This window comes from Spirillospora sp. CA-108201 (genome assembly GCF_050936235.1).
In the GTDB taxonomy this organism is placed as follows: Bacteria; Actinomycetota; Actinomycetes; order Streptosporangiales; family Streptosporangiaceae; genus Spirillospora.
Map to the genome: position 1 here is coordinate 4,991,700 of NZ_JBNJNE010000001.1, position 115,343 is coordinate 5,107,042.

At 69.4% G+C, this 115,343-nt stretch carries 90 protein-coding genes, 1 tRNA gene, 5 pseudogenes and 4 CRISPR repeat arrays (2 of these 100 cut by a window edge); of the genes and pseudogenes, 44 read left to right on the forward strand and 52 right to left on the reverse strand.

All coding sequences use genetic code 11. The annotated features are described in order from the left end of the window. Nucleotides 1–32, reverse strand: partial view of a hypothetical protein gene (locus tag ACQEU6_RS24050; protein WP_499340597.1) — the 5' portion only. 142 nt of this gene lie to the left of the window's left edge; only the first 32 of its 174 coding nucleotides appear in the window; its start codon is at nucleotides 30–32; its stop codon lies off the left edge, out of view. Nucleotides 33–162: 130 nt separating this feature from the next. Between ACQEU6_RS24050 and ACQEU6_RS24055 the strand changes: the two genes are divergently transcribed. The 3 genes from ACQEU6_RS24055 (at nucleotide 163) to ACQEU6_RS24065 (ending at nucleotide 3,183) form a co-directional block, all read left to right on the forward strand. Beyond that, complete coding sequence (locus ACQEU6_RS24055) at nucleotides 163–1,224, forward strand: tyrosine-type recombinase/integrase (protein ID WP_499335163.1); 1,062 nt, start codon at nucleotides 163–165, stop codon at nucleotides 1,222–1,224. After that, nucleotides 1,221–1,532 carry a helix-turn-helix domain-containing protein gene (locus ACQEU6_RS24060; RefSeq protein WP_499335165.1) on the forward strand — a complete coding sequence of 104 codons (312 nt, stop codon included), beginning with the start codon at nucleotides 1,221–1,223 and terminating at the stop codon, nucleotides 1,530–1,532. Before ACQEU6_RS24055 ends, ACQEU6_RS24060 begins: the two co-directional genes overlap by 4 nt. 577 nt (nucleotides 1,533–2,109) lie before the next feature. Next, nucleotides 2,110–3,183, forward strand: a complete 1,074-nt coding sequence (locus ACQEU6_RS24065) for a tyrosine-type recombinase/integrase (protein ID WP_499335167.1) — start codon at nucleotides 2,110–2,112, stop codon at nucleotides 3,181–3,183. Between the two features lie 14 nt (nucleotides 3,184–3,197). Here ACQEU6_RS24065 and ACQEU6_RS24070 read toward each other — a convergent pair whose 3' ends face one another. Together ACQEU6_RS24070 and ACQEU6_RS24075 are read right to left on the reverse strand one after the other, a co-directional pair. Continuing rightward, nucleotides 3,198–3,785, reverse strand: a complete 588-nt coding sequence (locus ACQEU6_RS24070) for a hypothetical protein (protein ID WP_499335169.1) — start codon at nucleotides 3,783–3,785, stop codon at nucleotides 3,198–3,200. 372 nt (nucleotides 3,786–4,157) lie between these two features. Beyond that, on the reverse strand, nucleotides 4,158–5,408 hold the full coding sequence (locus tag ACQEU6_RS24075; protein WP_499335172.1) for an HNH endonuclease signature motif containing protein: 1,251 nt from the start codon (nucleotides 5,406–5,408) through the stop codon (nucleotides 4,158–4,160). A 1,999-nt stretch (nucleotides 5,409–7,407) separates the two neighbouring features. On the opposite strand from ACQEU6_RS24075, the gene ACQEU6_RS24080 reads away from it, so the two are divergent. After that, nucleotides 7,408–8,589: a cytochrome P450 gene (locus tag ACQEU6_RS24080; protein ID WP_499335175.1), complete on the forward strand. Its 1,182-nt coding sequence runs from the start codon at nucleotides 7,408–7,410 to the stop codon at nucleotides 8,587–8,589. Here ACQEU6_RS24080 and ACQEU6_RS24085 read toward each other — a convergent pair. From ACQEU6_RS24085 to mshD, 10 genes are all read right to left on the reverse strand, one after another. Further along, the gene (locus ACQEU6_RS24085; protein ID WP_499335178.1) at nucleotides 8,576–9,010 is read right to left on the reverse strand and encodes an SAM-dependent methyltransferase; all 435 of its coding nucleotides are present in this window, start codon (nucleotides 9,008–9,010) and stop codon (nucleotides 8,576–8,578) included. The two genes, ACQEU6_RS24080 and ACQEU6_RS24085, sit on opposite strands and share 14 nt — an antisense overlap. Continuing rightward, nucleotides 8,982–9,872, reverse strand: coding sequence for an SAM-dependent methyltransferase (locus ACQEU6_RS24090; protein ID WP_499335181.1), 891 nt, complete (start codon nucleotides 9,870–9,872; stop codon nucleotides 8,982–8,984). The genes ACQEU6_RS24085 and ACQEU6_RS24090 overlap by 29 nt, the downstream gene beginning before the upstream one ends. 26 nt (nucleotides 9,873–9,898) lie before the next feature. After that, the gene (locus tag ACQEU6_RS24095; protein WP_499335184.1) at nucleotides 9,899–11,497 is read right to left on the reverse strand and encodes a phospholipase C; all 1,599 of its coding nucleotides are present in this window, start codon (nucleotides 11,495–11,497) and stop codon (nucleotides 9,899–9,901) included. Between the two features lie 713 nt (nucleotides 11,498–12,210). Beyond that, nucleotides 12,211–13,722: an iron uptake transporter deferrochelatase/peroxidase subunit gene (efeB, locus tag ACQEU6_RS24100; RefSeq protein WP_499335188.1), complete on the reverse strand. Its 1,512-nt coding sequence runs from the start codon at nucleotides 13,720–13,722 to the stop codon at nucleotides 12,211–12,213. Continuing rightward, nucleotides 13,655–14,608 (reverse strand): imelysin family protein, encoded by a 954-nt coding sequence (locus ACQEU6_RS24105; protein ID WP_499335191.1) that lies wholly within the window; start codon nucleotides 14,606–14,608, stop codon nucleotides 13,655–13,657. Before ACQEU6_RS24105 ends, efeB begins: the two co-directional genes overlap by 68 nt. A gap of 1,158 nt (nucleotides 14,609–15,766) precedes the next feature. After that, complete coding sequence (gene pstB, locus ACQEU6_RS24110; protein ID WP_179832263.1) at nucleotides 15,767–16,543, reverse strand: phosphate ABC transporter ATP-binding protein PstB; 777 nt, start codon at nucleotides 16,541–16,543, stop codon at nucleotides 15,767–15,769. A gap of 81 nt (nucleotides 16,544–16,624) precedes the next feature. Continuing rightward, nucleotides 16,625–17,530: a phosphate ABC transporter permease PstA gene (pstA, locus tag ACQEU6_RS24115; RefSeq protein ID WP_499335194.1), complete on the reverse strand. Its 906-nt coding sequence runs from the start codon at nucleotides 17,528–17,530 to the stop codon at nucleotides 16,625–16,627. Then, the gene (gene pstC, locus ACQEU6_RS24120; RefSeq protein ID WP_499335196.1) at nucleotides 17,527–18,507 is read right to left on the reverse strand and encodes a phosphate ABC transporter permease subunit PstC; all 981 of its coding nucleotides are present in this window, start codon (nucleotides 18,505–18,507) and stop codon (nucleotides 17,527–17,529) included. The genes pstA and pstC overlap by 4 nt, the downstream gene beginning before the upstream one ends. Before the next feature lie 92 nt (nucleotides 18,508–18,599). Next, entirely contained in the window at nucleotides 18,600–19,703 is a 1,104-nt protein-coding gene (gene pstS / locus ACQEU6_RS24125) for a phosphate ABC transporter substrate-binding protein PstS (protein WP_499335199.1), read from the reverse strand. Nucleotides 19,704–21,192: 1,489 nt separating this feature from the next. After that, the gene (gene mshD, locus ACQEU6_RS24130; protein WP_499335202.1) at nucleotides 21,193–22,068 is read right to left on the reverse strand and encodes a mycothiol synthase; all 876 of its coding nucleotides are present in this window, start codon (nucleotides 22,066–22,068) and stop codon (nucleotides 21,193–21,195) included. A gap of 534 nt (nucleotides 22,069–22,602) precedes the next feature. On the opposite strand from mshD, the gene ACQEU6_RS24135 reads away from it, so the two are divergent. Continuing rightward, on the forward strand, nucleotides 22,603–24,282 hold the full coding sequence (locus ACQEU6_RS24135) for a bifunctional metallophosphatase/5'-nucleotidase (protein WP_499335205.1): 1,680 nt from the start codon (nucleotides 22,603–22,605) through the stop codon (nucleotides 24,280–24,282). A gap of 435 nt (nucleotides 24,283–24,717) precedes the next feature. Here ACQEU6_RS24135 and ACQEU6_RS24140 read toward each other — a convergent pair whose 3' ends face one another. The 5 genes from ACQEU6_RS24140 to ACQEU6_RS24160 all read right to left on the reverse strand — a co-directional run bounded on the left by ACQEU6_RS24140 (nucleotide 24,718) and on the right by ACQEU6_RS24160 (nucleotide 32,544). Continuing rightward, nucleotides 24,718–25,878: an inorganic phosphate transporter gene (locus ACQEU6_RS24140; RefSeq protein WP_499335206.1), complete on the reverse strand. Its 1,161-nt coding sequence runs from the start codon at nucleotides 25,876–25,878 to the stop codon at nucleotides 24,718–24,720. After that, entirely contained in the window at nucleotides 25,875–26,492 is a 618-nt protein-coding gene (locus tag ACQEU6_RS24145) for a DUF47 domain-containing protein (protein ID WP_396083675.1), read from the reverse strand. Before ACQEU6_RS24145 ends, ACQEU6_RS24140 begins: the two co-directional genes overlap by 4 nt. A 323-nt stretch (nucleotides 26,493–26,815) precedes the next feature. Beyond that, complete coding sequence (locus ACQEU6_RS24150) at nucleotides 26,816–27,007, reverse strand: hypothetical protein (protein ID WP_499335209.1); 192 nt, start codon at nucleotides 27,005–27,007, stop codon at nucleotides 26,816–26,818. 335 nt (nucleotides 27,008–27,342) lie between these two features. Further along, nucleotides 27,343–31,491 (reverse strand): AAA family ATPase, encoded by a 4,149-nt coding sequence (locus ACQEU6_RS24155; protein WP_499335211.1) that lies wholly within the window; start codon nucleotides 31,489–31,491, stop codon nucleotides 27,343–27,345. 531 nt (nucleotides 31,492–32,022) lie between these two features. Continuing rightward, nucleotides 32,023–32,544, reverse strand: a complete 522-nt coding sequence (locus ACQEU6_RS24160) for a gamma carbonic anhydrase family protein (RefSeq protein WP_499335213.1) — start codon at nucleotides 32,542–32,544, stop codon at nucleotides 32,023–32,025. A gap of 236 nt (nucleotides 32,545–32,780) precedes the next feature. On the opposite strand from ACQEU6_RS24160, the gene ACQEU6_RS24165 reads away from it, so the two are divergent. From ACQEU6_RS24165 to ACQEU6_RS24180, 4 genes are all read left to right on the forward strand, one after another. Beyond that, nucleotides 32,781–33,968: a hypothetical protein gene (locus ACQEU6_RS24165; RefSeq protein WP_499335215.1), complete on the forward strand. Its 1,188-nt coding sequence runs from the start codon at nucleotides 32,781–32,783 to the stop codon at nucleotides 33,966–33,968. A 130-nt stretch (nucleotides 33,969–34,098) separates the two neighbouring features. Then, complete coding sequence (gene def, locus ACQEU6_RS24170; RefSeq protein WP_499335216.1) at nucleotides 34,099–34,626, forward strand: peptide deformylase; 528 nt, start codon at nucleotides 34,099–34,101, stop codon at nucleotides 34,624–34,626. A 336-nt stretch (nucleotides 34,627–34,962) separates the two neighbouring features. Beyond that, nucleotides 34,963–35,691 (forward strand): response regulator transcription factor, encoded by a 729-nt coding sequence (locus tag ACQEU6_RS24175; RefSeq protein ID WP_499335217.1) that lies wholly within the window; start codon nucleotides 34,963–34,965, stop codon nucleotides 35,689–35,691. Then, nucleotides 35,691–37,304: a sensor histidine kinase gene (locus ACQEU6_RS24180; protein WP_499335219.1), complete on the forward strand. Its 1,614-nt coding sequence runs from the start codon at nucleotides 35,691–35,693 to the stop codon at nucleotides 37,302–37,304. The genes ACQEU6_RS24175 and ACQEU6_RS24180 overlap by 1 nt, the downstream gene beginning before the upstream one ends. 249 nt (nucleotides 37,305–37,553) lie before the next feature. Here ACQEU6_RS24180 and ACQEU6_RS24185 read toward each other — a convergent pair whose 3' ends face one another. Next, nucleotides 37,554–37,868 carry a hypothetical protein gene (locus ACQEU6_RS24185; RefSeq protein ID WP_499335221.1) on the reverse strand — a complete coding sequence of 105 codons (315 nt, stop codon included), beginning with the start codon at nucleotides 37,866–37,868 and terminating at the stop codon, nucleotides 37,554–37,556. A gap of 60 nt (nucleotides 37,869–37,928) precedes the next feature. Here ACQEU6_RS24185 and ACQEU6_RS24190 point away from each other — a divergent pair, with 60 nt between their 5' ends. Continuing rightward, on the forward strand, nucleotides 37,929–38,843 hold the full coding sequence (locus ACQEU6_RS24190; RefSeq protein ID WP_499335222.1) for a S1C family serine protease: 915 nt from the start codon (nucleotides 37,929–37,931) through the stop codon (nucleotides 38,841–38,843). Nucleotides 38,844–39,011: 168 nt separating this feature from the next. On the opposite strand, the gene ACQEU6_RS24195 is transcribed toward ACQEU6_RS24190, so the two are convergent. Beyond that, on the reverse strand, nucleotides 39,012–39,893 hold the full coding sequence (locus tag ACQEU6_RS24195; protein ID WP_499335224.1) for an oxygenase MpaB family protein: 882 nt from the start codon (nucleotides 39,891–39,893) through the stop codon (nucleotides 39,012–39,014). A gap of 120 nt (nucleotides 39,894–40,013) precedes the next feature. Between ACQEU6_RS24195 and arfB the strand changes: the two genes are divergently transcribed. After that, complete coding sequence (gene arfB, locus ACQEU6_RS24200; RefSeq protein WP_499335226.1) at nucleotides 40,014–40,439, forward strand: alternative ribosome rescue aminoacyl-tRNA hydrolase ArfB; 426 nt, start codon at nucleotides 40,014–40,016, stop codon at nucleotides 40,437–40,439. A 37-nt stretch (nucleotides 40,440–40,476) separates the two neighbouring features. Then, nucleotides 40,477–40,965 (forward strand): isochorismatase family protein, encoded by a 489-nt coding sequence (locus ACQEU6_RS24205; RefSeq protein ID WP_499335228.1) that lies wholly within the window; start codon nucleotides 40,477–40,479, stop codon nucleotides 40,963–40,965. A gap of 195 nt (nucleotides 40,966–41,160) precedes the next feature. On the opposite strand, the gene ACQEU6_RS24210 is transcribed toward ACQEU6_RS24205, so the two are convergent. Beyond that, a complete protein-coding gene (locus ACQEU6_RS24210) occupies nucleotides 41,161–42,519 on the reverse strand; it encodes a M4 family metallopeptidase (protein ID WP_499335229.1) in 1,359 nt (452 codons plus the stop codon). Between the two features lie 15 nt (nucleotides 42,520–42,534). Beyond that, nucleotides 42,535–43,272, reverse strand: a complete 738-nt coding sequence (locus tag ACQEU6_RS24215) for a L,D-transpeptidase family protein (protein WP_499335230.1) — start codon at nucleotides 43,270–43,272, stop codon at nucleotides 42,535–42,537. A 412-nt stretch (nucleotides 43,273–43,684) separates the two neighbouring features. Here ACQEU6_RS24215 and ACQEU6_RS24220 point away from each other — a divergent pair, with 412 nt between their 5' ends. Next, nucleotides 43,685–44,104, forward strand: a complete 420-nt coding sequence (locus tag ACQEU6_RS24220; RefSeq protein WP_499335231.1) for a PASTA domain-containing protein — start codon at nucleotides 43,685–43,687, stop codon at nucleotides 44,102–44,104. A gap of 126 nt (nucleotides 44,105–44,230) precedes the next feature. Here ACQEU6_RS24220 and ACQEU6_RS24225 read toward each other — a convergent pair whose 3' ends face one another. The 3 genes from ACQEU6_RS24225 to ACQEU6_RS24235 form a co-directional block, all read right to left on the reverse strand. Next, complete coding sequence (locus ACQEU6_RS24225; RefSeq protein WP_499335232.1) at nucleotides 44,231–45,307, reverse strand: hypothetical protein; 1,077 nt, start codon at nucleotides 45,305–45,307, stop codon at nucleotides 44,231–44,233. A 246-nt stretch (nucleotides 45,308–45,553) separates the two neighbouring features. Continuing rightward, nucleotides 45,554–46,366 (reverse strand): crotonase/enoyl-CoA hydratase family protein, encoded by an 813-nt coding sequence (locus ACQEU6_RS24230; protein ID WP_499335234.1) that lies wholly within the window; start codon nucleotides 46,364–46,366, stop codon nucleotides 45,554–45,556. A gap of 7 nt (nucleotides 46,367–46,373) precedes the next feature. Continuing rightward, on the reverse strand, nucleotides 46,374–47,147 hold the full coding sequence (locus ACQEU6_RS24235) for an SDR family oxidoreductase (protein ID WP_499335236.1): 774 nt from the start codon (nucleotides 47,145–47,147) through the stop codon (nucleotides 46,374–46,376). A gap of 277 nt (nucleotides 47,148–47,424) precedes the next feature. Between ACQEU6_RS24235 and ACQEU6_RS24240 the strand changes: the two genes are divergently transcribed. From ACQEU6_RS24240 to ACQEU6_RS24255, 4 genes and pseudogenes are all read left to right on the forward strand, one after another. After that, nucleotides 47,425–47,781 (forward strand): SDR family NAD(P)-dependent oxidoreductase, encoded by a 357-nt coding sequence (locus tag ACQEU6_RS24240; protein WP_499335238.1) that lies wholly within the window; start codon nucleotides 47,425–47,427, stop codon nucleotides 47,779–47,781. A 63-nt stretch (nucleotides 47,782–47,844) separates the two neighbouring features. Next, nucleotides 47,845–47,934, forward strand: a pseudogene (locus tag ACQEU6_RS24245) (NAD(P)-dependent oxidoreductase); the annotation flags it as partial. A gap of 53 nt (nucleotides 47,935–47,987) precedes the next feature. Then, nucleotides 47,988–48,083, forward strand: a pseudogene (locus tag ACQEU6_RS24250) (hypothetical protein); the annotation flags it as partial. 169 nt (nucleotides 48,084–48,252) lie between these two features. Then, a pseudogene (locus ACQEU6_RS24255) lies at nucleotides 48,253–48,750 on the forward strand (DNA topoisomerase IB); the annotation flags it as partial. Between the two features lie 408 nt (nucleotides 48,751–49,158). On the opposite strand, the gene ACQEU6_RS24260 reads toward ACQEU6_RS24255, so the two are convergent. Further along, nucleotides 49,159–50,550, reverse strand: a complete 1,392-nt coding sequence (locus ACQEU6_RS24260; RefSeq protein ID WP_499335239.1) for a glycoside hydrolase family 1 protein — start codon at nucleotides 50,548–50,550, stop codon at nucleotides 49,159–49,161. Nucleotides 50,551–51,214: 664 nt separating this feature from the next. On the opposite strand from ACQEU6_RS24260, the gene ACQEU6_RS24265 reads away from it, so the two are divergent. Then, nucleotides 51,215–51,730, forward strand: a complete 516-nt coding sequence (locus ACQEU6_RS24265; RefSeq protein ID WP_499335240.1) for a C40 family peptidase — start codon at nucleotides 51,215–51,217, stop codon at nucleotides 51,728–51,730. Between the two features lie 65 nt (nucleotides 51,731–51,795). Here ACQEU6_RS24265 and ACQEU6_RS24270 read toward each other — a convergent pair whose 3' ends face one another. Next, nucleotides 51,796–52,482 carry a dienelactone hydrolase family protein gene (locus ACQEU6_RS24270; protein ID WP_499335242.1) on the reverse strand — a complete coding sequence of 229 codons (687 nt, stop codon included), beginning with the start codon at nucleotides 52,480–52,482 and terminating at the stop codon, nucleotides 51,796–51,798. Between the two features lies 1 nt (nucleotide 52,483). Further along, nucleotides 52,484–52,882 (reverse strand): PaaI family thioesterase, encoded by a 399-nt coding sequence (locus tag ACQEU6_RS24275; protein ID WP_499335244.1) that lies wholly within the window; start codon nucleotides 52,880–52,882, stop codon nucleotides 52,484–52,486. Between the two features lie 24 nt (nucleotides 52,883–52,906). On the opposite strand from ACQEU6_RS24275, the gene ACQEU6_RS24280 reads away from it, so the two are divergent. Together ACQEU6_RS24280 and ACQEU6_RS24285 are read left to right on the forward strand one after the other, a co-directional pair. Beyond that, on the forward strand, nucleotides 52,907–54,193 hold the full coding sequence (locus ACQEU6_RS24280) for a cytochrome P450 (RefSeq protein ID WP_499335246.1): 1,287 nt from the start codon (nucleotides 52,907–52,909) through the stop codon (nucleotides 54,191–54,193). A gap of 44 nt (nucleotides 54,194–54,237) precedes the next feature. Beyond that, nucleotides 54,238–54,313: transfer RNA gene (locus ACQEU6_RS24285), tRNA-Lys, on the forward strand. Nucleotides 54,314–54,770: 457 nt separating this feature from the next. Continuing rightward, nucleotides 54,771–56,811: direct repeats of the CRISPR family, unit length 28 nt; unit sequence GTCGGCCCCGCACACGCGGGGATGGTTC. 889 nt (nucleotides 56,812–57,700) lie between these two features. Here the strand turns inward: ACQEU6_RS24285 and ACQEU6_RS24290 are convergent. The 4 genes from ACQEU6_RS24290 to ACQEU6_RS24305 form a co-directional block, all read right to left on the reverse strand. Next, the gene (locus ACQEU6_RS24290; RefSeq protein WP_499335248.1) at nucleotides 57,701–59,392 is read right to left on the reverse strand and encodes a tyrosine-type recombinase/integrase; all 1,692 of its coding nucleotides are present in this window, start codon (nucleotides 59,390–59,392) and stop codon (nucleotides 57,701–57,703) included. Further along, entirely contained in the window at nucleotides 59,389–59,649 is a 261-nt protein-coding gene (locus tag ACQEU6_RS24295) for a DNA-binding protein (RefSeq protein ID WP_499335249.1), read from the reverse strand. The genes ACQEU6_RS24290 and ACQEU6_RS24295 overlap by 4 nt, the downstream gene beginning before the upstream one ends. 466 nt (nucleotides 59,650–60,115) lie before the next feature. Further along, nucleotides 60,116–60,997, reverse strand: coding sequence for a TRM11 family SAM-dependent methyltransferase (locus ACQEU6_RS24300; RefSeq protein ID WP_499335251.1), 882 nt, complete (start codon nucleotides 60,995–60,997; stop codon nucleotides 60,116–60,118). Continuing rightward, nucleotides 60,994–61,866 carry a hypothetical protein gene (locus ACQEU6_RS24305; RefSeq protein ID WP_499335252.1) on the reverse strand — a complete coding sequence of 291 codons (873 nt, stop codon included), beginning with the start codon at nucleotides 61,864–61,866 and terminating at the stop codon, nucleotides 60,994–60,996. Before ACQEU6_RS24305 ends, ACQEU6_RS24300 begins: the two co-directional genes overlap by 4 nt. Before the next feature lie 744 nt (nucleotides 61,867–62,610). Between ACQEU6_RS24305 and ACQEU6_RS24310 the strand changes: the two genes are divergently transcribed. The 7 genes from ACQEU6_RS24310 to ACQEU6_RS24340 all read left to right on the forward strand — a co-directional run bounded on the left by ACQEU6_RS24310 (nucleotide 62,611) and on the right by ACQEU6_RS24340 (nucleotide 71,580). Further along, nucleotides 62,611–62,904, forward strand: coding sequence for a pilin (locus tag ACQEU6_RS24310; protein WP_258940782.1), 294 nt, complete (start codon nucleotides 62,611–62,613; stop codon nucleotides 62,902–62,904). A 365-nt stretch (nucleotides 62,905–63,269) separates the two neighbouring features. Further along, nucleotides 63,270–64,721: a TrbL/VirB6 family protein gene (locus ACQEU6_RS24315; protein ID WP_499335253.1), complete on the forward strand. Its 1,452-nt coding sequence runs from the start codon at nucleotides 63,270–63,272 to the stop codon at nucleotides 64,719–64,721. Further along, a complete protein-coding gene (locus tag ACQEU6_RS24320; protein ID WP_499335255.1) occupies nucleotides 64,718–65,716 on the forward strand; it encodes a PrgI family protein in 999 nt (332 codons plus the stop codon). The genes ACQEU6_RS24315 and ACQEU6_RS24320 overlap by 4 nt, the downstream gene beginning before the upstream one ends. Then, nucleotides 65,716–67,575, forward strand: a complete 1,860-nt coding sequence (locus tag ACQEU6_RS24325) for a VirB4 family type IV secretion system protein (protein ID WP_499335256.1) — start codon at nucleotides 65,716–65,718, stop codon at nucleotides 67,573–67,575. The genes ACQEU6_RS24320 and ACQEU6_RS24325 overlap by 1 nt, the downstream gene beginning before the upstream one ends. Nucleotides 67,576–67,799: 224 nt before the next feature. Next, the gene (locus ACQEU6_RS24330) at nucleotides 67,800–70,085 is read left to right on the forward strand and encodes a type IV secretory system conjugative DNA transfer family protein (protein WP_499335258.1); all 2,286 of its coding nucleotides are present in this window, start codon (nucleotides 67,800–67,802) and stop codon (nucleotides 70,083–70,085) included. A 38-nt stretch (nucleotides 70,086–70,123) separates the two neighbouring features. Beyond that, nucleotides 70,124–70,543: a transposase gene (locus tag ACQEU6_RS24335; RefSeq protein WP_499328555.1), complete on the forward strand. Its 420-nt coding sequence runs from the start codon at nucleotides 70,124–70,126 to the stop codon at nucleotides 70,541–70,543. Next, nucleotides 70,540–71,580 carry an IS3 family transposase gene (locus tag ACQEU6_RS24340; protein WP_499329998.1) on the forward strand — a complete coding sequence of 347 codons (1,041 nt, stop codon included), beginning with the start codon at nucleotides 70,540–70,542 and terminating at the stop codon, nucleotides 71,578–71,580. The genes ACQEU6_RS24335 and ACQEU6_RS24340 overlap by 4 nt, the downstream gene beginning before the upstream one ends. A 79-nt stretch (nucleotides 71,581–71,659) precedes the next feature. On the opposite strand, the gene ACQEU6_RS24345 is transcribed toward ACQEU6_RS24340, so the two are convergent. The 6 genes from ACQEU6_RS24345 to ACQEU6_RS24370 all read right to left on the reverse strand — a co-directional run bounded on the left by ACQEU6_RS24345 (nucleotide 71,660) and on the right by ACQEU6_RS24370 (nucleotide 77,875). Then, nucleotides 71,660–72,454 (reverse strand): thiopeptide-type bacteriocin biosynthesis protein, encoded by a 795-nt coding sequence (locus tag ACQEU6_RS24345; protein ID WP_499335259.1) that lies wholly within the window; start codon nucleotides 72,452–72,454, stop codon nucleotides 71,660–71,662. 14 nt (nucleotides 72,455–72,468) lie between these two features. Further along, on the reverse strand, nucleotides 72,469–73,545 hold the full coding sequence (locus ACQEU6_RS24350; RefSeq protein WP_499335261.1) for a lanthionine synthetase C family protein: 1,077 nt from the start codon (nucleotides 73,543–73,545) through the stop codon (nucleotides 72,469–72,471). Next, nucleotides 73,542–76,346, reverse strand: coding sequence for a lantibiotic dehydratase (locus ACQEU6_RS24355; RefSeq protein WP_499335263.1), 2,805 nt, complete (start codon nucleotides 76,344–76,346; stop codon nucleotides 73,542–73,544). The genes ACQEU6_RS24350 and ACQEU6_RS24355 overlap by 4 nt, the downstream gene beginning before the upstream one ends. A 93-nt stretch (nucleotides 76,347–76,439) precedes the next feature. Beyond that, nucleotides 76,440–76,592: an FxLD family lanthipeptide gene (locus tag ACQEU6_RS24360; protein ID WP_499335265.1), complete on the reverse strand. Its 153-nt coding sequence runs from the start codon at nucleotides 76,590–76,592 to the stop codon at nucleotides 76,440–76,442. A gap of 16 nt (nucleotides 76,593–76,608) precedes the next feature. Further along, nucleotides 76,609–77,037: a hypothetical protein gene (locus ACQEU6_RS24365; RefSeq protein WP_499335267.1), complete on the reverse strand. Its 429-nt coding sequence runs from the start codon at nucleotides 77,035–77,037 to the stop codon at nucleotides 76,609–76,611. Next, nucleotides 77,006–77,875: a methyltransferase domain-containing protein gene (locus tag ACQEU6_RS24370; RefSeq protein WP_499335268.1), complete on the reverse strand. Its 870-nt coding sequence runs from the start codon at nucleotides 77,873–77,875 to the stop codon at nucleotides 77,006–77,008. The genes ACQEU6_RS24365 and ACQEU6_RS24370 overlap by 32 nt, the downstream gene beginning before the upstream one ends. A 485-nt stretch (nucleotides 77,876–78,360) precedes the next feature. On the opposite strand from ACQEU6_RS24370, the gene ACQEU6_RS24375 reads away from it, so the two are divergent. After that, nucleotides 78,361–79,614 (forward strand): NsdA family TPR-like regulatory protein, encoded by a 1,254-nt coding sequence (locus ACQEU6_RS24375; RefSeq protein ID WP_499335270.1) that lies wholly within the window; start codon nucleotides 78,361–78,363, stop codon nucleotides 79,612–79,614. On the opposite strand, the gene ACQEU6_RS24380 is transcribed toward ACQEU6_RS24375, so the two are convergent. After that, on the reverse strand, nucleotides 79,601–80,302 hold the full coding sequence (locus ACQEU6_RS24380) for an HAD family hydrolase (RefSeq protein WP_499335272.1): 702 nt from the start codon (nucleotides 80,300–80,302) through the stop codon (nucleotides 79,601–79,603). The two genes, ACQEU6_RS24375 and ACQEU6_RS24380, sit on opposite strands and share 14 nt — an antisense overlap. 847 nt (nucleotides 80,303–81,149) lie before the next feature. On the opposite strand from ACQEU6_RS24380, the gene ACQEU6_RS24385 reads away from it, so the two are divergent. From ACQEU6_RS24385 to ACQEU6_RS24425, 9 genes are all read left to right on the forward strand, one after another. Then, nucleotides 81,150–82,757, forward strand: coding sequence for a sensor histidine kinase (locus ACQEU6_RS24385; RefSeq protein WP_499335274.1), 1,608 nt, complete (start codon nucleotides 81,150–81,152; stop codon nucleotides 82,755–82,757). 76 nt (nucleotides 82,758–82,833) lie between these two features. Beyond that, nucleotides 82,834–83,448 carry a roadblock/LC7 domain-containing protein gene (locus ACQEU6_RS24390; protein WP_499335276.1) on the forward strand — a complete coding sequence of 205 codons (615 nt, stop codon included), beginning with the start codon at nucleotides 82,834–82,836 and terminating at the stop codon, nucleotides 83,446–83,448. After that, nucleotides 83,438–83,902, forward strand: coding sequence for a DUF742 domain-containing protein (locus ACQEU6_RS24395; RefSeq protein ID WP_499335277.1), 465 nt, complete (start codon nucleotides 83,438–83,440; stop codon nucleotides 83,900–83,902). The genes ACQEU6_RS24390 and ACQEU6_RS24395 overlap by 11 nt, the downstream gene beginning before the upstream one ends. Next, on the forward strand, nucleotides 83,883–84,470 hold the full coding sequence (locus ACQEU6_RS24400) for a GTP-binding protein (protein WP_499335279.1): 588 nt from the start codon (nucleotides 83,883–83,885) through the stop codon (nucleotides 84,468–84,470). The genes ACQEU6_RS24395 and ACQEU6_RS24400 overlap by 20 nt, the downstream gene beginning before the upstream one ends. 32 nt (nucleotides 84,471–84,502) lie before the next feature. Further along, entirely contained in the window at nucleotides 84,503–85,081 is a 579-nt protein-coding gene (locus tag ACQEU6_RS24405; RefSeq protein WP_499335281.1) for a GAF domain-containing protein, read from the forward strand. 90 nt (nucleotides 85,082–85,171) lie between these two features. Next, nucleotides 85,172–86,404 carry an acyl-CoA dehydrogenase family protein gene (locus ACQEU6_RS24410; protein WP_499335282.1) on the forward strand — a complete coding sequence of 411 codons (1,233 nt, stop codon included), beginning with the start codon at nucleotides 85,172–85,174 and terminating at the stop codon, nucleotides 86,402–86,404. A 168-nt stretch (nucleotides 86,405–86,572) separates the two neighbouring features. Further along, on the forward strand, nucleotides 86,573–87,466 hold the full coding sequence (locus ACQEU6_RS24415; RefSeq protein WP_499335283.1) for a hypothetical protein: 894 nt from the start codon (nucleotides 86,573–86,575) through the stop codon (nucleotides 87,464–87,466). Between the two features lie 113 nt (nucleotides 87,467–87,579). After that, nucleotides 87,580–88,527, forward strand: a complete 948-nt coding sequence (locus ACQEU6_RS24420) for a hypothetical protein (protein ID WP_499335285.1) — start codon at nucleotides 87,580–87,582, stop codon at nucleotides 88,525–88,527. Between the two features lie 232 nt (nucleotides 88,528–88,759). After that, nucleotides 88,760–89,089 (forward strand): hypothetical protein, encoded by a 330-nt coding sequence (locus ACQEU6_RS24425; protein ID WP_499335286.1) that lies wholly within the window; start codon nucleotides 88,760–88,762, stop codon nucleotides 89,087–89,089. Between the two features lie 15 nt (nucleotides 89,090–89,104). Here ACQEU6_RS24425 and ACQEU6_RS24430 read toward each other — a convergent pair. Further along, a pseudogene (locus ACQEU6_RS24430) lies at nucleotides 89,105–90,338 on the reverse strand (IS256 family transposase). Nucleotides 90,339–90,385: 47 nt separating this feature from the next. Here ACQEU6_RS24430 and ACQEU6_RS24435 point away from each other — a divergent pair. Further along, nucleotides 90,386–90,625 carry a hypothetical protein gene (locus ACQEU6_RS24435; protein ID WP_499335288.1) on the forward strand — a complete coding sequence of 80 codons (240 nt, stop codon included), beginning with the start codon at nucleotides 90,386–90,388 and terminating at the stop codon, nucleotides 90,623–90,625. Between the two features lie 673 nt (nucleotides 90,626–91,298). Continuing rightward, a CRISPR array of direct repeats spans nucleotides 91,299–92,608; the repeat unit is 28 nt; unit sequence GGACCATCCCCGCGTGTGCGGGGCCGAG. Between the two features lie 18 nt (nucleotides 92,609–92,626). Here the strand turns inward: ACQEU6_RS24435 and cas2e are convergent. The 11 genes and pseudogenes from cas2e to ACQEU6_RS24490 form a co-directional block, all read right to left on the reverse strand. Next, nucleotides 92,627–92,938, reverse strand: coding sequence for a type I-E CRISPR-associated endoribonuclease Cas2e (cas2e, locus tag ACQEU6_RS24440; RefSeq protein WP_499335290.1), 312 nt, complete (start codon nucleotides 92,936–92,938; stop codon nucleotides 92,627–92,629). Further along, nucleotides 92,935–93,954, reverse strand: a complete 1,020-nt coding sequence (gene cas1e, locus ACQEU6_RS24445; protein WP_499335291.1) for a type I-E CRISPR-associated endonuclease Cas1e — start codon at nucleotides 93,952–93,954, stop codon at nucleotides 92,935–92,937. The genes cas2e and cas1e overlap by 4 nt, the downstream gene beginning before the upstream one ends. Continuing rightward, nucleotides 93,947–94,708 (reverse strand): type I-E CRISPR-associated protein Cas6/Cse3/CasE, encoded by a 762-nt coding sequence (gene cas6e, locus ACQEU6_RS24450; protein ID WP_499335293.1) that lies wholly within the window; start codon nucleotides 94,706–94,708, stop codon nucleotides 93,947–93,949. Before cas6e ends, cas1e begins: the two co-directional genes overlap by 8 nt. Nucleotides 94,709–94,715: 7 nt before the next feature. Further along, entirely contained in the window at nucleotides 94,716–95,501 is a 786-nt protein-coding gene (gene cas5e, locus ACQEU6_RS24455) for a type I-E CRISPR-associated protein Cas5/CasD (RefSeq protein ID WP_499335294.1), read from the reverse strand. An 11-nt stretch (nucleotides 95,502–95,512) separates the two neighbouring features. Next, nucleotides 95,513–96,649 (reverse strand): type I-E CRISPR-associated protein Cas7/Cse4/CasC, encoded by a 1,137-nt coding sequence (gene cas7e / locus ACQEU6_RS24460; protein WP_499335296.1) that lies wholly within the window; start codon nucleotides 96,647–96,649, stop codon nucleotides 95,513–95,515. Nucleotides 96,650–96,700: 51 nt separating this feature from the next. After that, a complete protein-coding gene (gene casB / locus ACQEU6_RS24465) occupies nucleotides 96,701–97,321 on the reverse strand; it encodes a type I-E CRISPR-associated protein Cse2/CasB (protein WP_499335297.1) in 621 nt (206 codons plus the stop codon). After that, complete coding sequence (gene casA, locus ACQEU6_RS24470) at nucleotides 97,321–99,003, reverse strand: type I-E CRISPR-associated protein Cse1/CasA (RefSeq protein WP_499335299.1); 1,683 nt, start codon at nucleotides 99,001–99,003, stop codon at nucleotides 97,321–97,323. The genes casB and casA overlap by 1 nt, the downstream gene beginning before the upstream one ends. A 263-nt stretch (nucleotides 99,004–99,266) precedes the next feature. Continuing rightward, nucleotides 99,267–102,149 (reverse strand): CRISPR-associated helicase Cas3', encoded by a 2,883-nt coding sequence (gene cas3, locus ACQEU6_RS24475; protein ID WP_499335300.1) that lies wholly within the window; start codon nucleotides 102,147–102,149, stop codon nucleotides 99,267–99,269. 155 nt (nucleotides 102,150–102,304) lie between these two features. Continuing rightward, nucleotides 102,305–103,980: a CRISPR direct-repeat array (repeat unit 28 nt; unit sequence GTCGGCCCCGCGCACGCGGGGATGGTTC). A 154-nt stretch (nucleotides 103,981–104,134) separates the two neighbouring features. Continuing rightward, nucleotides 104,135–104,468: a CRISPR direct-repeat array (repeat unit 28 nt; unit sequence GTCGGCCCCGCGCACGCGGGGATGGTTC). 523 nt (nucleotides 104,469–104,991) lie between these two features. Continuing rightward, the gene (locus ACQEU6_RS24480) at nucleotides 104,992–106,020 is read right to left on the reverse strand and encodes a tyrosine-type recombinase/integrase (protein ID WP_499335301.1); all 1,029 of its coding nucleotides are present in this window, start codon (nucleotides 106,018–106,020) and stop codon (nucleotides 104,992–104,994) included. 157 nt (nucleotides 106,021–106,177) lie between these two features. Continuing rightward, nucleotides 106,178–106,600: pseudogene (locus ACQEU6_RS24485) on the reverse strand (hypothetical protein); the annotation flags it as partial. Between the two features lie 50 nt (nucleotides 106,601–106,650). Then, complete coding sequence (locus ACQEU6_RS24490) at nucleotides 106,651–106,776, reverse strand: hypothetical protein (RefSeq protein ID WP_499335302.1); 126 nt, start codon at nucleotides 106,774–106,776, stop codon at nucleotides 106,651–106,653. A 200-nt stretch (nucleotides 106,777–106,976) separates the two neighbouring features. On the opposite strand from ACQEU6_RS24490, the gene ACQEU6_RS24495 reads away from it, so the two are divergent. From ACQEU6_RS24495 to ACQEU6_RS24510, 4 genes are all read left to right on the forward strand, one after another. After that, nucleotides 106,977–109,643: a tetratricopeptide repeat protein gene (locus ACQEU6_RS24495; protein ID WP_499335303.1), complete on the forward strand. Its 2,667-nt coding sequence runs from the start codon at nucleotides 106,977–106,979 to the stop codon at nucleotides 109,641–109,643. Between the two features lie 324 nt (nucleotides 109,644–109,967). Next, nucleotides 109,968–110,444, forward strand: coding sequence for a hypothetical protein (locus ACQEU6_RS24500; RefSeq protein ID WP_499335305.1), 477 nt, complete (start codon nucleotides 109,968–109,970; stop codon nucleotides 110,442–110,444). 300 nt (nucleotides 110,445–110,744) lie between these two features. Beyond that, the gene (locus ACQEU6_RS24505) at nucleotides 110,745–113,192 is read left to right on the forward strand and encodes a hypothetical protein (RefSeq protein ID WP_499335306.1); all 2,448 of its coding nucleotides are present in this window, start codon (nucleotides 110,745–110,747) and stop codon (nucleotides 113,190–113,192) included. Then, nucleotides 113,189–114,211 carry a hypothetical protein gene (locus tag ACQEU6_RS24510; protein ID WP_499335308.1) on the forward strand — a complete coding sequence of 341 codons (1,023 nt, stop codon included), beginning with the start codon at nucleotides 113,189–113,191 and terminating at the stop codon, nucleotides 114,209–114,211. Before ACQEU6_RS24505 ends, ACQEU6_RS24510 begins: the two co-directional genes overlap by 4 nt. A gap of 144 nt (nucleotides 114,212–114,355) precedes the next feature. Here the strand turns inward: ACQEU6_RS24510 and ACQEU6_RS24515 are convergent, their stop codons facing one another. Beyond that, the gene (locus ACQEU6_RS24515) at nucleotides 114,356–114,493 is read right to left on the reverse strand and encodes a hypothetical protein (RefSeq protein WP_499335310.1); all 138 of its coding nucleotides are present in this window, start codon (nucleotides 114,491–114,493) and stop codon (nucleotides 114,356–114,358) included. A 292-nt stretch (nucleotides 114,494–114,785) separates the two neighbouring features. Here ACQEU6_RS24515 and ACQEU6_RS24520 point away from each other — a divergent pair, with 292 nt between their 5' ends. Then, nucleotides 114,786–115,055, forward strand: coding sequence for a hypothetical protein (locus tag ACQEU6_RS24520; RefSeq protein ID WP_499335312.1), 270 nt, complete (start codon nucleotides 114,786–114,788; stop codon nucleotides 115,053–115,055). Between the two features lie 75 nt (nucleotides 115,056–115,130). Then, nucleotides 115,131–115,343: the start of a DUF262 domain-containing protein gene (locus ACQEU6_RS24525; RefSeq protein WP_499335314.1), read on the forward strand. The gene runs 1,653 nt beyond the window's last position; only the first 213 of its 1,866 coding nucleotides appear in the window; the start codon lies at nucleotides 115,131–115,133; the stop codon falls past the right edge of the window.

Genomic DNA, 115,343 nt, shown 5'->3' on the forward strand with positions numbered 1-115,343 from the left:
AAGGTCTTGGCCCAGCGATCTGGGGCTGGCACATGTTCGCTCTCGCGGATCTGCCCTGCTGCCTGGGCATGCGGGGTTCTTTCTCGTTTCCGGGATCTTTGAGGCGTGAGGGTCGTATGTTAGGCACTGCCTTAATCTTTCAGGTGTGAGGAAGGTGTGCCGGTGGGGCCGTCGCGGTTTCGGGTGGTGGAGGGCGGAGCGGTCCCGGCCGAGCCGTTGGCGACGGATCCGTGGGAGTACCAGGCTGAGTGCGTCGAGGCGTTCGTGGCCTCCTGGCGGGCTCGCGGGTTCAGCACGGTCACGATCGATAACGACATCGGTCTGCTGGAGCGGACTCTTCGGGCGCTGGGCAGGCCGGCCTGGGAGGTGACTCCGGAGGACATTGATCGGGTGGTCGGTGATCTGGCCGTCTTGGGCCGCGCGTCGTCGACGCGGCGGGAGTATGTGCAGATCTTCAAGGGGTTCCATCGGTTCTTGCAGGTCCGCAAGGCGGTGGAGATCGAGGCCGCGTTCGGGGTGCGGCTGGTCTGCCCGGTGGATGAGTTCAACGCCTCCCGGCATGTCGGGGACGACTCCCCGGCCGAACTGCCGCCGCCGACCCCAGAGCGGGTGGAGGAGTTCTTCGACTTCCTGAAAGGCAGGATCGCCACGGCCCGCAAGTACGCGCCTGCGGCTCGCGATTACGCGTTGTTCCGGACGCTCTATCATGCCGGGCTGCGGTCGGAGGAGTCCGCGCTCCTGGACCAGCCGGACGTGCACTTCAACCGCGGGCCGTTCGGCAAGCTGCATGTCCGGTTCGGCAAGGGCGCTCGGACCTCCGGCCCCCGGCCGCGGTGGGTGCCGATGATCGATGGTCTCGATCTGGTGCTGCATTGGTTCCTTGATGATGTGCGCGGCAAGTTCCCGGACTCGCCGGTGCTGTTCGCCGACGAGTCCGGCGGCAGCCTGCATCCCGGGACGATCCGCAACCGGCTCCGCTATCTGATGCAGCTGGAAGATCGCCTTCCGGTCGAGCGGTTCAGTCCGCATGCCCTGCGTCGGGCTTGCGCGACTCACAACTACGAGCGGGGCGTCGATCTGGTGGCGATCCAACAGTTGCTCGGTCATTGGACTGTCGGCTCGACGATGCGGTATGTCCGTCCTTCGGCAACGTTCATCGAGGACGCCTATCGGCGGGCGGTCACCAGCACGTTGAGTGAGCTCACCGAGGAAGGTCCGGCATGAACATCCGATGGAAGCTGCGGATGGCCGCGGCTCAACGCGAGGTCTGGACCGGTAGCCAGCTGCGCCGCCTTCTTGCGGAGAAGGCCGGGCTGGAGTTGTCGGCCGCGTCGGTCTCGGCGCTGTTCACCAAGGAACCGTCCCAGGTGAAGTTGTCGACTCTCGCCGCGTTGTGCACCGCCCTGGACTGCACTCCCAACGACCTGTTCGAGGTCGATACCACCCCGGTCGAGCAGCCCGCGCGGCCACCGCAAGCCGTCTCGCAAGAGAAGAAGGCCGCCTCCGGTGGCCGATCCATGCCGCCGCTGTGACGAACTGGCGATCAGGATGGGCAAGAGAAAACGAGATTGTGTGATCTGCGGGGCGCCCGTCGGCTATCTCGACCGGCAGTTGTGCTGTCGGTGCTGGCGCCGTCGGACCGAGGAGGCCGCCAAGGCGGCGTGCCCGGGCTGCGGCAAGCAGCGCGTCCTGAAGGCCGATACGGGCAAGTGCATCCTCTGCTCGCGGGTCTGCCTCCAGTGCGGTCATCCCGTCCGGAGAGCCGACGAGACAGCATGCCGAGCCTGCCGCCGCAAAGCCCGTCAGGAAGCCGCCAAGCAAGACTGCCCGAGGTGTGGTCGGCCTGGTCTGCTGCGCGAGTCGACCGGCTGGTGCGGGCACTGCTCACGCCCCCGTCCCGGCAAGAAGCCGCCGCGGGTCTGCAGGGCGTGTGGTCAGCTCCGCGAGCACAGCGGCCTGGGCTTGTGCTCCGCTTGCCTTCAAAAGCACCCCGACCGCGCGTTCATCCGCGGTGCGGGGATCGCGGCGCGTCTCGGCGAACCACCCACCTGGTTCGACGCGTTCGTCACTCATCTGGCCGCGCGGCACGGCCCCGCGCGAGCCTGCACGATGCTCACCGAGCTGGGGCGCCTTCTGGAAGACCCTCACCCCAACCATCCCCAGGCCGTGCTGGAGCGATCACGTCGACCCGGCCGCTCGATGGGATCCCTGGCCCGAGCCCTCGAAGGGTTCTTCACCGAGCATGGACTTGCGTTGCCGACCGACCAGGCCGAGCGTCTGGCGGCCGGTCGGCGCCATCGTCGCGTCGCCACGGTGCCCGAACCACTCCGGCCCGCCGCCGACGCCTTCTGCGATCACATGCTCCGCTCCCGCGAACGCGCTCTCGGCGCCGGAACCCGACCCCGTGCAGACCAGACCATCGAGGCCGCCCTGGCCACCATCCGCGATCTCGGCCAATTCCTGGCTACCGAGCGAGGAAAGCTCGACTGGGCGGTCGTCGACGTTCACGACATCGAGGCGTTCCTGGCGGTCCTGCCCAAGGGACGTAAACGACGACTCACCGTGCTGCGCCAGTTCTTCTCCTTCGCCCGCCGCCAGCGGATCGTACTGGTGAACCCCGTAACCGGGCTGACCGCCAAACAGCCCAGCGGATTCATCGGCCGGACCCTCGATCTCGATCAGCAACGCGCCTTGTTCCGCCGCTGGACCAGCAGCGACGCCCACCCCCATGAAGCCCTCCTCGGGATCCTCGGCCTCATTCATGGCCTGGCGAGCCTAGAGGTCCGCAGCCTCAAGGTCACCGACATCGACCGCACCTACAGGGCCCTTCGCATCGCTGGCAGACCTCACCCGATCCCGCTCGACCCGGCGAGCTGGACCGTTGTTCAACGGTGCCTTGCCCACCGGGAGGCGCAAGCCACCGCGAACCCGCACCTGGTGGTCACTCGAGGAACCAAGGCCGGAACACGGCCGGCCTCCGGTGCATATGTCAGCCACGTCCTGGACTCCTGCGGTGTCCCACCCCGCATGCTCCGCAGCACTCGTTTGGCTGACCTTGTGAATTCGCTCGATCCCAAGGTCGTCGCCGCCGCATTCGGGATGACCGCGGAAAGCGTCATGATCTACCTTGCCGACCACATCGATCCTGGCCGACTGCCCGACCCCCGAGTCACTGACACCTGATGGCCGCGATGACGTCATTCTGGACGGATCACGATGGTGCTGACGGTTCCATTTCCCCAGATAGTCGTGTTCATGAGAACACGCTGGTCCAGAGAGAGCACCGTAAACTCGGGAACGAACCGGGTCGTGAACATCGAAGCGAAGTAGCCCCTGAGCTGTTCAACTTCGCTGCCTGCGATATCCCACTTCTCCGAGAGGAAGACCCTCACCCATGCCTGGTCCGGCTCGCCAGGTTCTTCGGAGTAGTTGACGCTGATCAGGAACTCGCGTCGTTCGTCGAAGAGACCGAACTCGACGGCCATGCGCAGCCAGCCCGCATTGACCTTAGCGACAAGATCGGGATCATCGACGTCGACGACCTCTTCCGTCTCCGAGTCGAAACGCCCGTCTTCTGGACGGGAACTCGCCGCTGACCGCTGGGGCTTCAACGGCAGATGGACCTCGCCCCGCTCGCGCTCAATGAATACCAATCCCGCAGGCGCCAGCGCAGCCGCGATCTCAACATCAGTCAAAGGCACCCACGCAAGATAGCCGACCGGCTGATCTTCGCCGAACGAGCGCTCGACCTCGAACCCGTGATACTTCGGCGGCGCCTGACACATGTTCGCGCGAACATGTGCGCTTTGCTCAAGGCTTCGTTGGAGGCGATGGCCAGGCTGTTCTTCCCCTCGCGCTCGGTCAGAACCTGGAACAGCCCGGCGCCCCGCCGTCGTGCTGGTGGACACTCATGATCACGGAGTCGACGTTCACGTCCCAGCCGGTTGCTTGGCGACTCGCATTAGCCTCGATCTTTCGTGAGGTCGAGGCTAACCCGTGAGCGAACACAGCCAGGCAGGCAGCAGATACCGCCACTGGTGCCGCTCGCGTGGGGACGTCGGCGCCTGAGCACGTCGGCACATCGAAACTCGGTGCCTTGGCCACGTGGAGACGTCGGCGCACGGGGGTGTGAGATTTCGGCATGTGGGGGCGGCGGATTAGGCGGCTTGGGTCTGGGGTGGGGGGCGTTCGGGGATAGTGATCTTGGGGATTGTCGGGGTGCCAGGTGGGTGGAGGCGGTAGAGGTAGCGGCCGCTCTGGTTCCTGGTGATGTGGATCTGGTCGGGGTGGGTGTGTTTGTAGCGGTTGTGCCAGCCGCAGCAGAGGGTGAGTTTGTCGATGTCGGTGCGTGCGCCGAGCGCCCAGCCGTCGACGTGGTCGATCTCGCAGAGAGTGCCGGGGACTTCGCAGCCTTGGACGGCGCAGCTGGGGTTGAGGGCCTCCAGGACGCGGCGTTGGGCCGGGGTCGCGAACCGTTCGGTGCGGCCGAGGTAGAGAGGGAAGCCGTCCGCCCCGAGCAGGAGCGGCGAGACGCCCGCGTTGAGGGCGATGCGGCGGGCCTGGTCGGCTGGGATCGGGGTGCCGTCGGGCAGGCAGGCGGGGGCTGCGCCGCCGGTGAGGGTGTCCAGGTCGCAGATGAGAGTGACCTTGGTGGCCTTGTGCCCGCCTGTCAGGACCGAACTGAGTGCGGCGGCCATGCGTTCGGGAAGGTCGCGATGGTCGTCGGTTCCGGCGGGTTTGGCCAGCGGGCCGAGGGTGCCGTCCCAGATGGCGGCGTCTTCGGCGTTGAGCCAGCCTTTGATGTAGCGACCGCCGTCCAAGGAGCGGGTGGAGTCGATCCAGGAGCGTTCGTAGCCGCGTTTGGCCTCGTCGGGCTCTTGGTCGGCGTTGTCGCGTTCGGCGATGACTTCGCGGATCCGCTTGCCGAACGCGGCGACCTTGCCGGCAGAGAAGCCCTGGTCGGCCATGTCCAACAGGATCTCTTCGGCGGCGGCGCAGTCGACGTCCTCCAACCGGTGGACCGCACCGGCGATGGTGACGGCGTATCCCGTGGGCAGTTCACCGGCGGCCCATCGCGCAGTGACCCGAGTGAGGCGGTCACGCTGGCGGGCCAGGGCGAGGCGCTCCCTGGCGCGGGCATCGCGCATGCCGAGCCGGTTGCGCAGCCACGCCTGGGTGGATGGAAATCCCCATTTCTGGACCTCGCGGCCGGAATCGACCACGCTGACGAACCCGGCGAGCGCCGCCTCGTTCATGTCATCGGCGACGGCGAGGCTTTCAGCGAGCTGCATGCACGCCGCCGCTGATTCGGGTGGATCGCGACGGGCGAGTTCGGCCGCGATCGCAGACGCGGCGTCCACCAATTCCACGGTGGACACCTCGCCTAGATCAAGACCGATCAACTCCATACCTATACGTTACCCACCCGACCAAGACTTCACCCTTCTTCTCGATAATTTGTTCGAGCGAATTAACGAACATTAGCGACAAGCTACTCACTTTCATCATTTGCGACACCAATGCCATCTTCCTTGCGAGCGGCGCGCCGCCTCCCGCAATACCTTCCTCGCAAGTCCTACAAAACCCTGCAAGTCTCCCAACACTCTGACTGCTCTCAAATTATTACTATTCCGCCACTCGCGACTCCCCCGGCCCCGGCCCCCCCGATCCCCGATCCCGCAGTTTGCGCTCTTGGCTGGAGTGGGGGCGGCGCGTCGGGCGGGGGCCGCAGAGGCTCCGAAGTCAAGGGTGGGACGGAGTCCCATCGCGAAGCGACGCCGAAGGCGCCCTTGACTTCGGAGGGGCGGCCCCGTACGCAGCGCCGCCCCCACCACGGCCCGAGAACCCAGCACAGCTCAAGAACCCAACCCACGCCGAACCCGGCTTACCCAGAAGCTGGCCCACACACAGAACCCGACACACACAGAGCCCGACACACGCACAACCCGGCACGCACAACCCAGTACGGACGAAAGAACCGGTCACGGACGGAGAACCTGGCACGGACGAATACCCGGCACGGACAAAGAATCCAGTAAAGCCGGTTCGAGGAAGCCGCAGACCAGGCCACCCTGGACGGGTCAGATCGCTCGTTTCTGCCCCCTGGGGTCGGCAACGAGCTGATCATTCCGTCGGTCAACGACGGTGTGATCCCATGGAGTCGTCTTCGGGATCGGATGACGATCACTGTCACGATCCCCCGTCGCGTCCGGTTCCACGTGACCACTCGCTTCGGCGGCACCGCGAAAACCCGGCTGGTGGACGTCAGCCTGCTCCCCTTCATGGGCCTCATGGACGACGAAGGAGTCCCTCTGACCCCCGAGAGGGTCGAAGGCATCAGCATCCGAGGGGGCACGTCCGCTTCCTGGTAGGCAGCTCCTTGCAAGAGGAGCTGTAGACCACAACTGGCCTCGGCCGACCGCGGGAACCTGGAAGCCAAGGGAAACCGCGTTTGCGGCTTCGGCAGCAAGCACCAACCGCCCTCCCGGAGACGCCGGGCGGGCAGTAAGCGGTCATCGACGGTGACCACCAAGGATCCGCGATGAACCGAACAACAACACACAGAACCGGTCTGCCCCCTAACAGGCGGGCCGGTTCTTTAATTCGAAGACCCAGTAGAGCACCCTCCGTACCGGCGTCAGCGGCTCCCCATGCACGCACTTCTTTCGCTTTGAGCCTGCCGACACTCAACCCGGAGCCCTGCCCGCCGTGAGTACAAGATCCGCGTCAACGCCCTTCAAGCGGCTACAGCCGGACCATGATCGTTCTCACCGATAACCGCTGTACCGATGTTCCCCGAGGCCGATGTCTGTGTCGAAGGCGGCTGTCAAGAGCCCAGGGCCGTCGCTGCTGGCGCTGTGAGCCGCCCTGATCTTGTGCGCACCTGATTGCTTGGGACGATCGGCATGAGTTCCCAAGTGCCGAGGTCGCGACCGGCCGTACCTGCCGGAGTTCCGGCGGTGGTGGTGGAGTTGGTTCGGGCCGGCCGTCCCCCGAAGAACTGGCCGATGGGTTCAAGCGACCGTTCGGTCGATCCGGCATCTGGGTTCGCAGGACTGGTCGTTCCAGAGCTACCCAATACCCGCTGGTCGGTTACAGCAGGCGCGGTGGGCTCCACCCACATCAGCAGGGGCCGACCTGCGAGGCGTCCTGCGTCGGTGACCGTCGTCGCCGCCACTCCGGCCCGGGCATGCCCAGCTCCACCGAGTGGGAAAAGAGACGAGCTCAACCGCCGGGCTACGTTGCCGCGTAGCGGCAAGGCTCGGCGTGTCTGCAGAACCGGGGCAACATCACACCCGATGTGCCGCGCGGCTGGCGGACATCTTTGGACATGGCACTGTTCAACACCCGCCAGAACAGAGATCCTTTAGGGACAGGCTCTACGCGCAAGGAAGGCGGGTACTTCAGGTGCCGACGATTAAGTTCGATCCGTACAGTGCACAGTTCCGCGCCGACCCGTATCCGATCTATCGGCGTATGCGGGCGGAGGAGCCCGTCTACCGCAACACCAAGCTGGATTTCTGGGCGCTGGTCCGGCATCGGGATGTGGTCGGCGCCCTTCGGGATCCCCGGCGGTTCTCCAGTGCTAACGGTCCGTTGCTGGAACCGTCCATCTGGGGCGCAAACGCGCACAGAGTCCTGTCGTTCGTCGCAATGGATGCCCCCCGGCACACGATGATGAGGGCTCTCGCGGCCCCCCTGTTCGGCCCGAAGCAAGTGTCTGCGTTGGAGCCGGAGATCGTGCGGATCACCCGGTCCTATCTAGAGCCTGCGCTGGAACGCGGCTCCTTCGACTTCGTGACTGATGTCGCTGCTAACGTCCCGATGGATGTGATCTCCGAACTGCTCGGTATCCCAGCGAGGGACCGGGAGCTGACTCGTCGGCTGGCCAACCAGGCCGCGGACCGGCCGCCCGGTTCCAGCGACGTACCGGCCGAAGGAACCGCCGCGCTTGCACAACTGATGGAATATCTGACCGATTTGGTTACCGAAAGGCGTCGCCGACCTCGGCAGGATCTGACCTCTGCGTTGGTCACCGCCCGAATCGAAGGACGCGCCCTTACTGCCCAGGAAGTGATCGCATGCCTTGTGCTTCTGGTCGCCGCTGGAAACGAGACCACCACCCGGCTTCTGGCAGGCGCCTGGTACTGGGCTTGGCGAAACCCCGACCAGCGAACACTTGCCTTCTCCGGCCGAGTCGAAGATTGGATCGCAGAGACACTGCGTTACGACACCCCTGTGCAGTACGTGCTGCGAACGACGACGCAGGCGGTGGAGGTCGCTGGCAGATCTTTGCCTGAGGGCGCCCGGGTACTATTGCTGCAGGCTGCCGCCAACCGCGACCCCGGGGTCTTCCCTGATCCCGACCGTTACGATCTGAACCGCGATACCCGCCGCGCCGTCGCTTTCGGGCTCGGACCGCACTTTTGTCTAGGGGCACCGCTGGCCCGCCTGGAGGCCAAGGTCGTGCTGGGCGAGTTGGCGGCCCGAGTCAGCGCCTACGACATCGACGCTGCCAGGGCGCGGTATGCCCACGCTGGAACGGCCCGCGGATTCGCAAGTTTGCCGACGACCGTCAATCCGCGCTGACCGGCGCTTCTTTCCGTGCCACACCGACCAGCCAGGTGCCCAGGCCTGCTTCTAGTTCCTCGGCTGCCAAGTCGGGGCGCCAGTCGGGCGCATCGACAAGCTTTCCCGGTCCCACCAGGCCCAGCCCGTCGAAGAGGCCAACTACGCTGGCGTGGTCGCGCGGGTGGATCCCTGATCGGCCCCACGGGCCGCCCGGGGTGGTCAGGTGCGAAACGAAGTTGGCTGGGTATGTGGAATGTGAGACGACAAGGTACCCGCCAGGTGGGAGAGCCCCGGTGTAGGCCTGAACGACCGCGGACGGGTCATCTTCATCGGAAATAGAATGCAGCACAGCGGCAAGCATGATCGCCATCGGGCGCTCGAAGTCGATGAGCCGCCGTGTTGCCGGGTGCTCAATGATTTTCCTCTGGATGGCGTACATCGGCCTCGATGAGGTCAACGCCGCACTCCTTCGCCAGCAGCGCGCGGCCGTAGGCGCACACCATGGGGTCGTTGTCGGCATAGAGGACACGGACATCGGGGTGGGCGCGACGCGCTATCTGGTGCACGTTCTGCAAAGTCGGCAGGCCGGTTCCAATGTCAATGAACTGGCGGATGACGACGCCTGCCAGATAACGTACTGCACGGACGACGAAGGCGCGGTTGATCCGAGCGACCTGCCGTGCGCCAGGATAGCTCTCGACCATTTTTCTGGCAGCTTCGCGGTCGACCGCGAAATTATCCTTTCCACCTAGCAGGCAGTCATATACCCGTGCTGGGCTAGGCGTGGATGTGTCGACCCCCGTGCCGGCTGCGTGGCTTGTTCGTGATTCGAACCATACCGGGCGGGGTTCCCATTCGTTGTCGACGTCAGCGTCCGAGATCTGTTCTGCAATGTTTCGTAGCCATCGGCCAGGCTTGGCGTGTGGTTCCAACAGCCGTACCACCTCGCGATACTCGGCGAGCGCCTCGCCCTTGCGTCCAGAGCCGTCCAGCGCCATCATGCGCAACCCGTGCAGGTGCTCGCTCCACGGGTCGTCTGTGAGCCATCTAGTGACCAGCTCCACTACGGTTCGGAATTCACGTCGTTGCAGGAGTACCTCGCCCAGCTCCTCTCTGGCGTCCAACAGTCCGCCGAGCAAACCTTGCCGGGACGGCTCCATGGCAACCGTGTGCGGCATGTCACCCAAGGGGGGTGCCCCCACAGACTCAGCGCCTTCTGATGCAGCTCCGCAGCCTGCCGGGGACCTGCTTCGCGGATGGCCCGGGCCTGAACGGTGAGCTTCCGGCGAATAGCCGGGCACAGGCCAAGAATCAGTGGAGGCAAAATTTAGGGACGTCCGGCGACTGCTCCGGTATCTGGGTTTATGAGCACTCGACGTCCACTTCCCCTGTCAAAATCGAACATCGAGGTCAATGAGGCGGCTCGGGCGTCGAAGGAACCGTCTCCGATACGGCCAACACCCCAGTTGTCCTCGATGAAGCGCAAGATCGACGCCTGTTCCAGAGGACGATGGTCCACGTAATTCACCTTGGCGTACGGCGAGATCACGATCAGAGGTAGTCGCTGGCTGGGACCGCACCGGTCCTGGTAGCCGCCGACGGCTCCGACCTTTCTGCAAGCCCGCTCGTCTTGCGCGGGATCGTTCGAACCGTTCGTGATGCGCGGAGGGACGTGGTCGTACCATCCGTCGGAGTCGTCGTAGGCGAGGATCACCGCAGTGGTCCTCCACTCTGGTGACTTCTCGATCGCGTTGACGGTGGACGCGACAAACCTCTGCTCGTCCAGGGGGTCGGAGTAGCCAGCGTGGGCGTCCTGGTAGGCGGGGGCCTTGAGGAAGGACACGGCCGGCATGCGGTGCGCGGCGAGCGCGGCATGGAAATCGGCCAGGTCGTACTGATGATTGGCCTGGTCGGTGCGGCCGATCGCAGCCACCCCTGACGGAGGGAGATGTTTCTCGTTCGCCGTCGACTTGTAGTACTGGAACGGCTCGTGGTGTGGGCTGTAGTCGATGACCTGGTTCTTGCCGATGTTGGCATGCGCGGCGCCGCAGACCTTGTACCCGTCTCGCATACCGGTCGGCCGGAACCCACCTTGGAACCAGCCCCACGTCACGTGCTTGGCGTTCAGCAGGTCACCGATATTGCGGCCGGTCATCACGGTGAGATTGTTGTCGGACGCGTGGTTGTTGCCGGAGCAGTCGTCGAACGCCGGGTCAGGGTCAGTGATGACCGTCCCTGTTCCCTCCTTGTCCGGAGACGAGACCACGGACGGGTCAGAGACTTTCTCCTGGGTCTTCGGATCGACCGCGTAGCCGCCGTGCGTCTGCCCCGAGACGAGATTGAGGGCGCCGGGGGTGGACGGGCCGAACACCGAATCCCAGGAGTTGTCGCTCATCGCGTAGTTCTGCGCGTAGTTCCACATGGCGGTGACCGTGTTGCCGTCGAAGTAGTCCATGACAAGGCCGGGTTCGCCGGAGAGAAGAGGCTGGCCGGTGCATTCGTCGTGCTCGGTGAACTCGACGAACTTGTCCATGCGGCCACCGTTGACCGCCTTCTGCTCGGCGGCGTAGCCGTGATCCTGGTCGCAGGTGAGTGCCTGAGAAGGGCCGAGCCGCTTCGGGCCGTACCGGTTGGGGTTCCTCGTCAGGAGATCTCCGCTCAATCCGTTGACCTTCGGTGTCCTCGCCGCAGCATGGAACGGCGTACCGTCGGTGTTGGCGGCCTTCGGATACGTCCCGAAGTAGTGGTCGAAGGAGACGTTCTCCCCGTAGATCACCACGATGTGCTCGATCGGGCTGCGCGCCTCAGCCGTGGTGCGCGTGGAAGGAGCCGCTCCCTCGCCGCCTCCACAGCCGACACCCAGAGCCGCGACCGCGCCGACCACGACTATGGACGCGGCCAGCACCGAGGGCTTGCGCTTGCCCATCGCTCCTCCACTCACGCGCCTAGACGACCTACGACCCACACCAACCCCGAGCCCTGCCCTGCCAGCCCCGCCTGCCCTGCCCTGCCAGCCCCGCCTGCCCTGCCCTGCCAGCCCCGCCTGCCCTGCCCTGCCAGCCCCGCCTGCCCTGCCCTGCCCTGCCAGCCGCGGCCTACCCGCAAAAGCCAACCGCCGAGCCTCGCCGCTGAGCCATGTCGCTAGCTATGCCGTCCGAGCTGACCGCCCGAGTCATGCCGCGAGCCCTGCTGCCCAAGAGCCGGCCAAGCCCAGTCGGCCAAGCCCTGCAGCCCCATCCCCATCCCCATCCCCATCCGCCAACGCCCGAGTCTTGCCGCCCGAGCCCAGCTGACCGAGCCCCGCCAACCCGCGCCCCACCGAGCCAGCGAATCGCCCCGGCCTTGCCGCACGAGCCTCGCCGCCCGAACTCTGCCGTCCGACCCCCACCCGAACCGGCCAGCCGAGCCCCTTGCACAAGCCAACTGCCGAGTTTTATCGCTCGACCCTCACCGCCTGAGCCCTGCCCCAGCCAGCCAGCCAACCGCACGAGCCTCGCCCCGATCCCCGCCGCACGAGCCTTGCCACCTGGGCCCGGCAAGCTGAGATCAGAGAGCCGGGCTAAGTTGGCGACCGAGGCGATCCGGCTGGCCCCGTCGCGCAGGCCCCGCCGCGCAGGCCGCGCCGCACGCCGGCACGCTCTATACGAGCAATGCCCTGCCGAAGAAGTCCGTGCCGTCCGCGACACCCGGAATTGCGAAGAAATAGCCTCCGCCGAACGGAGAGATGTAGTCGGTGAGCGGTTCGTCCTCCAGCCGCTCCTGGACGACCTCGAACTGCCGCCTCGGGTCCTGCTGGTAGCAGGTGAACACGAGGCCCATGTCGAGGTTCCCGGCCGCGTCCACGCCCCGGTCGTAGTTCCACGCCCGGCGCAGGATGCGGCTGCCTTCGGTCTCGGGGACGCGCGGATTCGCCCGGCGGATGTGGCTGGTCAGCGGTATGACGCCGCCGACCGGGTCCTCGGCGTAGCGCGGGACGTCTCGCTCGTGGGTGCCGTCGAGCGGCGCGCCGGTCTCGCGGCTGCGGCCGAACATGCGTTCCTGCTCGGTGAGGCCCACTCTGTCCCAGAACTCCACGAGCATCCGGATCAGACGAACCACCAGGTATGTGCCACCCGCCGTCCAACCAGGCTCGGAACCGTCCCGCGCGGCCCAGACGAGTCGGTCCATCTCGGCGGGACGACCGACATCGGGGTTCGCGGTGCCGTCCTTGAACCCCATGAGGTTTCGCGGCGTGCCGGACGGGCGCGGCTTGCTGTTGAACCCGTTGACGCGCCAGCGGATCTGCATGGCACCTCGCGTATGACGGCAGATGTCCCGCAGCGCGTGCAGGACGGTGTCCTCATCGGATGCGCCGATCCGCAACAGCAGGTCGCCGTGGCACCACACCGGGTCCAGGTCGTCGTTCGGGAACGTGCGCATCCTGGTGAGCCGCGTGGGCCGCAGAGCACCCAAACCGAAGCGTCTGTCGAAGAGGGAAGCACCGACACCCACGGTCACCGTCAGCTCCCCTGCGGGGATATCAGGGCCGAGAATGCCCGAATCGGGCGGCGGCCCGGCGATCCCCATCTGGGTCGGAGCTCCGCCACCGGTGAGCGCCCTGCTCCTGTCCGTCAGTGCGCGGAACAGCTCGGCAAGCTCGGCCCGGCTCTCCGCGATCACGTCGAAGGCGACGACGACCGCTCGGACCTGCGGCACGTCCAGGATCCCGCGCTGGTGGACGCCATGGAACGGCGAACCTCCCTGCCCCGCCTCTGCTCCTGCGGCTCCCGCGGCCGTCGCTCCCAAGCTCTCCGGCTCCGGCTCCGCCTCCAAGCCCTCCGGCTCTGCTTCCAAGCCCTTCGGCTCCGCTTCCACGCCGTTCGTTGCGGCCCTGGGGCTTGCCGTTTCCGTTCCCGATCCAGCGGACTCCGCGTTCAGGTCAGCTGGAGCCGCCGAGCCTGTCCCAGAACCTCTCGCCCCAGCGGCCGGCCCCCCGCGAGCCCCGTGGACCCCGTCACGATCGGCGCGTCCCGGACCACCACGCCCGCCACCCCGGCGGCCAGCGCACCACGCAGAAACACTCGGCGACCTGGCCCGGTCGCCTTCATGACGTCCTCCGCACAGCGCCGACCGCCGCGACCGCAGCCAGCCGTTCCACGAGTTCGCCGACATCACCGTCGATGCGTTCGCGCTCCATCGCGCTCAGCCGATCGAGCGGCGTCCACCTTCCGTGCCGGCGGTGGGACGCCAGCACCCGGGACGCCCGTTGGAGCCAGCGGTCGATCCCACCCAGCTCGGGCATCCGGCCTTCGAGCGCCGGGCGCAGCGCGGCGAGCACCGCCCGCGTTCCCTCGACGTACGCGGCGACCGTGGCGAGCGTCGTCCCGCTCCCCTGGTCCGTCTTCCCGGTGAGCTCGAACCGGAGGACGTCCTCCAAGATCTCGTGAGCGCGGAGCCCGAGATCCCCGGGTTCGGTCTCCTGCCGCGGGAAGTCGTCCCGCAAGGCCCGAACGGATCTCGCCAACCGCTCGGCGGGACCCCGCAACGAAGCCGCGGACTCCCGATGCCACAGCCCCCACTCCACCCGCCGAAACCCCCGCAACTGCCGGAGCCCCCGATCGTGGACGCCCTTCGGTCGCCTGGCCGGACGCCCGTCGATCTCGTCCGTGAAGTGACCGAACGTCCCGTACGCCGCGCCGAGCCGCTCGTAGGCCAGATGCGCGGGCAGCCACGCCTCCTGCGCCGCCTTCAGATCGCCACCCCGGACGGCGTCGAGCAGCACGTCCGTGCGTCGCTCCAGAACGCCGAGCCCCCTGGCGGTGGAGGCACGGTAGGCGCGCACCGCCGGATACAGGTCATTCCGGGTCAACGGCCGGACGCCCCGCGCCCCAGCGCCCGCCCCGGTCACCCGCACGACCGGCCCGGTGACGGCGGCCCCGCCCTCCGTCCGGCACCTGACCGCGTACGCCCCGGCGGCGAGGCTGACACGCATCGGACGGGTGGTCCCGGGCCCGACACCGTCCAGCTCAACGAAGATCGCCCCCTTGGAGGGATCCACCAGAGCGACATCGACCGCCGACGAGTCAGCGTTGTGCACCGCCAGCGTCTGGTTCCCGGCGGCCGCGGGCTTCCACCCCTCCCCGCAGCGCGAGCGTCCCGCCTGGACGACGCCGCCGCCCGTCCCGACTGCCTCATGCCCGGTACAACCCGACAATCCGCAGGTCACGCCAACGAACAGAGGAACCGACAGAGGAAGGAGGAGGACCCGATTGGCAAGGTCCATACGACGTGGGTACCACGACCTGCCCCCGCAGGAGGCCGAAGCAACCGGCGAGTCGCGGACCCAGCTCCCAAGGCCAAACCCACGCCCCCCGCACCAACGATCCCCGGGACGGCCCGCACACCCCCGAAGCCGAAGCCCCCGGCATCCGCCCGCACCCAGAATCGACCGAGCCAAAGCCAGCCGAACGAGTTCAGCCAACCCGAACCCGGCCAACCCGAGCCCAGCCAACCCGAACCCGGCCAACCCGAGCACCAAGCAAACCAGCGACCCGCCGGGGCCACTCGGACCGAGGACATCCGAACTCAGGACAGCCGGACTGCGGATCAGCCTGACCAGGGCTCAGCCGGACCGGGGAGCCAGCCGGACCAAGAGCTCAATCGACCCGAGCGCCAACCAAACCGGCGACCGACCCGAGATCAATCGGACCACGGGCCAGCCGGATTGAGGATCGGCCGGACGAGGGCTCAGCCGAACCGGGGAACCGCCCGGACCGAGCACCACCAAAGCAGCGACCAGCCGGGACACCTCGACCGAGGACCAACCAGACCGTGGCCCAGCGAGACCAGGAGACCCGCCAAGCCGGGGGCTCAATCGACTCGAGCACCCATCAGATCGGCTGCCAGCCGAGGACCAGCCGGACCCACGACACCAGACCGAGAACCAACCGGACCGAGAACCAACCGGGCCGAGAACCAACCGAACCGGCGACCCGCTGGGCTCAGCCGAACCGAAACCAGGCGGGCCGCGAGCCAGCCGGACCAAGGACCAACTCAACCGGGACCAACTCAGCCGGGACCGATTGAACCAGGACCGGCCAAACACCGAGAACCATGCGAACCAGGGACCATCCGGCCGGGACTCAGCCGAGTCAGAAACCGGCTGGGCCGGAGACCGACTGGGCCCTGAGACCGACTGGGCCCTGGGAGCGGGGGATCAGCCGAAGCGGCCGGTGATGTAGTCCTCGGTGGCCTTCTGCTCCGGGTTCGCGAAGATCTTGCTGGTGTCGTCGATCTCGATGAGCTTGCCGGGCTTGCCCGTCCCGGCGATGTTGAAGAACGCGGTGCGGTCGCTGACCCGGGCCGCCTGCTGCATGTTGTGCGTGACGATCACGATCGTGTACTGCGTCTTCAGCTTCTCGATCAGGTCCTCGATGGCGAGGGTGGAGATCGGGTCGAGCGCCGAGCACGGCTCGTCCATCAGCAGCACCTGCGGCTGGACGGCGATCGCCCGCGCGATGCAGAGGCGCTGCTGCTGCCCGCCCGACAGGCCGGCGCCGGGCTTGGCGAGCCGGTCCTTGACCTCGTTCCAGAGGTTGGCCCCGCGCAGCGACTCCTCGACGACCTCGTCCAGCCGGCCCTTGCGGCGGACGCCGTTCAGCTTCAGCCCCGCCGCCACGTTGTCGTAGATCGACATGGTGGGGAACGGGTTGGGCCGCTGGAACACCATCCCGACGACGCGCCGCACCGCGACGGGGTCGACGGACGAGTCGTACAGGTCCTCCTCGTCCAGCATGACCTTGCCCTCGACGCGGGCGCCCGGGATGACCTCGTGCATCCGGTTGAGGGTGCGCAGGAACGTGGACTTGCCGCAGCCCGACGGCCCGATGAACGCGGTCACCGAGCGCGGCTCGACCGTCATCGAGATGTCCTCGATGGCGTGGACGCCGCCGTAGTAGGCGTGCAGCCCGGATACCTCGATCCGCTTGGCCATGGGGTCAGGGTTCCTTTCTCTGGGTCAGCGGGCTCTGCAGTTGCGCGGCTGTCGGACCGGCGGCCGCCGGTCCGAGGGGGGTCAGCGCCCCGCGGGCGCCTTGCGCCGCGCGACGAGCCGGGCGGCCAGGTTGAGCAGCATGATGATCCCGATCAGCACGAGGGCCCCCGTCCAGGCCCGGTCGATCGAGTTCTGGCTGGGGTCGGCGGCCTGCTCCCAGATGAAGGTGGGCAGCGAGGCCTGCGCGCCGTTGAACGGGTCGTTGTTGATCGCCTTGGTGAAGAAGATCGTGAGCAGCAGCGGCGCGGTCTCGCCCATCACGCGGGCGACGGCGAGCATCACGCCGGTGACGATGCCGGTCATCGCGGTCGGGAGGATGACGAAGCAGATCGTCCGCCAGCGCGGGACCCCGAGCGCGTAGGACGCCTCGCGCAGGTCGTTCGGGACGAGCTTGAGCATCTCCTCGGTCGCCCGCACCACCGTGGGGATCATCAGGATCGTCAGGGCGAGGGACCCGGCGAATCCGGAGAAGTCGAAGCCGAACGTCAGCAGCCACAGCGCCAGCACGAACAGGCCCGCGACGATCGACGGGATGCCGGTCATCACGTCCACGGTGAAGCTGATGATCTTACCGAGGCGCCCGTTGCCGGCGTACTCCACCAGGTAGACGGCGGTGAGCACGGCGATCGGCACGGCGATCAGGCTGGTGATCAGGACCTGCTCCAGCGTGCCGATGATCGCGTGGTAGGCGCCGCCGCCGGCGTCGCTGCCGCTGACGGCGTTCATCGAGAACTGGAAGAACGTCAGGTCGAGGCGCTTGGCTCCGTTGACGATCACTGTCCACAGCACCGACACCAGCGGGATGAGCGCCAGCGCGAACGCGAGGTAGACCAGGCCCTGGACGACCCGGTCCTTGATCTTGCGTCCGGCGGACACCGGCGCCAGCCGGGCGCCGGGGTCGGGCTTGCGGGTGGAGACGGCGGTCACACGAACTCCTTCCGGCGCGCGACGACCGCGCGGGCGGCCATGTTCACGAGCAGCGTGATCACGAACAGCACCAGGCCGGAGGCGATGAGGGCGCCGCGCCCGGTGGTGGAGGCCTCGGCGAAGCTGTTGGCGATGTTGGAGGCGAACGTGGCGCCGCCGTTCTCCAGCAGGTGGATGTTGATCCCGGGCACGAAGGTGAGGACCATCGCGACCGCGATCGTCTCGCCCATGGCGCGGCCGAGCCCGAGCATCGCGCCGCCGATCATGCCGGAGCGCCCGTAGGGCAGCACCGCCATCCGGATCGTCTCCCAGCGGGTGGCGCCGAGCGCGAGCGCGGCCTCGACGTTGGCCCGCGGCACCTGCAGGAACACCTCGCGCGAGATCGACGAGATGATCGGCAGAATCATGATCGCGAGCACCACGGAGGCCGTGAAGATCGAGTTCTTGCCGGGAGAGTCGCCCCCGAACAGCGGGATCCAGCCGAGGACCCCGTTCAGGAACTTGCTGATCCCCTCCATGTGCCGGGAGAGGAAGACCAGTCCCCAGAGCCCGTAGACGATGCTCGGCACCGCCGCGAGCAGGTCCACGACGTAGCCGAGCCCGGAGGCGACGCGCCGCGGCGAGTAGAACGAGATGAACAGCGCGATGCCGACCGCGACCGGCGTCGCGATGAGCATCGCGAGCAGCGACGACACGACCGTCCCGAACGCGAGCTGCGCGATGCCGAACTCCGGCGGCGTCGCGTTCGGGTTCCATTCCTCGGCGGTCAGGAAGTTCGCCTTGTTGTCCTGCAGCGCCGGGATGGCCTTCCACACGAGGAAGACCGCGATCGCGGCCATGATCAGCAGCACGGTGATGCCGGAGCCGCGGGCCGCCGAGACGAAGATCTTGTCTCCGGCCCGTCCGGTGCTCATCCGCCTTCCGGCGGCACGGCGGTCGACGCCGGCGGCCGCGCCGACGCCGGTCTCGCTCGTCACGGGACGTCCTCCTTCGATCATGTCGGCGGAACCCGCATCGGCCCCGCCGCCGATGTTCTCGGCGGCGGGGCTGCGGTTCCCGTCTTCTGCTGTCAGGACAGGGCCTTCACGGACGCCTGGACCTTGGTCAGCACGCTCTGGGGGAGCGGCGCGTAGCCCTTGTCGGTCAGGATCTTCTGGCCGTCCGCGCTGGAGGTGTAGGTGAGGAAGGACTTGACGAACTTGCTCTGCTCGGACGGCAGGCCCTTCTCACACGCGATCTCGTAGGTGACCAGGACGATCGGGTAGGCGCCCGGCTCCTTGGTCGCGTAGTCGATCTTCAGCGCGACATCGTTGCCGGTGCCGGTGACCTGCGCCCCGGCGACGGCCTTGGACGCGCTGTCGGGCGACAGCTCGGCGAACTCGCCCGCGCCGTTCTTGACGTGCGCGGTCTGCAGCTTGTTGTTCTCCGCGTACGACATCTCCACGTAGGAGATCGCGCCCGCGGTGCTCTTCACCTGGCTGGTGACGCCGTCGGACTTCGGCGCGCCCTGGCCGGTGGAGTTCGGCCACTTCTTGGCCTTCTCCCACGTCCAGGTCTTCGGCGCGGTGGTGTTCAGGTAGTTCGTGAAGTTCTCCGTGGTGCCGGACTCGTCCGAGCGGTAGATCGGCTTGATCGGCTCGGACGGCAGCTTGGCGCCGTCGTTCTCCTTGGCGATCGCCGGATCGTTCCAGGTCTTGATCTTGCCGGAGAAGATGCTCGCGAGCGTCTCGGGCGAGACCTTGAGACCGTCCACGCCCTGCACGTTGTAGACGACCGCGATCGGGCCGACGACCATCGGCAGGTTCAGCGCGTTGCTCCCCTGGCAGCGCTTCTGCGCGGCGGTGGCCTCTTCGGGCTTGAGGGACGAGTCGGAGCCGGCGAACGCCACCTGCCCGCTCGTGAACGCCTGGATGCCCGCGCCCGAGCCGCTCGGGTTGTAGTTCAGGTTGGCGCCCGCGCACTTGGAGGAGTAGAGCTTCGTCCACTCCTCCATCGCGTTCTTCTGCGCGCTCGACCCGGCAGCGTTGACGCTGGCCTTCGCGCAGTCGATGTCGCCGGACGGCGCAGCGCTCGAACTCGCCGTCGTGTTGTTGTCGCTCCCGCAGGCGGAGAGGGCCAGCGCCCCCGCTACGACAACACCGCCGAGGGCGGCGAGTCGGGAACCGTTCTTCACCGGAGGGTCTCCTTGAGTTTCGTCGGGCGGGTCTCCCGAGCCGCCCCGGCCCATGTCGACCGGACGACGGGTTCGCCGTCGAATGCGACGCTAGGCAGGCGAGGTGACCAGCCGCCCCGATCCAGGTGAACGGCAAATGAACGCAGACGAGCACAGTTGCGAAGAATGCCCCGATTTGCCGTGGCCGCCGGGTTAACATCGCAGCTCATCACCCCAAAATCCCGGTCGAGACATCCCCCGGCAGGGTTGACCGGCGGGCATCCGGGGAACCACGGGTCGCCCCAGGTGGCAGGCACGGTTCGAGGCCGCAGAGCAGCACCGAACCGAACGCTCGAACGAGGGCGAGAGCTAACACGAGAGCAAACCCGACACGATGGCGGAGTTAACGAAGCAGCGGAACTCTCAAACCCGCTAGGCCGCCACACGAGGACGGCCCGCCCGAAGGGCCACAGCCCCTGCCCCAGCGACAAGCCCCACACAGCCAGAAGCACTCAAACGCCGACAAGCACCCACACGATGAGGGCCCAGGGCCGCAAGCACGCTCCGAGCGCGGCCGCGGGTCATAGCGCCCACGCGGCAGGTGCCCGCACGGGAGCGATCATGCAACGGAAAGCCTCCGCACGGCAGGGGCCTCCGCACGGCAGGGGCCTCCGCACGGCGAAGGCAAGGTCGTGCGCAGGGCGTCCCTGCGGCAAGGAGGAGCCGTTCAAGGGCTTCATGCAGCGAGGACGACGTCCAGCAGGGCCTTCATGTGGCGGGGGACCGTGCGGCGGGCCGTTCACCGGAGGCTTCGTATCGCCGGGTCCATCCGTAGGGCGCGGAGCCGGTGCTGCCTCCGAGGCTCGGCCATGCGGCGAAAGAGCGGCCTCGTGGTGGGGCCCTGTAACTGGGGGCCACGTAGCGGGGCGCGGAACAGCCGTCCGGCCCGGGGCGGCCATGCAGGAGAGGCTGCCGTGCGGCGAGGGCCTTCGTGTGGCGGGGCCCTTCATACGGCAGGGACCTTCGTGTGGCGGGACCTTCTTGTGGCCGGGGTGGTCGTGCGGAGGGCGGCTCTGCGGCGGGAGCGATCATGCGGAGAGGGCCGTTCGGTAAGAGTTTGCGCGTGACGGGGGCCTTCGCGTGACCGGGGGCCTTCGCGTGACCGGGGGCCTTCGCGTGACCGGGGGCCTTCGCGTGACCGGGGGCCTTCGCGTGACCGGGGGCCTTCGCGTGACCGGGGGCCTTCGCGTGACCGGGGGCCTTCGCGTGACCGGGGGCCTTCGCGTGACCGGGGGCCTTCGCGTGACCGGGGGCCTTCGCGTGACCGGGGGCCTTCGCGTGACGGTGAGCGCACTGCGACCAGGTGGCCGTTCAGCAAGGGCGACATTCAGCAGGGACGGGCTGCATCGGGAGGTGATCACGGGGTGCCCGTGCGGCCGAAGGGGCCGCAGTGGGGGTGATCGTGGGGTGCGGCCGGGTCTGAGGCTGGGAGCGTCGTGCGGCGGGGTGGTTACTTGGTGGTGGTGTACATGACGTCTACGGCGTGGTGGGTGAAGCCCAGGGAGGCGTAGAGGCGGACGGCGGCGGTGTTGGACTCGTCCACGTAGAGCATGATCTGGTCCATGCCGATGTCGCGCAGGTGGTGCAGGCCACGCAGGGTGAGCGTGCGGCCGAGTCCGAGGCCCTGGGCGGACGGGTCGACGCCCACGACGTAGACCTCGCCGACGCGGCCCGGGTGCACCTTCGTCCAGTGGAAGCCGGCGAGCCGTCCGTCCCGCTCGGCGAGGAAGAAGCCGGCCGGGTCGAACCAGTCCTCGGCCTCGCGCTCGCGGACGTCATCCATCGTCCAGGCGCCCTGCTCCGGATGGTCGGCGAACGCGCGGGCGTTCACCTCCAGCCAGGCCGCCTCGTCCCGGCCCGGCTCGAAGGCGCGGAGCGTCACGCCCTCGGCGGCGCGAGCCTCCGGCAGCGGGTCGACCGCCGGGCGGCGCATCTGGAACAGCACGCGGGACCGCTCCATCCCCTCGGCGGAAGCGAGCGCCGCCGCCGCCGGAAGATCACCGTGGGCCCACACTCGCAGCGGCCCGCCGGCCTCGTCACGCAGAGCGCGCAGCAGCGCCCGTCCGTGCCCCCGGCGCCGACACTCCGGGTGGACGACCAACTCGCCGGCCGCGGGCTCCTCCTCGGAAGCCGGATCGAAGTGCGCGTAGGCCACGACGGTCCCGCCGTCGGACACCGCGAGCCCGGACCGTCCGCCCCGCAGAGCCAGCAGGGCGTGCTCCGACAGCGGGCCCACCCCGTCGGCATCGGTCGCGACCCTGGCCAACTCCAGCGCCCCGGCCACCTCGGCGTCCCCCAGCGTCCCGCGCGCCCGCAGCTCACTCACGTCCCACACCCTATGCCGACGCCAATACCTGCCCCGCGAACGCCCCAACCCGGCGCCCACTCCTGACCAACCTCACTCTGCACACCCCGCATCCTGACCGGCCCCGCCCACAGCCCGATGACCGCCGCACCCCCAATAACCGCCGTGCCCCTTTAACCGCCGTGCCCGATCTCCGCTTCACCTCGATCAGCCCGCACCCCGGGTCAGCCCGGACCCCGGGTCAGGCCGCCCCCCAGTCAGGCCGCCCCCCAGTCAGGCCGCCCCCCCAGTCAGCGCTGCTCCTGATCAGCGCCCCAGCCGATCAGCACCCACGCCCGAACAACACCGCGCCCGAACAGCCCGCCCACCGTCGGCACCGCGCCCGAAAAACATCCCGCCCGGACAGCACCCCGCCCGGACAACACCCCGCCCGGACAGCAGCCCGCCCGTCCGACCGGCGTCGCGACCCGGACGGCGCATCTGCTGTTCGATTTGTCACAGAAACGTCACCAGGTTGCTGGGTTGCGTATGCCGGGCGAATCTAGCGTCCTCAGAATGATTCGACGACGCACCTTTCTGGCCTGCGCCGCGGCGGGGCTGACAGTCGTGGGCGTGGCCGCGCAACCCGCCGCCGCGCGGCCCGCGCCGACCGCGTCCGTGCGGCTTCTCGCGCTGAACGACTTCCACGGCAACCTCGAACCCCCGTCCGGGAGCTCGGGGACGGCGATCGACGAGAACGGCGCCTCCGTCCCCGCCGGCGGCGCCGCCTACGTCGCCGCGCACCTCAAGCAGCTGCGCAACCGCGACACCCTCACCGTCGCGCAGGGCGACCTGATCGGCGCCTCGCCGCTGATCTCGGCCGCCTACCACGACGAGCCGTCCGTGCAGTTCCTCGGCGACGCCGGCGTCACGGCGTCGGCGGTCGGCAACCACGAGTTCGACGAGGGCTACCAGGAGCTGCGGCGCATCCAGAACGGCGGCTGCCACCCCGTCGACGGCTGCTCCCCGGCGGGCAAGTGGCGCGGCGCGAAGTTCGACTACCTCGGTGCGAACGTCCTGCTGAAGAAGAACGACCGGCCCGCCGTCAGGCCGTGGACGATCCGCCGCGTCAACGGCGTCCGGGTCGGCTTCATCGGCCTCGTCACCAAGACCACCCCGAGCATCGTCACGGCCGAGGGCATCAAGGACCTGAAGTTCCAGGACGAGGTGGACGCCGCGAACCGGGCCGCGCGCGAGCTGAAGCGCCGGCACGTCCGCGCGATGGTCGTGCTCGTGCACGAGGGCGACCAGGTCAAGTCCGGCGAGCGGCCGGACGAGTGCGGCGTCGTGCCCGGCGCCGGGACGCGCATCGCCCAGCAGGCCGACCCCGAGATCGACATGGTGCTGTCGGGGCACACCCACCAGCAGTACCTCTGCTCGGTCAAGGACCCGGCGGGCAACGCGCGGCTGTTCTCCTCCGGCTCCTCCTTCGGCCGCGTCATCACCGAGGTGAACCTCAAGGTGGACCGGCGGACCGGCGACGTCGTCCGGTCCTCGGTCAACGCCGACAACCACGTCGTGACGCGGGACGTCCCGCCGGACCCGGCGACGCAGACGTTCGTGCAGACCTGGAAGGACCGGGTCTCCGTGATCGCCGACAAGCCCATCGGCAAGATCACCGCGGATCTGACCCGGACCCCGTCCCCCGCGGGCGAGACCGCGCTCGGCGACGTCATCGCCGACGGGCAGCTCGCCGGGACCAAGGACCTCGGCGCGCAGGTCGCGCTGATGAACCCGGGCGGCGTCCGCACCGACCTCGTCTACAAGGCGAGCGGCTCGGAGGGCGACGGGGTCGTCACCTACGGCGAGGCGTTCGCCGTGCAGCCGTTCAGCAACGTGATGGGCGTGACGTCGCTGACGGGCGCGCAGATCGACGCCCTCCTGGAGCAGCAGTGGACGGCCGCGGGCGAGAAGATCCTCCAGCCGTCGGCGAACCTGCGCTTCACCATCGACCGCGGCAGGCCGGTCGGCGACCGCGTCTCGGCGATCACCATCGACGGGACCCCGGTCGACCCGGCCGCCACCTACAAGGTCGCGGCGAACAACTTCCTGCTCGGCGGCGGTGACGGCTTCTCCGTCTTCACCGAGGGCAAGGACCAGGTCCTCGGCGCCATCGACCTGGACGCGTTCGTCGCCTACTTCACCGCCCAGGGAACGATCTCCCCGCCCGCGCTGAACCGCATCTCCGGCCAGTGAGCATGCTTTCCGGCCGGTGAGCATGGTCGCGGAACAGCGGCACGATCTCGGCCCAAAGAGCATTGCTTTCCGGCCCCGTGATCACGGCCTCGGCCCCGTGAGCACAGCCTCCGCTCGGCAAGCGTGACGCCGGCCCGGCGAGCATGATCTCGGCCGAGCGAGCATGCTTCCGGGCCGGCGAGCACGACCTCGGCCCGGCGAGCACGACCTCGGCCCGGCGAGCACGACCTCGGCCCGGCGAGCACGACCTCGGCCCGGCGAGCACAGCCTCGGGGCGGCGAGCGTGATCTCGGGCCGGTGCGCGTGGTTCCGGGTCGGTGGGCGTGGTCTCGGGGCTGGGAGCACGCGTGGCCCGTGTGCCGGGCGCCTCAGGGGCGTCCAGGCGCACGGGCCGCGCGCGTGTCGGCTCAGCGTTTCGGCTTGGGGAGCCGGGGCTCACGCGCCGAAGAAGTGGACGACGTAGTAGACGGCCGCCGCCACCGCCGCGGCCGCGGGCATCGTGAGCACCCACGCGACGAGGATGTTGCCGGCGACGCCCCAGCGGACCGCGGAGAGCCGCTTGGTGGCCCCCGACCCCATGATCGCCGAGGTGATCGTGTGGGTGGTGGAGATTGGAGCGTGCCAGATGAAGGCGGTCGCGTACAGGACGACGGAGGCGGTCGCTTCGGCGGCGAAGCCCTTCGGCGGATCGACCTCGATCACCTTGCGGCCCAGCGTGCGCATGATGCGCCAGCCGCCCGCGTAGGTCCCGGCCGACAGCGCCCCCGCGCACGCGATGATGACCCACCAGGGGACCGAGTTGCCGTCCGAGTGCCCGGTCGTGACCAGCGCGAGGACGATGATGCCCATCGTCTTCTGGGCGTCCTGCAGACCGTGGCCGAGCGCCAGGGACGCGGCGGACATGGTCTGCGCGATGCGGAAGCGGCGGCCGACCCGGCTCGGGTTGGACCGCCGGAAGATCCACAGGATCGCGACCATGACCAGGTAGGCGAGGCAGAACCCGACCACCGGCGACACCACCATCGGCACCGCGACCTTGTCGACGACGCTCGACCAGTTGACCTCCGACAGCGAGGCCAGTCCGGCGCCGACGACCCCGCCGATCAGCGCGTGCGAGGACGACGACGGCAGCCCGAAGTACCAGGTGATCAGGTTCCAGGTGATCGCGCCCAGCACTCCGGCCGCGACGACGGTGAGGCCGTGCAGGCCGGTCGGCGGCGTGATGACCTCGCTGATCGTCTTGGCCACGCCGACGCCGAGCAGCGCGCCGATCATGTTCATCGCCGCGGCCATGCCGAGCGCCACCCGCGGGGTGAGCGCCCGGGTCGAGACCGCCGTGGCGATCGCGTTGGCCGCGTCGTGGAACCCGTTGGTGTAGTCGAACACCAGGGCCACCACGACGACGAGGATCAGCACCGCCATCTGCGCGCCGGACCGCAGCCCGAGCGCGCCCGCGATCATGACGACCAGCACGCCGGCCAGGAGGAGCAGCCAGGCGCGTCCGGAGACCCGGCGGGTCGCCTGCTCGCCCAGCGTCTCGGCGGTGGCCGGGGACTCTCGGGTGAGGGTGGCGCCGGGGTCCTCGGCAGCGCTCATGATTCCTTGACCGCTATGGTCTCGACCGTGTTCGCCACGTGCTCGAAAGCGTCGGCGGCGTCCTCCAGCCGGTCGATGACCTGCTTGAGCTTCAGCACGGTCAGGGTGTCGTACTCGCCGCTGAACAGCTGGGCCAGCAGCTTGCGGTAGACCTGGTCGCCCTGGTTCTCCAGCCGGTTGATCTCGATCCAGTACTCGTTGAGCTCCTTCATCGACCGCAGCCGGGGCATGGCCTCGGCGGTCAGCTCGGCGGCGCGCTCCAGGACCTCGACCATGTGGACGATGCCCTTCGGAAACTCGTCGATCTTGTAGAGGACGACGAGGTCCGCGGCCTCCTCCATCTCGTCCATGACGTCGTCGATCGTCGAGGCCAGCCGGTAGATGTCCTCGCGGTCGAAGGGCGTGATGAACGTTTCGTTCAACCGTCGCATGATCGCGTGGGTGTTTTCGTCGCCCGCGTGTTCGCAGGCGCGCATCTTCTCCGCGATCGCCGCCCGGTCGGCGCCGTCGCTGATGAGTTCCACGAGCAGCCTGGCGCCGGTGACCAGGTTGTTCGCCGAGTCGGCGAACATGTCGTAGAAGCTGTCCTCACGCGGCGTGAGACGCAAGCGCACGTCGTTCTCCTGATGTGCCGGAACAGTCCGCTGAGGATCGTAGGCGCAACCAGCCGTAAAAAGAACCTTTGCCCCGGCTTCGGCTGCTGTCCGCCATCCTCTCACCTACAAGGTTGCCCTAGATCAGGAGGTACATACCCCGCGAGAAGGCCCGTATCTGGAGGAAGGTTCGCCGTTTCGGGCCGTGCGGGGGGCCTGAGCGCACCGACAGCGATGATCAAGAGTGAGATTCGTTACAGTGCCGCTACCTGGGCGGCAAGCTTCGGCGTGACTGAAATGACGAACCGGGGACGCCCCGAAACGGCGTCCCCGGTTACGGTGCTTCAATCCTGTGGCGTCAGCTCACGCCGACCGGCGTCGCCGGACCGAACTCCGAGTACCATGTCGATCTCGGCGATGGTCAGCGGCCGCTCCGCCGCCGCCACCGCGCCGAGCATCTCGGCATAGAGTTCGATCTCATCCAGCGCGACGCGGTCGTGGACGCGCAGATCGAGATTCTGGCGCACCGCGTCCACCTCCGTTCGTTCCCCACACCCGACGTCGAGGCTACGCGTCTCGGCGCGGCGGGCACATGACCCAAGAGGGCCATTCGAGGGCCACCTCGCCCCTGCCCGTCCGGGGGAGGTCCGCGTGCACCGCCGGACGGCCGCACACCCGGTTTCAGGAGCCCGCACCCCGGACTGTCTAGCCTTCCCAGGTGGTGCCGATCTGATGCGCATGGCCCATTGACCATGGGACAAATCGCCCATGAGGCATGATGTCAAATGGTGCCAACGGGACGAGGCGTACCTATGAGACACGGCACGTATGAGCCACGGGCCGTCAGACGAGTGTGCGCGAACGGGGTCGGTCACCGCTCCTGCCGGAAGCCCGGCTGCGTTCCCTGGTGGAAGCCTCCGAGCATCTGCTCCAGCGGCGATTCGGGCAGGTCGCGGACCGTCAGCCGGGCCACGGTCGCGGCGTTGACGTCGGCCCCCGCGAGCCGCGCCGCCTGCCGCGCCACCGTCTGCTCGAACAGCACGCGGACCGTCCGCGCGTAGGCGAACTGCGGGTCGTCCCGCAGTCGCGAGAACCGGTTGAGCAGCTCGACGCGCAGTTCCTCGTCCAGCATGTAGAGGTCGCGTTCGGCGTAGCTCTGGAAGAGCTGGACCATGTCGCGGTCGCCCATCCCGGTGAACTCCAAAGTCCGCCCGAACTCGGCGCGGAAGGCGGGGTTGCCCGTGAGGAAGCCTTCCATCTCCGCCGCCGGACTGGAGCAGACCACCATGAACCGGGCCCTGCCCTGGCCCTCCGCGCCCTGCTTCATGTGGCGCAGCAGCTCCCCCACCACGCCGGGCGACCGGTCGAGGAGGTGCGCCTCCTGGATGAGCAGCACCCCGCCGAGCGCCTGCTCGATCATGCTCGCGACCCGGTTCTCGGTGTCGACCCGGTCGCGCCCCGCCAGGTGGACGGGGCGGCAGGCGACCACGTGCCCGGAGTTCAGCAGCCCGAGCGCCGCGTAGATCCCGCCGACGAGGCCGGCGACGGTCGTCTTGCCGGTGCCGGGCGGCCCCGTGAAGACCAGGTGCCGCGCGTCGCCGTCGGTCATCCCGTACCGGGCCCGGTCGGCCGCGAGCCCCGCCTCCTCGGCGAGCTCCGCCACCGCCTCCTTGACGTCCTCCAGCCCGGTGAGCTGGTCGAGGCGGTGCAGGTAGCCGTCGATGTCGCCGGGCGGGCGCAGCGCCGGCTCGATGCCCTCGGCGACGCCTGTGAGGTCGTCCGGGGTCAGCACGAGCCGGTCGTGGGACGCCCCGGCGCGCTCCATGTTCCGCTGGGCGGCCTGGTCCAGGTACGCCTCGACCAGCCGCGCGTTGACCAGGTCGCCCGGCCCGCGCAGCCGCTCCAGGTCGGCGCGGACCACCTCCAGGGCCGCCGCGCCGATCGTCACGCGCCGCTCCTCCGCCAGCAGGTGCAGCAGCGTCATCCGGTTGTCGAGGTCGCCGAAGTCGGGCAGCCGGTGGACGCGGAACGACTGCACGAGCTTCGGATGGTCCTGCAGCATCCGCTTGTAGGCGCGCGGCTCGCAGGTCGCGATCACCGGCGTGGTGTTCACCGGGTCGCGCCGGGCGCGCCGCACCGCGCCGACGAGCGCGGCCGGGTCGGACGTGCCGGCGAGGGCCACGTCCAGCCGCTCGAAGAGGATCACCGGACCCGGCTGCCCGAGCAGCTGCCCGAGCCGGTCCGGCGGCGCGTTGCGGACGTCCTCGGCGTCGTGGGCGCGGATCGACCCGTCGCCGAGCCCCGCGTTGGCCAGCGTCAGCGCGATCATCCGGGCGAGCCGCCGCTGCCCCGAGTGCGGGGCGCCGACCAGCAGCACGCCGGGGACGCCGGACCTGATCGAACTGGGCGCGCCGTCCACGCGGGTGCGCTCGACGTCGTCGCCCGCCGGGGCCTTCCACACCTCGGCCTGCGCCTTCAGGTCGCCGAGGAGCACGGCCGCGTCGTGCTCGCCGTACACGAAGCCGAACCCGAACCGCTCCAGGACGCGGCGGGTGCTGCGGTCGCTCGGCGGCGGGATCTCGTGGACGGGCTGGTCCGGCGACGGCGTGTCGTCCAGGAAGTCGAAGCCCCCGACCATCGTGCTGGACATGACCTTCGTCCCAGGGCCGCCGCCGGGGACGGGCTGCCCAGGGACGGGGGGCACGGGACTGGGGGGCACGGGGCCTGGCGGGGCGTCCTCGATGTCTCCCGGGCCGAGGATGCGCGTCCCCGGCGGCTGGCCCGGTGCGCCCGGCTGGCCCGGCTGGGCCGGTTGGCCCTGCTGGCTTGGCTGCGGGGGGCCGCCCTGGTCCTCCATGCGCGTCGCGTACGGATCGAAGGCCTGCGGCTGCGGCTCGGGCACGGGCGGCGCGGGGTTCGCCGGGCCCGGCGGGATGTTCGGCTGCGCGTTCGGCTGGGGCGGCGGAGCCGAGCCCGCGGGCTGGTATCCCAGCACCGTGTACGGCGGCACGAAGTTCTCGTCCTGCTTCTCCTCCTCCGGAGGGGAGAAACCGCCGAGCTCCTGCGGGGGCCCGGGCGTGTGACTCGCCTGGACCGGCTCGGGCGCGACCGGCTGGCCCGGAACCGGCGCGGGCGGAACCGGACTCTGCATCGGCGCCGGCGGGGCCGGATTCTGCATGGGCGCCGGGTTCTGCATCGGCGCCGGCGGAGCCGGATTCTGCCCGGGCGCGGGCGGCACAGCACCGTGGCGCTGGAAGCCCAACTCGGTGTACGGCGGCGCGACGTTGCCGTCGTCCCTGTCCTCCTCGGCGGGCGAGTGGCCGCCCATCCCCGGGTCCGGGGACGCGAACCCCGGGGGCCCCGAGGGCGGCGGGGAGGCGAACGCGGCCTGCTGGCCATGGCTGGGCGCGGGGGCATGCCCGGCGGCCGGGCCGGGCGCGTTCTCCCAGCCGGGCTGGGCGGGCGGCTGGACGAACGGGCGGCCGGGCTCGGACGGCGCGAAGTTCGCCCCGGACGCCTCCTGCGGCGACGCGCCGGGGGCCAGGCCGGGCTGGCTCGGCATGTTGAACGGGGACGGCTGCGGCGGCGCCGGATTGGACGGCGGCGCGCTCGTCGGCGCGGCGGCCGTGGCGCGGGCCCGGTCGCGTCCGATGATCCCCGCGACGACCGCCGTCGGGACGGGGAAGCCGCGCGGGCGGGCGGGCATGCCGCCGAGCCGGCACCACGCCAGGTCGACCTCGTACATGGCGGCGAGCAGCGACTCGGCACCCGGACCGGATCCGGCGGCCGACCTCAGCGGCTCCGGGAGCCGCATGTCCTGCGGCCACAGGCGGCGCAGCGGGTGCCCCTTCTGCTGCGACACCGCCTGCACGCTGTAGCGGATCTCAGGGTCCAGCCAGGGCACGATGGTGCCGACCATGTCCTTGCGGACGACGTCCAGGTCGGCGGCGAGCAGGGCGGCGGCCACGAGCCGGGGCTCGATGTAGGCCGGTTCGGCGGGGTCGCCCGACAGGTCGGCAATCAGCTCGCTGAGCGTGTAGAAGGCGTGCCGGAAGTTGTCGCCCGGCGAACTCTCGTTCCTCAGCGCGGGCACCAGGTTGGGCGGGCACCGCGTCAGCCACTGCTGGACGATCGCCTGGTCGCCGTAGGGCAGCGCGCCGTAGTCGACGGTCGGGTTGGACAGGGTGGCGCCGAGGATGGCGAGCAGCGCGTCCGCCCTCACCTGGAACCGGACGTCGTCGCGGAGCGCGCTGGCGACGGCCCACATCGTCCGCAGGACCACCACCGCGGCGTCCACCCGGCTGGCGCGCAGCCGCTCGGCGTAGAGCGCGACCAGCGTCTCCAGGGCGGGCGGGGTGAGCCAGCGCGGGCCGTCCACGTCGGGGAGGGGCCTGGCGCGGTAGGGCTTCCACAGGTCGAGCATCTGGGCGTCCAGCCGCGAGTCGAACGCGGGCGCGGCGGAACACCACAGCATCACGCCCCAGGCGACGGCGACGGTGGACGGCGTCTCGCTCGTGAACTCCCGCCACCAGTGCGGGTAGTCGGGCGCCGCCAGCGTGGCGGCGGACTCCACGGTCGAGCGGACCCGCGAGGTCAGCTCCGTCGCGAACCCGTGCGCGACGAAGGGCAGCCCGGAAGGCGGATCGTAGGAGAAGTCGGGCCCCGCCGGGATGACGTGCGGCGGCAGCGCCGGGACCTGCCCGGCCCCCTGCTGCGCGGGCCGCCCGGCCATCCGGACGGTGGGGATGCGCGGCGGCGGGCACAGGTACCACTGACCGTCGGACGGGTGCAGCCGGTACCAGCGGGCCCAGGCGCCGAACAGCCACCACGTCCCGTCGGGCAGGACGAGCATGCGTCCCGCGATGGCGTGATGGCGCTGCTGCGGAGGCGCCGACGGCCACCACGCGGCGGCCACCATCGCCCTCGTGTCGCGCTCTGCCTCCGCGAACGGATCGTGCCCCGCCTGGGGGCTGGGCGGCGGAGCACTGCCATAGCCCGGTCCCCACACCACGATGGTCATCGTAGTCAGCAGAATCCGGCCGAGGCTCCCCCCAGCCGCGGTTTCCGCACGTTCTCGCAGGTCAGACGATTATCAGAGGCAGGGAAACAACCAGATCCGGCAAGCCGCAACACACTCCGCCCCGCCCCCCGTTTCCACCCGCGCCGTCCAGCCCCCGCAAGGCCGAGTCCCCCAGAACCGCGCCGTTCAGGCCCCTTGGGCAGCGCCGTCCCACCAGACCCGCGCCGTTCAGCCCACTCGGCAGCGCCGCTCCACAACGCCGCGCTGTTCTCCCAGAGCCATTCCACAGAGCCGCACCGTCACACAGAGCCGCACCGTCACACAGAGCCGCACCGTCACACAGAGCCGCACCGTTCAGCCCACTGGGCAGTGCCGACCTACAAGGCCCGCGCCGTTCAGCCCCCACTCGGCAGCGCTGTTATTCAGAGCCGCGCGGTTCCCCAAGCTGTTCCACAGAGCCGCGTTGTTCAGGCCTACTGGGCGGCGCCGTTCAGCCCACTCGGCGGCGCCGTGCTGCAGAGCCGGGCGTGTTCAGGCCCACTGGGCGGTGCGGTGGCGTTCGGCCTTCTGGATGTAGACCTCGGGCGTGTACCGCAGGACGGCGCGGTCGTCGTCGGTCAACTCTCGGACGATCTTGCCGGGGGTGCCGGCGACGAGCACCCCGGACGGGATCTTCTTGCCGGGCGGGACGAGCGCGCCGGCCGCGATGAGCGTCCCGGAGCCGATGCGGGCGCCGTTCAGCACGATGGCGCCGATGCCGATGAGCGAGCCGGTCTCGACATGGGCTCCGTGCACCATCGCCTTGTGGCCGAGGCTGACCCGGTCCTCCAGGACGGCCGGCATGCCCGGGTCGGAGTGCATGCAGCTGAGGTCCTGGATGTTGCACTCCTCGCCGACGACGATCTCCTCGTCGTCGCCGCGCAGCACCGAGCCGTACCAGACGCTGGACGCGCGGCCCAGCGTCACCCGTCCGACCACGACCGCGCCGGGCGCGACCCACGCGGTGGGATCGATCTCCGGCCGGTCCTCGCCCAAGGCTCCCAGGTAGCTCATGGCGCCGATGGTAGTCGGCCCCCGGTGGAGCGTTTTCTCCGTAGATTGGATAGTTTGTCGCGCACGCCCATGTGACGAAACGGCAGCGAGAAGTGCGTTCCGGTTGCGCGAATGGGGTGGACCGGACAAGAGTCGTCCTGACGTTTCCCACCGTGGGCCGCTCACCGGCGGGTGAGGATCGCAACTCAACCGACCCTGACGGGGCGCCGACCCCCGCCAACGACCCCCAAGGCATCATGAGCAACGAAGCCGAAATCCTGCCGAACCTCCTCCAAGAAGAGTCCTTCGAGATCGTCATGCGCGGCTACAACCGCCGCCAGGTCGACGACTACATCGCCCGCGCCCAGCAGAAGCACCGTGAACTAGAGGCGCGGCTCGCCCGCGCGCAGGACGAGGTCGAGCGGATCCGCCGTGAGATGGCCGAGGTCCGGGAGGCCCGCAAGCCGACCGGCGACGACCTGAGCGACCGGCTCCGGCAGATCATCAACCTCGCCGAGGACGAGGCCCAGGAGAAGCTGGCCGAGGCCGAGGCCAAGGGCGGCGAGATCCGCAAGGACGCCGAGCGCGAGTCCAAGCGGATCATCGACGAGGCCCGCTCCAACGCCGACCGGAACCTCGCGCAGGCGCAGGAGAAGGCCGAGCACGTGCTCGCCTCCGCCGAGAAGGAGTCCGACAGCGTCCTGTCGTCCGCCAAGCAGGAGGCCGAGCAGACGGTGACCAGTGCCCGGCTGGAGGCCGAGCGCACCCTCACCGCGTCCGAGCGCCGCGCCAGCGTGATCAACGAGGGCGCCACCCAGCGGCTCACCGCGCTCACCAAGAACCACACCCAGGCCCTCCAGCGCCTCACCGAGATCAGCGACACGCTGCACCGGCTGCTGACCGCCGAGAACGAGGCGGGCCCGCTGGAGAAGATGGTCGAGGACGCCGTCCGGCAGAGCCCGGTGCCCCGCAAGCAGGCGCAGCCCGCGCAGGCGGCCCCCGCGCAGCCCGCGTCCGGGGCCAAGCCGGCGCCGGCCCCCGCCAAGCCCGCCCCGGCCAAGCCTGCCGCGGCCAAGCCCGCCTCTCCCGCCGCTCCGGCTCAGGCAAGCCCGGCGCAGCCCGGCCCGGCCAAGCCGAGCCCCGCGGCGACGAGCCCCGCACAGGCGAGCCCGTCCCAGACGAGCCCGTCGCCGACCGACCCGTCACAGGTGAGCCCGTCCCAGACCGGCCCGGCCAAGTCGAGCCCGCCGCAGGCGAGCCCCGTGCCGACGGCCTCGCCGCAGGCCAGCCCGCCGCAGACCGCGCCGCCGGTCAAGAAGCCCGAGCCGTCCCCGGCCGCCGACGCCCCCGCGCCGCAGGCCAAGCCCTCCCGCCCGGACGAGGACTCCGGCGGTCCCGCGACCACCCCCATCCCGCCCCAGCAGCGCGGCCCCATCGAGCTGTAGAGCAAGAGCAAGAGCGAGCGCGAGTTGTAGAGCGTGCATGCCGCCGTCGGGCGGTGCGCCGGGTCCTGAGCAGGCCGGGCGCACCGCCCGACGCGTTTTCCGGGATCCGGCGTTATATAGGATCTTGATCGTGAGCAAACGGACCCATCCGCGCGGAACCGCCCGCCCGGTCAGGCTTCTCGGGGACCCGGTCCTGCGCACCGAGTGCGACCCGGTCCGGACGTTCGACGCGTCCCTGGAGCGCCTCGTCGACGACATGTTCGTCACCATGTACGAGGAGGACGGCGCCGGCCTCGCCGCCAACCAGATCGGCGTCGGCCTGCGGCTGTTCGTCTACGACTGCGAGGACGACCGGGGGCGCCGCCACATCGGCCACGTCGTCAACCCGACGCTGGTGGCCGCCGACGGCGAGCGGGTGGTCGAGTCGGAGGGCTGCCTGTCGGTCCCCGGCCTGCGCTTCGACACCCCCCGCCACCAGCACGCCGTCGTCGAGGGCGTGGACGTGAAGGGCAGGCCCGTCCGCGTCGGGGGCACCGGCTACTTCGCCCGCTGCCTCCAGCACGAGTGCGACCACCTGGCGGGCGCGGTCTACATCGACGTGCTGTCCGGGGACGCCCGCCGCGAGGCGATGCGGGCGATCCGCGCCCTCCGCGACTAGGCTGCGTTCGCGAGTCCCGGCCCGCTTCGCTCGCCTGGCGGCTCGCTACGTGACCAGGCCTGAGCGAACGCGGCATCACTTCGCGATCAGCCCGGTTCGGCTCAACTCCGGTTTCGCTCAACTCCGGCTTCGCCGCACCGGGCGGGTCACGCGTTCGCGGCCGAAGCCACTTCGAGACGGGCCCTGGGCGCCCCGAGCGCGGGCACGCGCGGTCCCGTGCGGTCCCGTGCGATCCACCTGTCCGGCGCGGGCGCTCAACCTTTCCTCTGCCCGCGTTCAGGGGGCATTCAGGTTGGGATGGAAGCCTCTGCGATGATGTGGAAGGGGACTGTGCCAGTGGTTGAACGTACGGCGAACGGCGGAAGGGCGGCGGAGGCGACGCTGCTCGTCGTCGAGGACGAGCCCAACATCCTGGAGCTCCTCGCCGGCAGCCTGCGCTTCACCGGCTTCGACGTGATCACCGCCACCAACGGCGCGGACGCGGTGCGGTCGGCGCGGCGGCACCGTCCCGACCTGATCGTGCTGGACGTGATGCTGCCCGACATCGACGGGTTCGACGTCGCGCGGCGGCTGCGGTCCGGCGGCGACCACACCCCGGTGCTGTTCCTGACCGCGCGGGACGCCGTCCAGGACCGGATCAAGGGGCTGACCATCGGCGGCGACGACTACGTCACCAAGCCGTTCAGCCTGGAGGAGGTCATCGCCCGCATCCGGGCGGTGCTGCGCCGGTTCCGCGGCGGCGTGACCGAGCCGCCGCCGCGCATGGTGTTCGCCGACATCGAGCTGGACGAGGACAGCCACGAGGTGTGGCGCGGCGGCAGGCCCGTCCAGCTGTCGCCGACCGAGTTCAAGCTGCTGCGCTACTTCATGGCGAACGCGGGCCGGGTCGTGTCCAAGGCGCAGATCCTCGACCACGTGTGGAACTACGACTTCCGCGGCGACGCGGGCATCGTCGAGTCGTACGTGTCCGCGCTGCGCCGCAAGGTGGACAACACCGAGCCCCGACTGATCCACACGCTGCGCGGCGTCGGCTACGTGCTGCGCGAACCGTCGAGAACGGGCTGATGGCCACGCGGGCCTCCCCGGCTGCCGCCGCCCCTTCCGCGCGGCGGGGCGACGGCGGCGCGGCGCCCGCGGGGGGGCTCGTGCGGCTGTGGGCCCGCACCTCGCTGCGCGTCAAGCTGATCGCCGGGATGCTCGTGCTGGTCACGCTCGGCATGACCGTGATGAGCGCGGCGGGTGCGTCCGTGCTGCGGCAGTACCTCGTCGGACGGGCCGACGACCAGCTGCGCGGTTCGGTCGGGCGGGCGGTCGACCAGGTCGTCCCGCAGCTGCAGAGCGGGCAGACGCGGATCACCGTGCGGATCCCGAGCGAGATGTTCGGGCAGGTCCGCACGACCGACGGCCGCTCGCTCGGGCAGAACCTGGCGTGGAGCGAGTCCGGCCATCCGCGTCTGCCGGCGAACCTGAACAAGCACGTCGACCGGCCGTTCACCGTGACCGGGACCGGCGGGTCGACCTGGCGGATCCTGGCGGAGCCGATCCCCGGCGGCGCGGTGATCGTGCTCGCGTTCAGCCTGGAGGAGATCGACCGGACCGTCCAGCGGCTGGTGGTGATCGACGCGATCGTCGGGCTGGCGGTGCTGGCGGTACTGGCGGTGGTCGGCGTCGGCGTCGTCCGGGCCAGCCTGCGGCCGCTGTCGGCGGTGGAGGAGACGGCGGGCGCGATCGCGGCGGGCGACCTGTCCCGGCGCGTCCCGGAGGCCGATCCGGGGACGGAGATGGGCCGGCTCGGACGGTCGCTGAACACGATGCTGGGGCAGATCGAGGCGGCGTTCGGCGCACGCGCGGAGTCGGAGGCGGCGGCCCGGCGCTCGGAGGAGACGGCCCTGCGCTCCGAGGAAACAGCACGGCGCTCCGAGGAAACAGCACGGCGCTCGGAGGAAACGGCACGGCGCTCGGAAGAGACGGCGCGGCGCTCGGAGGAGCGGATGCGGCGGTTCGTCGCGGACGCCAGCCACGAACTGCGCACCCCGCTGACCGCGATCCGCGGGTTCGCGGAGTTCTACCGGCAGGGCGCGGCCCGCTCCCCCGAGGAGCTGAACCGGCTGATCGGCCGGATCGAGGAGACCGCGTCCCGGATGGGCCTGCTCGTGGAGGACCTGCTGCTGCTCGCCCGCCTGGACCGCCAGCGCCCGATCGAGCGGCGTCCGGTGGACCTGCTCGCCGTCGCCGCCGACTCTGTCCAGGAGGCGAGAGTCCTGGCACCCGAGCGCACGATCGATCTCACCGTCGAGGGAGGCATGGCGTACCAGGTTCTGGGGGACGAGCCGCGGCTGCGGCAGGTCCTCGGCAACCTGCTCACCAACGCGATCACGCACACGCCGGAGGGCACGCCGGTCGAGGTGCGGCTGTCGCCGGGCACCCTGCGCGGCGAGCCGGCCGCCGTCGCCGCCGTCGTCGACCAGGGACCCGGCCTGGCTCCCGAGCAGGTGGAGCGGGTTTTCGAGCGCTTCTACCGCTCCGACGAAGGACGCTCCCGCGACGACGGCGGCGCCGGTCTCGGCCTCGCCATCGTCGCCGCCCTCGTCGCCGCGCACGACGGCATCGTCCGGGCCGACTCCGCGCCCGGCGAGGGCGCGACGTTCTCGGTCGTCCTTCCGCTGGCGGAAGACTAGAGACGGCTTCTGGAAGACGCCGGCGGCATTCAGGAAACGTTCAGGATCGTGGGTTCCAATGGACTCACAGGGCGCGCCCCGGTCTCGACGGGGAGCGGGAGGCCGCGCCCTGGCCAACTTCGCGAACCACCAGCGGGCACGACCAGCGAGTACGACCGGCGAGCACGACCGGCGAGTCCCGGCGACGGACCGGTCACCGCGGCCGGAGGGGACCACCCTTCGGCCGCTTTTCCATTACATGCGGGTTCTTCAAGACATATAGGCGTTCAGCACACTTTCAGGTTGGCTCCAGGCAGCCTGCAGACCCGGGGCGCACTCTTCATGGTGAGAGAGCGACAGGGGGATCCGATGAACGCCGACCGGCCGCAGCAGCAGCCCTGGGAGCCGAGCAGACACGACCAGCCGGGCGAACCAGAACAGCCAGGCACCCCCGGGCAGCACGCCCAGCCCGGCGGACACGCCCAGCATGAACAGCAGGCACAGCACGGGCAGCAGGCACAGCACGGGCAGCAGGCACAGCACGGGCAGCAGGCAGGCCCTGGAAGGCCCGGCTTCGAGCCGCACCCGCAGTGGACGGGCACCGTCCCGCCGTCTCAGCAGCCGACGCCGCCGTCCCGTCCAGGCATGTTCGCCGCCCCGGGGGGTTTCGCAGCGGGTGCGCCCGGCACGGACGCGTTCGGCACCAGCACGGCCGGCCCGGGGATGTTCGGCACGGGGATGTTCGGCACGGCACGGCGCAAGCTCGCCGCGGTGGGGGCCGCGATGGCGCTGGCCCTGGGGGCGGGCGGCGCCGGCGCGGGCGCCGTGCTGGCGCTGACGCACAAGAGCACCGTCTACGCGAGCCCGACGGCCGTCTCGGGGGTCACGTCCAAGAGCACGACCGCGCAGGTCGCCGCCGCCGTCCAGCCGAGCGTGGTGTCGATCCAGGCGCGGACGGCGTCCGGCACGGAGGGCGGCTCGGGCGTGGTCCTGCGCTCGGACGGGGTGATCCTCACCAACGCGCACGTGGTGTCGGGGGCCCAGCAGGTCGCGGTGAAGTTCAGCGACGGCAGGACCGCGTCGGCGGAGGTCCTCGGCGCCGACAAGGCGGAGGACATCGCCGTGGTCAAGGCGCGGGGCGTGTCGGGCCTCAAGCCCGCGACGCTCGGCGCGAACCGCAGCGTCGCCGTCGGTGACCAGGTCCTGGCCGTGGGAAGCCCGCTCGGGCTGGACGGCTCGGTGACGTCGGGCATCGTCAGCGCCCTCGGCCGCGAGATCCAGGAGGGCGGCGACCAGCAGCAGCAGCTCCCGCCGGGCCTCCAGGGACAGCTGTCGCAACAGCAGCAGACCGTGATCAAGAACGCGATCCAGACGGACGCCGCCATCAACCCCGGCAACTCCGGCGGCGCGCTGGTGAACGCCGCGGGCCAGGTGATCGGCGTCAACACCGCCATCGCCACGTCCGGGAGCAGCGAGGGGAACATCGGGGTCGGTTTCGCCATCCCCGTCGACTCCGCCAAGAAGGCCGCCGACGCGATCATCGCCGGCGCATCGGTCTGACCCGGGACGCCGTCCGGCCAGGGCTCTGGGGGGAGCGGGCGGCGGACGGCGACCCGGGCCAGTAGGTCCTCCCGGCCGGGCCGGGCGGGAGGACCGAGCAAGGGAGAGCGGCCGCGTGACCTGCCTGTGAGTCACGCGGCCGCTCACACACGCCCCCGGCCCTTGGGATTAGTCGTGACTTGGGGGTGTGGGGCGCGGCTTGGGGATGGGGCGGCGGTTGAGTTTGGTCAGCATGCGTCGTGTCGTGAGGAGGTAGTACTCGCGCGGCAGCGTGCGGAGGCGCAGTGGGAGGCGCGGGTACACGAGGGCGATCGACCCGACGAGGAGCCGGAAGCGGCGCTCCCTCCGGGCGTCCCATCTCCACCCGTACTGCTCGCGGATCGGCGCGGGCATGAGCCCCGCGGTGAGCAGACGGATCGCCGCGAGTCCGGGTGCGTGCAGCGGACCGCCGGGCAGCCTCGGGTTGAGCACCTGCTCGGCGATGGCCCGCGACGCGTCGGTGATCTCCAGGCTCCGCAGCATGCTCGCGTAGTACTCGCGGAAGAGCGGATAGGTCCCCGGCATGCGGTCCTCCGGGCAGCCGAGGATCGTCGCGTAGATCTTGGTCTGCCGGTAGAACTCCTCCAGCTCCGCGTCGGTGAACGTCCGCCGGAAGACCGCCTGGTAGAACTGCACCGCCACCGCGAACAGCGTGGCCGCGACCCACACCTGCAACTCCGGGTCGTTCGCCTCGTAGCCGGGGCCCGTGACGGTCGAGTGCCCCTTGGTCACCAGGGCGCTGAAGGTCTCGGCCTCCTCCCGCGTCCCGAACTGCACCGCGTAGAGCCACCCCATGGTGTTGCGCAGCCTGCGCAGCGGGTCGTCCGCCGTGTAGCTGTGGTCGTAGACGCCCTGCGCCACCTTGGGATGCGCGGTCTGCAGCAACGACGCGGCCCCGCCCGCGGCGATCAGCACGCCCTCCCGCGTGACGACGCGGATGAGGTCGTCGTCCTGGAAGAGTCCGTTTTCATCGGCGCCGGGGTCGGCGTGGGCATCGGCAGGCGCGGTCATGGCGCCCATTGTAAGTAAGTACTTTCAGCTGACGCCAGTCGAGCCGTGGGACGGGCGTCGCGGGAGCGGCGGAGCGAAATTGACGCGACCGGGCCGATCCTTCCCTGCGACAATGGGGGCATGCCCGCCCAGATCCACATCCGAGGCTCGGTCTCCATTCCGGAGTCCGAGCTCGGCTGGCGTTTCTCCCGCTCGTCGGGGCCGGGCGGGCAGCACGTCAACACCAGCGCCACCGCCGCCGAACTCTCCTTCGACGTCGCGAACTCGCCGTCGCTCCCCGAGCCGCTGCGCGCCCGCGCCCTGGAGCGCCTCTCCGGCCGGCTGGTCCGGGGCGTCCTCACGATCCGCGCCGAGGAGTACCGCTCCCAGCAGCGCAACCGCGACGCCGCCCGCACCCGCCTCGCGACCCTCCTGGCCGAGGCGACGGCCCCTCCCCCGAAGAAGCGCGTCCCCAAGAAGATCCCTCGCGGCATCAACGAGCGGCGGCTGGAGAACAAGAAGCGCCGCAGCAACGTGAAGCGCCAGCGCGGCGCCCGCTGGGACTGACCCCCGCCGCATCCGCGGCCGCCCTAAAATGATCTTCATGTCTTCCGGGCTCGTCCTCATCGACCTCATGCCGCGCATCCTGGCGCTGCCGCTCGCCCCCCACTCCGGGGAGGACGTCCTCGACCGCTGCCGGGCGCTCGCCGGCGCGTTCCGCGCGCAGGGGCGGCCGGTCGCGCTCGTGCGCGTCGAGCGTCCGAACATCGCCGAGCAGCCCGCGGGCAGCGAGGTGGCGCCCGGACTCGAAGAGCCCGGCGACATCGTCGTCGTGAAGCGGACGATCGGCGCGTTCCACGGCACCGACCTGCACGAGCGCCTGCGGGAGCGGGGAGTGACGACGCTCGTCTTCGGCGGGCTCGTCACGACCATGGGCGTGGAGTCGACCGCGCGGGTCGCGAGCGACCACGACTACGAGCTGGAGTTCGTCGCGGACGCGATGTCCGACCGCACCGCCGAGGAGCACGACTTCGCCGTGCGCCGCACGTTCCCACGGTTCGGCACCGTCAGGAACACCGCCGACTACCTCTGACCAACCCCGGCTGGCCCTGACCACCCCGGCTGGCCCTGACCACCCCCGGCTGGCTCTGACCACCCCGGCTGCGGCTGGGGGGTTGGGGCGCCGCGGTGCTCGGTGGGGAGCACCGCGGCGCGTGGGGCTGGTCAGACCCTTTGCCAGTCAGACCCTTTGCCAGTCAGACCCTTTGCCAGTCAGACCCTTTGCCAGTCAGACCCGTTGCCAGAGGGCGGGGACGTTGGGCGGGGTCCAACCGGGCAGGGCGGTGTGGGCCTGGAGGCAGCGGTAGCTCGCGCCGTCGTAGGTCACCACGTCGCCGGCGTTGTACGCGGTGCCCGCGGCCCAGCTGCCGCTCGGGTCTCCGGGCCCGGGGTCGCCGGGGCCCGGGTCGCTGACGCGGCTGCCGACGTTGACGCCGGCCCACGCGTTCGCGGTCGCGGCGTACTCGGCGCTGGACTGCCCGTACAGCTTGGCCGCGGCCGCGAGGGTGGAGCGGCGGGCGTCGGCGTAGTCGGTGGTCGGGCGCATCTCCTCGGTGACCGCCTTGTACCAGATCGCCGTGGCCTTCTCCCGGCCGGTGCCGGTGACGGGCTTGCCGTCGGAGGTCGGCGAGTTGTACGTCGTGCCGTTGATCACCTTCGAGCCGCTGCCCTCGGACAGCAGGTAGAAGAAGTGGTTGGCGATGCCCGAGGAGTAGTGGACGTCCACGTTCCCGGCGTTCGGCGACCAGCTGTCCAGCGAGGAGCCGTCCTTGCTGGGACGGTCCATGTACCGCAGCGGCGCGCCGTCGCCGCGAAGGTTGATCTTCTCGCCGATGAGGTAGTCGCCGACGTCGCTGGAGTTGTTCGCCCAGAACTCCATCGCGCTGGCCATGATGTCGGAGGTCAGCTCGCCCATCTCGGTGAGCCCCTGCCCGGACAGGTCCAGCAGCGCGAGCCGGACCCGCACCCGCTGCGCGCGGCTGGCGTCGGCGGCCAGGACGGCGTCGGCGGCGCGGTGCGCGAGGTCGGGCAGCCCGCCGCTCGCGCCCGTCTCGGCCGCCGCGACCAGCCACTCCAGCCGCTCGGCGGCGGGCTCGGCGGGCGAGCGGTCCGCGGCCAGCGGGTACAGCTCGGCGGCCATCCGGCGCGAGCCCTGCCGGACGGCCTGCTCAGCGGCGGTGACCAGCGAGTGCGCGAGCTCGGCGGTCGGCCCCGGGTCGGCGAGGGCGCGGTGCCGGGCGCGTCCCGCCGCGTCCGGCACCACCTCGGCGAGGGCCCGGTGCACCCGCGCCAGGTGCGGCGCGTCGGCGGACTCGGCGAGGACGGTGCCGACCGCGGGCGGGGTGAACCGGATCCCGCCGCCCTCGGTGATCAGCAGCCCCGGCCCGGCGGCGTGCCCGATGTCGCGCGCGGCGTCGGCGCGCCCGGCGCGGCGCAGCAGGTCGGCCGTCGGCCGGATCGCCAGCGCCGCCATCAGCAGCGTCTCGCGGGCCCGCCCGGGCAGCCGCGCCAGCCGCTCGGCGATCACGGCCTGGACGCGCTGCGGCAGCGGGGCGGGCCGCCAGTGCCGCGGGACGCGCCCGGTCAACGCGGGGAACAGTGCTCAGGCGCGGAACAGGGTTTGGGGGGTTCCCATCATGATTCGGTCGTGCGGGCGCAGCGTTCGCATGACGGACTCCAGGACGGGGCGGTCCATCGCGACGCAGCCCGCGGTCTGGCCCGCGCCGACGTGCATGAAGATCGCCGACCCGTTTCCCTGGACGACCGGCGAGTCCGGGGGCCGGTTGTAGTTGATCACCACGGCCTGCCGGTAGGGCCCGCTCGCCATGATCTTCGAGAGGTCCTCGTCGGCGGGCCGGCACGCGCCCCGGTAGTAGCGGTTGTAGCGCCCGTCGCCGATCGTCGACCCCCAGCAGTCGCCGCTCTCGCGGAGCCTGCGGTAGGGGAGGCGGGTGCCGGGGTCCCCTTCGCCGAACGCCTCGGTCAGGCTGTAGGAGCCACTCGGCGACCTGCCGTCGCCCTCCCGCTTGGCGCCCGGTTCGGCGTACCCGTTCCGTCCCACATGTCCCGGTGCGGTGAGGACGGCCGCCCAGGAACGCCCTGCCCTGACGCATTCGGTGACGACCACCTCGGTCGTCCCGTACCGGGCCGCCACGGCGAACACCACATGCCGCGCCGAACCCGTTCCGTAGCGCACCTTCCCCTGGCTGAGCGCCCGGCAAGGGTCCTGCGCTCGCTCCGCGGCGAAGGCTCCCGAAGCAGGGAGAGCCGCCGCGAACAGCACCGCGGCGGAGGAGAGGGCGGAGGAGAGGACGGTGACCCGCATGGCACCCGAACGCATGACGCAGCTCCCTGCTCTTCCCCGGACAGCGTGCCGATGATCGCGTCCCGATCTCTACCCCGCCAGGGTTCCCCTCATCCCCGCCACCATGTCCACGGCGCCCGCCTGTCGGGCATCCGCGGGACCGAGGAGGTCACCGGGGGAACGACCGCGCCCGCCAGGAGATGACGCTCCGGGCCTCACACGCGTCCGGAACGTCGCTGATGACACTGTCCGGATGGCGACAAGCAGCTGACCGTGTGTGAACGCGCCCGGTGCCGCACCCGTCCCACACACGCCCCCGCCAAGGTCACGGTCATGGTCACGGTCACGGTCAACGACGACGGGAACACATATGTATCCACCGCCAACTTCGCCTCACCGCGCAGGCGTGTCAGGCCCGGTCGTCGCGGGGCTCTGCTTGTGCCTTGGCATGCTCGGCGGCTGTGTCGCGGGCATCGGCATGAGCGGCTCCGCCGAGCCCGCCGCGGCGGAGCAGCCGGACGCGGCACCCGCGCCGTCGACGGCCACGGCCCAGGCAGCCGCACCGGGCACCCCCGAAGTGAGCGCCGTTCCCTCGGCCCGTCCCACCACCTCGGTCCCGTCGCTCTCAGCGTCGAAGCCGCCCGTGAGGGCCCGCGTCCCGAACGTGGTCGGTCACAACCACCAGGCCGCGCAGAACGAACTGCAGGCGGCCGGGTTCTTCATGCTCGCGGAAGAGGACGCGACAGGGCAGGGCCGGATGCTGCTGCGGGATCGCAACTGGATCGTCGTCCGGCAGGAACCGCGTGCCGGAACGAAGGCCGACACCGAGAGGGAGATCGCCCTGTACTCGAAGAAGATCGGCGAATAGCCCGCACGAGCAGCGCGTGCACACCAGGCACGTGCACACCCAGGCACGCACGGCGCGGCGCGCGCTGCGGCGTCGGCCGGCCGCCGTTCCGGCCGAGGCGGCTCGGGCGGAACGGCGGCGGGTCGGCTACGAGAAGTACTCGATGAAGGGGATCTTCTTGTCGGGCTGGGACGCCGTGCCGGTGCTGACGATGCCGGTGGTGCCGGGGCGGGCGTCGATGTCGGACGCCTGGACGGTGCCGGTGCGGGCGGGACCGTTGATCGTCGTCCACGCGGTGCCGCTGTAGTGCATGTACTGGGTCGTGGTCCCGGTAGTGATCGGGAGCATGACGACGCCGCCCTTGCCGTCCGAGGACAGGCCGATGCCGGCGGCGTTCAGCGGCGTGTCGATCGTCTTCCAGGCCTTGCCGTCGTAGCGCTGGATCGCGTTGGTGATCTGGGCGTTCTGCCGGACGCGCAGCACGTACACGTTCGTCGGCGAGTCGGCGACGATGCGGTGCAGGGTGCCCTGGTAGCCGGGGACGCCCAGGGAGCCGGGGACGTCGATCTTCTTCCAGGACGTGCCGTCGAAGTGCATCACCAGGCCGGTGACGGACGTGCCGGTGGCGGACGTCGTTCCGGCGAGCCACACGTCGTTCTTCGCCCGGACGTCCACGGCGGTGATGGACGACGACGGCGGCAGCGGGACCTTCGGGTCGACCCACGCGGTGCCCGTCCAGCGCAGGATGGCGCTCGGGCCGCCGGCCGCGGCGTCGACGCCCGCGATGGAGTAGGCGGTGCCGTCGGCGGCGGCGGACACGGCGGTCGGGAAGCCCACCATCGGGTAGGCGACCTGGCTCCACTTGGCGCCGTTCCAGTAGAGGCCCAGGGTGCCGCTCAGGTTGTAGCCGATGACCCACGCCTTGCTCGCGCTGGAGACGGCGACGTCGGTCGGGGTGAAGCCGACCGGGCTCGCGTCGGCGACCCACGCCGAGCCGTTCCACTTGACGAGCTTGGCCTCCGGGCCGAAGAAGGAGCCGGCGGCGCCGACGGCCCATCCGGCGTTCTTCGCGCCGAAGTCGACCTTGTCCAGGCTGCCGTTGTAGGCGAGCGCCGTACTGCCGATGCTCTTCCACCCGGCGGCGTGCGCGGGGGCGGCCACCGCGACCGTCCCCGCGGCGCAGGCGAGGGCGGCGATCGTCGCCGGCACCGCTTTCCGTCTCATCTGTCGCAAGATCCACAGCTCCCAAGATCACAGCAAGCGTGCGGAAAGAGTACGGCATTACTTACTACTGGGTAAGTGGAACTTTCTGCACGACCGGATCAGGACGCAACAGAAACCACAAAACGCCCGGAACTATGAAGTTCCGGGCGCTCTGCGTGCCGACACGACGCCGGAGCGCTACCCGGGCCGGGCGCCTACTCCGGGGCCCGCCCGCCGCTCGGGCAGCCCGCCGCTCGGGCAGAAGGGCTACTCGCCCTTCCAGTTCGGCCTGCGCTTCTCGGCGAAGGCCGCCGGGCCCTCCTGGGCGTCCTTGGACATGAAGACCGGCAGGGTGATGTCCTGCTGCTTCTTCCACGCCTCGTCGGACGTCCAGTCCGCGGACTCGACGATGACCTTCTTGGTCGCCGCGAGCGCCAGCGGGGCGTTCTCGGCGACCTTCAGGGCCAGCTCCTTGGCCGCGGCGAGCGCGCCGCCCGGCTCGGCCAGCCGGTTGACGAACCCCAGCTCGGCCATCCGCTCCGCCGGGTACTTGTCGCCGGTCAGGGCGATCTCCATGGCGATGTGGAACGGGATGCGCTGCGGCAGCCGCAGCAGCCCGCCGCCCGCGGCGACCAGGCCGCGCTTCGGCTCGGGCAGCCCGAACTGGGCGTCCCGCGCCGCGACGACCATGTCGCAGGACAGCGCCACCTCGCAGCCGCCGGCCAGGGCGTAGCCCTCGACGGCGGCGATCAGGGGCTTGGCCGACGGGCGCTCGGTGATACCGGCGAACCCGCGTCCCTCGACGGTCGGGTTGTCGCCCGTCAGGAATCCCTTGAGGTCCATGCCGGCGCAGAACGTCCCGCCCGCGCCGGTGAGGATGCCGATGGACAGGTCCTTGCGGGAGTCGAGCTCGTCGAGCGCCGCCGCGATCCCCTTCGCCACGTCGCCGTTGACCGCGTTGCGGGCCTGCGGGCGGTTGATGGTGATGACGAGGACGGCGCCGTCTTCTTCGGTCAGCACCGCGTCGTTGCCGGAGGGCGTGGGAGGTCGTCCCCCCTCGGGCGTTACAGCGTCGGTCATTCAGGCCTCACTTCGGCTGGAAGCGGATACCGCCGTCGAAGCGGATGGTCTCGCCGTTCATGTAGTCGTTCTCGATCAGGGACTTGACCAGGTGGGCGAACTCCGACGCCTTGCCCATCCGCTTCGGGAACGGGACTGGGGCGGCGAGCTTGGCCTTGAACGCGTCCGCGGCCTCGCCCTCGCCGTAGATCGGGGTGTCGATGATGCCGGGGCAGATGGTGTTGACCCGGACGCCGATCGCGGCGAGGTCGCGGGCGGCGGGCAGCGTCATGCCGATGATGCCGCCCTTGGACGCGGAGTAGGCGATCTGCCCGGTCTGCCCCTCGATGCCGGCGATGGACGCGGTGTTGATCACCACGCCGCGCAGGCCGTCCTCGTCGGCGGGCTCGGTCTTGGAGATGGCCGCGGCGCCGACCCGCATCAGGTTGAAGGTGCCGATCAGGTTGACCCGGATGACGGTCTCGTAGGACGCCAGGTCGTGCGGGCTGCCGTCGCGGTTCACGGTCCGCGAAGCCCAGCCGATGCCGGCGCTGTTGACGATGACGCGCAGCGGGGCGCCGGAGTCGACGGCGGCCTGCACCGCGGCCTGCACCTGCTCCTCGTTCGACACGTCCGTCTTGACGAAGACGCCGCCGAGCTCGTCGGCGAGGGCCTTGCCCCTGTCCTCGTTCAGGTCGGCGATGACCACCTTGGCGCCTTCGGCGGCCAGCGCGCGGACGGTGGCCTCACCGAGGCCGCTCGCGCCACCGGATACGACGGCGGAAACTCCGTTCAGGTCCATAAGCGACACCTTACGTGAGGGACCGAATGTGGTTCGGGGTGATGGTATCCAGACGTCGTCGCGCGCTCTGCTCACACCCCTGCGGATTGCGGAGGCACGTCCTGCTCGGGAGCCACAGTTACTTGGGGCACAGTCACCTGGGGTCACGGTTACTCATGGGTCACAATAGAGAACGTTCGCCGCCCACTTGCAAGGGCACCCGAACCCCCTGAGCGAGCGCCCAGCACAGAGCCAGCGCCCCGCACAGAGCCAGTCCTACCCCGGGCGGACCGAGGACATGACGCCCGAGCCGCGCGACGAGATGCGCGGCCGCACCGGCAGCGGCCTGCTGGACGGGTGCCGCGCGCTCATCACCGGCGGCGACTCCGGCACCGGCCGCGCCACGGCCGTCGCGTTCGCCGAGGAGGGCGCGGACATCGCGATCACCTGCCTGGACGACGACGCCCGGCACACCGCGGGCCTCGTCGAGGCCGCCGGACGGCGCTGCTTCACGTTCGGCGGCGACCTCGCCGAGGAGCGGCACTGCCGCGACCTCGGCTGGCTCGACCTGCTCGTCCTGCACCACGGCACGCAGACGCCGGTGAAGGACGTGCGCGAGATCGACGACGCCCAGCTGCGGCGGACGTTCAGGTGAACGTGTTCTCGCTGTTCTGGACCGTCCAAGGAGGCCCTCGACCACCTGGGGCCCGGATCGTCCGTGATCATCACGGGGTCCGTCAACGGGCTGCGCGGCAACAAGACGCTCATCGACTACTCCGGCGGCAAGGCGGCGGCGATGGCGCCGACCACCTGCCTCGCCCAGAACCTCATGGACCGCGGGATCCGGGTCAACTGCCGCAAGTGCGGCAGGGGTTCGCCTGCCTCGGACTCGACGGCCGGGCTCTGGCCGACCCCGCCGAGAAGGCGCGCATCAGGGCGCTCGTCGTCCCTCCCCCATGGAGGGACGTCTGGATATGCCCCGACTCCGGCGGCCCCATCCAGGCCATCGGGACGGACGCGGCCGGGCGCCGCCTGTGCCTCTACGCGCCCGTACCTCTACGAGGCGTGGCGGGAGCGGCGCGACCGGGAGAAGCACGACCACGTCCTGGATCTGGCCGAGCGGCCGCCCGAGGTCCGCCGCACGCTCACCGAGCACCTGGCCGGACGGCGCTACACCCGCGAGCGGGTGCTCGCGGCGGCCGTCCGCCTCATCGACCTCGGGTTCTTCCGGATCGGCGGGGAGGCGTGCGCGGCCGAGAACGGCGCCTTCGGGCTCGCGACCGTCCTGCGCGAGCACGTCACCCGAGGGCGGGACCGGGTGACGTTCGACCACCCCGCCAAGGGCTCGAAGGACCGGTACCAGGCGGTCGCGGAGGCGAACGTGCGCAGGGTGGTGAGCGGGCTCAAACGCCGCGGCGACGACTCGTCCGAACTGCTCGCGTACTGGACGCCCGCCGGCTGACACGACGTGACCACGTCCGACATCAACGAGTTCGTCCGCGAGGTCACCGGCGGCGACTTCACCACCAAGGACTTCCGGACGTGGCACGCCACCGTCCTCGCGGCCGTCGGGCTCGCGGTGTCGGTGCGCGCCGGGGACGGCGAGACCTCCCGCGACCGCGCCGTCGTCCGCGTCGTCAAGGAGGTCGCGTCCTACCTCGGCAACACCCCGGCCGTGGCGCGGGCGTCCTATATCGATCCGCGCATCATCGACCTGTACGGGGAGGGCCCGACGATCGCGCCCGCCCCCCGGACGCCTCGGCGTGGACGTCGCCGAGGGCGAACTGGCGACACAGGGGCCGACCGAACAGGCCGTCCTCGACCTGCTCCGCGCGGCCTCCTGAGAGCTACAGCCCGGGGCTCATCGAGCGAAGCCGTACTATCCGACGGTCCGCGGCTGTGCCGGCATCCCGTGTGCTCCCGCCCACCGTCGATTGTCGGCGGCGGTATCCGGGGCCGGCGTTTCTTCAGCGCCTCCTCAGTTCTCAGCGCCTCCTCAGTTCTCGGGGCCTCCTCAGTTCTCGGAGCCTCCTCATTCCGCGCGGCGGTAGGCGGCGGGCGGGGTGGGCGTCGTGCCGAGGCAGGTGGCGACGGGGTCCTCGATCGAGCACCAGCCGGGCTTGCGCACCGGCGCGTAACCACCGGGAACGCCCCGCTTCGCGATGATCGACCGGTAGGTCGGGACGGCATCGGTCGGACGGCGCGCCAGGGAGGGGTCGGTCAGCGCGTCCACCGTGTAGAGGCCGAACCGCGGCCGGTAACTACCCCACTCGTAGTTGTCGGTGAGGCTCCAGTAGTTGTAACCCATCATCTTCACGCCTTCGGCCATCGCGCGCTGGATCCAGTAGATGTGGTCGCGCAGATGGTCGGAGCGCGTGTAGCCGTCCTTGCGCGGCTTGCCGTTGTCCGTGGACATGCCGTTCTCGACGATGTAGACGGGCAGGTTCGGCAGCCGGCGCTGGTAGTTCTTGAGGACGTAGTACAGCCCCTCCGGCTCGGGGTCTATCTTCCAGAACTCGCCCGTGAGCGTGTAGGCCGCGGTCGCGTTCTGCAGGTTGGCGCCGTAGTAGTAGTCGATGCCGATGAAGTCGAGCTTGTCGGTGACCTCGTTGAACAGGGCCGCGTCGAAGATGCCGTTGATGGGCGACCCGTAGGCGACGTTGCTGGACACCGGCGCGCCCGGGTCCACCGCGTGGATCATGTCGTAGGCGGCGCGGTGCGTCCTGACCAGGGCGTCGCGCATCTTCATCATCTGGCCGAGGTCCATCGGACGGGCCGTCAGCTCCTTGTAGATGTAGGCGCTGGCCTCGTTGAACGTGATCCAGACGACGCCCTGGCGCTTGTACCTGTCGACGACGAAGCGGGCGTTGCGCAGCCAGTCGTCCTGCGTGCGGGGGTTGTCCCAGGCGCCCTGGTCGGCCACCCAGCCCGGGTACACCCAGTGGTCGAGCGTCAGCATCGGGCGCATCCCGGCCGCCTTGGTCCGGCGGACGAGGTCGTCGTAGTAGGCGATCGCCTTGGGGTCGCGGTGGCCGCGGCGGGGCTCGACGCGGGCCCATTCGACGGACGTCCGGAACACGTTCGCGCCGAGCCCCCGGGCGAGCTTCAGGTCGCTCGGGTAGCGGTGCCGGAAGTCGACGGAGCCGCCGTACGGGTCGGTGACGCCGGTGGCCCTGCGGTCGGCGTACCGCGTCCAGTTGCTGTCGGGAAAGGAGCCTTCGCTCTGGAAGCCGGACGTGGCGACGCCCCAGAGGAACCCCGGCGGGAACTTGACGGTGGCCGGCTTGGCAGTGGCTGGCCTGGCGGGGGCCGGCTTGACGGGGGAGGCAGAGGCGGGTGACCCAGTGGTCAGCGCGAGGGCGACCGCCAGGGTGAGGGCCGACAGGAGGTGGACGGGGCGTGCTCTGCGGGGCCTGCCGAACACGGGGGGCTCCCTCCGGAGACGGACATGAATCTCCTTCGCACTACAGGGGCCGCCGGCGCCCCCGTCAATGGCCGCACACGGCCGGATCCGGCTACCCCCGCCCGGCCCCGCTGTGCCGCGAATCACAGATCAATAAATGAACGGCGGTTTTCCCGGAGCTTGTGACTCACTTCACAATCCAGGAAAGGGGCCGCTGATCGCCGCTGGCAGAGCACTGGACCAGTGTCTCAAACGGACCGCCGCCACCGTGGAGAAATGGTCGGCGATTTGCCAGCCTCGGCGAGCGCTGGCTAGCTTCCTGCCCGGTTCATGCGGCACCCCAAGCCGCCCGGACAACAGAACACGCACTCCGACGCGCGGCGGCGGCGCGCCCGGTCTCGCACAAGAGGCCGGGAGCGGACCCCCAGGTCGTCCCCCCAGGGACCCCGCCCGGAAAGCCGTCGTCGGACGCCGAATCCGTGCAGACGAGAAGCACGGAGCCGGAAGCAGCCGCCATTTCTCTGCGTCCCCCCTCAATGACGCTGCGAAATCGGCTGCGGCATCCCGACCCCCCGAAGAAATCCGGAGGGTGACGGCTGCCCGGTAGGCATCAACCGCGAGGTCTGGAGACATTCTGCATACCCCTCGAAACCCCCTGAAGGCCGGATTCACCGTGGGAGGGCTCGTGCTCACCACGACCGCCGCGCTCGGCGCGTCCGTCCTGGCGGCCGGGCCCGTGCACGCCGCGGCGCCGCAGCGGGCGACCCTGGCCGCCGCACCGGCCGCGACGGTCACCACGACCGTGACCGCCAAGCAGGCCCGGATCGCGAAGCAGCGGAAGCGCGCCGACTACGCCGTGAAGTACGCGGCCAAGCAGATCGGCGACCCCTACCGCTACGGCGGGACGGGCCCCGGCTCGTGGGACTGCTCCGGGCTGGCCGGGGGATCCTGGCGCAAGGCCGGGGTGAAGCTCCCCCGGACCACCCAGCAGATCTACAAGGCCGTGCACAAGAAGGTCTCCTGGAAGGGCGCCGTCAAGGGCGACCTGCTGTTCTTCTACGGCGGCCGGACCCACATGGGCGTCTACGCCGGCCACGGCTACATGATCCACGCGCCGAGCTCCGGCAAGCGGGTCAAGAAGATCAAGCTGAACGGCTACTACAAGCGAAACTTCCACGGCGCCGTCCGGCCGGGTATCTGACCCCGGACGCACGCCAGGCCCCGCGCCGCCCGCCCGGCGCGGGGCTTCGCCTCAGCTGGCCGACGCTAAGCCGGCAGGGTCCGCCGAAGGAATTCCTCAGTGAGCCGCCAAGCGCGCGCGGCAGGCTCCGGCTGGTAGAACATCGGTGCCTTGCGGTTATGGAACGCGTGTCCGCCGTCCTCCTGGACGTGGATCTCCATGTGGTCCCTCAGCTCGACCGCACGTTCCACCTTGGCCACGTCCTCGCGAGGGATGTACGCGTCGTCGCCGCCGAAGTGGAACTGCGTGGGCGCCTGGATGGCGTCGAGCAGGTCCAGAATGTTCGGCACATCGGACCCGTAATACGAGACAAGCGAATCGACCTGGGCCTCGGCCGCCACCCTGTACGCGAGCGTCCCACCGAGGCAGAACCCCAGGACTCCCACCCTGTCCACCTCTGGCAGCGCCTTGAAGACCCCCAGCGCCGCCACAGCGTCCTCTACGCCCTTCTCAACATCGAACCGGGCGACCATCTCCAGCGCCTCGGGCACGCCCTCTTCGTCGTGCGCGGCCGTCCAGTTCGGCTCGATCCGCCAGAACAGGTCGGGCGACGCCACGACGAACCCCAGCGCCACCAGGTCTTCGGCGACCGCCTCCATGTACTCGCCGACACCGAAGATCTCCTGGAGGAGCAGGATCCCGGGACCCCGCGTCCCCCACACCCGCAGGTCGAACTCACCGCCCGGAACGACGACCTTCTCCGTGTGCGTCATGTCAGCCGATGATGGCGTAAACCGCACTGGCGTGGGCGACGGTCTTCCCATCCGCGGTCATGTCGATCTCCGCGAACGCCAGCGTCCGGCCCAGCTTCGACAGCTCCGCGCCCACGAGCACGTCCCGCCCCGCCACGGGCCGCTGGAACGTCGTGCTGAGCTGCACCGTCGTCATAGGAACGAACGAGCCCCTGGCCCCCGACACCGCCAGCACCACCGCCGTGTCGGCCGCCGCCATCAGCGCCTGCCCCGACAGCGCGCCGCCCTCCCTCGCGAGACGGTCGGACCATGGCAGCCGCAGGACCGCCGTCCCGTCCCCGACCTCCTCGGGTACCAGGCCCAGATCGAGCACCCACGGCGCGAAGTTGTCACGGAGGATCTCTTCAGGCTTCAACGTCACCCCGCCATGATGCACGCTGAGGGCATGCACGAGGAGATCTTCCTGCCCGCCGCCTACGCCGCCGGGGTCCCCTACGCGACGTTCGCCGAGCTCCGCGCCGCGTCACCGGTCGCCCGGGTCGGCGAGCCGGCCGTCGGCGCCTGGCCCGCCGGCCCCGGCTTCTGGGCGGTCTTCCGGCACGCCGACGTCAAGCACGTCCTGCGCTCCCCGGAGCTGTTCTCCTCCCACCTCGGCGCCACCCAGATCCGCGACCCCGACACGCCCGAGGACCTCGCCTTCGTCCGCGCGATGATGCTGAACCAGGACCCGCCGGACCACTCCCGCCTCCGCCGCATCGTCGCCGCCGCGTTCACCCCCCGCGCCGTCCGCGCCCTGGAGGACACGATCAACGAGCGGGCGCGCGCGCTCGTGGCCTCCGCCGTCGGCGAGGACACCGACTTCGTCGAGCTCGCCGCCGACCTCCCCGTCTGGACGCTGGCCCACATCATGGGCGTCCCCGACTCCGACCGCCGCCTCCTCTACGACTGGGCGTCCCGCGTCATCGGCTACCAGGACCCCGACTACGCCGGCCTCTCCACCGCCGACGCCGGCTCGATGAGCCCCATGGCCCGCGAGGCGATGAGGTACCGCCCGTCCGAGACGGTGCGCCCCGACGGCCGCCCCGTCAACCCGCGCTCCTACACGGCCCTCGCCGACATGTTCTCCTACGCGCACGCCCTCGCCGCCGAGAAGCGCTCCCGCCCGTCCGGCGACATCATGTCCCGCATGCTCGAAGGCGGGCTCACCACCCACGAGTTCGAGAACATGTTCTTCCTCTTCGCCGTCGCCGGGAACGAGACCCTCCGCAACGGCATCCCGGGCGGCCTGCTCACCCTCCTCGACCACCCCGCCGAACTCGCCCGCCTCCGCGCCGACCCGTCCCTGCTGCCGTCCGCGGTCGAGGAGATGCTCCGCTACTGGCCCCCCGTCATGGACTTCCGCCGCACCGCCACGACCCGGCTCGACCTCGGCGGCCGGCGGATCGAGCCCGGCGACAAGGTCGTCGTCTACCACGCCTCCGCCAACCGCGACGAGACCGTCTTCCCCTCCCCCGACCGCTTCGACATCGCCCGCACCCCCAACGACCACGTCAGCTTCGGCTTCGGCCCCCACTTCTGCCTGGGCGCCCACCTGGCCCGCACCCAGATGCGCGCCGTCTTCCGCGAACTCCTCCCCCACGGCATCACCCTCACCGGCGCCCCCGTCCGCCTGGCCTCCAACTTCCAGAACGGCCTGAAGCACCTCCCCGTCCACCTGACCCCAACCCCGTAACCCCGTCGCAAACCCCCCACCGATCTCGGTACCCTTGCCAGGACGGGTCGCTAGCTCAATTGGCAGAGCTCCGGACTTTTAATCCGTAGGTTGTGGGTTCGAGTCCCACGCGACCCACCACCCCTGACCAGGGGAAACGCGAAAACGTCAGGCTTGTCCGCCGCCGCGTTTGCCCCGCTTCGTCCCCATGTCGGCTCGAGGACGGCTCGGCGGCCCGATCCGGGCCCCACTTCCCCCTGGTCACGCCTCAAGGCCCGGCCGTCCTCGCACACTCAAGCCGGTCATACCGCCCTCAGAACCGACGGCCATGACCACCAGCACAGTCAGCAACGCGGCTTTGCAGGGGCTTCCCATAAGGTGAGTCATGGAGAGCACGGCACGGTCCAGAACACGACGCGGGCGTGGCATGCCTCTCCCGCCCTCGACTCATACGCGCCAAGCCAACAACCCGACACGGCCTCCAAGACGCTCGGCCGTCACACCAAGCAAGATCATCACATCGGCGCCCATGGCCATGATCACAAACCAACCGAATGAAAACCGACGCCCTCACCGACAGCGTCGCAGGTCAGCAAGTGTCGGCCCCGCACACGCGGGGATGGTTCCAGGTGTGAGGGGCCGCGCCCCACGAAGAGGAAGTCGGCCCCGCACACGCGGGGATGGTTCCCCGTTCGACGGGGCGCGGCGCGCGGCGCGGACGTCGGCCCCGCACACGCGGGGATGGTTCGACCCAGATCCCCCGGCTGGAGCTGTACGCCCAGGTCGGCCCCGCACACGCGGGGATGGTTCGCGCGCCCTTGAGCGGGCTCTCCAGGCACTCAAGTCGGCCCCGCACACGCGGGGATGGTTCTCGCCCTGTGCCTGGACCAGGGCGCCGCCCCCGGTCGGCCCCGCACACGCGGGGATGGTTCGCGCACCTGACCACCGGGTCCCTCGCCATCACCGTCGGCCCCGCACACGCGGGGATGGTTCGCCTCCCGGATCGTGCACGAGCGACTCGGCGGAGTCGGCCCCGCACACGCGGGGATGGTTCGGCGATGCCGGTCGCGGTGACCGGCCCGCGCCGGTCGGCCCCGCACACGCGGGGATGGTTCGTGCGTCAGGACCAGCCACACCGCCCCGGCCGCGTCGGCCCCGCACACGCGGGGATGGTTCCGGCTGGCACCCGCACCTCCACGTCCTGATCTAGTCGGCCCCGCACACGCGGGGATGGTTCGTTTGCGCTCCCCGATGACCCGGACGATGCCCCGTCGGCCCCGCACACGCGGGGATGGTTCGGGGGATGGCTCGACGCGGACCCGAATGCCGCCGTCGGCCCCGCACACGCGGGGATGGTTCCCCCGGCCGCCCCGGCCGGGGTCTCGGCCTTCCGTCGGCCCCGCACACGCGGGGATGGTTCGCATGTCCCGCATCTCCAACAGGGCCGCCGCCGGTCGGCCCCGCACACGCGGGGATGGTTCGACGTTCGGGGGATCGGCCTCAGGGCCCGCCCCGTCGGCCCCGCACACGCGGGGATGGTTCCCCGATCGACTACCGCGACCTGCTGGTCGAGCAGTCGGCCCCGCACACGCGGGGATGGTTCTCGACTGGCGATCACGGACGGTCACAACTGAATGTCGGCCCCGCACACGCGGGGATGGTTCCTGACTGCGCAGTACCGCACGGGCCGGGACGTCGTCGGCCCCGCACACGCGGGGATGGTTCTCGGCGGACATGTCCGAGCTCTCCTCCGGATTGGTCGGCCCCGCACACGCGGGGATGGTTCCTGCGGGAGCCGGCGAAGGCGATTCAGAAGGACGTCGGCCCCGCACACGCGGGGATGGTTCTCCGGTAGTCGGTAGCCCGGTGTGTTCGAGGGTGTCGGCCCCGCACACGCGGGGATGGTTCCCCGCTGATCACAGCGATGGTCGCTCTCGCGCCGTCAGCCCCGCACACGCAGGGATGGTTCCCGGCTGCAGGTCGAGATCGCCTCCGCCACCGCGTCGGCCCCGCACACGCGGGGATGGTTCGGTCGTGAACGTCAACCCGCTGTACTTCGCGATGTCGGCCCCGCACACGCGGGGATGGTTCTGGATCCTCCTCGAATACACGACGAGCGCAGGGGTCGGCCCCGCGCACGCGGGGATGGTTCGCACGTCGGGATCAACGTCGGTGCCGACGTCGCGTCGGCCCCGCGCACGCGGGGATGGTTCCGGGGCCCTCACCGCGTTGACCTCGCCCATCGGGTCGGCCCCGCGCACGCGGGGATGGTTCTAGCGTCTGGTGTGCTATATCCACTCTCCAAGAGTCGGCCCCGCGCACGCGAGGATGGTTCGGTGAAGTGCAGCAGGGCGTGCTGCTCACCCCGGTCGTCCCGCGCACGCGGGGATGGTTCGGACCCGGCCGGCCCGGTCCTGACCTTCACTCGGTCGGCCCCGCGCATGCGGGGATGGTCCGCAGTCCTTGGCCTCCAGCAGCTTGCGGAGCCCGTCTGCCCCGCGCATGCGGGGATGGTTCGTTGCCCCAGGACACTGCGCGCCGCTTCACCGGGTCGGCCCGGCGCAGGCGGGGATGGTACTCGGGCCGTCCCGCGGATCAGTACGCCGACCGCGTCGGCCCTGCGCACGCGGGGATGGTTCCACCGAGAAGAAGCTCTTGCACTGGTCGAACGCGTCGGCCCTGCGCATGATGACGGCCTTGGTCGGGCCCTGCATGACGGCAAAGCCGTCCCCGAAACTGCCCCGCACCATTACACACCGACAGCGGCCGAAACACCTCAAGTAGTCGCAGGCAGCTGACGCAGTGGTTCATCTCCCAGTTCCCATGACGGCGGGCCTGATTGCGATGATGGCGCTACTCTTGGTAGTCACGATGGGTGACGAACGTTTTCTCATCGGCCACAGGGACACGTGCTCCCGCAGATATGGATGAGCCGTGGCGTGTGAAGCCTCGCCGTCGGCGTCGCCGCCGTACGAAACGGGGCCGCCAGTGGCTGCTCCCTGTAGCGGCATGTGTCCTTGGCGCGACCTGCACCGCCGCGATGTTGCAACTATGTGGATCGCCAGCTTCAGAGCCGTCGCAGCCGATATCGCGCCCGGTGCAGGGCACGGGTGCGGTAGGTGCCGGGACGCAGCACGGCGCGAGTTCGGCTCCGTCAGCTGTCGGCCAGCGACCGGCGCCTGCGGAATCACGGCATGCCGCTCCTCGCCGGAAGCCTTCCGGGCATGGCGAGGGACAGCGCGCCGCAGATGAGCCCGTTGCCAGACCACACCCCAGGGTAGCGGCCCAGACACCGAAGGCCAGGGCCCCAAGGCCGCGCCTGACTGAACATCACGAACGAGGGAGGCCGGTGCACGGGCGCTCGCACGCTCCGCAACACACTCGTAAGCCCCGGAAGGTGCACCAGCCGCCAGCGTGGGTCACTGGCGAGTGCCGTCGCCGATTCCCACACGACGGCACCCGCCAGTCAGCCTGCGTCGCCGCCTTGAAGGGCTACTTCAAATGACCACAAGCCCCTAGCGACCGGCCTTAACTTCGATCAGCCGATGCGGCAGCCCGAGTGAGCCTTACGGGTTCGCCGGATCGCTTCCTGCCGGTTCCAGTACCGGACATTGCGTCGTCGGGCAGGGCCACGACGGTCTTGTGGTGGCGCTTGGGCGAAGGCCGGTCGGCGTTCAGAATGATGGCGGCGGCGTCTTCGGCCGATTGCCTGGCCAGTTGCGGGAGCAGGCTGGTGTAGGTGTCGGCGGCGATGGTGATCGAGGACAGTCGCAGCGTCTCCTGGACGACCTTCATGTCGTATCCGGCGGCGAGCAGGAAGGTCGCGGCGCCATGGCGTAGGTCGTGCAGCCGGATCGGCGGCAGTCCTGCTTCCATGGATAGTTGCTCGAACTGCTCAGTGACTTCGGCCGGGTTGACCGGTTTCCCGGTGGGTGTGGTGAAGACGTATCCGGTTTCGGTCCAGGCGTCACCGGCAGCGAGGCGCTCGGTGTTCTCCCGGGCCTTGTGGGCCCGTAGTTCTTTGATGGTGGCGGTGTCGAGGCTGACGGAAGCCTCCCCGGCCTCGGTCTTGGGTTTGCCCTCGAAGGTCTCGGGGCCGATCTGGGTGATCTGCCACCGGATCGCCGCGGTTGCGTTGCGCAGGTCGAGGTCGACCCAACGCAGGCCGCAGGATTCACCCCGTCGTAGGCCGCGGAACGCGATCAGGTGGTACTGAGCGTAAAGCCGGTGCCCGCGCGCCCGGTCGAGGAACGTCCTGGTGAGCGCTGGGGTCCACACCATGACCGGAGACGGGCGTGGGGCGCCGATGTAGGCGTCCAGCCGATTGATCTTCTCCCCGATCCGCTTGTGCGGCTCCAGCTTGGACATGTGCTTGCGGCGGGCGTTCATCTTCTCGATGTGGGCGGCGAAGTCGCTCTCCCACGCAGTGACGCGTTCGTCGGTCCACACCAGCGCCTTGGGCGCCTTCCCTGACGGCAGCTCAACCAGGGCGGCGACGTTGACCTCGATGAGGCGCTGCTGGATCGCCTTGTTGAGCGCGGACCGCAGCGTCGCGCGGATGCGCTGCTTGGTCGCCGGGCCGACGACCCGGCGGCCTTTGACCATGGCGCGCAGCTTCAGGTCACCGGATTCGCGTGCCTGAATGATGCGTTCGTTGAGTTCGTCGATCGTCTCGAACACCGCGTCGACGTGACCGACACGGAGCCGCTCCAGCAGAATCGGCCCCAGGATCGGCGCCAGATAGAGGCGGATGTGGCTGGCGTAACTTCGGCGGGTCCCCTCACGCAGGCCCTTACGCCCGGCCAGCCACTCCTCCAGGTACTCCGCCACGGTGATCGAGCGGCCGAGGTCCTGTCCGGTGCGGACCCTCTTGCGGACCTGTTCGGGCGCCGGGAGCGCGCGGGTCTTACGGAGCGTGGCGACGATCAGGTCAGCGATCTGGATCTGGATCGTCAGGTCGTCCCCGGCGATGGCCAGCAGTTCCTTGGCCCTGTCCATCTGCTGCAGCGCGTCATCTTGCGTGGCGAAGCCCGCGCGGCGCAGCGGCGCACGCCGCGTTCCGGTGGCGGTGGGCGGGAGTTCGAGCTGGTACTTCCAGGAGCCGTGGGTGCTGCTCCAGCGCCCATTGCCGCGCCGTAGTTTCGGGCAGTCCTTTCCGTAACGCTTGCCGTGCTCGTCACGGCAAGCGCAGGTCTTGATAATGCTTCCCTTGGCGGTCATTCAGCCTCTTCTCGCGATGTCGGCTGCCCGCCGGAACACGGTTGTCCGTGGAGGTCGCAGGCGAGGCCGAGGACGGTGAGCAGGTCGGCGGTGCACACCCGGTAGCTGTGGCCGACCCGAAGCACCCGGCAAGGGAACTGGCCGGAGCGGGCGAGTTGGTAGGCCTTGGTGCGTCCGACCCCGATGATCCGTCCTGCGGCCACCAGGTCGATGGTGGCGGGCAGCGTACGGATTTCCGCGGCGGTCAACCCCTTCACCGCACCTCCCCCGCAGGCCGCTCCGTGCAGTGGCGCGAAGGCCGCCGCACGCGGTGTCGGGTGGTGTGGTCATGGTCGTCCTCCAGCGGATCGGTGCCGCCCCGGCGGGATCGGCGCGGCGCACCCTGCGGACGCCCACGCCGGTCCAATCCGGAGCGCCGGTATGGACGCTTGTCTCCGTTCCGGTGGTCAAGCCACAGCCGCCCCGACACGGCCGGATGCTTCAGGAGGGTGACCGGCGATGCGACGAACTGCGGTGCACCGGCGGGTGAGGTGAGATGCCAGGCGTCGCCGCACCGGTAGGCGCGCAGCCGGACGCCGGGGGCGCCGATCCTGGCCGCGTGTCGGGCATCCCGGCGGGTTGCGTACCGAGCGCGTCCGCATCGCCCACACAGGGCCAGCTGCAACATCGACAGCATTTCGGCGGCTCGGTCGCGCGCCCGGCCGTTGCGTTGGGTGAGTGCCATTAGCAGCCTCCGGGCTGGGCGGTGGCGTGCTGGAAGACCAGTAGGTCTTCGTGTGCGGTGGCGCAGGCAGGGACGCCACGGTCGCGGGCACGGCGGGTTTCGAGCATCTGAAAGAAGGAGGCTCGGTTGATGAGGGCGCCGTTGCGGAGCCCTGCCAAGAGCGCGACGTACCGGCCAGTGAGGACCAGGCCGTGCTGTTGGGCGGTGTCAATGACTAGGCCCGGTAGGTCGAGCAGTTCGCCTTTGACGCGGATCGGTCGGATGGTGACGGCGATGGCGCCGGCCGGGCGGAGCAGCACCGCGCTGCCGGCCAGGATGCGGCCGAAACCGTCGAGTAGGCCAGGCAGGGGCTGGTGAGCGAGGTTGCTGCGGTCGGTGGAGTAGCGGTGATGGTGTTTAAGGACTTTGCCGCCGCCGTTGTCCCGGCTGGAGCGGATGTGCCCGTGGGTGTGGGAGCCGTAGGGAGGCGAGGTGAGAACGAGCGCCGCCTTGCCGTGATGGTTCCGGTAGATGGTGGGGATGTTGCGTGCGTCGCCGCAGGCCAGCTGAGGTGTGCCGGTGGCTCCCTGGGTGTGGGCGTGGCGCAAGTTGTTCAGGGTGAGGTAGACGAACTCCGGCTCGTACTCCACGCCAGCGGCGTTGCGACCGAGGTGGATGGCCTCGACCAGGGTGGTGCCGATCCCGCACATTGGGTCGATGACCAGGTCACCGGGTCGGGTGAAGGCCTTGATGACGGTGGAGGCGATGGCGGGCAGCATCTTGCCGGGGTGGCGCATCGACTCGGGTGTGTAGCGGCCGTGGCGCTGAAGCCGGGACGGGCGCTGCCCAGTCGCCAGCACCGAAGGCAGCGCCTGGGTGCGGGAGAGGTCTTCGTCGTTCATCGAGTCCTCCCGCTGTACGGGCCGTCAGGACCAGGTGACCTCGTGGGTTCTTGGGGTTTACTGAACAGGGACACCGTGGCGTGGACACCGACCGTGAGTGGAAGGGCGCCGGAGTGGGTGTCGCGGAGTTGCGCGAGGTCAGTAGGGCCGGCCTGCACGACCAGTGCGTCACCCTCGATCGGGACGCGCAGCGCGATGACGTGCTGGGCGTAGCGGAATCCGAGGCTCTGGGCGTGGCGGATGATGCGCGGCGCCGGGTCGATGAGGTGTCCGGCCTGGTGGCGGGCCGTGGTGATGACCGCCAGGACACCTCCGGGAGCCAACACCCGCCACGCTGATGCCAGAAAGAGCCCGAGTTGTTCGCTAGAGAGCATCCACAGGTCGGCTCGGCACGCCGGGCAGTCCGTTCTTGGACCTCTTCTCGGATTGTGGCCGCCGGTCTCGTAGGGCGGCGGGGCGCCGATGACCAGGGAGACTTGGCCGAGGTGATCCGCCAGGCCCTTGGCCATCTGGTCGGGCCGGACGGAGCGCATCTGCACTCGCCTCAATTGCCGCTGGTCGAGGGCGGCGCGTAGCCGGTTGCCGATGTGCTGGGCGAGCGGGAAGTGCGGGACCAGCGCGATGGCACGGCGATCGAGTTCCGCGGCCGTGACCAAGGTGGCTTCGCTGGTGGTGAAGCCTTCGGCGATCAATGCCCCTTTGCTGGTGCAGGTACTGATCAGGTGCTGAGCCAGTTCCCGGCCGACGGTCTGGCGGTGCTGGACGCAGATTGGAGTATCGGGCTTCTCCCGATTCGAGCGGGCGCTGAGGCGGGGCGGCGGTTCCTGGCTGCGAAGGTCAGAGCACAACCAGACGGTCAGCGGGACCATGCGCCGCTCGCCGGCGGTCTTGTTGTTGCTGGTAGGCGGGTGGTTCGGGTCGGACGGTGTGTTCATCTGCTGGGTGACCCGAGACGGCCACCCGATCCCCGTGCACCGATAAAGCACCGCTGGGCGCCTCGGTTTTCGTGATCATCCGCGTCACGATCCGGTCAAGAACGGCCGACCGGCTGATGACCGGGCGCTCATGTCCTGGTGAACGCCGAGGAAGTCGGACACGCCTGCCGGCTCGGGGCTCGCTGAGGCTCTCAGGACGGCGAGTCTTCCTCTGGGCGACCCAAGTCCTGACCAAGGATCGCGGGCTAATGCTAATTCGGGCCTGTTCGGCGGTGCTTCATGGGTGCCAGTCGAGATCAGCGGTGAACGGTGCGGCTCGGGCGGACGGTCGGAAGCCCGGTCCCCGCCGCAATCATCCGTCTCACGAGTCCCGTCAAGGAGGACGCCCGGAGCCCGAGGCCGCGTCGCTCCCGCTGATCGCACGGCTGGCAGCCGATTCCATCGAGATATCCCGGAGACGCTGCCATGCGCACCCGCAAGCACTCGCACCGAACCGTTCGTCGACGCATCCCAGAGTGGCCCAGCCGAAACCACGGTGAGAGCCGCCGCTCCCTTAGGCGGCCTGGCACCGCCTCCTCTGTCTCGGGGCCCGTCAGAGGCAACATCGTGCCGCGTCGGCCACGGCCATCGCGGCGGCGGCTGATGGCCGCGTCATCGTTGTGGACGACCGGGTGTGTGATGACCGCGCTGCTGGTGCCCGGTGTCGCCGATGCCAGCACCAACCTCGCCGCGGCTGCCTCGCTGAACGAGGTGATCAACAACCTGCGGAATGTGATCGTGGGGTTGCTGGTGGGGTTGGCGACGTTGTTCGCCACCATCGGCGGGGTCCGCTACATGCTGGCCGGCGGCGACCCCGGTGAGGTCGAGGCCGCCAAGAAGACCCTGCGGTATGCCGCGATCGGGTACTCGGTCGCGGTGCTGGCGCCGGTGCTGGTCAAGATCCTTCAGGGCATCGTTGGCGCGCCCTCGTGACCTCCACGGCGAGCCCGCCCGCTTGGCCGCGTGGGTCCGTGGCGTCCACTGTCGCAGTGGCGCTGCTGGTCGTGCTGGCGGCGGGAATGGTGCTTTGTGTGACCGCCGGACCGGTCTGGGGTGCGGCCGATCCCGCGCCACAGCCAACGACGAATCCGTCGCCCGAGGCACCCGCCCAGGCACCAGCAAATCCCGCTCCCGCTACTACGCCGCCTTCGCCTCAGCCAGCCGCTCCATCTGAGTCGTCGTTCCCATCTCGTCCTGCCGGACCAGTGCCTTCACCTGCCCCTGGTCCCTCGCCAGCTCCAGCGACGCCGGGCGACCCCAACCCAAGTGGAGGCGGGGAGGGGACGGGGTGCGGGTTCATGGACGTGGGCTGCATGGCCAAGCAGGCGGTGAACGGCTGGTTCGCCGATCTGGTGACCAGCGCAGCCAAGCCAATCTGCAACCTGCTGTCGCAGACCGTGCTGGGAACCCCGCCGCTGGACTCACCAGACATGGCGCGCGCCAAGGACCTGTGGGGCGTCTCGCAGACCATCGCCAACACCTGTTACGTGCTGATCATCACCGCAGGCGGCGTGCTACTGATCGCGGGCCATTCGCTACCCGGCAGTGAACTGACGCCGGGGCAACTGGTGGCGCGGCTGGTCGGTGCGTTCGCGGCCTCCAACCTCAGCCTCATCCTGATCGGCTACGCGATCACCTTCGCCAACGGCCTGTCCGGCGCATTCCTCAGCGCCGGAGCCGAAGCAGTCGACCCGAGCCGAGTCGCCAAGGCGATCTCCGCATACCTCGTCGCGAGCCTGGTCCCCAACCAGCCCTTCACGATCTTCATCGGGCTGGGCGTGGTGGTCCTGGCGCTATGCGTGGCGTTCATCTACATCATCCGGATCGCGCTCACCATGGTGCTGATCGCCGCCGCCCCGGTGGCGTTGATGTTCCATGCCCTTCCGCTGACAGACGGGCTGGCCCGCTTGTGGTGGCGCAGCATCAGCGGCGTGCTGGCCATCGGGGTCTGTCAGGCCCTGGTTCTGGCGACCGCGTTTCGGTTGCTGTTCTCCAACGTCAAGCACTCAGGCGGTGACTCGGACAGCCACTTGCCCGGGATCGTCTCGGGGACCGGGATCGATCTGCTGCTGGCACTGTGCCTGCTGTGGATCATGGTTCGGGTCCCGTCCTGGGTTGCCCGCACCATCTGGCGCGCCGCCCAACCCAGCGCTCTGACGGGGATGGTCAAAAGCCTCGTGCTCTACCGCGGTCTGGGCGCCCTGATGCGCCACCGCGCCCCCACCCGCAGGAACTTGGCCCCATCGCCGCCGTCGCCCTCGTCGGCCTCGCCCCCGCCGCCGCCTCCGCAAGTTCGGCGGCCGCCAGCGTTGCTCAGCCCGTCGCGCCTGGCCTTGGCGCCACCTGACGCGCAGCACACGCCACCGGGGTTGCCCGGTCCGGGCGATCCGCCACCGGCGCTGCTCGCCGGAGCGGTCCCGATGCCTCCGGGAGCAATCCCGATGCCGCCAGGCCAGCCGCCCGAACCCGACCGCGACAAGCAGGAAGGCCGCCACCCGATGCAGCTCGCACTGCCGATCCCGGCCGCGCCCGGTCCCGCTGGCAAGAGCGCCGCGCTTCGGCCGAGACAGATGGCGTTGCCGATCCCGGTGACCCGCGTCCCTCGGCCGTCTTCGCCCGGTAGTCCTGCCTCTCCCCGGCCTCGGGTCCGGTCGCGGCAGCCGATGCTGCCCGGCATGCCCAAGCGGCCTGTCCCACGCCGGCAGCTGACTTTGTGGATCGACCCGCCGAAAGCCAGGAGGCGCCGATGAGCACCCGTCACCAGCAGTACGACCAGCCGCCGATGAGTGTGAAGATCCCTGCCGATGTCGATCAGCCCGACAAGGTCCTCTATGGCCTCACCCTCCGGCAACTGGGCATCCTCGCCGGCACCGCCGCCGCCTGCCTGTGGGTCTTCCTTACCTTCGGGCCTCTTGTGCCGCTTCCGGTTCTGGTCGCGGCGCTGGTGCCGGTCGTAGCGGCCGGGTTCGTGTTGGCCGTCGCCCGCCACGACGGTATGAATCTCGACCGCTACCTCCTCGCGGCCCTCCGCCACACGCGTACAGCGAAGAAACGCGTCACTGTCAGCGGGCCAGTACAGCCGCCGCCGGTGTGGTGTCGGATTCGCGGACGTCTCCCCGAACCCTTGCGGCTGCCCGTCCGCGCCGTCCGCCAGGACGGGGCGCTGGAGCTGGCTGGAGGCGATGTTGCCGTCATAGTCCGCGCTGGCACCCTCACCTTTGGGTTGCGAACTCCGGGCGAGCAGGCCGGGCTGGTGGCGGTGTTCAGCCGCTGGCTCAATTCCCTGGACGCACCCGTCCAGATCCTCGTCCAAGCCCGTCCGGTCGACCTGACCGGCTTGGCCGACCACGTCACTCAACACGCACCCGCACTGCCCGACCCGGCTTTGGAACAGGCCGCATGCGCGCACGCCGCGTTCCTCAGCGACCTGGGCAATGCACACGACCTGCTCATCCGGCAGGTCCTCATCGTCATCACCGGCCACATTTCCTCCTCGCCCCCGGCGTCGGTCCTCCCATGGCGGCAGAACAAACGCCACCGGGTGGGGCGCGAGGCAGCAGCCGCGGTCGCATTGCGGCGCGCCACCGAAGCCGTGCAGGCCCTGGCCGCGCTCGCCGTTCCGGCCGAGGTGCTGGACGCAGACAGCGCCGCCGCCGTCCTGGCCGAATCGCTATCCCCAAGCGAACCGCACCTTGTGGACAACGCGGCCCCAGGTGACGTGATCACTCACCGGAAGGAGGGCTGATGCGACCTTCGCCCAGGGCGCTCTCACGCGCCCTCGCCGTCACCACACAGCCCGAAACGCTGCACGATCCTCTCGCCGGAGGCGGGCTGGACGACTTGGGCCTGGGGCCGTCGGCGCTGCGTGTCAATGCCCGTTCGCTGGAGCTTCCCGGTGGGGTGTGCGCGTCGTTCGCCGTTACCGGATACCCGCGTGAGGTCGGCGCGGGCTGGCTGGAGCCTCTGCTCGCCTACCCGGGTCGCCTGGACGTCTCCCTGCACATCGCCCCCGTCCCGCCGCTGATCGCCGCGCAGCAACTCCGCCGCCAGCTCGCCCGCTTGGAGTCAGCCTCGCGCGCCGACGCGCAGCGCGGGCGGCTGGCCGACTTCGCCGCCGAAGCCGCGGCCGACGACGCCGCGGAACTCGCCGCCTCCCTGGCTCGCGGCCACGGCCGCCTATTTCGCGTCGGGCTATACCTGACCGTGCACGCCTCCGATGCGAGCGAGTTGGAGGACGAAGTGCAGCGCGTGCGGGCGCTGGCCGCCTCGTTGCTCCTGAACGCCCAGCCCACCACCTTCCGCGCGCTGCAAGGTTGGACCTCAACCCTGCCCCTGGCTTGCGACACGATCGGTGCGCGGCGGGTGTTCGACACCGCCGCGCTCGCCGCATCGTTCCCCTTCACCTCGCCCGACCTGCAGCCGGTGCTGGGCGAGACTCCGGTGCTGTACGGGCTCAACGCCTACTCCTCCGGCGTGGTGGTGTGGGACCGGTTCGCCCAGGACAACTACAACTCCGTCACGCTCGCCCGCTCCGGCGCCGGCAAGTCCTATTTCACCAAACTCGAAACCCTTCGCCTGCTTTACCAGGACGTTCACGTCGCCGTCATCGACCCCGAGGACGAGTACCAGCGGCTGTGCGACCACGTCACAGGCACCCGGGTCCCGCTCGGCGCGCCCGGTGTCTGCTTCAACCCCTTCGACCTCCCGCAAGGCCAAGGCGAGGACACTCTCATCCGCCGTGCACTGTTCCTGCAGACCCTGATCGCAGCGATGCTCGGCGAGCCGCTCGCTCCGACGACGCGGGCGGTTCTGGACCGCGCGGTGCTGGCCGCCTACCGTGCGCGCGGGGTCGGCTCTGACCCCCGCACCTGGGCACGTCCGGTCCCCGTCCTGGCCGACCTCACAACCCATCTTGACGAAGTCGCGCAATCGGATGCCCCCGAAGCAGGCACGGCGGCTGACCTTTCGGCGCGGCTCACCCCGTACACCTCTGGCTCCTACCGTGGCCTGTTCGCCGGGCCCACCACCACTCGCCCGGCCGGGCATCTCGTGGTGTTCTCGCTGCGGGACCTGCCCGATGAGGTCCGCGCCGTCGGCATGCTCCTAGCTCTGGACACGATCTGGCGCACCGTCGCCAACCCCGACGACCGGCGCCGCCGCTTGGTCGTGGTCGACGAAGCTTGGACACTCATGCGCGAGGACGAGGGCGCCCGGTTCCTGTATCGGCTGGCCAAGTCCGCCCGCAAACACTGGGCCGGACTCGCCGTCGTCACCCAGGACGCCGGCGACCTTCTCTCCTCCGATCTGGGGCGAGCGGTCGTCGCCAACTCCGCCACCCAGATCCTGCTTCGCCAAGCACCCCAAGCCATCGACCAGATCGCCGACGCCTTCGACCTCACCGACGGCGAGAAGACCTTCCTCCTTGCCGCCGACCGCGGCCAAGGCCTGCTGTGCGGAACCGGCGCCGGTTCAGACCGGGCCGCGTTCAGCGCGATCGCCAGCCCGCACGAACACCAACTCGTCACCACCGATCCCGCCGAACTCGCTGCCATCGCTGAGCCCATCGCCCCCACCGCAGCCACGGACACGGAGGCCCGCCGATGATGCCCCGCACAACCCTCCTCCATGGCGTCACCAGCGGCACGGGATCGTCCGGTCTCTTCTCGGACCACGGCTACGCTCCGCACCAACTCACTGACCTTGCTCGCGAATACAGCCCTATCGGCGCGCTGGGCATCCTCGGCGCTGCCACTGCTTGGACGAGTGTCCGTTGGGTGCTGTGGGACTGGCGCAACAGCAGACTCATCCCGGGCGCTCGGTTGATCGAGGTGGCAGTGCCGCCGAAGGTGGAGCCAGCGAGCGCCGCCGCCTGGTGGGCCCGCCTCATCGGCCTCACCCACCCAGGCTGGAAGCGCCTCATCTTCGGGCAGCCGCACCTGGCCTTCGAGTACCGCGCCGACCACAACGGCGTCCGCTTCCACATCTGGGTCCCCGGCACCATCCCGCCTGGAATAGTCGAGAAGACCGTCCGGGCGGCCTGGCCCGGCGCCACGCTCACCACCCACTCCGCCACACCACCGCTCCCGCTCGACCAGGAGTACAAGACGGCGGGCGGGCGGCTGGTACCAGCGAGACCCGAACACTTCCCGCTCACCAGCGACCACGACCCCGACCCGCTACGGGGCTTGCTCGGGACCGCGTCCGGGCTGGCAGAAGGCGAACACCTGGCTGTTCAGATCCTGGCCCGTCCCTCCACGGGCCGCCGCCTCGGCAAGGCTCACCGCGCCGCGTCCGCACTTCGCGGCGCTCGCTCCAGTGCACCCCAAGGCCATCTGTTCGACCTCATCACGCCCGGCATGTCGGGGCATCACAACCCCAGCGAACTCACCCGCCAGCACCCCGAACGCGCCGAACAAGTCCGCGCCGTCCTCGGCAAAGCCGCCCAGCCGCGCTTCGAGGTCCAGATCCGCTACGGCGTCGCCAGCCGCCACCCCGATCAAATTGCCAACGGGTGGCTGCGCGCGCACGCCCACGAGACCGCCTCGACGTTCGCGCTGTTCACCTCCGGCCACCAGTACCTGCGCCGCCGCCGACTCCGCTCCCCAGCGGTCAGGCTGGACGAGCGGCGACTGCACCGCGGCTACCTGCTGTCGGTCGCCGAACTCGCCGCAATCGCACACCTGCCCTACGACCTGGCCGCACCCGGCGTCACCCGCGCCGGCGCCCGCCCTGTCGCGCCCTCACCCGCCATCCCCGTCTCCGGGCCTGGCATCCGCGTCCTCGGTGACTCTGACTCCGGAGCACCGCGCCCGGTCGGCCTGACGGTCGCCGGCGCCCGCCAGCACCTGCACGTCCTCGGCCAGACCGGCGTCGGCAAGTCCACCTTCCTGGCAGGCCTCATCCTTTCCGACGCCACCGCCGGCCGCGGCGCTCTGGTCATCGACCCCAAAGGCGACCTGGTCGCCGACGTCCTGCAGCGCCTCCCCGAACGCGCCATCGGCCAGACCGTCGTGTTCGACCCAGCCGCGCCGGGCCGGCCACCGTGCCTGAACGTACTCGCAGGGCACGATGCGGCGTTCGCGGCCGAGTCGATCGTCACCACCTTTCGCCGCTGCTTCAGCTCCGCCTGGGGGCCTCGCCTGGACGACCTACTCCGTTCCGCCTGCCTCACGCTGACCCGCGTGAACGGGACCCGTGCCACCCTCGGCGACATCCCCAAACTGCTCATCGACACCGCTTACCGCGCCCGCGTGACCGCACGCCTCACCGACGACCTCCTCCGCGGGTTCTGGGACTCCTATGACGAACTCACCCCGGCCGCCCGCGCTTCGGTGATCAGCCCGGTCATGAACAAACTCCGCGCCGTCCTGCTGCGCCCGTTCATCCGCGACGCCCTGTCCGGCGGTGCGTCCACCGTCGACCTCGCCGGCACCCTCGCCTCTGGCGGCCTCATCCTCGCTCGCTTGCCGAAGGGTGTTCTGGGCGAGGACGCCGTGCGCCTCTTCGGATCGCTGCTGCTGGCGCACACGTGGCAGGCCATCACCCCGCGCGCCACGCAGGTCGAGCACGAGCGGTCGGACGCGGCCGCCTACATCGACGAGGCGCACAACTTCCTCAACCTGCCAGGCTCGATCAGCGACATCCTCGCCGAAGCCCGCGCCTACCGCTTCAGCCTGACCATCGCTCACCAGCACCTGTCCCAACTCCCCAAAGACCTCCGCGAAGCCGTCTCCGCCGACGCCCGCAACAAGATCTACTTCGCCGCCTCACCCGAAGACGCCGCCGACCTCGCCCGCCACACCACGCCGCTTCTGGCCCCACACGACCTGTCCCACCTGGGGGCCTACCAAGCCGCCGCCCGGCTTATGGACGGCAACACCCCCACACCACCCTTCACCTTCCGCACCCGCCCACTACCCGAATCGATCCCCGGCCGGGCAGGCGCAGTCCGCAAGGCATCACGCGAACGTTTCGCACCCCAGCACACCGCACGCTCGATCCCCGAGGTCGGTCTGCGAGACCTGGACGCCTCACCGCTCACACCATCCGCACCCGCCCACAGCCCTCTGTGTCAGGCTCAGGTGGGACACAAGGGGACAAACATCCCTAACTGACATGAGCAGGGCGAGAACGGGTACCGAGCCGAGTGACGATGACCAGCCACGACCTCCCTCCCGACGACGGCCCCCGAGCCGGCCGACCCAAGCGGCGGACCTTCTCGGCCGCCTACAAGCTGCGGATGGTGGAGGAGTACGACAATGCCCCGACCGGCGAAAAGGGTGCGCTGCTGCGCCGTGAGGGCCTGTACGAATCCAGCATCTCCTCGTGGCGCCGGCAGCGCGACGCCGGGCAGTTGACTTCGTCGGGATCGGCCCGTCCGACGCCCAAGAAGGAGAAGTCGCCGGAGCAGGTAGAACTGGATCAGCTGCGCAAGGAAAAAGCGCGGCTGGAACGGCAAAACTCCGCCATGGCCAAGAAACTCAAGCAGACCGAGGCCGCCCTGGACATCATGGGAAAAGGTATCGCGCTCTTGGAAACGATGTCCGAGAGCGCGGACACCGAGAACTCGTGAACACCTGCCGGGCCGACACCTTCGCCCTGCTGGCCGAGCATCTGACGATCACCGTCTCGTGTGCATTGACGGGCCTATCGCGTTCGGGCTTCTACCGGCGGCGGAAGCCGTCCCCCGAAAGCGGTGAAGCGGCGGTGCGGCCGTCCCCGCCGAATGCACTGACCGCCGGTGAGCGCGCCGAACTTGTGGCCGCTCTCAACAGTGACCGGTTCGCCGACAAGGCGCCCCGCCAGGTGTGGGCGGCGCTGTTGGACGAGGGCGTCTACCTGGCGTCGGTGTCGACGATGTACCGGGAGTTGCGGCTGCGTGACCAGGTCCGCGAGCGGCGCGCCCAGGCCCGCCACGAGGCCGGGAAGAAGCCCTACCTGGTCGCCCGTGCACCTAATGAAATATGGACCTGGGACATCACGAAGCTGCGAGGCCCCGGTCCCCGCAGGTTCTACGACCTGTACGTGATGCTCGACATCTTTTCGCGCTGCGTCGTGCACTGGGAAGTGCACCCGCGCGAGTCCGGAGAACTGGCCGAGCAGTTCATGCAGAACTCGTTTGCCGCCAACGGCGGGATCGTGCCGGGAACGATCCATTCCGACAACGGCACCTCGATGACGTCCAAGGCGGTGACCGACCTGCTGGCGGACCTGGACATCATCAAGTCCCACTCCCGCCCGAAGGTCAGCAACGACAACCCCTACAGCGAGGCGCAGTTCCGGACCCTGAAGTACTGTCCCGTCTTCCCGGAGAACTTCGGGTCGATCGACGAGGCCGAAACGTTCTGCCACCACTTCTTCAACTACTACAACCACGAGCATTACCATTCCGGGATCGGACTGCACGTCCCCTTCTCGGTCCATGTCGGCACCGCGCCCGCAATCCAGGACAGGCGCGGCCAGACCATCGAGGCGTTCCGTGCGGCGAACCCACGGCGGTTCACCCGGGCTCCCGCGCTGCCCAAACTCCCCGCGGTCGCGTGGATCAACCGGCCCGGCCAGGACACCGCCGCCCAGACCAGCGTTGACCAGGGAGAAGACGCCGCTTAACGATCACTGACCCCTGTCTCATTTGACTTGACACCTACCGAACCGGCGTCGGTACGGCCTCGGTCAGCGGATCACCTGGTCAAGCCAGGTCAGCGGCGGCCATGTCAGGAAAGATCGCCTCTTTCGCAGCCTTCGCGAGTGCAGCCTGTGCCGTACCGGGGATTCCGATCCGGTTCCAATGGAAAATCACATGGAGAGTGGTCACACTGCGGATTCCTCGTGTGAGATGGCCACTGTTTCGCAAGGCTTTCAGTTGTCTGCCTCCATTCTCGAAAGCTGTGAGCCAGTCGTTTCCGATGTCCTCTGGCCGGGCTGTGCCGAGCAGGAGGCGGCGGACGTCGTCGGTGAAGGAGGCCCACGTGGCGGGCTCGGGTGGTTCCCGGCACAGGACGGAGCGTTGTTCGGCGATTCGGGCCCACACGTCGCCTTGCTCTTCGAGTTCCAGACCTGCGGCCCGCATGAGAGCGGTGCAGAGGATCAGTGATCGTTCTCTGCGGTCGGTTGGGGCGCCGTTGAGGAAGGCGAGCAGGTGGCGGCTGTCGGCGTGGAACAGTTCGTGCGCGGTCTCCATGCTGGCGTGACCGCCGAAGGCGTGGATTTCGGGTTCGTAGATGTCGCTGGTCCAGGCGACGCCTTGGGTGAGCAGGGGGTGGACGGAGCAGTCGCCGCGGTTGCTGGTTTCGGTGGGTAGGTAGCGGATGCGCCAGCGACCCTTGCGGATGAAGAACCACGAGGTGATGAGGCCATCCGCCTCGGCGGCGGCGAGGACCGAGCCCAGATGGGCGACGGCTTGGCGTTCGCGCTCCTGGGGGTCCTGGACGGGGAAGTCGATGTTCACTTGCGTCCAGGAGGTTTCCGGGGAGGTCTCGTCCATGCCCTGGCCTTTCGTCAGCACAGCAGGAGGCAGGCGTCCCAGGATGTGGTGATCCCGGTGGCGGTCAGGTTCGCACCGGCTGTTCCGTCGAGGAGGCCGGGTGGCTCGTCGGGTGCGGCGTTGGCTTGCCGATGCAGGTCCAGCAGTCGAGGTACGGGGATTGGACTGAGGGCGTCGGCGGCGATGCGCCGGCCGGCCGCCAGGAGGCCGCCGGTTCCGTGGCAGAGGCCGCTGTAGGTGAGGCGCGCCAACTGCTGGGGGTCGCTCACGCACGCAACGAAGGCCGTCTCGGCCTTCTTCTGGCGGTCGACGTCCCCGAGGGCGCAGGCGGCGAGTTGCTGGGCGCGGGCAATGCCCGGGGTCCCATAGCACCAGGATGGCCGCGACGGGCACGGCTGGCCCACTCCGTCTTGGTGTAACTCATCCCGGGTGGTGATCTGTGGCCACCACGCATGGCCTGCATCGGTCTGGCGTTCCCAGTGGTCGAGCCACTGGCAGATGTGGGCGATCGCCGCTAGCTGCCCGTCTGTGTGGACCCCGTCGATCATTGTCAGTGCCATCAAGGCGAGGGGCCCGGTGACTCCATGGGCCATCCCGTGGTTGCTGTGACCTCCGGCAGGGCCCGGCTTATTCCAGTGGGGGCCGGTCGGGCACCACCAGCCGGGGAGTTCGTCGAGCGGCTCGGTGAGCCGGACCAGGTACATCAGCACGTCGCGGAGCAGATCAACGGCGCCGATGCGGCGGAGGGCGACGCCGAGTCCGGTAAGGCCGCGGATGAGGTCGAACTCGGCGTAGGCCGGGCGCCGGTGTTGGTCGATACGCCGGTGGGCTGCCTCCAGGCGCTGGCGCGTCACCGTCGCGGTCCCTGCGGCGGCGACGGCTTTGGCGTGAGTGAGCCCTGGCTGGTCCGACGCGGCGAGGACGAACGCCAGGGCCGGAGCCCCGTAGTAAAGGCTGGCCCCGGTGGCGACGCTGACTCCTCCGGAGACGGCTTTCTGCAACGCCGCGTAGGCGGCGTCCCAGTCGCCGGTTTCCAAGTGGAGAAGGGCAATGCCGGCGGCTCCTTCGGCGAGGTTCTGCTCCCTGCTCATGGGATGTCGGCCACGTTGTCTCGGTCGTGGCGTCCGGTATGGAGGTAGGTGTGGGCGATCGCGCGCGCCAGCCGTAGGCAGTGCTCCTCGGATGCGGTGTCGACGCCGATCATGCGGGCGTGGTGGAGGTGCAGCAGGTCCGCCAGCACCTGATCGGTGTCCAGCCCGTCCTGGTCGGCGTGGGACCGATACGTGGCCAGCGTCCCCGCCAATGCTGAGGTGTCCGGGTCATCGTCTGGGTAGGGAGTGCCAGCGCGGGCGAGCTGCGCGGGATCCAGGCGCGGTCCGCCGCGGTGCGGCACCTGGTGGACGAGCCAATGCAGGCCGTTGCCACCGGTGAATCCGTGAGCAATGTTGATCATTCCGGCGGCGGTAGCGGCCTCCCGGTTGCCTGACAGCCGCCCGAGGACGGTGCGGGAGTCAGCGGCGAAGACCTTCTCGGCTGCGATCAAGGTCGGCCCGCTTCCGTAGCGGGTTTCAGGCCGGTAGGTCGCCAGGATGTAGTCGACCACCAGTCCGTCGTCGTGCAGGCGCTCTGCCCACTGGGCGAGGTCATGAGTGGCGCCCGCGAACTGGCGCCTATCGCGCAGCGGGATCCGTAGTCGCAGGTGGTGGGCCGGGTGGTAGCGCAGGAACCACCAGTCCGCGGGGAGGTCGGGGAGGCGGGCGAGGATGTCGGTGAGGATGTCCGGGGACCGGCCATACAGGCGGGCATCTAGCCACCGCGACCCTCCGGGCCGGTGCTGCAGGGTGCAGGCTGGACGGGCTGGTCGGGCCGGACGCGGAGGTTGCTGCGGTGTCGCGGTGAGGGTGAGCAGGAGTTCGGCGGGTCTGCCACCGATCCAACCAGAGGGGCCGTCGGCTTCGGTGAGGGCCGCGCCTCCGTACCGGTGGAGATGGCTGCGCAGCACCGCCAGGTGGGCGGGCTCGTTCAGGTCCAGACGCAGCCGCACATCGTCGAACCCGCGATCCTGGCTGATCAGGACCTCACGCGGCACCCTGTGCTGTTCGCGGTGTCGCTGCCAGGCGTCCTGCCATTGCGGCCATGACGCGGCGCGGCCGGGAAGTGAGGCCGCGGGGATGGTCCAGCGGGCCGAATGCAGGATGGCACGGCCTCGCCGGACCCTCGGCAGGAACGGCAGACCGCTGGCGTGCCCCCAATCGAACCTGGCGCACGGTGCCGTCCATGCCGTCCAGATCTCGGTCATGAACCGCACCAGCGGCTGCTGGGCAGTCGGCAACATCACGCAGTTGAGTAGGAGCGGCTCTACCGGCCGCCCGGTGGTGGCCGATACCAGCCACAGCCGCTCGCCGTCGCCGGCCACTGCTAGGTCCGCGACCGTCCAATGGGGATCGGGGTGGAAGTCCCCGACCGGCAGCACTGGCAGCAGCTCGGGCGTGCGGGCCACGATGGCCAAGCTGGTCTGGAGCGGAGGCGCGGACAACTGCACGATGTCCGCGCCGGGCATCGCGGTCGGAAGGCCCGCATAGACGTCGCGGAAGCGCTCCTGCTCACCAGCGGTGAGTAGGAGCAGGAACCGTCCGGCTGCGACCCCGGCGTGTCGGGCACCGCTTGTCACGGTCAACGTGAACGCGCCCCGGTCGAGGTCGCGTGGTGTGTGCGCGGCAAGGGTGAACCGTAGTTCGGTGTGCGGGATCGGTGGCCGGGCATCGTCGCCGCGCAGCGCGGCGACGAGTTCATCATCCAGCACGATGTCGGCGCAGCTTTCCAGGGCCGACCGCTGGGCAAGGCCGGCGAGCAACGCGTCGCGAGCAGTAAATGCCACCGGCTCACGGTGGGGTGAGCCCCGGTACCCGGCAGGGAATCCCAGGACGTTCACTACCTCGCACAGCGGCACGGCGGCGCCTGGGCCCCACCGATCGATGAACGCGCGATGGTAGACGGCCCAGCCGGGCAGGCGTGGCGCCACGGCGGTGAGCGTTCCGGCCGCGTCTTCGGCTGCGGCGACTACGGCTGGGGGCAGCGTCACCGAGCAGCCGACCCGTAGGTCGACTGCGGTCTGGTCGCCGGGCTCGGGTCGGTCCAGGTGGTGGGCCAGGTGTGCGGCCGGGTCGGTCACGGTCATCGGTGGCCGGATCGCCGACAGCAGCACCCCCGCCTTTAACAGCGCGGTCAGCAGCTGCTCCGCTTCGGCCGTACCGCCGGGGAGTGTGTCGGCCACCCTGGCCGCCAGGTCACCGAACACGATCGCGGAGGCGGCCGTCTCGACCGCCACCCGTACCGGATCGGTCAGGGCGATCTCGACGTCCCAGATGCGGTCGTGCTCGGCCCGGGCGCACGGCAGCACCCACCGCCCGCCCCGGGCGTATCCGAGGTTGTTGGTCATCACCGAGACCGTGCGCAGGACGGGTAGATCCCGCTCGGCCTGCGCGATGTACTTGGCGACGAAACGGTCGTCGGGACGAGCCACCGCACGGTGCCGCCCGCTCCAGTGGACCGCTGCGTGCGAGCCGAGTTCAACCGGCGCCACGCCGGCGAAGCGACCGAACGGGGTCGCGCGGGTCGTCCACCTCAGCAGGTACCGGATCGTGGCCTCCACCATGCGCCGTAACCGGCGCGCCTGGACCGCCTCACCGTCCAGAGCGCGGGTGACCTGGGCGGCCAGGTCGGGAGCGGCGGGGGTGACGGTGGCCGCGAACTCCGGGAGCGCCCACGCCTGCCGCAGCCATTCCAGCCACTGCGCGGGCTGGTCGGCGGTCAGGTTAGGCCAGGCGGGCAGAACCAGGTCATCGGGGTAGGCGGCGGCTCTGATCAGCGCCGCATCTGTCGCTTGGAACATGGGTCGCTCACCGCCCCGGAAGGTTGGAAGGAGGGTGGTCGCGCACGGGTGCCGAGCCCGGCCCTGTGCGCAAGGGGCCGGGCCCGGCGGGGGTCAGCGCACGCCGCCGATGTCGGCGTTGGTGGTGCAGGCGTTCGAGCCGGTGTTGCCCGAGCCGCAGTTGTCGTCGGTGCTGGTGGCGTGGCCGCTCGCGGTGTCCCCGGAGTCGACCAGGCGGAGGTCCAGCGTGTATTCGTCGTCGCCCATCAGGAAGGTTCCCTTCTCATCGAGAGCTGGCGGTGGGAAAGGTAAGGACGATGCGGCTGTGCCGCTTGTCCAGGACGGTCCCGTCCGGCAGGTCGCCGGCGGGAGTGTGAGCGGGCAGGATCTGCAGGGCCGGAGACGGACTGCCGGCGTCCAGCCACGCGCGCATGTGCTCGATCATCTGCCCGGTCGCCGCGGTGGCCTCGGGCCCGTGGGCGTATGCGCCGAGATCAAACTTCCTATCGGTCCAGCACAGCGCCGACCGGTAGGAGAACGTGCCCTCATCGAGGGTGGCGGGGGCTCCGAACCGCCACGATGGCGCGACGATTCCGGACTCGACTGCAGCCTCCTGCGCCGTCAGGATCACGAACTCGCCTGCCTCTCGGGTGAGTCGGGCGGCCAACCACAGGTCCAGGTCAGCCAACACGGTGCAGGGCGGCAGGCTCACGCCAGCCCACGCTTCCTGGCGGGGCTGGGTGAGGATGCCGGCGACCATGTCGGCGAGAACTTCGGGGGGCAGTCTCCTGGCCCTCATCGAGGCGCAGGTGGACGCCATCGGCGATGTCGACGTACCGCATCTGGTGGGCGCCCTCGCCCTGCACTGAGACGAACCCGCACTGGCGGTGGCTGTGGCTGACCAGACGGTCCCCTGATCGCCGCAGCGCCCACGATCGGGTCATCCCGAACGTGCGCAGCGGGACGACGAGCACACCGTCACCGGCGATCTGCTCGCGCCAGGCGGGCGGGATGTCCCATGCCCCTGCCGTGACGATGACCAGGTCGAATCGACGGCTCGGCTCGACCGGGTGCTCGGCGTCCGCGGACACGACGGCGACATCGTTGTAGCCAGCCTTCTTCAGGCAGGCGGTCGCCCGAGCGGTGACCTCGGGGTCAATGTCAATGGTCGTGACCGACCCCGTCGGGCCAATGATCTCGGCCAGTAGCGAGGCGTTGTAGCCGCCGCTGCCGATCTCCAGGACATCGCGGCCCTCCAAGCCTCCGAGCGCGTCGGACGATTGACCGAGCATCTCTGCGATCAGATACGGCGCCGATACCGAGCTGGTGGCCTCGTCGCCGCGCCGGTTAGTGACGACCGCGGTGTTCTCGTATGCCTTCTCCAGCGGGACGCCCGGGGTGAACACCTCGCGGGGCACCACCCGCATCGCCCGTTCCACCTCGGTGGGCATCGTCAGGCCCTTGGCCTCGTGGTCGGCGATGATCGTGTCGACCAGGGCGTTGCGGAGCTCCTCTGCCCGGTCCGCGCGGCTCGCGGTGTCCACACTCACCACGCGCCTCCGGGGGTGGGTGCGACCCGGTCTAGGGACGGGGCACTCTGCGATGTCATCGCGGAAAAGCCTCCTTGTGATGTCTGGTTCGCGGAGTCGGTCGGCCGGGATGGGCCGAGCCGGACGGGGCCACTTCAGGTCTGGCGAGCTCACCTGGTCGCCGTAAGTGATATCAGGACTGCTCTCAGTGAATCGGGGGATCGCCGCCGACCCAACGCATCGGCTGTACGCGTGGCCAGGGGCCGTCCGGCAGAACTCAACCCAGGGACAACATCGCGAGTTGCTTGTGGGGACCTGGGACGAAGCACGGTCCTGGTCTGCCCCTGGTGGTGCATGATCGAGTTCATGCGGGCCGTCCTGGCTTCGATCGGTGGTCGTCGTGCGGTCACCATTAGTGAACCGGTGGCAGGCGCCATACCTCCAGGGGAAGACTGGAGGTGGGCAGGGGAGGAAATCCTCCCTACGTCGTCGGAAGGTGGATCGCAGTGACCCCCGGCAGCAAGGAAATCGGGCGCCGCTTGCGCGCGGTCCGGGAGGCGCCGCCGCACTGGTCGCGTTCGGAGATGGCGCGCCGGTTGCGGACCGCCGCCGACCCTGACGAGCGGGTCCGCCTGCCGCACGTGGCGAGCTTGGTCGACCAGATCAAACAGTGGGAGGCAGGCAAGTGGGCGCCGTCCGCCCGGTACCGCGAGTTGTACGTTCGCGCGACCGACCGCTGTTGGGATGAGCTGTTCGGCGCGGAGACCGACGCTCAGACTTCCCAGGACTTGGGTGACGCCCATCCCTTGCCCTTGCTGGTGTCGCCCCCATCCGCGGAAGCTGAGTCTTCCCGTCCCCTGGCGGTTGAGGGGGTCGAAGCGCTGCTCGGGAGGCTTTACCGGCTCGACGACGAGTTCGGCGGAAACGAGCTGTGCCATGTCATCGAAGGGCACGTCACCGCGGCCTTCCGGCTGTTCAACGTTGCGGCCCCCAGACTCCGAACTCAGCGGCGACTCCTGACAGCAGTAGCAGGGTTAACCCAGATGGCAGGGTGGCTGGCGATCGACGCCACCCGACATGGAGACGCCTCCCGCTACCTGTCCGCGACGGTGTACGCCGCGCACGAAACCGACGACCTGGGCTTGGCCTCACACGCCATGGGATACATGAGCCTGCACGCCTTCTACCGCGACAGGCCCCAACGGGCGCGCGCCTTGGCTGAAGCCGCACTCAGCCTCGCCCGCGCCGAAGCGACCCCTCGTACCCGCGCCGCGCTGCACAACCGAGCAGCACGCGCGCACGCCCGGCTAGGAGACGTCAACACAGCCCGCGAGCAACTCGACCTCGCCGCCACCGAGCACGCCCGTGACGAGCCCCACGACGAGCCTCAATGGACCGCCTACGTCAGCGAAGTCGAGATCGCCGCTCAGCGCGGCGCGTGCCTGCTGGACCTGGCACTTCAGGCGTTGCTCTCACCTGCTGAGGCTGTCGCTGCGCTTACGGACGCGCTTCACCTCGCCGAGACCTTCACGCCCGACCACGCCCGCGACATCGCGCACTACAAGACGCGACTTGCCACTGGCCATCTTCTCCAGGACGAACCGGAGCAGGCGGCCCGTGTGGCGGGCGAAGCGTACGACCTCGCATCGCGGATCGGGTCGGCGCGCATAGACGAGCGGTTCGCCGAGCTGGTCGCACGGATGCAGCCCTACGACGTCCCAGAGGTACAGGCGGTGGTGGACCGCGTCACGACCGGCTGACGTCGAGCACCGCCCGGATAACGGCGCCGGTGTCGGCGAGGGATTCAAGGACGAGTTCCGCGCCGGCTGCCCGCAGATCGTTTGCGTTGCTCGCCCCGGAGGCGACCGCCACAACGCGGGCGCCCCCTTGGTGGCCGGCGAGCACATCGTTCGGAGTGTCGCCGACCAAGACCGTGGTGGAGGCGTCGAACGTCTCGCCGTACCGGCGCTCCGCGCGCGCCTGGGCGAGCTTCACCAGAGGCGGCCGCTCTGCGTCATCCAGGCCATACGCGCCAATCTCGAAATCAACGAACTCATCCAGCCCGAACACGGCCAGCTTGCACACGGCGATCGGGCGCATGTTGCCGGTCAGCACGGACTGGATCACGTCACTCCGGCTGTCGAGCGTCTCAACTGCGGCACGTGCCCCCGGCAGAATCTGGCCGCGCATCCTGATGTCGTCCTGCCGCGCCGAGAACGCTTCGGCCAGCGTCTCGGCGAAGGTCTTCATGATCTCGTCGGCGGGGTCGATACCGTGGAGCCGCAGGGTTTCAGCAGTGATCGCGAGGTCTGTGCGCCCGGTCATGTCTGCGAGCTTCTTCAGAGGGCGCCCCGTGACCCGGCGGAAGACCTCGCCATAGATGTCGTTGCTAAGTTCACCGATGCTGATCAGCGTGTGGTCTATGTCCCAGAGCACCAAGGTTCGCACAAACGAATCGTATGTCCACATCGTGCCCCACAACCCAACCTCTGAGACGGGGATCGGCTCGTGTGCGCCGGGCACCCGTTCGGGCTCGTTCGCGAGATCCCGTCCCAGTCGATGACGCCGGCTTCTCACCACTCCGGGTGCCGCAGCTTTGCTCTGCAAATTCGACCTGCCGTCCCGCCGAAACAGCCCGGTGGGCATGACGTCCCCTAGCAAGGGCTGGGGAGGTGCGCCGTGGCCTTTGCCGGTTCCGCTCGGCGGTCATGGCGCGAAGTATTTCTACCCAGCGTCAGTAGCCACCGTCTGGCGTCTTCTGCGCTGCCCAAGGCGCCGATGCGAGCTCTGTCAGCGGTCATGCCAGCGCCTCCCAGCAGACCGCGGGGAGGAATTCCTCCCCTGAGCCTCGCCCATCCTCCCCTTTCTCCTGGTGTCCGCACTCATTTGACTTGAACTGCAAGGTTCTCCGTCGAACGAGAAGAGTGCGCGACCGTGTCCCCTTCATTCGCCCTCACTTGGGGTGCGCCGTCACCGTGGGCATCTGAAACCGACCGCGCCCAGACGGTTCGCGCGTCACTCGAACCCGTCCACGGAATCGCGCCACGTTCGCCCCAGCCCGTTTCTCCGGCGGTCTCGGATCGTGGTAGCGGGAGAGCGTCCCACACCGGCTCCCCGCCACCGTACGCACAGGCTCGCCCGCGGCCAGGTCGCCGCGTTCTTGACGGGCTGGAGTTGGTGGATCCCGGGGAGCGCGGCCACGGCGCAGTCGCTCCATACATGTGGTGTCCCGTACTCGCCCTTGTTGCGCCAGCGGTCGATGTCGAGGCTCCTGCCGGGCCGGAGGGAAGGTCAGATGACCGGTGACGTGGACTTCGGTGTTCGGCCTGGCAAGGATCAGGTGCGCGAACCGTCCGAGGATGCGAGCAGGCACGCCAGCGAACTGACCTGTCGCCTGGCCTCCCGAGGGCTGCGTGCGTCGGCGGCGGAGCTGGTGGGGAAGCCTGCGGGCGCGATGGCGGTTTCCGCGCAGCGGGTGGACGTCCACCCTTACGTGGGCCGACTGGTGGTGCTTCTGCCGGGGCCCGGCGATCCGAGCGAGTTGTTCTGGCATTGGCAGCGGCCTTTCCGGGGGCGCCGGTGGATCGAGGCGCGCTGGTTCCAGGCGTTCGCTCCAGCCGCCGAGCCGGGGGTGGCTGCCGATGCCGTTGCCAGGGCGATCGATATCGACGTGCGCGATCGTGCCCGTTCGGCGCATGTCGGCGTCGAGTCGTGCAGAGGTGACTGCGAGTTGGAGGAGCAGTTCCTCACCCGTCTGGGGCGCCCCCTTCATCTGCTGGTCTACCGAACCTTGGCGTTGCTGGACTCGGTGGAGCGGGAGGTGGAGGACATTGTCCTGCTGCACGAGCTGTTCAAGATCGATCATCTGACGACGCGGACGCTGAGGGGGCTGGAGCGGCAGGCGGTTCTGGGCGGTGCTACGGCGCGGCAGGTGAATGAGCCGCTGACTCTGGCCAAGGTGATGCGCCAGGCGGTCGCGCAGGTCGAGCACTACCGGAGGGTGCGGGTCCAGGTGCCGCCCCCGGATGTGGACCTGCCCGGATATGCCGGGCCGGAGATCACGCTGCTGCTGGCTGAGCTGGTAGAGAACGCCACCAAATTCTCCCCGCCCGATACCCGGGTCCAGATGGCGGCGGTTCCGGCGCCGTGGGGGGTGAGCATCGAGATCACCGACCGTGGACTGCCGATATCGGCCGACGCCTACACGGCGCTGAACCGGCTGCTGGCCGACCCGGACACCGTCAGTGTCCGCGACCAGATCATCGCGGGCCCGATCGGGCTGCTGGTGGTGTCCAGATTGGCGCAGCGCCACGGCATCCAGGTGAGTCTGCACCCGGTCGTACCGGAAGGCACGCGGGCCATGGTCGCCCTCCCGGCCGCCCTGCTCAAGGCACCCCAGCCCACCACACCACAGTCGGCCACTCCGGCCAGGGCCACCGGCCTTGCCGCGCCGCTCCGCCCCGTTGCTTTGCCGCCCCTGGCATCGACAGCGCCATCACAGCTTGCCCTGCCGAGGAACACGGCCACATCGCCGACCGAGCGCCCGGGTCCGGCCGGCATCGCTGCCCCGCCCGGAGCCGACAGCGCTGGCGGGATGCCCGAGCTTCCCCAGCGGCGTCGAAGGCAGGGCCTGCGGAGCCCGGTAGCCGACGTTGCGGATGGCACCGAGGGCGGCCCGCAGGCCGTGACGGTGTCGAGGGCCGGGCAAGGCCAGGGACCGGAGCGCGAGGACGGCCCCAACCGGGGGCCGGTCCCGAGCCTGTTGGCCGACTTTGCCGGTGCGGGCCGCCCTCGCGACCCCACGAAGGATCCGGCCGACCACGGCCCCGCAGACTCTGCTCCCCCGAGCCCTAGGACCACCGTTCCACCGGCCGACCCGCCTGCCGGCGATCCGGCGGATTAGCCCCCGCGACCACCACCCATTCGGCTGATCGACAGCTCCCAGCCGCATCCGCCGACCTCCACCAGGAGATGCTCAAATGACGATCCCCACGGCTTCTGCCGCGTTGACTTCCACCGCTCTCGCCGGGGCCGGCGTGGCCAGTGCACCAGCAGGCGCATCGCGCGAAGGTCTGGGATGGCTGCTGGAGGACTTCCGCGTCCAGGTACCCGGTATCAAGGGTGCCTTCCTGGTGCCGCGGGACGGGCTGGTGCTCGCGGCCGTGGGTCTGACTACCGATGAAGCCGACCATGCTGCAGCGGTGGCCGCTGCGCTGTACTCCGCCGGTGGAGCCGCCGGAAAGATCACTTCTCTGCCCGTCGGCGAGGTCCAGCAGATCATCGTCCAGCACGACGCCCAGTACCTGATCTTGATGAACACTCCCGACCAGCACCCCGACGCCCCCGCACACGCAACCGAAGCTGGCACGGGTCGGCCTGCAGTGGTCGGGTGTGTGCTGGGCGTGCTGGCCGGGCCCGACGCGCAGACCGGACTGGTCGCGGACGGGATGGCCATGTTGATCGCGAGCGTCGCCCGGCACCTGGTCACCGCGACCCGCACTCCCCACGCAGACACCCCGGCACCTCAAGACTCCGGTGCCGAGTCCAGGGCCAGCGCGGGACTGCGAGACGAAAGCTCCGACGATGAGCACTGACTCCCACAGCGCCGCCCACCCCAAAGGCCAGCCATCTGCGGCGGCCTGCGTGCCGTGGGTCGACCAGGACGTGCAGCAGGTCCGGCCTTACGTCGTGGTCCCCGATGGCCGCGCCTGCCCCCGATACCAGATGCGGCTGGACACGGTACTGACCGTGACCCACACGACCGGGGGCGCGGCTGCGGGCACTACCCAGGCGGGGGCCTTGCCGCCTGAGGCCGCACACGCCCTGAGGCTGTGCCGGGCGGGCAGCTGCTCGGTCGCCGAGATCGCCGCCACCATCGGCCAGCCCATCCTGGTCGCCAAGACGCTCCTGTCGGATCTGATCGACGCCGGCGCGCTGGTCATCGCACCACCCGCCGTGCCGCCCGACCCCGAAACCGGGCGCCCGAGTGCGCACCTGCTGCAGGCGCTGCTGGAAGGGCTGGAAGCTCATGACTTCGCCGTCGCCTGAGCTGGAGCACACGGCCCGTCGGCTGGCGCTGAAGATTCTCATCGCTGGCGGATTCGGTGCCGGGAAGACGACCATGGTCGGCGCGATCAGCGAGATCCCGCCGCTGACCACCGAGGAGCGCCTGACCGCCGCCAGTGCGCACGTCGACTCGCTGGCTGGCGTGGACGGCAAGACCACCACCACGGTGACGCTGGACTTCGGCCGCCGCACGCTCACCAATCCGCTGCCGATGACGCTGTTCTTGTTCGGCACCCCCGGCCAGAACCGGTTCGACTTCATGTGGGACGAGCTGGCCCACAACGCGGTCGGCGGCGTGGTGCTGGCCGACACCCGCCGCTTGACCGACGCCTTCCCCGCGCTGGATTTCTTCGAGCAGCGCGGTGTCCCGTTCGTCGTGGCGGTCAACCAGTTTGACGACGCCGCCCATCGCTACCCGGCGGAGGCGGTCCGCCAGGCCCTGAACTTGCCCGCCGATGTGCCGGTGGCGGACTGCGACGCCCGCGATGCCCGCTCGGTGATCAACGTGCTGATCATCCTGGTCCGCCATGCCCTGGCCGCCCGCACGTGACCCTCACACAACGTTGCTTTGGGAGCCCACCCGTGCCTTACGACACCCCCGCCGAGACCGGCGCCGAGACAGAACTTCAGCAGCGGATCCAGTTGCTGACCGACCTGGGCCTGGGCGAGGCGACCGAGCGGTTCGATGCCTTCGCCGCCGATCTGGCCACTGCGTTCGCCGCCCAACTCGGCGTAGGCGCCGAAGTCCCCTACGCCATGGTCAACCTGGTCACCAGCGAGCAGCAGTTCATCGGCCTGCACTGCCCGGACGGCAAGCCCCGGGTCGGGCGGACCATGCAGCGCGACCACGGCTACTGCCCCGAGGTCGTCCAACGCCGCAACGCCCTGGTCCTGCCCGACGTGTACGCCCACCCACGCTTCGCCGCCAACGCGGTCGTCGACCTGATCGGGATCCGTACCTACGCCGGCGCCCCGCTCATCCACCAGCCCACCGGCCGGCTCCTGGGGACCGTCTGCGTCGTCGGCAACACCGGCCTGCCGCTGTCCACAGGTGAGTCCTCTCGCGTACTGATCAAGGACCACGCGCAACAGCTGATGAAGCTCATCGACGGCGATGCCAGCCACAGCACCGGACGCAGCGCCGACTACCAGGGCTGCTGACCAAGCGGCCGATAAGGCGGCTGAGGAGGCCGCGGCGATGCCGTCTGCCGGATCCGCCCCTCCGGCAGTGGCCCCACGAAAGTGAAGGGGATGGTGTCTGTGTTCGAGACCGACGACCACCACGACCTGCGCAAGGCCGTCCGTGCCTTCGCGCTCGCCGAGGTCGCACCGCGCGTGGCCCGGATGGAGTCCAGCCAATCCGTCGACATCGAGACCTCCGCTCTGATCGCCCGGCAGGGTTGGCTCGGAGTGACCATTCCCCCCGAGTACGGCGGACTGGGCGCCGGCCACCTCGCCAAAACGATCATCATTGAGGAGCTGGCGCGGGTGTCGGGAGCGATGGGCGCCATGGTCCAGGCGTCCCAGCTTGGAGCCGCCAAGGTCATCCACTACGGGACCGAGGGGCAAAAACGCCTGTGGCTGCCGCGGATCGCTGCAGGTGATTGCATGCCGACGATCGCGGTGACCGAGGAAGGGTCGGGCGGCAACGTACTGGACATGCAGGCCACTGCCCACCGCGACGGCGCCTACTGGGTGCTGAACGGCCGCAAGCAGTACGTCGGCAACTCCCACCTCGGGGGCCCGCACGGCGTGGTCGTCCGCACCAGACCCACCTCGGCCGGGTCCCGGTCGCTGTCGGCGTTCCTGGTCGAAGACAACCAGGTCGGACTCCACGTGGTCCCGCATCAGCCAGCGCTGGGGCTGCACGGATTCACCTTCGGTGACCTGGTCCTGAACGACGTGCGGGTCCCCGCCGACAACATGATCGGCGGCGAAGGCGACGGCCTGGACGTCGCCTACAGCTCCAGCGTCCTTTACGGACGCCCGAACCTCACCGCCGTCGCGCTCGGCATCCACCAGGCCCTGCTGGAGGAGACCGTCCGGTTCGCCAAGGAACGCCACCGCCGGAACGAGCCACTGGCCAGACTGCCCACCATCCAACAGCGGATCGGGCAGATCAACGAGCGGGTGATGACCGCCCGCACCCTCGCCTATCAGGCCGCGCACATGCTTGACCGCGGGCAGCCCTGCGACAACGAGCTGATCAGCGCCAAGTACCGCGGCGTGGAATCGCTGGTGGAGTCAGTCCTCGACTCGATGAAGATCCACGCGGCGGCCGGGCTGCGCCGTGACCGTCCCATAGAACGCCTGGTCCGCGACGCCTTCCACATCGACGCGCCCGCGGGGACCGGCGACATCCAGCTGCGACGCCTGGCCGAGTCGGCCCTAGGCGACGGCAAGGGCCAGTGGTCGCGCCGGCTGGCCCACGTGACCGCGCTGCCACCCGCGCACACCCAAAGCAGGCCGGAGCACGCGGCCTAGCCCCGTCCGCGACGACCGTCCTCCCCGCCCGGCGCGGGGCGGGGAGGACTCCAACCCCTCCGCCAGAGAATCAATCCGACCCACAGGGAACGCGAAGAAGTGGCCGATACGACCTCTCCCACCCGAGCAGCACAAACCTCACCGCGACAGCGCGACTTCGCTGAGGCGATGCACGCCAAGTACGTCGTCAAGGACGGCCACGCTGCCAGCAGACGAAGGATCCTGATCGTCCCCGCCCTGCTCCTGGCCAGCGGCACCGGCCTGGGTATCGCAGCCCGGGCCCTGCTGTCCCCCACTTGGGCCACGGTCGTGACCGGCGCCCTGGCCGCCATGATCGGCGCCTGGGCCGTCCTGGGCGTCTGGGTGGGTTTCCGCGCAGACCCCCTTCAATGCGTGGACTGGGCCACTGCCGACGCCTACGAGCAGCAACTCACCACCGGCCTGCATCCGGACACGCGCGCAGCCCTGGACCGAGCCCAAGAGCGGATCCGCCAACGGTTCCCCGCCGCCGACCGCGTCCATGTGTACTCCCCCGACCGGCTGCCCGACCATCACTGCACCCTGGACACCACCGGCTGCGACTGCGCTCGTATGCGCCTCAACGCCGGCGTGCTGCCCAACCGGCGGCATCCAATCATCGTGGTCGGCGACCGGGTCCTGGACAAGCCCGCCGTGCTGGCCTACGTCCTGACGCACGAGACCAACCACGTCCGCCGCCCCTGGCTGCAGTTGAACCACCTGCTGGCAGTGGTCGGCCTGGCGGGCTGGCTGAGCATGGGCCTGCTCCTTCCCCTCCCCGCCCTGATGGCCGTTGCCCCAGTCGTATGGGCGGCAACGATGCTCCTGTGCTGGACCAACGAACTCGCCGCCGACGCCGCCGCCCGCACCACCGGCCCCGACGCCGCCCGCGCCTTCTGGACGATGTGCCGCGCCGCGCAGCCCACCCGCACGGGCCTGTCTCGGCTCACCGGTGCCATAGCCGCGTTCCTGGCACCGACGCATCCGCCGATGGCACTGCGAGCGGCCCTAGCCGACCGCATCGCCCACCGCCCTGTCCCCTGAGCCCCGCGCCGATGAAGGAGCGCCGGTGGTCGCGCATCACTCGGCCGACATCACCACCGCGCTCCCCCGAAGAACCGGTGTCCCCAATCCGACCCAGAATTGAGCAACCCGCAATGACGCAGTCCCCACTGCTACGCGGCACGGCCGCCATAACCGTGCTGTTCGGCCCCCACGCGGCGACGGCTCTGAACGACCTCGCAGAGATGGCCGGAGCCGACACCGATTGGCCTGGACTCCCGCTCCACGTCAACGTCTCTGCCCTCAGCCTCACCACCACCGGGATCTGGCTGCTGATCCGCGCCCGCCACGCCACGCATCGCGGTGCGATGGGGTGCGCGGCAGGACTCGCCATCGCCGGCGCCGTGCTGATGCCGCTCCTGGGCCAAGCCGCCGACACCGCCGCGACACTGCTACTGGCCGGGGCGGGCGCGTGGCTATGCGCACAGATCGCTGCGGACGCCAACACGCCGCTCTGGCAAGGCCGACTGGCCTCGAAGGTCACGCGGCGCTGGGATAAGGACGCGGTCGCAGCCTGCGCCGTGGTCCTGGCCGGGCACACCATCGCGATGCTCTCCGACACCTGGATCACACGGCTGGGCCCGGCCGTGATCAGCCAGGCCGACGCCACCGGCCTGCACAACCCGGTTCTGTTCGCAGCCCAAGCCCTTACTGCCGGGCTGCGGGAAGAGATCCCCCTGCTCGCGCTGCCCGCCGCACTGATGGCCGCCGCACGCCGACCGGCCTGGCAGATCCTCCTGGCGGTGTGCGTCCTGCGCGTGGTGCCGCACGCCTACCTCGGCACCGCGGCCCTGTCATCTGTCGCATTCGCCGCCGCGGCCTGGTGGATGTACCGGGTCACCCACCGGGTCGGCCCGATCATCATCGGGCACACACTGTTCAACGCCCTCGCCCTCACCGGGCCGGTCGGAGCCGCAGTGCTGCTGGCTGCCCCGGTGGTGGCCACCGTGCTCCTCGCCAGCGCTCCCAACGCCGCGCCCCGGTGGCTTCGAAGCAAGCCCAACGCCCAGCGCCCAACGGAGCCGAAAGAACTCGTGCGATGACCCCGCCGGATCCTCTCAACATCGATCCGTTCGCCGCCCCTGATCCGCACAAGCGGATCGATCACCTGTTCCACCTGCGCCGCGCGACATCAGGTACGGCGAAGCACTATGTGCCAGCGAGCACGCCCTCGCCGGAAGGCTCAACGCTCCGCCGACCATCGCCGCCCTCCCCACCGACCGGCAGCCCAGAGCGCTGGCGGCCGACGAGGCCGGACGATTCGCCAAGGCGAGCGTGTACGGGCTCGACGAGGCGGTCACCACCGCCGCCGTGACCCTCGGCAGCCAGGTGGTCAGATACATCTCCCGCAACGCCGCAAAGGCCACCTATCGAGGACTGACCCCGATCGCGGAACCACCCACCCAAGCCGGCCTCCTTCGGTGGGCAGACGGCATCGGCTACGACGGGCTCGGCGTGCCGCTGATCGCCTGCCACTGGGGATGCATTCCGGACGGGATCTGGATGGCATGGTGGGCTGACAACCGGGTCGCCGTCGATGACGACATCCTCCAGCGGCGCCGGGTCACGTCCAGCGGAGTGGTGTATGAGTCGGCCTCCGCGTGATCCTGTTTCTACAGGTTAAGCGGTGAGTTCCTGGTTGTCGATCTTGGGGTCGGGTGTGGTTCCGTCGATGACGCGCAGGCGGGCTTTGGCCAGGAACTCCAGGCCCATGTAGCGGCGGGCCTCGGTCCATTCGTCGGTCTGCTCCATCAGAACCGCGCCGACCAGGCGGACGATCGCGGCCCGGTCGGGGAAGATCCCGACCACGTCGGTGCGCCGACGAATCTCCTTGTTCAGCCGCTCCTGGGGATTGTTCGACCAGATCTGCCGCCAGATCTGCCGAGGGAACGCGGTGAAGGCCAGCAGATCGGGTTCGGCCTGGTCCAGGTGCTCGGCGGCATCGGGGTGCTTGGCCTCCAGCGAGGCGACCACGCGGGCGTGCTGGGCGTGGACCTCTTCGGAGGCGGGCTGGTCGAAGATGGTCCGCACCAGCGTCGCCACCCACGGCTGCGCCGACTTGGGGACCCTGGTCAGCAGATTGCGCAGGTAATGCGTCCGGCACCGCTGCCAGCCCGCGCCGGGCAAGGTGGAGCCGATCGCCTCGACCAGGCCGGCGTGGGCATCGGAGATCACCAACTGCACGCCGGTCAGGCCGCGGGCGACCAGCCCGCGCAGGAACGCCAGCCACCCGGCGCCGTCCTCTGCCGAGGTGACCTCGACGCCGAGGATCTCGCGGTGCCCGTCGGCGTTGACACCGGTGGCCACCAGCACGTGCACGTTCACGATCCGGCCGCCCTCGCGCACCTTCTGGGTCAGGGCGTCCACCCACACGAACGCATACGGGCCGCCCTCCAAAGGCCGGTTGCGGAACGCGGCCACCTGGGCGTCCAGCACCTTCGACCACCTGGCTCTTGGAGATGCCCTTGATGCCCATCTGCTCGACCAGCTTGTCCACGCGCCGCGTGCTGACGCCCAGCAGATAGGAGGTGGCGACCACGCTGACCAGGGCCTGCTCGGCGCGGCGACGCCGCTCCAGCAGCCACTCGGGGAAGTAGGACCCGCTGCGCAGCTTCGGGATCGCCAACTCCACGGTGCCGGCGCGAGTGTCCCATTCCCGGACCCGGTAGCCGTTGCGGCGGTTGACCCGCCCGTCCGAACGGGCCCCGTAGTCGGCCCCGCAGACCACGTCGGCCTCCGCCGACATGAGCGCCTCGGCCATCGTCTTGACCATCGACCGCAGCAGATCCGGCTCACACGCCCCGATCTGCTCGGCAATCCACTCGCCAGGGTCCACACTGTTGTCCGCGGCCATCGCGTTGTCTCCTTCTTCTTGATCATCCATCTCGAAGGATCTACGCGGTGGCCGTCTCACGTCACGACGCCACGCTCTTCACCTGCGGAAACTCGTACACCACCTCCGTGGACGCAACCCGGCGCCGGCCGCGCTACCAGGCACTCAACGTCCTGCGGGAATTCGGGCCCCTGGCCCCCACCCGCTTCGCCACCACCGTCACCCCCAGCCTGTCCACAGATCCATCCGGAGAGGAACCCGCCGATGATCTGCCGCTCTCGCAGGACGTCCCCCGCTCCTCGCGCTGACCGCGACAGTCCTGGCCTCATGGGCGTTGCTGACCACCCGCGGCGCGACCCGCCTCATCAGGCACCAGCCCAACCTGCGCCAAGCCAGCCTCGACCGCCGAGCAGGGCTACCGCCCACTTACGCTACCCAGGCCACCGAGCCAGTCGACGAGCAGGTCGTTGAGCAGTGGGCCAGCAAGGGACGGCCGTGACCCGCGAACCGGCCCCTCAAGCAGAACCAGCCCACCACGGCACTGCCGGAATCAGCATGATCGAGGCACTGGACGCCCTAGCGGACCTGGCAGAACTTGTCCTGCGGAGGGCACGTCAATCCACCGACGCCCTCACTCTGGCACAGACCATCAAGGCGCTGGAGCCGCTCACAGCTACGGTCGAGGCGCTACACCACCTCTCGGTGGCCATGACAAGGCAGGCGACACGACTCCGTGACCAGGAGGCGGCCAGACAGCCGGACGGACACGCGCCTTATCGGCGATGGACACGGCACTGGTGCACCTCACCTGCGGCCAGGAGACGGTGATGACGGTGCATCACCTGCTGGCGTCAGGACGCCACGAACTGCACACGGCCGCTGAAAAAAGAAACAGCAGCCAGGACCTCGATCAACGTCCACCGCCGTCTCCTTAAGACTTCGTCTCAATTGGATTAGCGCCGGAAATCTGCGGCGGGGATCGGACCATCCCCGCATGTGCGGGGCCGAGTCCTTGCGGTCGCCCCGGACGCGACGGCCCTGCGGACCATCCCCGCGTGTGCGGGGCCGAGGGGTCGGAAAAGGAGACCGGGTAGCGCACGTCCGGACCATCCCCGCGTGCGCGGGGCCGAGGCCGTGGCCGGCGCCGTCATCGCCACCATCCGCGGACTATCCCCGCGTGCGCGGGGCCGAGCCGCTGTCGGACCTCGCGGTCCGCGCGGTCGCGGGACCATCCCCGCGTGCGCGGGGCCGAGACGGCGCCAGCGGCGACCGGATCTCGGAGCTGAGGACCACCCCCGCGTGTGCGGGGCCGAGAGCACGTCGGCCTCGTCATCGAGGGGAGTGCGGGGACCATCCCCGCGTGTGCGGGGCCGAGCGCTGCTCCCCCGCTGCCCTACCCACCGGTCACGGACCATCCCCGCGTGTGCGGGGCCGAGGATGACGGCATGCCCTATCCCGGCGTATCCCAGGGACCATCCCCGCGTGTGCGGGGCCGAGCTGATGCGCCGCACCTGCGACCGGGCCCGCGGCGGACCATCCTCGCGTGTGCGGGGCCGAGTCATGGAGACATTCACGGACGGCGCTGCCCGCATGGACCATCCCCGCGTGTGCGGGGCCGAGTACCACTACCAGCACGAGCCGATCCTGTACGGGGGACCATCCCCGCGTGTGCGGGGCCGAGACCGTGGAGTCCGCGCCCCCGAGACCCTGCGGGGGACCATCCCCGCGTGTGCGGGGCCGAGCTTGCAGCCAGCGGGTAGGCCGGACCCCTCCGCGGACCATCCCCGCGTGTGCGGGGCCGAGGCTTCACCGTGCCGACCTTCGATCCACAGACCGGGACCATCCCCGCGTGTGCGGGGCCGAGTAGTCGACCGCGAAGACCTGCTCACCGTCCAGGGGACCATCCCCGCGTGTGCGGGGCCGAGTACCCCCACCCGGACAGCTCGTCCGCGGTGGCCGGACCATCCCCGCGTGTGCGGGGCCGAGGCGACGGTCATCGGGAATGGCGGCTACGTGGAGGGACCATCCCCGCGTGTGCGGGGCCGAGGCGCGGGCCTCTCCGCTGGTGGCGAGCGTCGTCGGACCATCCCCGCGTGTGCGGGGCCGAGCGGGAGGGGCAGGAGTGACGCCCGGCCTCTCAGGGACCATCCCCGCGTGTGCGGGGCCGAGGCCGCCGACCCCCGACTGGTCGTCCCCTACGGCGGACCATCCCCGCGTGTGCGGGGCCGAGACGCTCTCATCCTGATCGGCCACCAGGCCCCTCGGACCATCCCCGCGTGTGCGGGGCCGAGGCTTGTTGACCTGCGGTGTTATCTCGGGGTGGGCGGGTTTTCGTTTAGTTGGTTTCGGCGGCGGGCGGAGAGGATGAGGCCGTCGAAGTCGGCAGGTTTCCAGCGGTCTTTTCCGGCGGTGCGGACGGACCAGCCTTGTTCGTTGGCGGCCGGTTCGATGAGGATGGCTTGGCCGTCACCGATGCGGGTTGCGAGCAGGTCCCAGAGGCGGTCGCGGATGCGGCGGCTGGGGTTGCCGACGAATACTCCGGCGTGTATTTCGACCATCCAGCGGGTGAGGTGGCCGCGGAGCCCTTCTGGAGCCGCGACGAGGACGATGACGGTCGTCATGTTGCGGCGTCGCTGGCGGGAGACTCGAACTCGGGGCCGATGATGGCGACGTGCTGGTCGCCCATGCCCGGCGAGATGAGGTCTTCGCTTCCGGACCAGTTCACGCCGCCGGAGACTGCTCCGGCCTGCTCGTCCCAGAGTTGGTTGATGTCCTCGTCGATGGGGAGCCGGGCGGCCTCGGCGGGGGCGAGCAGTGTTTTGACGTCGTGCACGATCCGCCCGAGGAGGCGGTTTTCGGCGATGAGGTCGCGGAGTCCGGTTCGGGCGTCGCGTTCCTCGGTGAGTCCTTGGGCTGCTAAGTCGAAGGCGAGGGGGATGGTGTATTCGGCTTTGTAGAGGTCGGCGATGTCCAGGACGAAGCTGATCGCTGAGCCGGTGTGGACGAAGCCGAGGCCGGGGCTGGCGCCCAGGCCGACGATGACGGCGTGGCAGATGCCGTAGAGGGCGGCGTTGGCGGCTGACAGTAGGCGGTTGAGGTCGTCGCCGGCGGCGTGCGCGTCTCCGGCTTTGTATTCGCGGCGGCTCCAGGGGACCCCGGTGCGCTGGGCGTGGGTTTTGTAGAGCTTGCGGATGCGGGTCCCTTCTCGGCCGCGGAGTTGCTGCATGGTCGCAGTGGAGACGTCTTCGCCGGGGAAGCGCATGGCATACATGGCGCGGGCGACGTTGAGGCGTTCTTTGGGTCTGGTGACCAGGTAGGCCTGTTGCTGGAGGAGGCCTGCTCCGCGGGCGGGGCCGAGTCCGGTGGCGTAGAGGCGGACGCCTTGTTGGCCGACCCAGCAGATGGCGGTGCCGGAGTCGCCGAGGAGGTTGACGGCGCCGTGGGTGACGCGGGTGCCGGGGCCGAGCAACAGGACGGCGACCAGGGCGGCGGGGATGCGGACGGTTTCGCGTTTGTTGATGACCACCACGGCGTTTTCGTCGCGGTCGACGTGGCTGCGTTCGACGTAGACGCTGGAGACCCGGTCTTGGAGGCGGTGCAGGTCGTGCGGGTGGGCCTTCCACCAGATGTCAGCCATTCAGCCGCCTGGATGGGGCGAGGGTGAGCAGGCCGCAGCCGTAGGCCTTCGCCGGCCCGACGCCGTTGAGCAGGGCATGGGCGAGGAGGTCGGTGTCGGTGATCTGGAGTCGTCCTTGGAATGTGGCGACGTGCAGGACGACCTGCCGCCGGTTCTTCTTGTTGAAGGAGACGCGGTCGCGGTGGATGATCCGCACGTCGGGGGCTGGTGTGGACTCCTCCAGGGGAAGGATCGGCAGGCCGGGGTCGGTGCGGGCGTCGGGGATCTGGAATCCGTATCCGGCGGTGCGTTTGAGCAGCCAGTTGAGCTGGTGTGCGTAGGTGCGGTGGCCGGTGCGGACCGAAGAGCGGCGCTGCCGTGTCTTGGGATCTTCCGCGCTGGCGGTGTCGCCGTTTCTTGGGGGGCGGGACATGTTCTGGACGGGATTGGCGGTGAGGCGGAAGGTGAACTCGCGGCCGATGGCCAGTTGGGCCAGCAGCGGGGTGTAGTCGGCGATGTCGTAGTGTCCGCCGTCGTCGGCGGCGGGCCATCCGGCGGCTTCGACGAGGTGGGTCCAGTCGGGTTTGCTGCGGGTGAGGGCGATCAGGTGGGGGCGGTGGGGGTTGTCGGTGTCCAGCCGCCACAGGAGGCGTTCGGTGTCCGGGGTGGCGGGGATGGCGGCGCAGACGTGGCTGTGCATGGTCTGCGGGTTGGACAGCAGTTCGCGGGACTGCTGCCGCAGGGGGTTGATGCGGATGCGGGACAGATAGGTCATGGTCGGTTCACCAGCCCAGGAGCGCGAAGGGGTCGTGGCCCGCGCCGGTGGGCTCGTCGGGGTCGGAGAATCCTGTGGGGGCTGAGACCCAGGAGTGGGCGACACGCCGGCTGGTGAAGCGGCGGTCGCGCAGGGAGAACGACAGGGGGACGTCGTGGACGACGTCGTCACCGTCGGGGGTCTCGATGGTCACCGGGAGGTCGATGTGGGGCGGGCGGCCGTGGCGGCGTTGGACTTCGCGGCGAGCGGCGTGCCCGGCCTGCCACTCCTGGTCCCGGAGGGCGTCGTTGAGCGTGCCGGTGTGCAGCCCGAGGACGATCGGATGGGTGGGCGGGCACGAGCGCCGTCCGAGCGCGAGCGGGAACGCCGGTCGCCGTACCGCGGCGGCCAAAGAGTCCACTAGATCGGCGGTGCCCGCAACACCGACGACGAAGACAGCGTCTTGCAGGTAGTAGCGCTGGGTGACGTGCGTGTACTTGACGGGCGACGTGGGCTTCTGGACGCCCTTGGCGGTCACGGCCGCCTGCGGGAGTGGGCGGCCGCGGTAGTCGCTGACGGTGTGGTAGTCGCGCAGCAGGGTCCCGGCCTGATCGACGCGGACACCGAGGGCCAGGTCGAGAAGCTCGCCGGGGGCGTCCTCACGGCGCCGGCCTTGCGCGGCGGCCAGGAGCCCGAGGACGCCGGATTTGGTGGGTTCGGGTCGGGTCTCGCGCCGGTTGAAGCGGCTCTGATCGCCCCAAGACTGCAGGGGGCCGGCGAGCCGCAGGATCAGGACCCGCTGTTGGTCTGCCATGGCGGTGGTCCTCAGCTCCACTTCCGGGCCAGGGTCTGGTCCAGGCCTTGCAGCATCTCCTCGAAGGGCAAGTTGTCGCCGAAGGCGCGGGCGATGTCGTCGTCGGCGTCGAAGGCGTGCGAGACGGCGGCGTGGGCGGGCTCATCACCCCACTGCCGGACTGAGCGCAGGTATTCGCGGGCCAGGCGGCCTGCCGACTCGGCGGCGACGCCGAGCGCGGCGCCGGAGGGGTCGGTGTCAGGGACGGGGCGTTCGAAAGCCGAGACCAGGTTGACGGGCTGGTCGTCGCGGACGACCACGGCGACCAGGCTGGGCCGGGTGCGGTGAGCGAAGGAGGTGATGTGACCGGTGGGCATGGACAGCGCGAACGCCCGGCCGAAGCGGTGGACGGCGTCCAACGCGGCGTCTTTGGAGCCGATGTTGTCGATCAGCTGGTGCACGCCGACGGTGGCGTAGCGGTAGAGGGTGGCGGAGTTGAAACCGATGTTGCCGATCATTCCGGCGCCGGTGTCGTCGGACTCGTTGGCGTCGTCGACCGCGGTGTAGTAGTCCGACTCCAGCTCAACGCGGTGGGTCGACAGCGCGTGGGCGACCTGGGCGGCGGCGTCGACGTTGAGGGAGGGGATGTCGGCGACCATCCGTCCGAACAGGGCGACGCCCATCGGGTGGCTGGTCTTGAGCTCCTCTGCGATCTTCAGGCCTTTGACGGCGGCCGTCAGGTCGTCGTCGGAGTCGGCGGCCAGGTCGGTGGCGCGGTCGGCGATCAGGTCGACGATGCGGTCGAGCTGGCCGCCGCCGTAGTACAGCAGGTAGGCGGTGTCCCCGGCCTTGCGTCCGGCTTTGATCCCCAGCGGTTCCAGTAGCGCTCCGGCCAGCCGCTGAGCCTGTTCGGCCTCCAGGCCGGTGCGGCCCTTGACTCGTTCGGACAGCTGCTTGGCGATCTGCTTGGTGCGGGTCGACTGGTCGGCCTCGGGCAGGTGGCGGTCGAACTCGATGCGGGTCGCGCGCTTCCAGGCTTGGGAGGACACGCGGGAGCGGCGGACGCCGCCGAAGAACGCCTCCTTGGGGTTGCCCTGGTCGTCGCGGTTGAGGTTCGCCGGCGGGACGGTCTGCAGGATGTGGAACTCGACGTACTGCTGCTTGGGCATGGGTGACTCCAGTCGTGATGGTCTTGGGGGTGAGGTGGCGCGGCTCGCCGGTTAGGACGCGGCGTCGGCGCCGGGCTGTGGGCGTTCGCCGGGTGCGCCGTTGTCGTCGTTCTGAGTCCAGACTTGGTAGTCCATGGCCCAGCGGCGGCGGGCGCGGCGGCGGCCGTCCTCGTAATGCCAGTCCTGGATCAGTTGCATGAGGTCGTCGTAGTCCAGGGGCTGATTGATGACGCGGAGCTGGTCGATGAGGCCGCGCAGCCGCATCAGCAGCGCTGCGGGATTGGTGGTCGTGGCGGCTGCGTTGACGCGCGCGTCCACGGCTTGGGCGCTGAACCGGCCGCTGGCGCGCAGTTGGTTCAGTGCTCTGCCCAGCGGCCACTTCGGATGATGCATCGAGGTGGTCTTGGATTGCTGGTGCAGGCCGTAGAGCGCCAGAGTGGCGTGTTCGGCGCGCTGCTCCACTGATACCTGGTCGCGCTGGGCGAGGTTGTCATCGACTGGGCAGGTGTAGAACCGCCACATGCGCGGGATCTCTCCTGCGGCGCCGCTCAACCCGGCGCGCAGCGCGGCCAGATCCTCGCCCGGCGGGGGGCCAAGCGGACGGCCGGTGCGCGGGTCGCGGGCAAGCCAGCCGCCGTTGGTGTCGACGCGGTTCCAGTAGCGCTGAGTCATCAGTACCCCTCGCGATCAGATGTGGAAGCGGTCTGACGCTCTTCCTTGGTGCGGGGAAGTACGCGGTTGAGCCGCCGGTAGAAGTCCTTCACGGCGATGCCCAAGGGGTAGGCGGCCGCCAGTGTCCCATCGGGTTTGCGGGTCGCGCGACCGGCGAACACGCTCTCGGGGACGGCGGCGTGCACCGAGTCGGCGACCTGCAAAGCCAACCGCCGCGCCTGCTGCTCCCAGGCGAGCTGACCGCGATCGAGAGTTTCGGGATCCTGGAGGTTCTGCAGGCCGCGCAGTAGGCGCCGCATCAGTGGATCCAGCAGGTACAGCAGCCGTTCGCCTGGGCGTTGGCCTTTGTCCCAGGGAATGGGGTCCAGCCCGCTGGCGCGGCGCAGGTCACCCGACAAGTGGTTGAGCGCCTGCGCAAGCTGCTCGGCCTGCTCGGCGGCCTCCAGTACCGCGAAGTGGACGTCGGCGTCGGTGCGCAGCGCGGCGACCGGCAGGGGGGTCAGGTCGTGCAGGACGTCTTCGACGATCGCGGACTGGTTGCCGTAGACCATGCCGAAGGTCTCCGCCCGCAGCGGATACTGATCGTCGATCAGCCCCTCGCCGGAGAGTCCTCTGATCTGGTCGAGCAGCTCACTGGTGTGGAACGACGCGGTGTCGTCGGCCTCCACCGCGAGGAGGGCGTTCATGCCACGCCAGATCGCCTTGCCCGGGGCGTGCCGCAGCGGGCGTTGAAGGGCCGGCTTGGTCGATGTCGACGCCTTCTTGGTGGTCTTCTTCGCGCTCTTCGCCGCGGTGTCGGATCGCCAGGCTGTGTGCGGTTCCCAGTCGGGTGTGAGGGCGAGCCGGTCCCCCGCGGCGACGAGGACACGCGTGACGCGGATACCGTCGGGGGTCTGCTCGGGGATGAGCCGGATTCGGCGCGCCTGCCAGGTCCATAGGTCCAACAGGCCCTGCGCCGCCCGCGACTCCCGTGCCGGCCCGATGCGTCGGGTCCATTGCGGAGTGCCCAGTCGTCCCTGGACTCCGATCGGGGTGTTGAGCAGCAGAGTCTCGTAGAGGTTCCGGCCCACCGGCACGACAACCCCGAGTTGCCCAAGCGGACCGGTGGGGTTGCCGGTCGTCTTGCCCGACTTGACCATGGGGTCGCCAACGGCGCCGGTTTTGATCGCCGCCGTGTCCCAGCAGTGCGCGTGCAGCAGCCATAGCGCCGCCTCGGGCGGTGTGAGCTGCGGAGGGTCGCCTTCGGTCCGGGCAGAGAACAACGGCACGTTGTTGCCGGTCGCCTCCGCTGCGACCAGCAGCCCCGATCCCTTGGTCTCACCTTTGGCCGTATGCAGCTCAGCAACCTGGGCGAAAGGCGTCTCGGGGTGGAACAAGCCGAAGCGGGGCCGGTGCTCGTCCAAGTAATCGTCGAGCTTGTCCAGCTCGGCCGCGCTGAAGCCGCCCTGGGCGAACCTGGCGGCCCATTCCCGACGGTTCGCCGGCACGCCGAGCGCATGGACGACGACCGGCAGAAGAAGCTGCCGCAGCAGCGCCGGCCCCTGCGTGGGCAGGTCAACGACGATCTCGGTGATGTCGCTGGCGCGGTGCAGCGCATCCGCCACCCCCACGGTTTCGGGGGCCTGCGCGTCACCGAACCGCGCGCCTAACCATTCTTCGATCACCAGATCAAACTCCGGCATGAGGAGCCTTTCAATTGGTTTTGTGTAGGACTGGAGCCTAGGTTCGCGCAGGAGTATGGCGCGGCCGGTATGACAGAGTTGGCCGGACGCGGCCTTGTGCTGGACAACGCTGGAGCGCAGATCTCTGGCGACCAGTCACCTCCACTAAGAGGGCCGCGGTCCCTTCGCCCTGCGTCGGCAGGGATGGCTCGTGGTTGTGTGTGAGCTGAACGTTGGCCCTGCGGATGCGGGGAGCGGCGGGACGGCAGCGCCGTCCCGCCCTTTCATCTCCGCGGCCCCTCCACGACCAGTCCGAGCCACTCGTCGTAGCGAACGCTGTGGTCACCGAGTTGTGCCGCGCCGGAGGCGTCCAACACCAGCGCACGGCTGTGGCGCAACCATGGATGATCACGCCAGCCGTCCAACGGGCCCAGCGTGCTCTCGGCCGCATCGGTCAACTTGGCGGGCAGTCGCACCGTCCCGCCGAGCACGTCGTCCAGAACATCGGGCGACGCCACGCCACCCATGCCGAGGCGTCTGCCTGACAGGGCGTGGAACCCCCGCTCGTCCTGGTGCACGAGCACGACCTCGACACTCCGGTCGCCGTCACGCACCACCGCCCGGTGCTGATCCTCCGACAGCCCATCGCGCATCCCACCGCGATGCAGCCCCTCCAGGGTCGGCTGGCAGTGTTCACCGGTCCGCGTGAGCAAGAACGGTTCGGCGCTCTCGGCGCGAGCACGCTGCCGATCCTCCCAGTCGGCCCGCGCCTGCCCTTCGGCCCCGCCCCAGGAACCAGGGACGATCTGGCGGCCAGAGTCATAGACCTCAGCGACCAACTCCGGGACTTGTCTGGGGATCGACCAGGACTCGCCCTCACCGGCGCAGACCAGAGCCGCTGTACGCAACAGTAGATAGCGTCCGTAGATCGCTTCGGCAGCCTGGGGGAACTCAGGCGGTCCATCATCTTGTGGACAGAAACCGGTCACGACCACGGCCGGCCGGGCCATCGCCTCCGGCCGCAGAACACCCTTATGCCGGTGGGTACGGCCGATCCGCTGCAGGAGCAGGTCTATCGGAGCCAAGTCGGTGACCAGTAGATCGGCATCGACATCGAAGGACTGCTCGGCGAGCTGTGTCGCCACCAGGATCATTCGAGAAGGGCGTTGAGACACCTCCGATTGCGGGGGCCCAAGCAGCCGCAGGCACTTCTCGGTGCGGTCAGCCCGGTCGGCTGCGCCGAGCCTCCCATGCAGCAAGTGAACGTCATCACCGAACTCCGCGCGAAGAACCTCGAACGTCGCTTGGGCGCGCGCCACAGTGTTACGGATGACCAAGGCACAGCCGCCATCAGCAAGACGCTCCCGCAACAGCGAGAGGACCTTACTGTCTCCCTCGGATACCTCCCCGGGCGTGGTCCTTTCCTTGGTCACTCGTTCGGGCAGGATCTCGACCTTGACCCGAAGGTCCTCACGCCACGACGAGCAACTCTGAACCAGATACCCCACACTGGCGCCACTCCCCCACGCGGCTGTCACACTCGGGTAACCATCAGGCTCGGGTATTTCCGCAACCTCCGAAGCATCCATCTCTTCGCTGCGGCCCACGCCGGCCAGGTAGGCGGCCACGAGCTCGCGGCGCTGCGCGGGAGGCAGGGTCGCCGACAACAGGATGACCGGCACATGTGCCTGCCCCAACCAGCGCAACCCCTCGGCCAGAAACTGCGACATGTACACGTCGGCAGCGTGGACCTCGTCCAGAATCACGACTTTGCCGGCCAGCCCCGCCATCCGCAGCATCACATGCTTGGTGCGAGTGGCGGCGAACAGCAACTGGTCGATCGTTCCCACAACGAACGGGCTCAGCAGACCGCGCTTGGCGCCCAGAAACCACTCTGCCGGCGCCGAGCGCTCCGCCCAGGTCTCGGCGCAGCACGCACCGTCGGAGACCCCGTAGGGATCATCGAGGCCGAACTCGTCTTCGACGACTCCCGCGAACCGGTTGTCAGCCGCAGGCCCGTGGTCCTGCAATAGCTCTCGCCATTGCTTGTTGAACATCCGCTTGCCATGCAGTAGCGCCACCTGCGAGGCCAGTGAAGGCTCGATCGCCTCAACCCAGGCGCGGACGTGAGTGAACATCGGATCGGCCGTAGCTTGAGTCGGCATACCAACGAAAACACCGTCCAGGCCCCACCTAGCGGCCAGGAATTCCGCAGCCACGAGCGCAGCCTTGGTCTTCCCCTCACCCATGGGCGCCTCGACCACGAGCAAACCAGGGGCATCCATTCGAGCGGCGATGTCCGTGACCATCATCTGCGACGACCGGGGATCCTTCTCAAAGCGCCTGCGGAAGACGCCCTCATCCGGCTGGTCCAGGGCACCCCAGCCCCTTCGCAGCCCCAGGCGCTCCCATGCATCACGAGCACGATCTCGAGCAGCTTCGAAACCGACCCACTCCAACGCATCAACACCCTTGAAATGGTTTTGATCGCTGGCGATCCAATCGGCCATCACCACAAAGCCACTCAACTGCAACTGCAGCGCGCGACTCGGCACACTCACCGGTTCGGCGTCCGCGAGCCCCCCGAGTCCGACGGCCCGCGTCAAGGCGACTAGCAATTCATAGCGCGCCACATCCCACCCAGATCCACTACCACTGAGTTGGCCTCTAGCACGCCGAGGCTCTCCTGCCTCACCAAGGGTCGGAAACCGACCATGATGCCCCGCCACCAGCGGCCACACCCAGTCGACGCTCTCCTGTGACCAGCCAGCCTCCGCAAGGTACTTCCGGATCAAGACCCCGCCGGCCCGATCGTGCCGCCAGCGGTACCGCTGGACCACTCGCTGGTCCCAGGCCATACCCGCGTCCAGCACTCGGGCAGCACCGGCAGCATCCATCTGCTGAAATGCGGGTGTGGCCTTGCCGATGTCATGGATACCGCACATCCAGGCGAACAACTGCCGCCCCTTGCCATCGTCGGCCAAACCATCCAACGCCTGACGAATCGATGGAGACAGGTAATGATCCCAAATAAGCTCGGCCACGGCGGCCGTATCCAAGAGATGTTGCAGCAACAGGTTGGCCCTGCCACCAGCCTTACCCGCACTCTTGCCCCACAGCACCCCAAGCGGATCTTGACCGCTCTGCCCTGGCCCTTCGGTACTCACACGCGCGAAGATAACCGCCCCCACTGACAGAACAGCTTTAAGGACGCCCGACCGACTCGCAGGCCAAGATCATCCCATTGCCAAGAAGGATCATGCCTAGAAACCAACTGAATGAAAACCGACGCTCTCACTGATAGCGTCGCAGGTCAGCAAGGGTCGGCCCCGCGCACGCGGGGATGGTTCGCGGTCCGGGCGGCCGGTCCGGTCTCGGCGGGGGTCGGCCCCGCGCACGCGGGGATGGTTCCCCTGCCTGACCAGCCAGCGCCATGACGTTGACGTCGGCCCCGCGCACGCGGGGATGGTTCTGGCCGCAAGCGTCCCTGAAGCTGATCGAAGACGTCGGCCCCGCGCACGCGGGGATGGTTCGTGCGTCAGGACCAGCCACACCGCCCCGGCCGCGTCGGCCCCGCGCACGCGGGGATGGTTCCGCCGGCAGCATCTGGATCGAACCCACCCCGCAGTCGGCCCCGCGCACGCGGGGATGGTTCCTTCACCATCCACGACGGAGCCACCGTCAGGGTGTCGGCCCCGCGCACGCGGGGATGGTTCGGCCAAGGTCGTGGTCACCGTGACCAAGACGCGGTCGGCCCCGCGCACGCGGGGATGGTTCGTCGTCGTGCAGCCGCCGGATCTCCTCTTGGATGTCGGCCCCGCGCACGCGGGGATGGTTCCACGGCGTCCCACACCACCCCCGCGGTGACGACGTCGGCCCCGCGCACGCGGGGATGGTTCGTGGTGCAGCTCGAACACCGTCTGGCCGGGGCGGTCGGCCCCGCGCACGCGGGGATGGTTCCCCCCTGGCCGCAGACCCCGGGTTCCGCCGTTCGTCGGCCCCGCGCACGCGGGGATGGTTCCCATGATGCAGCTTCCCCCTGCCCTCGCCCAGTGTCGGCCCCGCGCACGCGGGGATGGTTCCAGGACCGGGCGCCCGGCCTCGTGGAGAGCGTGGTCGGCCCCGCGCACGCGGGGATGGTTCGCCGTCGAGTACGCGCTTGAGCACGGCCAGGAGGTCGGCCCCGCGCACGCGGGGATGGTTCCCTCAGCGGCCGACAGCTCGCCGAACTGCTCGGGTCGGCCCCGCGCACGCGGGGATGGTTCGGAGCCCCACAAGCGGCAGGACGCCACGTTCGGGTCGGCCCCGCGCACGCGGGGATGGTTCGTACGTGAACGCGACGGGCACGCAGGAAGGGACGTCGGCCCCGCGCACGCGGGGATGGTTCCTCACTGCCAGTGCCAGCCATGGCACTACCTCCGTCGGCCCCGCGCACGCGGGGATGGTTCCCGTGTCGGTATCCTTGGGTGTTTCCTGCGGAGGTCGGCCCCGCGCACGCGGGGATGGTTCGTACGACAGCCGCGCCATGGACTACCTGTGCGGGTCGGCCCCGCACACGCGGGGATGGTTCCTCGATCCCCGCAGCGGTCAGCGCCGCCGCGGTGTCGGCCCCGCACACGCGGGGATGGTTCCCCTCGAACGTCCGCAGCGCCCCCGACCCCGCGGGCGGCCCCGCGCATGCGGGGATGGTTCGTCCCCGCGAACTGCTGCACACCCAGCTGTTCGGTCGGCCCCGCGCATGCGGGGATGGTTCCCGCCTCCTCGTACCTGCTGATGCTGGTCATCCGTCGGCCCCGCGCATGCAGGGATGGTTCGCGGAACAGCGGCGCTTCGCCGACCCCGACCCCGTCGGCCCCGCGCATGCGGGGATGGTTCCACCTAGCGCGCCGCACGGCCCGCGATGCCGGCGTCGGCCCCGCGCACGCGGGGATGGTTCCCTGAGGGCCCCGGGTGGACCGGCTGGAACCGGGTCGGCCCCGCGCACGCGGGGATGGTTCCAGGGCCGCCTGCCCCAGACGCCGGGCCTTGCGGTCGGCCCCGCGCACGTGTGCGGAGCCGAGTAGGCGCCCACCTGAGGCCACGGGGCTTTCTCAGGACCATCCCCGCGCGGGGATGGTTCCCCATTAGTGCTGGTCGTGACGAGCGCCGAGGAGTCGGCCCCGCGCACGCGGGGATGGTTCGGACATGCAGCAGACCATGCGGCTGATCGACTGGTCGGCCCCGTGCACGCGGGGATGGTTCCCCGATCATCGCCGCGCTGGTCCTGCTGCCCACGTCGGCCCCGCGCACGCGGGGATGGTTCTGAGCTGCCGATCCCGCGCAACCCTGACCAGGCGTCGGCCCCGCGCACGCGGGGATGGTTCCGGGCCCGAACGGACCTTCAACGAGGTGAAAGAGTCGGCCCCGCGTACGCGGGGATGGTTCCACCCCCCGCCGACATGATCCGGCGTCTCGCACAGTCGGCCCCGCGCACGCGGGAAAGGTTCGGTGATTGGCCGGGGAGTGACTCCGTCGGCTGGCGCCGGCGATGCCGAGGATGCTGGCGAATCTTGAACAGGTCGTGTCGGCTCGTTGTCGGCTCGGCGGTTCCGAAACGGTTTGGTGTCCGACGGCATTGAGCGATATAGATATCGGGCTCGGCAGGACAGGCCGACATGCAATGGCACTCAGGACGCAGCCCTGCTTTTAATCCGTAGGTTGTGGGTTCGAGTCCCACGCGACCCACCCAGCTGACCAGGGGAGACACCGTCCACGCCAGCCCCGGCCGCTCCTTCCTGGGGCCGTGCTGAGGCCGTCCTGGGTCCTAGGCGTTCCGGGCACACCCGACACCAGCCCGGCCACTCGCCCGAGCGACGGCTCAGTTCCCCTCCGGGCATGACTGGTCACCGCATCGGCCCTTTGTGGGCGACACGCGAGGCGTATTCAGTTAGCCCCTTCGAAGATCACCGGCGATGGACAAGGGAGCCGAAAGGCTCTAGAAATGCGCAGTTACGGCCTGGCAGCCGGTGTTCAGCGTCGCCGCGGGCGACCTATCTGGCGTGCAGGAGGAGCCGACGAAGCTCCAGGTCGTGACGCCGTCTTCCTGCTGCGGCGGCGTTTCCTGCGGCTGGGTGCGCGGCGGGTCCGGTTGGTGCCCGGAATCACGCCCCGTGCTTTCATCACGTGGGCGGCGGTCTTCTCGGCGGCGCGGTGGGCGACCTCGGGAAGGACGGAGGTGTAGGTGTCGGCGGTGAGCACGATGCTGGAATGACCGAGCATGTCCTGCACCACCTTCAACTCTACCCCGGCCGCTAAGGCGAGCATGGCGGCGCCATGCCGCAGGTCGTGCAGCCGGATCGGTAGCAACCCGTGCTCGGCGATCAACGCGCGGAAGATGCAGCTGAGCCGGTCGGGTCCCAGCGGATCTCCGCTGGGGTTGGTGAAGACGTAGCCGCTGTCCCGATGGCTCTGCTCTGCCTGCTCATGTTCGCTCCGCTGGAGTCTGCGGTGGGCGCGCAAGGCCGAGACGGTGGTGCGGTCCAGGGCGATGACGCGGGCACTGGAGGCGGTCTTGGGCGGGCACGCCGTCAGATGTCCTTGATGCTGCTGGATCTGCTGCGAGATCACCGCGACGCCCTGTTCCAGGTCCACGTCGCACCATCGCAGCCCCGCTGCTTCCCCGCGCCGCAGTCCGCGCAGGGCGATCAGGTGGTAGGCGGCGTAGAGGCGGTGGTCGCCGATGGCGTCGAGGAACTCGGCCGTTTGTACGGCTGTCCACACCGCGACAGGCGGACGCTCGCCCGTCCGCAGCCAGTGCTCGACCCGGGCCGCGGTCCACACGACTGCGCGTGGACGCCGGGCAGGCGGCAGTTCCACCCGGGCCGCTGGATTGTCCGAGATCAGCCCTCGGCGAATGGCGGCGTTGAGGGCGGTGCGCATCGTGGCTCGGATCCGGTTGAGGGTGGCCGCCGTCAACGGCGTTCCTTGGCTCTCGTGGGCGCGGGCAATGCGCGCGAACATCGCCTGCAGGTGTGCGGCCGAAAGCTCGGCCAGCACCACCGTGCCCAGGTACGGGGGCGAGGTAGAGACGGACGTGGCTCGCGTACCCACTGATAGTGGACGCCGTCCCGGTACGCGTAGCCAACCAGTGGGTCAACCACTCCCCTACCGTGACCAGCCCACCGCTCGAGTCTGACGGCGTCCGGAGCTGGGCCAAAGCCTCCTCGGCTGCCTTGCGTGTGGTGAAGCCGCCACGACGGATCCTCCAACGACGGCCATCAGCGCCGATCGGCAACTCCAGCCGCAGATACCAGCTCCCGTGCCGTCGGCCGTTCGCGAGTTTCGGACAGCGGTCGCCCCAGGCCTTCCCCGTCCGCGGTTCCAGGCACCCACACCGTCGGTAGATCCCACCGACACTCTCGGTAATCGCAATGCACGGTTCGTACACCAGGACAAGCTGGATCGTCGGGCGCTTCTTGCTACACGCCCTCTTCAAGACGGCCTTGCCAGGAGGAACACCGTGATGGTTCTCCTCCTGGCAGAGACCCACGCTGGTTTGGTGAGCTTGACCGAACCCGGTGGACTCCAACTGGTCCACCGGCCCCTGCCCTGTCCTGGATGTCTGGAATCCTCTGCACACCCTTGGTGGTATGCAGAGGATTCACCGTGTTTTTGGGTGACTACGAGGCTTTACATATGGGTGATCCACCAGATGGCCAGCTGAGTGGGGGCACAGCCGGCGGCGGTGGCGCCGACGCGGACGGCGGTCTGGACGGCGATGCGGACCAGGTGGCGCAGGAACGTGCGGTCGAACATTAGGTCCCCTTCGAGGGTTCGCGGCCGTGCTGGGTGCGTGGCCGTTCTCCGTCGATGGGGCCAGTCCGGGAGGTTTTCCGGTTCCGTTCCGCGCTGACACTGGCACGGGGGAGGCTGGTGGCCTCGGCACGGGGAATGGGCCGGGGTTATCCGGATGGTTCCGGTCCGGATCTGGTAGCCGCTAAAGGGGGTAGAGGGTCGTGGGCGATCCGCTGGATGCCACTGGAATGTGGGCGCGGGCGCTACGGGCGCTGTGGGAGGCGGCGGGCAGACCAACCGGCGCGGCGATCATCCGGCAGGCCGCCGCGCAGAACCCACCGGTGAAGGTGACCACGTCATCGTGGAGCGACTGGTACAACGGCAAGAACGTGCCCTCCAAGGCCGGGACCGCACAATGGCTGGTGGGGTTCCTGAGGGGCAGGGCCTACCGGAAGACGCCGGGGTTCGTGACCGAGCCCGATGACTGGTGGGATCGGGTGTGGAAGCGAGCCCAAGTTGAACGGCAGCGCCGGGGAGGCCGGCCGCCCAAGCCGTACCCCCTGCATTCCGAGGAAGTGGGAGAACAGGTCCGGGTCGGGGTTATGCCGCGGCCAGCCGATTGTTTCCAGGACCGGGAAGTGGCTAGTCGGTTGGAGCAGGCAGCGGAGGCTGACGGCGCGGTGACGCTGCGCCAGGCTGCCGCTCGATCGGCGGCCCACCTGCTGGCGGGGACGGGCGGGGTGGGCAAGACCCAGCTAGCCGCCGCCTATGCCCGCCGTGCCTGGGAACGGGGGGTAGAGGTGCTGGTGTGGGTGAACACCGCCACCCGCGACGGGGTGATCTCCGCCTACGCCGACGCCGCGCTGCGGCTGAATCTACCGCTTGCCGACCCGGATGATCCCGAGCAAGCAGCGCGGGAGTTCTTGACATGGGCGGAGACCACCGGACGACGCTGGTTAGTGGTGCTGGACGATGTTCAGGCACAGGGAGATCTGCGAGGGTGGTGGCCACCGACCTCGGCTGCGGGAAGGACGTTGGTGACCACCCGCCGCCGGGATCTCGCCCCGCCCGGGCTGCGGCCGACCATGGTCGAGATCGGGCTGTTCACCCCCGGAGAGGCCGATGCCTATTTGTGTGCCAAGCTCGGCGCACTGGCCGCCGACGACCAGGAGCGAACTGCGCTGATCGATGACCTCGGTCGCCTGCCGCTGGCATTGGCTCAGGCCGCCGCCTACATGGTGCAACAGGATCTGGAGTGTGGCCGCTACCGTCGGCTGCTCGCCGAGCGGCTGCTCGCGGACGCTGTTCCCGAACCCGACGACCTCCTAGACGACCAACACCAGATCGTGTCTGCAGTTTGGGAGATCTCCGTCGCCCGAGCCGGCCAGGCCCGCCCAGCGGGCCTGGCCCGGCCCCTCCTGCAACTGACCAGCGTCCTGGATCCCAACGGAATCCCTGCCGGTTTGTTGACCAGCCAACCCGCCCGCGAGTACCTGGCCACCTACCTGCCCCCGCAGCAGACCACAGTCGAACCCGACATAGTGGATCAAGCACTACGGTTACTGCACCGCTACAGCCTCATCGACCACGACCGCACCGCTGCGCACCGTGAAATCCGCGTTCACCAACTCGTCCAGCGCGCCACCCGCGAAGACAAGATCCTCACCGAGGACGAGGGCTCGTATACCGCTCTCATCGAGACCGCCGCCGACGCTCTGCTGGCCAACTGGCCCGAGAGTGAAGGTGACCACCTCTGCCAGGTCTTGCGCGCCAACACCATCGTCCTCCGGGAAGCCGCTGAAACAACGCCCCTGGTATTTGCCAGCGACGGACTGCATCCACTTCTGTTCCACGCGATCACAAGCCTGGGTGAAATCGGCCAAGTCCACGCGGCCATCAGCGCATACGCTGACCTGGCATCCAGCAGCAGTCAGCATCTGGGCGCTGACCATCCCCACACCTTGGCCGCGCACAACAATCTGGCGGCCTGGCGAGGTGAGGCGGGGGACGCGGCCGGCGCCGCCGAAGCTTACGAACAGCATCTTTACGACTTTGAGCAGGTGCTGGGTCCGGACCACCCCGAAACATTGGCCACGCGAGGCAACTTGGCGCGCTGGAGGGGTGCGGCGGGGAACGCGGCCCGTGCCATCGCCGACTACGAGCAACTTCTCCCCGACGTTGAGCGGGTACTGGATCCCGATCACCTCTACACCCTAACCACTCGCCAGCACCTGGCGCAGTGGAGGGGCGAGGAGGGCGACGTGGTCGGTGCCCTTGCCGAGCACGAGCAACTGCTGCCGGACTTCGAGCGGGTATTGGGTCCGCACCATCCCCATACCCTGACCATCCGTCAAAATTTGGCACGCTGGAGGGGTTTAGCGGGAGACACGGCCGGTGCCGTTGCCGACTACGAGCAACTCCTCACCGATCGGATGCGGCTACTGAAGCCCGACCACCCCGACATCCTGACCGCACGCGGTGAACTGGCGTTCGTGCGCGCCGAGGCACGAAAACCAGCCGATGCCATCGCCGCATACGAACTGCTTCTGCCTGATTTTGAGCGGGTGCTGGGGCCCGACCACCCTGAAACGTTGTCCATCCGCGCTAACCTGGCGTTCCTGCGGGGCGAGATGGGAGACGCGGCCGGTGCCGCCGCCGATTATGAGTCGCTCCTAACCGATCAGTTGCGGGTGCTGGGGCCAGATCACCACAAAACCCTGACCACCCGCGTCAACCTGGCGTCCTGGCGGGGTGAGGCAGGGGATGTGACGGTCACGGTCGCCGCCTTCGAGGAGTTGCTGCCTGACTTGGTGCGGGTGCTGGGACCCGATCACTGGGGAACCCTGGCCGCCCGCGCCAACCTGGCGTACTGGCGGGGGCTGAAGTAGTCCGAATTGCATCAACGCACCGCCCGAGCGGCGGGGCACCTCCTGAGGCACTCTGAGGCATTTCAGAATCGAGATCGCTCTCCGCAACCTTCCAGGCCCCCTCTGAACACCCGCTATCCCTTGGTAACGCCTTCGCGAAAAAACTCCGGGGATTCTGTAGTTCAGTGCGTTCCCAGGCATGAACGTCAGGCCGTACGCCGTGGCGGCGCAACGTCGGGCTGCAGGCCACCCGGGCTGGGGGCACCTCGAGACCCACGCCGTCCGCCCTGGGCCACTTCGGACAGCCCAGGGGCGCCGGCGGTGGGCGCGCCGTACGCTTTCCGGATGGCAATCGACTGGGGTGACGCCCCCGCGTGGGCGGCGCTGGCGCTATCGGTTGGCTCGTTCGGCATCGCCACCTGGGCAGCCGCAGAGTCCCGCAAGTCGCGAAAGGCCACTGAGGAGAGCGCGGATGCTGCGATGCGTTCAGCCGTGGCCGCGGAGAGGTCGCACGAACTCGCAGAACAGCAGTACCGCGACTCGCTTCCACCACCAGTGAAACTGGTTGTCCTGCCCCTGCGGAAGGACCACTACCAGCTGGCCAACCACGGCACCGAGACCGCGACAGGCGTCACGGTCGACCGCAGCAACCTGGAGGGCCTGTTGGTACACGGCTCAGAGCCTCCGGAGAACGCCACCATCCACCCAAAGTGCACCCTGACGTTCAGTCTGGCTCCTGACTTCGATTACCAGGCGCCCAACGAAGTGTGGGTGACATGGGACGGCCACCCCGAACCACAGGCTTTACCTCTCCCAGAGTAACGGGGCCCCGGCGGTTGCGTCGCGGCGAACTCACGGCGGCCTACTGCGGAGCGATCCGCCGGCAACAGTATCGGCGGGGAAAGCGTATGCACCTACCGGCCGCGCCGAGCTGGTTAATCCACACCCCTCCCACAGGGAACCGGGATCGCCGCGACCGTACCCGCCGTGGCACTGGTCGTCGCGCCGGACGGGACGGGCAATCCTGCTCGGTGAGTTACTCCGGCGCTTCGCCATGAGACGCTACCTTCCGATATCGGCCAACATGTTCCGCCACGCATACTGTTCCTTTAACCTTCAACCGTGCCTGCAATCGATGACGTACTAAGCACTGTCGGGGAGCTCGTCCGGGCTGTTCGGCTCGACGAAGCACAGGCGAAGCTCGCCGAACTGATCCAGAACATGCCGCCAGCCGAGCTACGCGACAACGAGAATCGATTGCGAATGTCGATTGGGGGCTTCCTGCCCAAGCGGCGAAAGGCCCTGACTGGGCTATTGGAGGGGCGGATGAGGGCGCCGGCGCCCGTGGCCCCCGCGCGGCTCGCACCACCACCCGGCCGCGCCGCTGCTCCGTTGTCACCCCCGGGCACGGCTAACGGAAGCGTCGAGGGCCGTACGATCCAGGCGGTCAACGACAAGCTGGCGGAGTTCGCGAACTCGCTTAGCCTGTTGAGCCAGCACCACATCTTCCAGTGGTCCACGCATTACCGACAGCAGATGTCCCGGTATTTCAACTGGTTCTTCGATGTCTCCGATAACGTCACGCTCGGACGGGACGTCGGTCGGCTGCTCAGCCATCACTCCGTGGAGATCTTCCAGAAAGGCTTCCATTACCTGGATGAGCAGGGCGAGCAGGAGGACTATGCGATCGCGAAGTCGATAAACGGCTTGCAGGCCTTTCTCGACCTGCCTATCGAGTTCTACTCGGCGGAGCTGCCCCTGGCGAACGACGTCCGTACCGCCCGGCGGCTGCGCGCCCTGACCTCCGCAATGCTGCTCGGCATTCTCGACGGCTACAGCGAGGTCCGGTTCGGCGGCGTCCACGGAGGCCAGGTCCTGCCCCGGCGGGGACGGAGCTGGGCCCACACGCTGGCCTTCCTCACGGCAGGGGACCTTCAGACTCTGATCGAGAAGATCGAGACTGGCGAGTTCCGCGACGGCGTCATCCGCAACGTCGTCCCGCTGGTAGAGGCGATGGATCTGCTCGGTACGGGCCGCACGCACGCCCCGTACCCGGCGCTGTCGCAGCTCCTGTGGTCGCGGTCGGTACGGCGCCTGGAAGTCGCGCTTCGCCCCTCGTCGCTGGCGTCCGACCCGCAGCTGATCCAAATCCATTGCAACTTCGACTTCGTCGACCGGGCGGTGCTGGACGAGGCCGACAAGAGCAACGTCGCGCTCGTCATCGGACCTGCCCGCGGCGACCTGCGCACGTTTATCGACAACATCCGCGACCTCGAACGCATCACCGTCTTCACCGAGAGCGACCCCGCCACCACCGAGACGGCACGCGAGGCGATCTTGTCGATCCTCACGTACAACGCCTACCGCAAGGGCACCCGTACGGTGCGGAGCCAGCCGCTCCAGTACAACTACGCGCGCGAGTTTCCCCTCGACTTCCCATCCCTGACCCGCTACAACCGCGTCTACCGGCAAAGCGTCCAGGACCTGCTGCGCGCGTTCGACCGCAGGAACGGCGTCCGACTCTGGTGCAGCGTCCGCAGGAGCGGCAAGACCACCGCGGGCTTCGACCTCGGCTCGACCACGGGCCGGTCGGCCGTCATCACCCAGACCTGCGACAGCACCGGCGGGTCCGCAGAGGACGGGGCGTTCTTCATCGGGGTGACGGATGCTCTGGAAGCGGGCAGGCGAATCCCGCCGACCTTCTTGTCCGACCTCATCGCCCGCTGCGCGGTGTCCCGACCCGGCGACGGCGACCGCGTCGTCTTCGTGCTGGACGAGTACGAGACCCTTTTCGGAGAGTTCCGCCGGTTCCTGCGCATCGAACCGGACATCAGGTACCCGGTCATACAGCCGCTGCTGAACCAGATGGTGAAGTTCAGCGCAGACAACCTGCTCGTTTTCATGGGGCAGCAGCCCGACGCGCATTTCATCCTCATGGACCAGAACCAGCTCAGCCCCTATGTCAAGCAGGATCCCTTCCCGCTGTTCTTCCACGAGCATGGCGACGCCAACGAGGAGTTCACCCAGTTCGTCGCCAGGGTTCTGGCCCACAAGGTGGAGTTCGAGCCCTCCTTCGCCGATGGACTCTTCCAGGAAACCTCCGGGCACCCCTTCCTAACGGTCAAGCTACTCATCGATCTCATGGACTGGCTGATTGAAAGCGGCCGTCCGGCGGCGACGTTGCGCCTCGCTGGCGAGGACATGCGGGAGTTCGCCGAACGGCGGCTGAGCAGGACGTGGATCAACAGCGTGAAGGAGTACGACTTCTTCCGGCACGCCGCGGAGGAGGCGATGGGAAGCCGCGGGCGCGGGCACACGCAGTGGCTACACGCTGTCTACACCTGCCTGCACAGGCTCGGCCGGTCGTCGCCCGGCAGCCTGACCTGCACGCGCGGCGACTTCCGGACGATTGTTGAGGAGATGGGCGGCCGGATGGAGGAACAGGCCGACCGGCTACTCATCAACGGCAAGCGCAGCAATTTCTTCGACTTCGACGACGACGAGGTCCGGCCCAGGATCCCGCTGCTGTGCCGCATCGCCGCCGCCTCACACCCCCGGACCGACGCGTGAGCCCCCGGGACCAGGCAGTGCAGCCAACCCGGCTTGCCGAAGAGGTAGTGCGCAGACGCCGCGGTTCGACCGCCGACCTAGGCGCCTACTGGTACCAGGCGACGGGCAGCCGCGACGACTTCGCAGGCAAGCTGCGAGCCGAGCTCGCCGAACACCCGGTCATCGTCCTGGTGGTCCGCAGCAACGGCTTCACGGTCGCCAACAGCCTCCTCAACGACTTCGTGGCCCTCCTGCACCAAAACCGGACCGCCTGCGAGGAAAAGCTCCAAGCGGCCGACGGGCGGGTCGACGTCATCCTCATCGCCAGGAGCGAGCTGGCCGTGCCGCAGATCTCGTCCCCGGTCCGGCTGCCGGAGTGGTGGCCCGGCGCCGGCCGGGAGATCATGGTCGAGATCGAAGACCTGACCTGGAAAGTGGAGGCGTCGCTCGACAGCGCGGAGAACGCGATCCCAGAGATCTGCGAGCGGCTCTACTACGCCGAGGAAGAGCTGCTCCGACGCCTCTGCGAGGTGCATGCCGTGGATCCGGCCGGGCTGGCGCTGCTGGTCCGGGTGCTCGACCGGGAGCGCGAACGGCAATGCGCGGACGACTTCCTCTCGGCCGCGCGCGCCGCACGAGCCAAGGTGCGCAGCGCGCAGGCGTTCCGGCCCAGCATGCGGGAACGCGAATCGCTGGTGGCACGCCTGTGGACCGCCCTCCGGCAGACCAGGCCGGACGAGCTGCACCAAGTGGCGGACGGACTATGCGCCGCGCTCGCCCTGCCGGACGAATTCGTTCCCGAACGGCGGGAGAGCATCATCGGCCTGCTCGTCGGCCCCACCAGCAGGCGGCCGCCTGAAGGCCGCCGCTTCGCGCTGAACGTCCTCTACACGGTTGGCGCCGCCTGCCAGTTCGTCACCGCCTCCAAGCACGCCGACGTCCATCCCTCCTACCCCCTCCCGCTGACAAGGTCCCTCTCCTATGACCTGCGCCGATCCCTCGACTCCATCATCGAGACACTGGATGCACCGGCGTTTTGATCGCCGACGCAAGCAGTCTTACCGTGAGCGAACTCGACGAGCGCCTCGAGCAGGCGATCGGAGCACGCGGCCGAAGGGCCCTGGACCGCGCTGCGCTTTCCGAAAACTTCGTCCGCTCAGGTCAAGCAGCGTGTACCGGTGCCCTTACGCGGCGGTCTCGGCCTGCTGCCGGTCCTGGTGCGCCCGCAGCGCACCGATCGTGGTGCGGTCCAGCGCGATGACGCGGGCACTCTGCGCGGTCTTGGGCCGGGACGCCGTCAGGCGGCCGTTCCACCGCTGCAACTTGCTGGCAGATGGTCGCGGTGCCGTGCTCCAGGTCCACATCCACCCACTGCAGCCCCACCGCCTCACCGCGCCTCGGCCCCCGCAGCGTTGGAAATCGCTCACCTGTCCGGCCATTCGGATCAGCAGTCGACGTTGTGTTGCGCATGGCCGGTGTGGGCGCGGCTCCGGGTAATGATCGCGTTGACGCTCCCGGCGTTCGTGCGACCTCCGAACGGCGGCTTGGCGGGCCGAATCATCCTGTTCCGCGCGCGGAGGGGTTGTGTGGGACAGGAGGTCAGAGGGCAACTCGATGTCGATGATCACGGCCAACTGGTATCTCCCTCTGGCTACCTCTTTGATCTCGACCTTTCCGGTCATCCGTTTCTCCGATCGTCGCGTCCTAGAGCCCGAACGTAATACCGCTGGCCCACACGGGTTGCAGAGATGGGTGATCCTTGAACGAGCAATTGTCAGGCGGCATGGCGACGAGTCGGCGATGCACCGGCTGCGCTTCATCCAGAGCACGGCGACGGCAGCTGAACCGAGCGACCACGGCGGCTCAAAGATCGACACAGGGTAGACCAGTTTCCTCCGTTCGCCGCCTACAACTGTCAGTGTCTACCGGTACCGTCTCTCAAGGGAGGAGGAGACCTGCATGGTCGATGCGACTAACAGGATCGACGGGAGGCCCCGAAGCGTTCGCGGCCTGCTCGAAGGCAACAAGTACAGGCTGGATTATTATCAGCGCGAGTACGCGTGGGGACGTAAGCAGATCGCCGAGCTCATCGAGGACCTCGAAGCCAAGTTCCGCGCCAGCTACGACGAGTCTCACGAGCGCTCAGAGGTCGAAGACTACCCTCAGTACTTC

Excerpts from the sequence above, each read along its gene's own strand:
- ACQEU6_RS24325 (WP_499335256.1), top strand. The coding sequence starts at position 65,716 with ATGCGACCTTCGCCCAGGGCGCTCTCACGCGCCCTCGCCGTCACCACA.
- ACQEU6_RS24225 (WP_499335232.1), bottom strand. The coding sequence starts at position 45,307 with ATGAGACGGAAAGCGGTGCCGGCGACGATCGCCGCCCTCGCCTGCGCC.
- ACQEU6_RS24155 (WP_499335211.1), bottom strand. The coding sequence starts at position 31,491 with ATGACCATCGTGGTGTGGGGACCGGGCTATGGCAGTGCTCCGCCGCCC.
- ACQEU6_RS24490 (WP_499335302.1), bottom strand. The coding sequence starts at position 106,776 with ATGTTCGACCGCACGTTCCTGCGCCACCTGGTCCGCATCGCCGTCCAG.
- ACQEU6_RS24320 (WP_499335255.1), top strand. The coding sequence starts at position 64,718 with ATGAGCACCCGTCACCAGCAGTACGACCAGCCGCCGATGAGTGTGAAG.
- ACQEU6_RS24060 (WP_499335165.1), top strand. The coding sequence starts at position 1,221 with ATGAACATCCGATGGAAGCTGCGGATGGCCGCGGCTCAACGCGAGGTC.
- ACQEU6_RS24385 (WP_499335274.1), top strand. The coding sequence starts at position 81,150 with ATGACCGGTGACGTGGACTTCGGTGTTCGGCCTGGCAAGGATCAGGTG.
- casB (WP_499335297.1), bottom strand. The coding sequence starts at position 97,321 with ATGACTCAGCGCTACTGGAACCGCGTCGACACCAACGGCGGCTGGCTT.
- ACQEU6_RS24410 (WP_499335282.1), top strand. The coding sequence starts at position 85,172 with ATGGTGTCTGTGTTCGAGACCGACGACCACCACGACCTGCGCAAGGCC.
- ACQEU6_RS24520 (WP_499335312.1), top strand. The coding sequence starts at position 114,786 with ATGTCGATGATCACGGCCAACTGGTATCTCCCTCTGGCTACCTCTTTG.
- ACQEU6_RS24070 (WP_499335169.1), bottom strand. The coding sequence starts at position 3,785 with ATGTGTCAGGCGCCGCCGAAGTATCACGGGTTCGAGGTCGAGCGCTCG.
- cas5e (WP_499335294.1), bottom strand. The coding sequence starts at position 95,501 with ATGGCAGACCAACAGCGGGTCCTGATCCTGCGGCTCGCCGGCCCCCTG.
- cas1e (WP_499335291.1), bottom strand. The coding sequence starts at position 93,954 with ATGGCTGACATCTGGTGGAAGGCCCACCCGCACGACCTGCACCGCCTC.
- ACQEU6_RS24310 (WP_258940782.1), top strand. The coding sequence starts at position 62,611 with ATGACCGCGCTGCTGGTGCCCGGTGTCGCCGATGCCAGCACCAACCTC.
- cas7e (WP_499335296.1), bottom strand. The coding sequence starts at position 96,649 with ATGCCCAAGCAGCAGTACGTCGAGTTCCACATCCTGCAGACCGTCCCG.
- ACQEU6_RS24315 (WP_499335253.1), top strand. The coding sequence starts at position 63,270 with ATGGACGTGGGCTGCATGGCCAAGCAGGCGGTGAACGGCTGGTTCGCC.
- ACQEU6_RS24415 (WP_499335283.1), top strand. The coding sequence starts at position 86,573 with ATGCACGCCAAGTACGTCGTCAAGGACGGCCACGCTGCCAGCAGACGA.
- pstB (WP_179832263.1), bottom strand. The coding sequence starts at position 16,543 with ATGGCCAAGCGGATCGAGGTATCCGGGCTGCACGCCTACTACGGCGGC.
- ACQEU6_RS24400 (WP_499335279.1), top strand. The coding sequence starts at position 83,883 with ATGACTTCGCCGTCGCCTGAGCTGGAGCACACGGCCCGTCGGCTGGCG.
- efeB (WP_499335188.1), bottom strand. The coding sequence starts at position 13,722 with ATGTCGGCGAACTCGTGGAACGGCTGGCTGCGGTCGCGGCGGTCGGCG.
- ACQEU6_RS24360 (WP_499335265.1), bottom strand. The coding sequence starts at position 76,592 with ATGGGCGACGACGAATACACGCTGGACCTCCGCCTGGTCGACTCCGGG.
- ACQEU6_RS24190 (WP_499335222.1), top strand. The coding sequence starts at position 37,929 with ATGTTCGCCGCCCCGGGGGGTTTCGCAGCGGGTGCGCCCGGCACGGAC.
- ACQEU6_RS24075 (WP_499335172.1), bottom strand. The coding sequence starts at position 5,408 with ATGGAGTTGATCGGTCTTGATCTAGGCGAGGTGTCCACCGTGGAATTG.
- ACQEU6_RS24165 (WP_499335215.1), top strand. The coding sequence starts at position 32,781 with ATGAGCAACGAAGCCGAAATCCTGCCGAACCTCCTCCAAGAAGAGTCC.
- arfB (WP_499335226.1), top strand. The coding sequence starts at position 40,014 with ATGCCCGCCCAGATCCACATCCGAGGCTCGGTCTCCATTCCGGAGTCC.
- ACQEU6_RS24335 (WP_499328555.1), top strand. The coding sequence starts at position 70,124 with ATGACCAGCCACGACCTCCCTCCCGACGACGGCCCCCGAGCCGGCCGA.
- ACQEU6_RS24300 (WP_499335251.1), bottom strand. The coding sequence starts at position 60,997 with ATGAACGACGAAGACCTCTCCCGCACCCAGGCGCTGCCTTCGGTGCTG.
- ACQEU6_RS24195 (WP_499335224.1), bottom strand. The coding sequence starts at position 39,893 with ATGACCGCGCCTGCCGATGCCCACGCCGACCCCGGCGCCGATGAAAAC.
- ACQEU6_RS24140 (WP_499335206.1), bottom strand. The coding sequence starts at position 25,878 with ATGAGCGCTGCCGAGGACCCCGGCGCCACCCTCACCCGAGAGTCCCCG.
- cas6e (WP_499335293.1), bottom strand. The coding sequence starts at position 94,708 with ATGACCTATCTGTCCCGCATCCGCATCAACCCCCTGCGGCAGCAGTCC.
- ACQEU6_RS24305 (WP_499335252.1), bottom strand. The coding sequence starts at position 61,866 with ATGGTCCCGCTGACCGTCTGGTTGTGCTCTGACCTTCGCAGCCAGGAA.
- ACQEU6_RS24355 (WP_499335263.1), bottom strand. The coding sequence starts at position 76,346 with ATGTTCCAAGCGACAGATGCGGCGCTGATCAGAGCCGCCGCCTACCCC.
- ACQEU6_RS24085 (WP_499335178.1), bottom strand. The coding sequence starts at position 9,010 with ATGTACGCCATCCAGAGGAAAATCATTGAGCACCCGGCAACACGGCGG.
- ACQEU6_RS24280 (WP_499335246.1), top strand. The coding sequence starts at position 52,907 with ATGCACGAGGAGATCTTCCTGCCCGCCGCCTACGCCGCCGGGGTCCCC.
- ACQEU6_RS24500 (WP_499335305.1), top strand. The coding sequence starts at position 109,968 with ATGGCAATCGACTGGGGTGACGCCCCCGCGTGGGCGGCGCTGGCGCTA.
- ACQEU6_RS24420 (WP_499335285.1), top strand. The coding sequence starts at position 87,580 with ATGACGCAGTCCCCACTGCTACGCGGCACGGCCGCCATAACCGTGCTG.
- ACQEU6_RS24160 (WP_499335213.1), bottom strand. The coding sequence starts at position 32,544 with ATGAGCTACCTGGGAGCCTTGGGCGAGGACCGGCCGGAGATCGATCCC.
- ACQEU6_RS24290 (WP_499335248.1), bottom strand. The coding sequence starts at position 59,392 with ATGACCGCCAAGGGAAGCATTATCAAGACCTGCGCTTGCCGTGACGAG.
- ACQEU6_RS24095 (WP_499335184.1), bottom strand. The coding sequence starts at position 11,497 with ATGGGCAAGCGCAAGCCCTCGGTGCTGGCCGCGTCCATAGTCGTGGTC.
- ACQEU6_RS24390 (WP_499335276.1), top strand. The coding sequence starts at position 82,834 with ATGACGATCCCCACGGCTTCTGCCGCGTTGACTTCCACCGCTCTCGCC.
- ACQEU6_RS24220 (WP_499335231.1), top strand. The coding sequence starts at position 43,685 with ATGCTCGGCGGCTGTGTCGCGGGCATCGGCATGAGCGGCTCCGCCGAG.
- ACQEU6_RS24230 (WP_499335234.1), bottom strand. The coding sequence starts at position 46,366 with ATGACCGACGCTGTAACGCCCGAGGGGGGACGACCTCCCACGCCCTCC.
- ACQEU6_RS24180 (WP_499335219.1), top strand. The coding sequence starts at position 35,691 with ATGGCCACGCGGGCCTCCCCGGCTGCCGCCGCCCCTTCCGCGCGGCGG.
- ACQEU6_RS24240 (WP_499335238.1), top strand. The coding sequence starts at position 47,425 with ATGACGCCCGAGCCGCGCGACGAGATGCGCGGCCGCACCGGCAGCGGC.
- ACQEU6_RS24270 (WP_499335242.1), bottom strand. The coding sequence starts at position 52,482 with ATGACGCACACGGAGAAGGTCGTCGTTCCGGGCGGTGAGTTCGACCTG.
- ACQEU6_RS24235 (WP_499335236.1), bottom strand. The coding sequence starts at position 47,147 with ATGGACCTGAACGGAGTTTCCGCCGTCGTATCCGGTGGCGCGAGCGGC.
- ACQEU6_RS24065 (WP_499335167.1), top strand. The coding sequence starts at position 2,110 with ATGCTCACCGAGCTGGGGCGCCTTCTGGAAGACCCTCACCCCAACCAT.
- ACQEU6_RS24395 (WP_499335277.1), top strand. The coding sequence starts at position 83,438 with ATGAGCACTGACTCCCACAGCGCCGCCCACCCCAAAGGCCAGCCATCT.
- ACQEU6_RS24215 (WP_499335230.1), bottom strand. The coding sequence starts at position 43,272 with ATGCGTTCGGGTGCCATGCGGGTCACCGTCCTCTCCTCCGCCCTCTCC.
- ACQEU6_RS24135 (WP_499335205.1), top strand. The coding sequence starts at position 22,603 with ATGATTCGACGACGCACCTTTCTGGCCTGCGCCGCGGCGGGGCTGACA.
- ACQEU6_RS24350 (WP_499335261.1), bottom strand. The coding sequence starts at position 73,545 with ATGAGCAGGGAGCAGAACCTCGCCGAAGGAGCCGCCGGCATTGCCCTT.
- ACQEU6_RS24205 (WP_499335228.1), top strand. The coding sequence starts at position 40,477 with ATGTCTTCCGGGCTCGTCCTCATCGACCTCATGCCGCGCATCCTGGCG.
- casA (WP_499335299.1), bottom strand. The coding sequence starts at position 99,003 with ATGCCGGAGTTTGATCTGGTGATCGAAGAATGGTTAGGCGCGCGGTTC.
- cas2e (WP_499335290.1), bottom strand. The coding sequence starts at position 92,938 with ATGACGACCGTCATCGTCCTCGTCGCGGCTCCAGAAGGGCTCCGCGGC.
- ACQEU6_RS24345 (WP_499335259.1), bottom strand. The coding sequence starts at position 72,454 with ATGGACGAGACCTCCCCGGAAACCTCCTGGACGCAAGTGAACATCGAC.